Consider the following 114,125-nt stretch of genomic DNA (forward strand, 5'->3'; position numbering starts at 1 on the left):
GTCTGTAAGCGTGTTCTTGTTGCCTTCGTACGGGTTCTCGCCACCTTTGAACTCGATGCGGAATGCTCAAACGCCAGACACGAAAAAGGGCGCCATGGGCGCCCTTCTTCTAATACCAAGACTGCTCACCTGTGGCGAGCGGGCTTGCCCGCGTTCGGCTGCGAAGCAGTCGCAAAATAAGCCGCCGGGTTCTACCTGAACCACCTCGGCTGTAGATTTCGGGGCCGCTTCGCGACCCAACGCGGGCAAGCCCGCTCACCACAAAAGCCCATCCCGACGGGACGAGCCAGCTTTCGAATCAGCGCTTGTCGCGGCGCTTCTTGTCGGCTTTCTTGTGGTGCGTCATCAAGCGGCGCTTCTTGTTGACCTGGCGGTCTGTAAGCGTGTTCTTGTTGCCTTCGTACGGGTTCTCGCCACCCTTGAACTCGATGCGGATCGGCGTACCGACCAGCTTCAAGACGCGACGGTAGGTGTTTTCCAGGTAACGGACGTAAGACTTTGGAACCTTCTCGACCTGGTTACCGTGGATCACGATGATCGGCGGGTTCGCACCACCCAAGTGGGCATAACGCAGCTTGATCCGACGGTTGTTGACCATCGGCGGCGCGTGCTCACCAACCGCATCTTCGAGAATCTGGGTCAGGCGGTTGGTCGGCCAGCGGGTAACCGCGGACTTGAACGAGTTCTGCACCGACGCGTAGAGGTTGCCCACGCCAGTACCGTGCAGGGCCGAGATGAAGTGGATGTCGGCGAAGTCGACGAAGAACAGCCGACGTTGCAGCTCGACCTTCACGAAGTCGCGCTCGCTCGGCGTCATGCCGTCCCACTTGTTGATCGCGATCACCAACGCACGACCCGCTTCCAGGGCAAAGCCCAGCAAGTTGAGGTCGTGGTCTACCACGCCTTCGCGGGCGTCCATCACGAAGATCACCACGTTGGCGTCTTTGATCGCTTGCAGGGTTTTGACCACGGAGAATTTTTCGACTTCTTCGTGGATCTTGCCGCGCTTGCGCACACCCGCGGTGTCGATCAGCGTGTACTTCTCGTCGTTACGCTCGAACGGGATGTAGATGCTGTCGCGGGTGGTGCCTGGCTGGTCATACACGATCACCCGGTCTTCACCGAGCATGCGGTTGACCAGGGTCGACTTGCCGACGTTCGGGCGGCCAATGATAGCGATCTTGATACCGTCTTTTTCGCTCGGGCCCGGAATGCGCTTGGCTTCCTCGCCTTCGGCAACGATCTCTTCTTCGCCGTCTTCCGGCTCTTCGCTGTCTTTAGGGAAGTCGCTCAGGGCGATTTCCAGCATCTGGGTGATGCCACGACCGTGGGCACCGGCGATCGGGATCGCGTGGCCCATGCCCAGCGGGGCGAACTCGGCGCGGGCCATTTCAGGGTCGATGTTGTCGACCTTGTTGGCAACCACGTAAGAACGCTTGTTACGCTTGCGCAGGTGCTCGGCGATCATCTGGTCGGCCGCGGTAAAACCGGCCTTGGCATCTACCAGGAACAGAACGACATCCGCTTCTTCAATGGCCAGCAGCGACTGCTCGGCCATTTTTTCGTCCATACCGTGTTCGTCACCGGAGATACCACCGGTGTCGACCAAAATGTAGGAACGCCCTTGCCACTTGGCCTCACCGTATTGGCGATCACGGGTCAGACCGGACAAGTCGCCGACGATGGCGTCACGAGTCCTGGTCAGGCGGTTGAACAAGGTGGACTTGCCGACGTTCGGTCGGCCCACCAGGGCGATTACGGGAACCATGCGGCTCTCCACTTCGTTATTTCAGAAAATACAAAAGCCGCTGCGAGGCAGCGGCTGGTGCTCGGGGCAGCACTTGATGTGCTGCGAGCCTTGCAGAACAAGGCCGCTTGGGGAACTAACCCCAAGCATAGTCAAACCATTACTTGATGGTCAGGGCTTCCAGTTTGCCGCTGTTGCCATACACGTAAATCATGTCACCCACCACCAGCGGACGGGCACGCAGGCCGTCGCTGTCGATGCGTTCACGGCCGACGAAACGACCGTCCACCTGACTCAACAGGTGCAGGTAACCTTCCAGGTCACCGACTGCAACGTAGCTGGAGAACACTTCCGGTGCCGACAGTTGACGGCGGACCAGCGAGTCGTTGCTCCACAAAGAGGTGGTCGAACGCTCGTCGACGCCTTCAACAGTGCCCGAAGACAGGCTGATGTAGACGCTGCCGAAACCTTGGGCGACACCGGCATAGCTGGAAGCATCACGCTGCCAGAGCTGACGACCGCTTTGCAGGTCCAGGGCCGCTACGCGCCCCTGATAGCTGGCGACATAGATCTTGTCGCCGGACAGCAGCAAGCCACCATCGATATCGACCACGCGCTCCAGCTCCGAGCGACCCTGTGGAATCGCAATGCGCTGCTCCCAGACCGGCACGCCGTTGGAGATATCCAGCGCCACGACTTTACCGGTCGACAGGCCGGCAATCGCCAGGCGGTTGGTCACGATCGGCGCACTGGTGCCGCGCAGAGTCAGGACCGCTGGCGTGCTGTCATATAACCAGCGCTGGTTACCGGTGGAAGCATCCAGGCCGATCAGTCGATCGTCCTGGGTTTGCACCACCACCACATCACCGTTGTTGGCAGGCGGCGCGAGGACTTCACTGGTCACGCGAGCGCGCCATTTCTCTTCGCCGGAGCTTGCATCCAGGGCAACCACTTCGCCCTTCAGCGTGCCGATCATGACCAGACCGTAACCCACGCCAACGGCGCCGGACACAGGCAACTCAAGATCTTTCTTCCATTTGACGTCGCCGTTCATGCGGTCCAGCGCCATCACCACGCCTTTGACGTCAGCAGCATAGATGGTGTTGCCATCGATGGCCGGCACCAGCATGTTGTAGGTCTCGCCCTGGCCGTTACCGACCGAACGGCTCCACTGCTTTTGCAGGACCACTTCTTCCTTGAATTTGACCAGCTCGGCCGGCGGCAATTCTTTTTTGCTGTTGCTGCTGCAACCCGCGGCCAGAATGGCCAGAGCCAGCAATGCTGCATGTTTCCAACGGATCACGTCACGCATCCCCTTTGGCCAGGTCGTCCAGCTTGATTTGTAAGCCACCGACCGCCGCTTCATCCGACAGCGCAGCCTTGGCTTTTTGGTAAGCAGCATGGGCTTCATCGGTACGACCCAACTGGACCAGCAGGTCACCCTTGAGTTCTTCGCGAGTGGCCAGGAATGCCTGATCGGCATCACCTTCGAGCAATTTCAGTGCTTCGTCAGCCTTGTTCTGTGCGGCCAGAACCTGAGCCAGACGCTGACGCGCCACTTCGCCCAGCGCCGGGTTGGCAGGTTTGTCAGCCACAGCCTTGAGCTGGCTTACAGCGTCATCCAGCTTGCCGCTATCGACCGCGACTTTCGCCACGAACAGGCTGCCGTATTGGGCGTAAGCCGTGCCGCCGAACTCGCTGTTGAGCTTGTTGGCGAGGTCCGCTACACGGGCCGCGTCAGGCTTGCCGTCCGGGGTCAGCGTGGTTTCCAGCAGTTGCTGGTAAAGCATCGAGGCGCCTTGCGACTGATTGCTCTGATACTTGTGGAACGCCTGCCAGCCGAACACGATGACCAGCGCCAACAGGCCGCCGGTTACGAGAGGTTTGCCGTTACGCTGCCACCAGTCTTTGAATTCCGCCAGATGTTCGTCTTCGGTACTCGACACCCCAATACTCCTTAATCGCTAAATCGGCTGTTTGACAGCTTCAACCCTGCACGACGCAGGTGGCCAGGTGAGCGGCAAGCGCATCCCAGGCAATGCTTTGTTGTTCGCCCTGGCCACGCAGGGGTTTGAAACCTACCACTTGCTGGGCCATTTCGTCGTCACCGAGGATCAATGCGTACAGCGCACCGCTCTTGTCGGCCTTCTTGAACTGACTTTTGAAGCTGCCTGCACCGGCATTGATCTGCAGACGCAGGTTTGGCAACTGATCACGAACCCGCTCGCTCAGTGTCAGAGCGGCCAGTTCGGCAGCCTCACCGAAGGCGCACAGGTAGACATCAACCTGCCGGGAGATTTCTTCCGGGATCTGCTCCAGGGTTTCGAGCAGCAGCACCAGGCGCTCGATGCCCATGGCGAAACCAACGCCCGGCGTCGGCTTGCCGCCCATCTGCTCGACCAGGCCGTCGTAACGGCCACCCGCGCAGACAGTGCCCTGGGCGCCGAGTTTGTCGGTGACCCATTCGAATACGGTTTTGCTGTAGTAATCCAGCCCGCGCACCAGCTTCGGGTTGATCACGTAAGGAATGCCGGCAGCGTCCAGACGAGCCTTGAGGCCCTCGAAGTGCACGCGGGATTCTTCATCGAGGTAATCGGCCATCTTCGGTGCATCGACCAGTGCCGCCTGGGTATCGGCGTTCTTGGTATCGAGCACTCGCAGCGGGTTGGTTTTCAGGCGGCGCTGGCTGTCTTCGTCCAGTTGGTCCAGGCGTGCCGTCAGGTATTCGACCAGTGCATCGCGATAACGAGCGCGAGATGCGCTGGTGCCCAGGCTGTTGAGCTCGAGCTTGACCGCGTCACGGATGCCCAGCTCGCCCCACAGGCGCCAGGTCAGCACGATCAGTTCGGCGTCGATGTCCGGACCATCAAGGTTGAAAACCTCGCAACCGATCTGGTGGAACTGACGATAACGGCCTTTTTGCGGACGCTCGTGGCGGAACATCGGGCCGATGTACCAGAGTTTCTGCACCTGGCCACCGCCGGTGATGCCGTGCTCAAGCACTGCACGCACGCAGGCCGCTGTGCCTTCAGGGCGCAGGGTCAGCGAATCGCCGTTACGGTCTTCGAAGGTGTACATCTCTTTTTCGACGATGTCGGTCACTTCACCGATGGAGCGTTTGAACAGCTCGGTGAACTCGACGATCGGCATACGAATCTGCTTATAACCGTAGTTATCCAGCAGACGCGAAACGGTGCCCTCGAAATGACGCCACAGCGGGGTCTGTTCGGGCAGGATGTCGTTCATGCCACGTATGGCTTGCAGAGACTTGCTCACTTTAAATCCTTAAATTCGTTCGATCAGCCGCGAGCGATTACTGCTGCGTCGGCTTCGACCTTTTCGGCCGCTTTCTGGCGGATCAGCCTTTCCAGCTCATCCACCAGATTGTCATTCGTCAATTTCTGCGACGGCTTGCCGTCGATGTAAATCAGGTTCGGCGTACCGCCAGTCAAACCGATATGGGCCTCTTTGGCTTCACCGGGACCGTTGACCACGCAACCGATGACCGCGACATCCAGCGGCACCAGCAGATCTTCGAGGCGCCCTTCCAGTTCGTTCATGGTTTTCACCACATCGAAGTTCTGCCGCGAGCAGCTCGGGCAGGCGATGAAGTTGATGCCACGGGAACGCAGATGCAGGGATTTGAGAATGTCGTAGCCGACTTTCACTTCCTCGACCGGGTCAGCCGCCAACGAGATGCGAATAGTATCGCCAATCCCTTCGGCGAGCAGCATACCGAGGCCCACGGCGGATTTCACTGTGCCTGAACGCAAACCGCCGGCTTCAGTGATGCCCAGGTGCAGTGGCTGGACGATTTCCTTGGCCAGCAGACGATAGGCTTCGACGGCCATGAACACGTCGGAGGCCTTCACGCTGACCTTGAAGTCCTGGAAGTTCAGGCGTTCAAGGTGCTCGACGTGGCGCAGGGCCGACTCGACCAGCGCGGCCGGCGTCGGTTCGCCGTATTTCTTTTGCAGGTCTTTTTCCAGCGAACCGGCGTTGACGCCGATCCGGATCGGAATCCCCCGGTCACGGGCGGCATCGACCACCGCGCGCACACGGTCTTCACGACCGATGTTGCCCGGGTTGATCCGCAGGCAATCGACGCCCAGTTCGGCTACGCGCAAAGCGATCTTGTAGTCGAAGTGAATGTCGGCAACCAACGGCACCTTGACCAGTTGCTTGATGCGACCGAAGGCTTCGGCCGCGTCCATGTCCGGAACGGAAACCCGCACGATGTCGACACCGGCCGCTTCCAGACGATTGATCTGGGCCACGGTGGCGGCAACGTCATTGGTGTCGCTGTTGGTCATGCTCTGTACAGCGATAGGCGCATCACCGCCCACCGGTACCGAACCAACCCAGATCTTGCGGGATTCGCGACGTTTGATTGGAGATTCGCCGTGCATGACTTATTGACCCAACTTCAGGCGAGCAGTCTCGCCACTGGTGAACGGAGCTACATCGACCACTTGCCCGTTGTAGCTGACCTGCGCGCCACGGGCGTAGCCCAGGCGTACTGTAAACGGTGGTTTACCGCTGACGTCGGCGGTTTCGCCCTTATGCTTGAGAGCGCTCAACAGCACTTTGCCGTTGCCATCGGTGACTTGCGTCCAGCAATTGGCAGAGAACTGAATCTGCACCTGGCCCGCACCGGCAACCGGAGTGGCCGGGGCAGCAGCCGAAGCGGTGGGTGCTGGCGCGGCGGCCACGACTGGCGTTGGCGCAACAGCCATAACCGGGGCCGCTGGCGTCGCAACAACCGGGGCAGGCGCGGTACGCACTGGAGCGACAACCGGGGCCGTCGGTGCAACCACCGGAGCGGCCGGCGTCGGTGCTTCGACCGTTGCCTGAGCTTCGGCAGTCGCCTGGCCTTCCGGCAATGCCAGAGGCGTCCCGGCTTCGACCTGACCTTCTACCACGGCCTGATCTTCCGGCTCGTCGAGCGGATGGATCTGCGTGGTGCCATCGGCGCCTTCGACTTCGACGTGTTCAGGGCTCAGGCCAATCAGGTCCTTGGTGCGCAGCGAGGTTTGATCCTGCCACCAGACAAAACCGCCCCCCACCACGGCCATCAGCAGCAACAGGCTGACGATGCGCAAAATGGTGTGGGAGACCCGCGATGGTTCTTCGATACGCCCAAGGCTGTGCACGTTGCTGCCCTGGGAATCGGTGCCGGTGTGCTGATCGAACTGTTGAACCAGTACGGCCTGGTCCATACCGAGCAATTTGGCGTAAGCACGGATATAGCCGCGAGCAAAGGTATGCCCCGGCAACTTGTCGAAAGCGCCGTCTTCCAGATTCTTCAAGGAATTGACGGTGAGATTGAGCTTGAGCGCTACTTCCGCCAGCGACCAACCATTGCCTTCGCGGGCCTGACGCAGGGTCTCTCCGGGGTTTACGCGAGTCGCTGCTACAACTTCTGGATGCGCCGCTTTCATCATTGCTCCGACAGGTATTGCTGATATTCCGGAGTACCGGGATAGAGTCGTTTTAATTGCAGGCCAAAACTGGCGGCCTTGTCGCGATCTTCGAACACTTTGGCCAGCCGAACGCCGAGCAATAGACTACGTGCATTTTGCTCGGCGAGCAGGCTAAAACGATCGTAATAGTCACGCGCGGGCACATAATGCCTGTCTTCGTACGACAACTCAGCCATTTCCAGCAACGCCCGTGGCTGTTGGCGGTTCAGGCGCAGGGCTTTTTCCAGTTGCTGACGGGCCAGATCCCGCTGGCCAAGCATCGAAGCCGTCATGCCGAGGTTCTCGAAAACCCGTGAACGCTCAGGATAAAGGCTATCGGCAGCCGCTTGTTCAAAGCGCTCGTAAGCTTCTTTGTAACGTTTCTCTTCAAAGAGAAAGCTGCCGTAGTTGTTCAGGATACGAGCATCGCCAGGACGGCCGGACAATGCCTTGCGAAAATGCTGATCCGCGAGCTCGGGTTCCATCTCGGCCTGAAACACCAGGCCCAACGCCGCGTTGGCATCCGGGTCGGCGCTATCCAGTTCGAGGGCCTTCTTCAACGGGACTTTCGCCCGTTCGGTCATGCCCTGCTGCAGATACCCCACACCCAACTGCACATACGCAGCACGCGCCTCATCGCGCCCCTTGCTGGTTTTCATCGGATTGAAATCACCCGACAGAACACAACCAGCCGACAGGCTGGCGAACAGCAGAAGCAGCGCTAGGCGCAGTGACATAGAGATCCTCTCTTAAGTACGATTCGCAGCGTCTTGCGGCATATCGTTGTCGGCGCTCAACTCACGCACGGCGATATAACGTTCGCTACGACGGGTGCGATCCAGCACCTGTCCTACCAATTGGCCACACGCAGCGTCGATGTCTTCGCCACGGGTGGTGCGCACGGTGACATTGAAGCCAGCGTGATGAAGTTGATCCTGGAAACGACGGATGGCGTTGTTGCTCGGCCGCTCGTAACCAGAATGGGGGAACGGGTTGAACGGAATCAGGTTGATCTTGCAAGGTGTGTCCTTGAGCAACTCGATCATTTCAACCGCATGCTCGACCTTGTCATTGATGTCCTTGAGCAAGGTGTACTCGATGGTCAGTACGCGCTTCTCGCCCAGGGACGACATGTAGCGACGGCAGGACTCGAGGAGCATTTTCAGCGGGTACTTCTTGTTGATCGGTACCAACTGGTTACGCAGCGCATCGTTCGGTGCGTGCAGGGACAACGCCAGGGAAACGTCGATGTGCTTGGACAGCTCATCGATCATCGGCACCACGCCCGAGGTCGACAGGGTCACACGACGCTTGGAAATGCCGTAGCCCAGGTCGTCCATCATCAGGTGCATGGCGGCAACGACGTTGTCGAAGTTCAGCAGCGGCTCACCCATGCCCATCATCACCACGTTGGTGATGGCACGGTCGGCGGTTGCCGGGATGCTGCCGAACGATTTATTGGCAATCCACACCTGGCCGATGACTTCGGCGGCGGTGAGGTTGCTGTTGAAACCTTGCTTGCCGGTGGAGCAGAAACTGCAATCCAGGGCACAGCCTGCCTGGGACGAAACGCACAGAGTGCCGCGCTTGCCCTGGGGAATGTAGACAGTCTCGACGCAGCTGCCGGACGCCACGCGCACCACCCACTTACGGGTGCCGTCGCTGGAGATGTCCTCGCTGACCACTTCGGGACCGCGAACTTCGGCAATAGCCTTGAGCTTGTCGCGCAAGGCCTTGCTGACGTTCGTCATGGCGTCGAAATCATCGACGCCAAGGTGGTGAATCCACTTCATTACCTGACTGGCACGGAAACGCTTCTCCCCGATTGAGTCGAAGAATTTTTCCATTTCCGGCTGAGTCAGACCCAGCAGGTTAGTTTTTGCAGTCGATGTAGTCATGGATTCACCTTCACTCATAAGCCAATGCTTAGCGAGTGGTTACTTCAGTAGCTGCGAAGAAGTACGAGATTTCGCGAGCAGCAGCGGCTTCGGAGTCCGAACCGTGCACAGCGTTGGCGTCGATGGAGTCAGCGAAGTCAGCGCGGATGGTGCCGGCAGCAGCTTCTTTAGGGTTGGTAGCGCCCATCAGCTCACGGTTCAGAGCGATAGCGTTTTCGCCTTCCAGAACCTGAACGACAACCGGACCGGAGATCATGAAAGCAACCAGGTCGCCGAAGAAACCACGAGCGCTGTGCTCAGCGTAGAAGCCTTCAGCTTCAGCCTTGGACAGTTGCTTCATTTTCGAAGCTACAACGCGCAGGCCAGCTTTTTCGAAACGAGTGGTGATCTCGCCGATGACGTTTTTTGCAACTGCATCAGGCTTGATGATGGAGAAAGTACGTTGAACAGCCATGGTGTAACTCCAGAAACGGTAATTTGCGAAAAATTAAACCCGCGAATTATACGCGGGTTCTTGGGTATTGCCTAACGGCGTACAGTGCGTTCAGTCTGCTTCTTCGATCCAGGCCGCTTGAATCGCTTCAAGCACCTTCTCGCCACCGCGGGTCGGATCATCACTGAAGTCCGGCAGGGCCATGACCCAGCTGTGCAGATCGACGAAGTTCACGTAACGCGGATCCACATCCGGCTTGCTGTCAGCCAGCTGGATCGCGATTTCCAGCACATCAACCCATTTAAGACTCATGACAGTTCCTTGAATCAGTGCGGCGCTTCGGCAGCGTGGTTGAGCGAGTATTTAGGAATTTCAACGGTCAGGTCTTCAGTCCCGACGATTGCCTGGCAGGTCAGGCGCGACTGCGCTTCCAGACCCCAGGCCCGATCAAGATAGTCCTCTTCCAGCTCATCGGCCTCATTCAGCGAGTCGAAGCCTTCGCGAATGATGCAGTGGCAGGTGGTGCAGGCACAGACGCCGCCGCAGGCGCTCTCGATCTCGATATGGTTGTCATGGGCCACTTCGAGAATGGACTTGCCGGTCTCAGCCTCTACGACCATACCGTCCGGGCAATGCTCGGCGTGTGGCAGAAAAATGATCTGCGGCATCAGTTATTCCTCGATTTCATTCAGGTTGCGCCCCGCCAGAGCGGCTTTCACCGTCGAGTCCAGGCGGCGGGCAGCAAAGGCATCGGTCACTTGCGACAGACGCTTGGTCTGCTGCTCGATGGCGTAACCATCGGTACCTTTCATCAATTCGCTCAGTTCCTGCATCTGCAATTCGATGACCATGCGTTCTTCGGCGTCGAGCAGGCGCTCGCCGTCGACATCGAGGGCGCCTTGCACCGCTTCGATCAAACGCTGGGCATCGACTTGCTGCTCACGCAGTACGCGGGCGACCTTGTCGTCGTTGGCGTGCTGGAACGATTCCTTGAGCATGCGGGCGATTTCGCCGTCGGTCAGGCCGTAGGACGGCTTGACCTGAATGCTCGCCTCGACGCCCGAACCCAATTCGCGGGCAGCCACGCTGAGCAAGCCATCGGCATCGACCTGGAAGGTCACGCGAATCTTCGCCGCACCCGCGACCATGGCCGGAATGCCGCGCAATTCGAAGCGCGCCAGGGAGCGGCAATCGCTGATCAGCTCGCGCTCGCCCTGCAGCACATGAATCATCATGGCCGACTGGCCGTCTTTATAGGTGGTGAAGTCCTGAGCGCGGGCGACCGGGATGGTGGTGTTACGCGGAATCACCTTCTCCATCAGACCGCCCATGGTTTCCAGCCCCAGGGACAACGGAATCACGTCAAGCAGCAGCAGTTCGCCGCCATCGCGCTTGTTGCCCGCCAAGGTATCGGCCTGGATCGCAGCACCAATGGCCACCACTTGATCCGGATCGATCTCGGTCAGCGGCTGACGACCGAAGGCTTCAGCCACAGCATCGCGAACACGCGGCACGCGGGTCGAACCGCCGACCATCACCACTGCTTTCACGTCTTCCAGCTCGACACCGGAATCACGCACGGCGCGGCGGCAGGCTTTCAAGCTGCGAGCAACCATCGGCTCGATCAGCGCATCAAAGGCTTCGCGGGTCAGCTGGGATTTCCAGCCGTCATAAACGACTTCAACCGTCGCCGCATTAGTCAGGGCCTCTTTGGCCGCGCAGGCGGTTTGCAGCAGATGACGTTGCGCGCCCGGATCGAGGTCAGCGGACAGGCCCGCGCTCTCGATGATCCAGCCAGCAATCGCGTGATCGAAGTCATCGCCACCCAGGGCGCTGTCGCCACCGGTGGCCAGCACTTCAAACACACCGCCGGTCAGACGCAGAATCGAAATATCGAAGGTGCCGCCGCCCAGGTCGTAAATGGCAACCAGGCCTTCAGCATGCTGATCCAGGCCATAAGCCACCGCCGCAGCGGTCGGCTCGTTGAGCAAACGCAGCACGTTCAGACCGGCCAGCTTGGCCGCATCCTTGGTTGCCTGGCGCTGTGCGTCATCGAAATACGCCGGAACGGTGATCACCGCGCCAACCAGTTCGCCGCCCAGCGTCAACTCAGCGCGCTGACGCAGCACCTTGAGGATATCGGCGGAAACTTCGACCGGGCTTTTCGGCCCTTGCACAGTGTCGATGAACGGCATGTGCGACTCGCCATCGACAAAGCGATACGGCAGCTGTTCGCCCAATTGCTTGACGTCGGACAGACCACGACCCATCAAGCGCTTGACCGACAACACCGTGTTCAGCGGATCGGTAGCGGCTGCCAGCTTGGCGGACTCGCCGACCTCGACACGGTCAGCGTGATAGCGCACCGCAGACGGCAGAATGACCTGCCCGTCAGCGTCGGCCAGTGGTTCGGAAAGACCACTGCGCAACGCAGCGACCAGCGAATTGGTAGTGCCCAAGTCGATCCCCACAGCCAGACGACGCTGGTGCGGTTGAGGACTTTGGCCGGGTTCGGCGATCTGCAGTAGGGCCATCGTTATCAGGACTTATCTGTATATCAGGCGTGCGACCGAGGCGGCACTGGGTTAATCGTCGAGGCGCTCTTCTAACTGGCGCACTTCGTAGGTGAGCTTGTCGAGGAACTGCATGCGCCGCATCAGGCGTTCGGCCTGTTCACGCTGCACTGCATCATTCCAGCAAGCTGCGAAGCTTTCGTTCAGTACATCCTGAGCGACCTTCAGGCGGCGCTTGAATACCACAATCCCGGCCAGATCGGCACTGTCTTGCAGGTCTTCGAGCTCTTCGCGCCATTGCATCTGCTGCAGAAGAAATTCCGGATCATGCACCGTGACCTCCAGCGGCAGCTCGCGACCACCCATGGCGAGCAGGTAACGCGCGCGCTTGGGGGGACTTTTGAGCGTCTGGTAGGCCTCGTTGAGGCTAGCGGATTGCTCTAGCGCCAGCCGTTGCTCACGCTCGGAAGCGTCAGCAAAGCGGTCTGGATGAACGCCGCGCGCCAACTCACGGTAGCGCGTAGCCAGCTGATCGAGGTCCAGATTGAAGCTCGGTTGCAGCTCAAATAATGCGAAATGACAAGGAGTACCCACGAGCAGCCTCAGATGTTGAAGCTTTCGCCGCAGCCACATTCACCGCGTACGTTGGGATTGTTGAACTTGAAGCCTTCGTTCAACCCTTCCTTGACGAAATCGAGCTCGGTGCCGTCCAGGTACGCCAGGCTTTTCGGATCGATGATCACTTTCTCGCCATGACTGACGAAGACCTGATCGTCGGCCCCTACCTCATCGACAAACTCCAGCACGTAGGCAAGGCCGGAACAGCCCGTGGTGCGAACACCCAGACGAATCCCATCACCCTTGCCGCGCCCGTCGAGGGAGCGTCGCACGTGTTGAGCAGCCGCTTCTGTCATGCTGATAGCCATCGGTGACTCCTTACTCGTCGCCAATACTTGAAAGTCAGATCAAGCCTTTCTTCTGCTTGTAATCGCGAACGGCAGCCTTGATGGCGTCTTCAGCGAGTACCGAGCAGTGGATTTTCACTGGCGGCAAGGCCAGTTCTTCAGCCAGCTGGGTGTTCTTGATGGTCTCTGCTTCGTCCAGAGTCTTGCCCTTCATCCACTCGGTAGCGAGGGAGCTGGAGGCAATGGCAGAGCCGCAGCCGTAGGTCTTGAACTTGGCGTCTTCGATGATGCCTTGCTCGTTGACCTTGATTTGCAGGCGCATAACGTCGCCGCATGCTGGAGCGCCGACCATGCCGGTGCCGACATCAGGATCTTCCGCGTCCATCTTGCCGACGTTACGCGGGTTCTCGTAGTGGTCGATGACCTTTTCGCTGTAAGCCATGATTCAATCCTCACTCATCAGAGAGTCGCTCTTGGAGCCCTGCAAGCCAACCTTTCAACCGGCTTGCAAAGCCCCTGTGCGGCGACTTAATTCGTTAGTGTGCCGCCCACTCGATCTTCGAAATGTCGACGCCGTCTTTGTACATGTCCCACAGCGGCGACAGAGCGCGCAGCTTGGTGACGGCCTCGCAGACTTTCTGCGCGGCATAATCGATTTCTTCTTCGGTGGTGAAGCGGCCGAAGGTGAAGCGAATCGAGCTGTGTGCCAGTTCGTCGTTGCGGCCCAGGGCGCGCAGTACGTACGAAGGCTCAAGCGACGCCGAGGTGCAGGCCGAACCGGACGATACCGCCAGGTCCTTGAGCGCCATGATCAGCGACTCGCCTTCAACGTAGTTGAAGCTCAGGTTCAGGTTGTGCGGAACACGGGCGGTCAGGCTGCCGTTGACGTACAGCTCTTCGAGGCCTTCGACCTGCTTGAAGAAACGGTCGCTCAGGGCTTTGATCCGAACGTTTTCGCTAGCCATGTCTTCCTTGGCTACACGGAAGGCTTCGCCCATGCCAACGATCTGGTGAGTGGCCAGGGTGCCGGAACGCATGCCGCGCTCGTGACCGCCGCCGTGCATGGTCGCTTCAAGGCGAACACGCGGCTTGCGGCTGACGTACAGCGCGCCGATGCCTTTAGGGCCGTAGGTCTTGTGAGCCGAGAAGGACATCAGGTCGACTTTCAGCTTTTGCAGGTCGATCTCGACCTTGCCAGTGGACTGCGCAGCGTCGACGTGGAACAGGATGCCCTTGGAACGGGTCAGTTCGCCGATGGCTGCGATGTCGTTGATGGTGCCGATTTCGTTGTTCACGTGCATGACCGACACCAGGATGGTGTCATCGCGCAGCGCGGCTTCGATCATCTCAGGCGTTACCAGACCGTCTTCACGAGGATCGAGGTAGGTGACTTCGAAACCTTCGCGCTCCAGTTGGCGCATGGTGTCGAGGACCGCCTTGTGTTCGATCTTGGTGGTGATCAGGTGCTTGCCTTTGGTGCCATAGAAATGCGCGACACCCTTGATTGCCAGGTTGTCGGACTCGGTGGCACCGGAGGTCCAGACGATTTCACGCGGGTCGGCGTTGACCAGGTCGGCGACCTGGCGGCGAGCGTTTTCGACCGATTCTTCGGCTTTCCAGCCGAACACGTGGGAGCGGGACGCCGGGTTACCGAAGTTTCCGTCGACCAGCAGGCATTCACTCATCTTTTGCGCGACACGCGGATCAACCGGGGTGGTCGCAGAGTAATCAAGGTAAATCGGCAATTTCATGGACTCTCTCCTAATTCAGGCTGGCTGGCGTGCCGCTAGCTCTTTGGCTGTCATTCGACGGCGGACGCTTCAATCTTGTCCAGACGCGACGCCTTGCTGTTGCAACGACGCTGGTCCTGACGCTGGGCTACTTCTTGCACTTCACGGCGAGTGACAAGGTCAGCCAAGCTGATACCGCTCAGAAATTCGTGGATTTGCAGGCTCAGATCACACCACAAATGGTGGGTCAGGCAGGTGTCGCCGCCATGGCAATCACCCAGCCCCTGGCATTTGGTTGCATCGACCGATTCGTTTACCGCATCGATCACCTGAGCGACCTGGATGCCCTGCATGTCACGCGATAGCTGGTAGCCACCGCCTGGTCCACGGACACTGGAAACCAGATTGCTGCGGCGCAATTTGGCGAAGAGCTGTTCGAGGTAGGACAGGGAAATGCCTTGGCGCTCAGAGATATCGGCCAGGGACACCGGGCCATGTTGCGCGTGCAACGCCAGGTCAAGCATGGCGGTGACAGCGTATCGGCCTTTTGTAGTCAGTCGCATGGACAATTACCACGGAGTTACGGGATGGGGGCGAGTATGCAATTCCCGAGTATTCAAGTCAACTATAAGACCTAGTACTTTAGTCAGGTTTACCCGCAAAAGAGCGCGCGCACTATAGCAGGATCTGCGGCTCAATAGCACACCTGCGACGCACGACACCCACCCGTAGCAGCTGGCGCAGCCTGCGTTCGAGCGCGGAGCGGTCGCAAAGCCTGCGCGCGAGTTCTTTCAGGGGCATCGCGCCAGCCGAATCACGACCGCTTCGCGCTCGAACGCAGGCTGCGCCAGCTGCTACAGAAACCGTGCGATCAGCTGGCCTGGCTTTCATCCTTGCCTTTGACGCAGGCGAAGTCTTCTTCGCGCAGCTCAGGCAAGTCCTTGGCACAGTAAGGGCTGCCCAGGTCCTTGAGCGCGCCGCACATGCCTTCCAGTCGACCATCGACCGCTTGCAAGTGATCCAGCAACTGACCGATGGCACGCGCCACCGGGTCCGGCATGTCTTCACTGACGCCGTAGGCATCAAAACCAATCTTCTCGGCCATGGCCTTGCGCCTGGCTTCCAGCTCATCATCGGACTTGACGATAATCCGCCCCGGAATTCCGACCACTGTCGCCCCCGCCGGCACAGCCTTGGTCACCACCGCATTGGAGCCCACTTTGGCCCCCGCCCCCACGGTGAACGGCCCCAACACCTTGGCGCCTGCCCCCACCACTACGCCATCTTCCAGCGTCGGGTGGCGCTTGCCTTTGTTCCAGCTGGTACCGCCGAGGGTCACGCCCTGATACAGCGTCACGTCATTGCCGATCTCGGCGGTTTCACCGATAACGATGCCCATGCCATGGTCAATAAAGAAGCGACGACCGACCTTGGCGCCCGGATGAATCTCGATTCCGGTCAACCAGCGGCCGAAGTTCGATACCAACCGCGCCAGCCATTTCCAGCCCATACCCCACAGAGCAGCAGACAGTCGATGAATCCAGATGGCGTGCATGCCGGGGTAGCAGGTCAACACCTCAAACGCATTACGTGCCGCCGGGTCACGGTGGAAAACGCTCTGGATATCTTCACGCAAACGCTCGAACATCATTAATCCTTCCGTTTAAGAAGCTCACCACGGGCCGCTTTTTGGGTTTCCGTGAGGATGCCACGCAAAATATTCATTTCCGCCCGGCTGACCGAGCTTCGTCCGTACAACCGACGCAGGCGCGCCATCAAGTGCCGCGGTTTTTCCGGATCGAGAAATTCGATGGCCACCAGTGTCTGCTCCAGGTGCTCATAGAATCGCTCAAGCTCATCCATGGTCGCCAGCTCGCCACTCTTGGTCGACGCCACTTCTTCCTTCTCAATCTTGCTTGGTTGACCTTGGGCCGCCAACCAGGACATGCGCACTTCATAGCTCAACACCTGCACCGCCGCCCCAAGGTTCAGCGAACTGAACTCAGGGTCTGATGGGATGTGCACGTGATAATGACATCGCTGCAGCTCTTCATTGGTCAGACCGGAATCTTCACGGCCAAAGACCAAAGCAATCTCGGCGCCTTGCGCTGCCTCCTCAACCACTTTAGTCCCGCATTCACGGGGATCGAGCAGCGGCCAAGGGATACGACGGTCACGCGCGCTGGTGCCCAGCACCAGGTTGCAGCCGACCAGCGCATCTTCCAGCGTGGCGACGACTTGGGCGCTTTCCAGGATGTCACCGGCACCGGAAGCTCGCGCATCGGCTTCGTGGTGCGGGAACAGGCGCGGCTCGACCAGCACCAGTCGCGACAGCCCCATGTTCTTCATGGCACGCGCAGCCCCGCCGATATTCCCCGGATGGCTGGTATTGACCAGGACGACACGAATGTTCTGCAGCAAAGGAGGCGCTCTCTGACAGGGAAATTAGGGAGCAAATCTTACAGTTCATCCTACCGTTAAGCTATGAAAGCGAACGTCGACCTTCACCTGTAGAAACTTTCTGATAGAATGCTCGGCTTTCTTTAACAACCTTAGGTGACACATCCATGCAGCCCATGCTGAATATCGCGCTGCGCGCCGCCCGCAGCGCCAGTGAATTGATTTTCCGCTCCATCGAGCGCCTGGATACCATCAAGGTCGACGAAAAAGACGCCAAGGACTACGTGTCCGAAGTGGATCGCGCTGCCGAACAGAAAATCATCGACGCACTGCGCAAGGCTTACCCGAATCATTCGATCATGGGTGAAGAGACCGGCATGCACGCAGGCAACGGGATCGAAGGCGAAGAATACCTGTGGATCATCGACCCACTGGACGGCACCACCAACTTCCTGCGCGGCATTCCTCACTTCGCTGTCAGCATCGCCTGCAAATACCGTGGTCGCCTGGAACACGCAGTGGTTCTGGACCCGGTTCGCCAGGAAGAATTCACCGCCAGCCGTGGTCGCGGCGCTCAACTGAACGGTCGTCGTCTGCGCGTCAGCGGTCGCACCAGCCTGGACGGCGCCCTGCTGGGTACCGGCTTCCCGTTCCGTGACGACCAGATGGACAACCTCGACAACTACCTGGGCATGTTCCGCGCCCTGGTTGGCCAGACCGCCGGCATCCGCCGCGCTGGCGCAGCGAGCCTGGACCTGGCTTATGTAGCTGCCGGCCGTTTCGACGCCTTCTGGGAGTCGGGCCTGTCCGAGTGGGACATGGCGGCAGGCGCCCTGCTGATCCAGGAAGCTGGCGGCCTGGTGAGCGACTTCACCGGCGGTCACGACTTCCTTGAAAAAGGCCACATCGTTGCCGGCAACACCAAATGCTTCAAAGCAGTACTGACGGCCATCCAGCCGCACCTGCCAGCCTCGCTGAAACGCTAAACGCCAGGCACAAAAAAGCACCCTTCGGGGTGCTTTTTTTATGCCTGCAATTCAGCTTATTTTTGAGCAGGCTGGTTCTGTCCCAGGATCAAATGACCGTCCTTGTCGACCGGGATCTGGTTGCCCGGATCACGATCCATCCGCACTTTGCCTTCCTTGCCGCCCAGCGAATACCGAACGTCATAGCCTACGAGCTTGTCGCTGACGTCATGGACCGTCTCGCAACGTCTTTGCATCGTGGTGGAGGTATCACGCTCCTGCATGCCTTCCTGCACCTTGTTACCCGCGTAACCGCCACCAACTGCACCGGCGACCGTGGCGAGCTTCTTGCCATTACCACCACCGACCATGTTACCCAACAAACCACCGCCGACCGCACCGATCACCGTACCGAGGATCTGATGCTCATCCTTCACCGGCGCCTGCCGGGTAACCGGTACATCCCTGCACACTTCACGTGGGGTCTTGATCTGTGTTTTGACCGGCTCGACTGCCAGTACTTGCGCATACTCAGGTCCGCCGCTTTTTACCAGGCTGTAGGTGGCAACAGCGCCTCCGGCAGTCACACCGACAGCACCCAATACCGCACCAACCAGTAACGACTTGTTCACATGAACCTCCTGACCATCACATGCGGGACGTGCCCGCGCCTTTCCAAACCTTGGAGCATAAAAAAAGGCGCGAGTTCAATACTCGCGCCTTCTGGTTATAACGAGAGGAAATAACGCCTCAAGGACGGTCGTCCACTTCCTTCTCGGTATTGGCCGGAGGAATCAGGTCCTCGCTGCTCAGGTTCAGCCAGATCAGCACCACGTTAGCGATGTAGATCGACGAGTAAGTACCCGCCAGAACGCCGATAAACAGCGCAATGGAGAAGCCGAACAGGTTGTCGCCACCGAAGAACAGCAGCGCTGCAATCGCCAGCAAGGTGGAGATCGACGTCGCCATGGTCCGCAGCAGGGTTTGCGTGGTCGAGATGTTGATGTTCTCGATCAGGCTGGCCTTGCGCAGTACACGGAAGTTCTCACGAACCCGGTCGAATACCACGATGGTGTCGTTGAGCGAGTAACCAATGATCGCCAGTACCGCCGCCAGCACCGTCAGGTCGAAGGTGATCTGGAAGAACGACAGGATACCCACGGTCACGATCACGTCGTGGATCAACGAGACAATCGCACCAACCGCGAACTTCCACTGAAAGCGGAATGCCAGATAGATCAGAATGCCGCCCAGCGCCATCAGCATGCCGAGGCCGCCCTGGTCGCGCAGCTCTTCACCCACCTGCGGACCGACGAACTCGACACGCTTGACCACAGCCGGGTTGTCGCCGCCGACTTTCTGCAGCGCTTCAGCGACCTGGTGACCCAGTTGCGGGTCTTCGCCAGGCATACGCACCAGCAAATCGGTGGTCGCGCCGAAGCTCTGAACGATCGCTTCGTGATAACCCGCCTCAGTCAGCTGGGAACGAACTTTCAAGACGTCGGCCGGACGCTCGTAGGTCAGCTCGATGAGCGTACCGCCGGTGAAGTCCAGACCGTAGTTCATGCCCTTGTGGAAGCAGCTGAACAACGCCAGAGCGGTAAGGAACAATGTGACGCCGAACGCAACGTTGCGAACGCCCATGAAGTTGATAGTACGTAACATGGCAGCCCCTTAAATCCACAACTTCTTGAAGTCACGACCGCCGAAGATCAGGTTGACCATCGCGCGGGTCACCATGATGGCCGTGAACATCGAGGTAAAGATCCCGAGGGACATGGTCACTGCAAAACCTTTGACCGGGCCGGTGCCCATCGCAAAGAGGATGCCGCCGACCAACAGAGTGGTCAGGTTGGCGTCGAGAATCGCGGTGAATGCCCGACCGAAGCCTTCGTTGATTGCCCGCTGCACGGTCATGCCGGCCGCGATCTCTTCACGTATCCGCGAGAAGATCAGTACGTTGGCGTCGACCGCCATACCCATGGTCAAGACGATACCGGCGATACCCGGCAGGGTCAGCGTTGCCCCCAGCAGCGACATCAAGGCCAGCAGCAGTACCATGTTCACCGCCAGTGCAACCGTGGCGATCAGGCCGAAGAAGCGGTAGATGGCCATGATGAACAGCGAAACGAACAACATGCCCCACAACGACGCATCGATACCCTTGGTGATGTTGTCAGCACCCAGGCTTGGACCGATGGTGCGTTCTTCAGCAAAGTACATCGGCGCCGCCAGGCCACCGGCGCGCAGCAGCAAGGCCAGCTCCGAGGATTCGCCCTGACCGTTCAGGCCAGTGATGCGGAACTGAGCACCCAGCGGCGACTGGATGGTCGCCAGGCTGATGATCTTCTTCTCTTCCTTGAAGCTCTGGACCGGCACGTCTTTCTCGACGCCGTTGACCATCTGCTTGACGTAAGTCGTCACCGGGCGTTGCTCGATGAAGATCACCGCCATGCTGCGACCGACGTTGGAGCGCGTCGCACGGTTCATCAGCTCACCGCCGTGACCGTCCAGACGAATGTTCACTTCCGGCGTACCGTGCTCACCGAAACCAGCCTTGGCGTCAGTTACCTGGTCGCCAGTGATGATCAGGCCACGCTCGATTTGCGCTGGAGGACGCTTGCCCTCACGGAACTCGAAGGTCTCGGAAGTGGCTTTGGACGCACCCGGCTCTGCCGCCAGACGGAACTCCAGGTTAGCCGTCTTGCCGAGAATACGCTTGGCTTCGGCAGTGTCTTGCACGCCTGGCAGCTCAACCACGATGCGGTTGGCACCCTGACGCTGAACGATCGGTTCGGCAACACCCAGCTCGTTGACGCGGTTACGCACCGTGGTCAAGTTCTGCTTGATGGAGTATTCGCGGATTTCCGCCAGCTTGGCCGGGGTCATCGCCAGACGCAGTACCGGTTGGCCATTGAGGTCGGCCGGAACAATGTCGAAATCGTTGAAGTTCTTGCGGATCAGCGCACGAGCATCTTCGCGGGCAGATTCATCACTGAAACCCAGCTGAATGGCGCCATTGATCTGCGGCAGGCTGCGATAGCGCAGTTTCTCTTTACGCAGCAGGCTCTTGACGTCGCCTTCGTAGACTTTCAGGCGGGCATCGAGGGCTTTTTCCATGTCCACTTCAAGCAGGAAGTGCACACCACCGGACAAGTCCAGACCCAGCTTCATCGGATGCGCGCCGACAGTGCGCAGCCATTGCGGAGTGGTTTGTGCCAGGTTCAGTGCGACGACGTAGTCATCACCCAGCGCCTTGCGCACGACGTCTTTGGCTGGCAGTTGGTCTTCCGCCTTGGTCAGGCGCAACAAACCGCCCTTGCCATTGGCCGACAGAGTGGCCGCCTTGACGTTGATCCCGGCATCGTTGAGCGCTTTGCTCACGCGATCCAGATCAGCCTGATTGACCTGCAGCGCAGTGCTTGCACCGCTGACCTGAATGGCCGGATCGTCAGGATAAAGATTGGGAGCGGAATAAATCAGACCGACCGCCAGCACCGCCAGGATCAGAATGTATTTCCACAGAGGGTATTTGTTCAGCATCACGCCGCCCGCTTATGACGCGGGGCGCCTTGCGCGCCCCGTCGATTGAGTAGAAGTTGAAACTTAGATCGCTTTTAGCGTGCCTTTTGGCAGCGTGGCGGCAATGGCGCCTTTTTGGAATTTCATTTCGACAGTGTCGGAAACTTCCAGAACAACGAAATCATCTGCCACTTTAGTGATCTTGCCGGCAATACCGCCGGTGGTCACAACTTCGTCGCCTTTCTGCAGGCTGCTCAGCAGGTTCTTCTGCTCTTTGGCGCGCTTGGCCTGTGGACGCCAGATCATCAGGTAGAAGATGACCAGGAAGCCGACCAGGAAAATCCACTCAAAGCCGCCGCCCATTGGGCCTGCCGCAGGGGCACCAGCATCAGCCATGGCATTAGAGATAAAAAAGCTCATTTAGCACTCCAGTTGCAAATGTTGAATCTTGGGGTCAGAAAACTCAGTCCAAAGGCGGTACGGGTAACCCGCGTTTGGCGTAGAAGGCATCGACAAAGGCGGCCAATGTACCCTGTTGAATAGCCTCGCGCAAACCAGCCATAAGTACCTGGTAATGGCGCAAATTGTGGATTGTATTCAACATGCTACCCAGCATTTCTCCACACTTGTCCAGATGATGCAGATAAGCACGGGAGAAGTTCTGGCAGGTATAGCAATCGCAGGTCGGATCGAGCGGCGAATCATCATGGCGATGGAACGCGTTACGGATCTTCAGCACGCCAGTATCAATGAACAAGTGCCCATTGCGGGCATTACGGGTTGGCATCACGCAATCGAACATGTCCACACCGCGGCGCACACCCTCAACCAAGTCTTCCGGTTTGCCAACGCCCATAAGGTAACGAGGTTTGTCAGCCGGCATCTGGCCTGGTAGATAATCCAGCACCTTGATCATCTCGTGCTTGGGCTCGCCGACCGACAGACCGCCGATCGCCAGGCCATCAAAACCGATCTTGTCGAGGCCTTCCAGGGAGCGCATGCGCAGGTCCTGGTGCATGCCGCCCTGAACGATGCCGAACAGCGCCGCGGTGTTATCGCCATGAGCGTTTTTCGAACGCTGAGCCCAGCGCAACGACAACTCCATGGACACCCGCGCCACGTCTTCATCGGCCGGGTACGGCGTGCATTCGTCGAAAATCATCACGATGTCGGAGCCCAGGTCGCGCTGAACCTGCATCGACTCTTCCGGGCCCATGAACACTTTCGCGCCATCCACCGGAGAAGCGAAGGTCACGCCCTCCTCCTTGATCTTGCGCATGGCGCCCAGGCTGAACACCTGGAAACCGCCGGAGTCGGTCAGGATCGGGCCTTTCCACTGCATGAAATCGTGCAGGTCGCCGTGCTTCTTGATCACTTCCGTGCCAGGACGCAACCACAGGTGAAAGGTGTTACCCAGAATGATCTCGGCGCCAGTCGCCTCGATATCCCGCGGCAACATGCCCTTGACCGTGCCGTACGTGCCGACCGGCATGAAGGCTGGGGTTTCGACAGTGCCACGCGGGAACGTCAGGCGACCACGGCGAGCCTTGCCGTCAGTGGCCAGCAATTCGAAAGACATACGACTGGTGCGACTCATGCTTGATCCTCAGGGCCGCGCGGTGCGGGATTACGGGTGATGAACATCGCATCACCGTAGCTGAAAAAGCGGTATCCATGCTCGACGGCGGCCTTGTAGGCGGCCATGGTCTCGGGATAACCGGCGAACGCCGAAACCAGCATCAACAGCGTGGATTCGGGCAAATGAAAGTTGGTGACCAGGGCATCGACCACATGGAACGGCCGGCCTGGGTAGATAAAGATATCGGTGTCGCCGCTGAACGGCTTGAGCACGCCATCGCGCGCCGCGCTTTCCAGCGAACGCACGCTGGTAGTCCCCACCGCCACCACGCGCCCACCCCGCGCACGGCACGCAGCGACCGCATCCACCACGTCCTGGCCGACTTCCAGCCATTCGCTGTGCATGTGGTGATCTTCGATCTTCTCGACCCGCACCGGCTGAAAGGTGCCCGCGCCGACGTGCAAGGTCACGAACGCCGTCTCGATACCCTTGGCGGCAATCGCCTCGAGCAACGGCTGATCGAAATGCAGCCCCGCCGTCGGTGCCGCCACCGCGCCCAGGCGCTCGGCGTAGACCGTCTGATAACGCTCGCGGTCCGAGCCTTCGTCCGGGCGGTCTATATAAGGAGGCAACGGCATGTGCCCGACGCGGTCGAGCAGCGGCAGCACTTCTTCGGCGAACCCCAGTTCGAACAACGCATCATGACGCGCGAGCATTTGCGCTTCGCCACCACCGTCGATGAGGATCGTCGAACCCGGCTTCGGCGACTTGCTGGAGCGCACATGGGCCAGCACGCGATGACTATCGAGCACCCGCTCGACCAGAATTTCCAGCTTGCCGCCGGAAGCTTTCTGGCCAAACAGCCGCGCCGGAATCACCCGGGTATTGTTGAACACCATCAAATCGCCCGGGCGCAAATGCTCAAGCAAATCAGTGAATTGACGGTGCGCCAGAGCGCCGCTGAGCCCATCCAGGGTCAACAGGCGACTGCCGCGCCGCTCAGCCAAAGGGTGGCGAGCGATCAGCGAATCAGGGAGTTCGAAAGTAAAGTCAGCAACGCGCATAATGGGGTTCGTCTAGCAGGGCCGGGAAGTCTAGCGGAAATAGTGAAAATTCTCCATGCACCTGATTGACCGACGGTTATCTCATCTCTATACTTCGCCGCCATTGAGCCCTGATGGCGGAATTGGTAGACGCGGCGGATTCAAAATCCGTTTTCGAAAGGAGTGGGAGTTCGAGTCTCCCTCGGGGCACCAAAATTAAGAAAGGTCTTGCTTAGCAAGGCCTTTTTTTTCGCCTGTAGAAAAGCCACCCCGCCCCCGTGGGAGCTGCCGAAGGTTCGGGCCGCGTTCGGACGATCTTTTGATCCTGCTTCTCTTCCACCCCCCTTGACCGGCGGACCATTTCACAAGGATTCCCCCCATGGAATTACCACTGGAAACAGTCGCCCTCTTCTCCCTCAAGCTGGCTTACGAAACGGAAGATCAAAGCCCGATCCTGCGTGACGACCTGATGATGGGCGACTACCAGCGGGACGTATTCGGCTTGCTGGTACGCAGAGGTGATGTCGAGACGATCAAGGTCAAAGTGGCTGAATGCGTGGGGCTGGCGCTTGAGGCGATAGGTGGGGCGGGTACGCCGCTGGGTCGGGAGCTGGATAGATTGTCGGGAGATTTCAGCGCGGCGCAGACGCTGGAGCAGCTTGATAGTCCGCTGATTGCGCTTAAGGATTATTTGAAAGATATTCAGTGAATTATTGGGTTGGGTGCAGTTTGCCCGTTTTCATGGACTGATACTGGGCAGGCTTTGGCTGATATGAAAGTGGCCCCATCCACTTTTCCATTGCGCCAGCAGACAACAACGAAAGACTTTTCGGCATCACAAGGACGTATCAATGCGGCAAATCGCCCTCAGCAACAAGCCACTCAGAGGCATTCCCCGCCGCCTTCGCGCTCTGGAACGTTGGGCCTCCAGTTTTCGCGACGAGTTTCACCCACGATCCGCGCACATGGAGCGCTACACACATTGGAAAATCCCGGTGCACGCAGCCCTGGTTCAAGGCTCTCAAGCCAGGATCGAAGTTCAGGCCTTTTGCATTCAGCAACTGCTCGAAGCCGCTAGCCACCTGTCCAACGCTGCTGACCGCTCACAGGGTTACTACCGGGTCGCCTGCCTGCTGGTGTGGCCATGGGTTCATCAGAGCGAGATCACCGTCTTCTATGACCGGGACTACTATCTGGGTTTTCTCGGTGAAACCAACGCTCTCAAGCCAGAGCGGATCAGTGATGCTCTTGCGTTGCACACGCCAGCGCATTTCATTGAGCACGGGCATGACGTAACTCAGCCTGACGATGAGGTCGCGGTACAGTGGTGGTGCATCGGGGAACCGGCCTGACGTGGAGAAAAAGTAGGACAGTTTTTTCTCTACTGTCCCGTTAGACCAGCGCAGCGAGGCCATCAATGGATTTTCGGAAGTCGACGGGCTTGGGGTAGAGACAGACTTTTTCGACTTTTGCGTCGGGACGCATCATGAGGTACTGGCTCAGGAAAGGAATCGGGAGCACAGCATCAGGGATCAGGTGATGACTTTGAATATGGGGGTTATGGAGCACTTACGCTCAATACCATGGACTACTGGTGCCGCAAATGGGGCGCAGCTTACACATTGTACAAAAGATAAAAATCAGCAACTACTTGTAACAACAAGACAATAATCTCCACTCATATTCTTATCACCTACGACTATACTGCGAGACAAATTATAGGACTGAACGATTAAAGGACTAAACGCATGATTACATCTAAACATACTCCACGAGAGCTAGAAATTGCAGCAGCGCGAGATTTTTTTGCTCCCGAAAATTTTGGCTTTGAAAAGCACGGGACTGGCTGGAAAAAAGTTATACCTGGAATAGGCTCAACTATTTTCACCCCTCTTGATTGGGAACACGCTCACTTCTTAACAAATTTGAAGAATGGTCAGAAAGGAAATGGCTTAGAGCTTGCCGCCCAACAACAAGAAAGTATTTTTGGCATGAAGGATCATCGTGACATCATGCCCCCTTACCTTATAAGTAATATTGCAAAAACTGGCGGATCCGCTTTTGTTGCATACACTGAAAGGGAAGGATTTACAGATGAAGGTTGGCTAGGTTTTGGATTTGTTTTTGGTGGAAAAAACAATTCATTGGAATCTACATTCTTGGGAGTTAGAGAAAAAAATAGAAGTAAAAATGCTATTGGCTTTCATCTAAGACTACTCCAATCAAATGATGCCTTAGAAAATGGTTCTACTAAAATCGAATGGATGCAAGGCCCTTTACGGGGTGAAATTGCAAAACTAAGCATTAGTAAATTGGGAGGCATCGCCTCTTCTTTTACCATTGACAAATATAGAGACATGCAATACAAGCTCTATGGACCTGGAACAACAGACAGAATTACTATTGAATGGGATCTTCTGTCGCCGCGCACTCAACAAAAAATAACAGATATCTCACAAGGGGTTTCTCAAGGATTAACATTAGAGGATATACAAGCGCTACCTATTGCAACAGGAGATAACATCAAACAAATCGAGCAAGACAGACACTCATCCGTTCTCTATGAAATCCCTGCCCATGCTGATGAGCTTAAGGAGGAAGAAAAAATAGCATGGAGAAATGACATGAGAAAAGTATTTGGTATATTGATGAATACAGAGTACGTCAAAATCCCAGACGATGCCAAAAATGATCCCGCATTAGTACAAAAAATAGCTACGCCAGGGGGCTATCAAATTAGTGACTTTGCCACAGGATTTGATGGAGACCAGAGAAGAAATTTTTATGTATTAACCAAAAAACCAAATGCGTAATAACTGCATTGCCATCAGAATTTTGAATAATACCAACTATTAATTCGCCCATCAGAAAGTAGGAAAAAGCCAGGCAAAATGGGACGCACTTTACGCACGACAGGACATTTCTCAAGGATTGGCGCAAGTTTGGTTCCCTCATCATTACTCCATGCCCACCAATTGCCGGTGGCTGCTAGCTAAGACTCACCTAGCCACCTAGATCCCCCATCCAACCGTGCTGTTTTCTGCCAAAGTAGGCATGCTGTGAATCGTCCAGTCCGTCGAGATATTCACATGTCGCTCTGTTCTGCCTCCCTTCCACCAGTTCCACTAGGCTCAATCACCACTGCTTTCCCATCCTCCCTCAGATTGGAGGCAGAAGGTCTTAGCCAGATCATGGGCCTTACCAGGCTAGCAACGCATCGGGGTATAGAGGTCAAAATCGGTGAAGAGAACCTGATCATTCCTTATCGGATTCATCACGAAGGTGATGAGCAAGCCTGTGGGCAGCTGACTGGTGTTCAGAGCATCTTGTACTCATGTCTTCTGACACGACACCACGATGGGCGTGTGCGTCAACGTCAACTGGAACGCATTCTTTCAGTTCACGAACCATGGATTGTCCCGTTCGTTTTCCAGCTTACTGGCGAGTACGTAATCGATATTCTTAACACCGTTGAAGCCCACCTGCCCACAATCAGTCCGACGCTTTACGGCAGCTTCATTCGGGATAATCAGACGTATTTTCAAGCGACGCAAGATCGCATGATCAGTTACTGGGATTGCTACTACCGGACTCAGTACAAGCACCGGTCCGACTATGTTGGGTTTCAGGTGTTTAGTAGGTTTCACGAGTTCGCTGAAAACTACTGAGCGGTGAGGAGAATACGGAACAGACCACGATTACATCGTCTGATGTAAAACGTAATCCACCCTCCCTTTTCCTACCCCAACTAAAATGGGCGACCTAAACAAGGTCGCCCATTTCTCATACCAACAATACCTCCACCTGCAATCGTCTCCCCACCACATCCAGCAAATCACAACCATCGCGCAGCGAAGTCACCAGCACCCGCGCCAGTTCACTGTGAATCCCCTCGCCCACGGCAATGTTCTCCAGCAGTTCAGTCGCGGTACGGATGCGGTAGGCAGCGGTTTCGTGCAGTACGTCGAGCGGTGCTTGGGTATCGATCAGCAGTGACGGGATGGTGCAGTCAATGCCAGTGACTGGCATGTATCGATCCATGACAAACCTCCATTGGGTAAACGAGCACGGCCACTCAGTGGTGGACGGTAGGCTGACTCTCAACCGCCTCATCAGGCGGGTCGAGGTGGTCCAGTGCTCGGTTTACCAACAACTCGGCCAGCACGGCCAACTGCTGAATCGCCAGTGCCACATTGCGCCGCGAGCCTTCGAGTTCGAACGCCAGGTCGGTGGTCATGGCGTTGATCGAGGCGAGGGTTTCGCTGGCGTGGACCAGTAAGGTTGCCGTGTCTACGTCGGGGACAATGGTGAATATATGGCTGACGGGATCAGGGTGACTGGGGTTACGCAAACGGGCACTGACGGTGCGTTGGGCGGTTTCGCTGAGCGGGACGGGATCTACGGGATCAGAGGCAGACGAGGTCGGGGCTTCAGGCGGATTGGGAGTAACTTTCTTCATGGCAGAACTCCTTACGTTGGTTAACGAAGCTGCCAGCCCCTGCTGTCAAACAGGATTGGGTGGCAACTGTACGCGGGTTGACAGACCAGGAACGTAAGCACCTGGTGCACCCGAAGATGCCCCACGCACAGCCGCCAGAACGAAACTGCACGCGGGAAAGCATGCCGTTTTATCAAGAGGAGTGAAAGCTACGTTTCTCAGCCTGTCAAAGCCGATCGCTGATGCGCAGCGACACCTGAAGACTATCCCTGAAGAAGAGCAGCCGCCAGTTCATGGAAGGCGCTACGGTTTGCGGGAAATGTCCTAGGACGGTGGTTGCGATTTTGCCCAGGGGAAACACGGGAGAGACCACGATCATGGACATGAGAAAACGTAGCCTGCCCCCCTTCTTTGCCCTACGCTGCTGATCGGCGTTGTCGTCGGCTTATCTTTTTCCACGGACGGTACGGAACACACAAAGGAGAACACTATGAAGCAGACAATATTCGCTGGAACGCAGGGCAATCTTGCGGTGATTGAAGCAGGAAACGGCGAAGGTTTGCCGGTGCTCTTCCTCCATGCGGACTCCGGTCGAGCAAGCCAGTGGGCGGAAATGCTCGAACCTATCGGACGCGACAGGAAAGTCTATGCCCTTGATTCACGGGGCAGCGGAGACAGCTCCCCGGCTGCGGATGCTGACTATTCATATGCAGGGCGTGCGCAGGACATCATCGATACAGCCGCTGCCTTCAAGCTTGAGCGTTTCATCATCGTGGCCCACAGCGGAAGTGGCGCCGCAGCGCTGGACTATGCCGCCAGATACGCCGACCGCGTGGCTGGCGTGTTCCTGCTTGATCCCGCGACCGATCCAAGGGCACTTCCCGATGAGGTTCGCGCCGGAATGCTGGAAGCGCTTGCCGGGCCTGCGAGCCTTGATGTGCAACAGGGGTTCTACGCCACGATTGCGGGCAATAACGTAAAGGTAACGTCCAGAGTTCTGGAAGATTGTGCTGCGGTCGATGCGGCCGCACGGTTGGGGTTTGCGGTGGCGTTCGCCAATTGGAACCCGGAACCCGCGCTGGATGCATGGAAAGGTCCTGTTTTTCTTCTGGTCAGTAGCGCGAACGACAATCCCAATGCGCTCTACGCGTTACGACCGGAGTTACCCCACGCCGTGGTGGCGGATACGGGACACTGGATACAGCTCGACCAGCCCGAAAAGGTCGAGCGGGAAATCCTGCGTTTCATCGCTAGCGTTCGATAGCGAAGTTGTTGGGAAGTACAGGGGCAGGTCAAAGCGCCTCCACTTTCACCCGAGATGAAAGTCTTTTTCAGCGTATTACCAAGCGCTTGCGAACGCCCATGGGCTAAGACAGACTCCTCGCCTTTCCAGACTCGACAAGGATGCGAGCATTGAAGTTTGAGAGTGACCAGTTTTCCGGCAACCATGGAATTGTCTTCAACGTATCGCGCTTCACCCTGTCAGCCAGTGAACGGGGTAGCCTCAGAACGCTGCATTTCGGTGAAGCGAAAGCCGCCCACTATGAAGTGAACAATCTGGTGGTGGAGCTCTACGACAAAATGCTCGCCAAGGATTTGCCCTGCCAAATGATGGTCGGGATCTCCAAACCCCTGACCCGGCCACAGGGGGATTTACTCAATGCCCAACGAACGAGTATCGCCATCCTCACCAGTGGTGTTTTCGCCGCAGCGAATCAAGGCGGATAGACCATGAGCGAATATGGCTTGTATGCCGGTGCTTACGCTGTGTTCCTGCTGTTCTTCTTCTATCTGAAATCCTACCGCCTCAGAAAATGGCTGGGCATCACCCTGTTCGCTCTGGGGTTTATGAGTATTTTCATGCTGCCGCCTTTCATTGCCGGCTTTGATGTGGGCATCGCTTCGATCTATGCCATCGGTAGCGGGACGGCGCTGTTTTTTAGTCGGGCCCGGTATGTGGAATGAGCCAGGTGCTCATTAATAATCGGCCACTCTCGAGATCGAAGTACGGATTTCATGCCGGGAGGCGTGGTAGGAGAACCAGCATAGGACTGGCAACCCGTCCAACCACGCAGATGAGTCGCAGACGCTTCGCATCATCTGCTAACTGCGAATCACGCTCGACGTGCCATCAATAGCATCGAGGCGGCAGCCGACAACAAACCAGCGCAACAACGGTTGAAAATTTGCTTACCCTGAGGCTGGGCAAACCAACGTCGCATATACAATCCGATGTACGCATAGATGCCAATGGCGATCCACTCCAATACCAAAAACAGAAGACCTAGCAACGCAAACTGAGAACCCATGTCTGCCGTTGGGTCGACGAATTGAGGTAAGAACGCGGTAAAAATCAGGATGGCTTTAGGGTTGCCTGCGGCGACGAGGAATTCCTGCCTTGCCAGCGCGAAAAGACCTAACGGGGCGTTTTTTGACTCGGCTTCCGCTCGTGGTTCAGCCCTCCACAACTGATATGCCAAGTAAAAAAGGTAGGCCGCGCCAACTATTTTGATCCCGTAGAAGACCAGCTCTGAAGTTTGCAACACTACGGCCAAGCCTGCCGAAACCAGCGCAATCATCAGCGCGAACGCCAGCAAGCGACCCACACCTGCCATGCATGATGTGCGGTATCCGTAGCGTGTTGCATTGCTGATAGACAGCAGGTTGTTAGGCCCTGGCGCCATATTCAGGGCAAAGCAGGCGGGCAGGAATAACGCTAGCGTCGCAAGGTTCATATGGATATCCATCACCATTTTGCGTCAATCCTACATTTGAACAGGCCGCATGTGCCACCGTCCTTAGGGCTATGAGCGGTGGCGTATTCAAACAGGTGTGTCCCCCGGACGCTTACCCTGATTTACCCACAGCAACCAGCACAGTCATCGTAGAAAGCAGCCCTATAGCGCTCCATTGCACCAACACAAGTTTCTGCTTGAGTGGACCCGGAAAGTTGTTTACGTCCTCTGTACGGGATCAGCGTGACTGGGTTACGCAAATTCCGAAAGCGGCTAGAACTCGACTCTGTGATAAATACCTTCAGCACCCACATTATGACCAAAACCGCACCACTCACCCGCAGTACGCTTTACCGTCATCAGTTCTTTTTTAATATCGAAGTCATAGACACAGTCGCCTTCGCCCTCTCCACTCATGGCGTAATTAGCCTTCCCATTATCAACTTCTAAGACCGTTGAAAATTCACCTATATTGGGACCGTAATACATCGCCATCAGGCCAGCATAATAGCCCTGGAAATCAATCTTGTATTTCCGACCTTGCGGCTTGATCGTCATGGAGTTCCATAAAGCCGCCCCGGCATATTGCCAATACTGCCCTTCTGACTGATTCGGCAGCTTCTCCAGTGCTTTTTTTACATCATCACTGATCTTGCCAAGATTGAAGATCGATTTCTTGTCGTTTGGCAGAATACTCAGCCACGCACGGGCCTTCAGGTAATTGCCTTCATGTACGTAGGTGAGTGCAACGTTATTGTAGGCCAGCGCAATTTTCTGCTCATCCAGCTGACAACTTTCAGACCAGCCGGCCTGCTGCTCATACTGTTTCCGAGCCTTGGCGTACTGTTTGAGTTTGTAATACCTCCCACCTTCAGCGGAGTATTCACTAATTTTCAAACAGTTGGCCGTCGCCTGTTCCTCGGTAATGTCCGCACGAGCAAAAAACGGTGTCATCAGAAGCAAGATAATCGCTTCCATCTGTATGAAGCGGCGTACTGAAGGACAGAAGCGTTTAATGTCCATATTATTTTTCCTTATTTGAAAGTCGACATGCCGAGCGATGAGACGGGTAGGAGATACAGGGACAGACCACGATTACGGGCGTGAGAAGATGTGTTCTGTCCCCGTTTCTTCCTCTACTCCCCGGATAAAAATCGTTTAGTGATCATCGCCACTGCCTCCGCTGGAGACGTCAGGGCCGTGTCAATACTAAACGGCGCGTTATCCCACGCCTCATAGTCATGATCCAGTACAGACTGCCAGGTGGGTGGAGTCAGCCCAGGAACATCTACCTTCCTGGTTTCTACCCGTCGCTGGTGTTCATGTTTATCAGAGCAGACCACCTGAATATTCACTAATGGAGCACCAGAACGTGTGGCGATTTCGCTCCACGCCTTTCGGCTTTCGCTAACTGGGTTAACACAGTCAACTATGACCGTGTTACCAAAACGAAGATTGCTCAGTGCAAGCTCATTAGCGACCAAGTAACCGCTTCGCCCCACGTCTTGTGCCTGGACCCCGGCATTTCGGATAGCCTGCTCAATCGTATCGATCCGCAGATACACGGCACTGATTCTGGTAGCCAGGTCTCTGGCGATAGTCGTCTTTCCAGTGCCTGGAAGGCCGCTGAAGACAATGAGCATTCTATATCCTTCGATTAGTGAGGTAAGCCAGTTCAGGCGGTTGCCAGTTATGCGGTCGGGGGAAATCACTGATCGCTCCCCCACTTCACGGAGGTGCCCATGCGCAAGCCTTTGATATCGCTAGCGTGCGAAAACCTCAGGTGCAATCCCTCATCACCGAGCAGCATGACAGTGGCTTGCACCGTTGCACAATGATGACAATCACGCCGCAAAACCCTCCCGCCAGCAATCTTTTTTGCATAACCTCTAAAGCAAAAAAGCATAAATCCCCTCCAGAGACGGCGCCTTCGGCCACACTCTTCTAGACTTAACGGGTAGTCGTAGGCAGAACCGAACACGTCGCTTTCGTGCAGATGATTCAAAGGCGGCGTGGCAAGCTGCCCTATATGCCCTGAAGAGGTGCGGCAAAGACCGTACCGGGCCCAACAAGATGCCCGCTCAGGGTGCCTGGCCAACGGCCTGAAAATGCCACGATACCGTGACGTGGCGTGACTGCCGCAGCCGACACTTTCGGACAACCGACAACCACCTGGTTTGCCCGTGATCGTGAGGAATGCTGTATGCCTGATGAGATGTTGCACCTGTCTATGGTCAACAACCTGCTGGAGCGCCACAAGGGTTCGCCCGGCGCGCTGTTGCCGATCCTTCATGATATTCAGGAGGGCATCGGTTACATCCCCGATGCCGCCGTCCCCGAGATTGCCCATGCGCTGAACCTGAGTCAGGCCGAGGTTCGCGGGGTGATCAGCTTCTACCATGACTTCCGTACCGCCCCTCCGGCGCGGCATATCCTGCGCTTGTGCCGGGCCGAGTCCTGCCAGAGCCGCGGCGCCGAGCAGCTCGCGGCGCAATTGCGTGAACGCCTGCAACTGGACGACCACGGCAGCAGTGCCGACGGCAGCATCAGCCTGCGCCCGGTGTATTGCCTCGGCGCCTGTGCCTGCTCGCCCGCTCTGGAGCTGGATGGTCAGGTGCATGCGCGGCTCAGTGCCGAGCGCCTCGATGCCCTGCTTGATGCTTGCCAGGAGGACGCATGATGCCGGCTTTCTATCTGTCCTGTGATTCGCTGGCCCGTGCCGTGGGTGCCGAAGAGGTTGCGGCAGCTCTTATCACCCATGCCCGGGGACGCTTTGTGCCTCTGGAGTTGCAACGCACCAGTTCTCGCGGCCTGTACTGGCTGGAACCGCTGCTGGAAGTGGACAGCCCGCAAGGCCGTATTGGCTTCGGCCCGCTGACCGCCGCCGATGTGCCATCGCTGCTCGATGCGCTGCAAGGCGAGCCGTCCGCCCATCCACTGGCTTTGGGCCTGGTGGAGGAATTGCCTTATCTGAAGTCGCAACAACGCCTGCTGTTCGCCCGCGCCGGCATTACCCGGCCGCTGTCGCTGGACGATTACCGCGCTCACGGCGGTTTCGAGGGCTTGACCCAGGCCGTCGCCTTGGGCGGTGAGCAGACCGCGACTGCTGTGTTCGATTCGGGCCTGCGTGGTCGTGGCGGCGCGGCGTTCCCGGCCGGGATCAAATGGCGCACGGTGCGCGGCACTCAGGCGGCGCAGAAATACATTGTGTGCAACGCCGACGAAGGCGACTCCGGCACTTTCGCCGACCGCATGTTGATGGAAGGTGACCCCTTCCTGTTGATCGAAGGTATGGCCATTGCCGGCATCACCGTCGGCGCCAGCTACGGCTACATCTATGTGCGCTCGGAATATCCACAAGCCGTGGCCACATTGCGCGAGGCGCTGGACATCGCCCGGGCGGCCGGTTACCTCGGCGCCAATGTCGGCGGCAGCGGTCTAGCCTTTGATATGGAAGTGCGGGTCGGTGCCGGCGCTTACATCTGCGGTGAAGAAACCGCGCTGCTCGACTCGCTCGAAGGCAAGCGCGGGATCGTCCGCGCCAAGCCGCCGATCCCGGCCTTGCAGGGCCTGTTCGGCCTGCCGACCCTGGTGCACAACGTGCTGACGCTGGCCTCGGTGCCGCTGATTATGGCCAAGGGCGCGCAGTTCTATCGTGATTACGGCATGGGCCGTTCGCTGGGCACCATGCCCTTCCAACTGGCGGGCAATGTTCGTCACGGCGGTTTGGTAGAGCGGGCCTTTGGCCTGACCCTGCGCGAACTGGTGGAAGAGTACGGCGGCGGTACCGCCAGTGGCCGACCGCTGAAAGCCGCGCAAGTGGGCGGCCCTCTCGGCGCCTGGGTGCCACCGGGGCAATTCGACACGCCGCTGGATTACGAAGCGTTCGCCGCCATCGGCGCCATGCTCGGTCACGGTGGTGTGGTGGTGGCTGACGACAGCCTCGACATGGCCCACATGGCGCGTTTCGCCATGCAGTTCTGCGCCGAGGAATCCTGTGGCAAATGTACTCCCTGCCGCATCGGCTCGACCCGTGGCGTGGAGGTGATCGACCGCCTGCTGGCCGCGCCTGACCAGAGCAGTCGCGATGAACAGGTGATCATCCTCAAGGACCTGTGCGACACCCTGCAGTACGGTTCGCTGTGCGCGCTGGGCGGCATGACTTCCTATCCAGTGGTCAGTGCCCTCAAGTACTTCCCCGCTGACTTCGGTCTGCAAGCCTCGGAGGCCGACCAATGATCACTCTCTTCGACCCGAACACCGATATCGATCTGGGCACCCCGGCTCGCCACAGCGAAGTGCAGATCACCCTGAACATCGACGGCCAAAGCATCAGCGTGCCCGAAGGCACGTCGGTGATGCGCGCCGCCGCAATGCTCGGCACCACCATTCCCAAACTGTGTGCCACTGACAGTCTGGAAGCCTTCGGTTCCTGCCGCATGTGCCTGGTCGAGATCGACGGCATGCGCGGTTACCCGGCGTCCTGCACCACGCCGGTCAGCGAAGGCATGAGCGTGCACACCCAGACGCCAAAGCTCGCGACCCTGCGCCGCAACGTCATGGAGCTGTACATCTCCGATCACCCGCTGGACTGCCTGACCTGTTCGGCCAACGGCAACTGCGAGCTGCAAACCGTCGCCGGCCAGGTCGGCCTGCGGGAAGTGCGTTACGGCTATGAAGGCGAGAACCATCTGGACGACCAGAAGGACACCTCCAACCCCTACTTCGACTACGACCCGAGCAAGTGCATCGTCTGCAACCGCTGCGTGCGCGCCTGTGAAGAAACCCAGGGCACCTTTGCCCTGACCATTACCGGGCGCGGTTTCGAATCCCGGGTCGCGGCCGCCGGTGGCGAGAACTTCCTCGACTCGGAATGCGTGTCCTGCGGCGCCTGTGTACAAGCCTGCCCAACCGCAACCCTGATGGAAAAAAGCGTGGTCGAGCTGGGTCAGCCCGAACACAGCGTAATCACCACCTGCGCCTATTGCGGCGTGGGCTGCTCGTTCCGCGCCGAGATGAAAGGCGACCAGGTCGTGCGCATGGTCCCCGACAAAAACGGTCAGGCCAACCACGGCCACTCCTGCGTCAAAGGGCGTTTTGCCTGGGGCTACGCGACCCACCCGGATCGCATCACCAAGCCGATGATCCGCAAGCACATCAACGACCCTTGGCAGGAAGTCAGCTGGGATGAAGCGGTGACCTACGCCGCCAGCGAATTCCGTCGCCTGCAGCAAAAATACGGTCGCGACTCCATTGGTGGCATCACCTCCAGCCGCTGCACCAACGAAGAAACCTACCTGGTGCAAAAACTGGTGCGCGCCGCGTTCGGCAACAACAACGTCGACACCTGCGCGCGGGTCTGCCACTCGCCGACCGGCTATGGCCTGAAACAAACCCTCGGCGAGTCCGCCGGCACCCAGAGTTTCGACTCGGTGATGCAAGCCGACGTGATTCTGGTGATGGGCGCCAACCCGAGCGACGCCCACCCGGTGTTCGCCTCCCAGCTCAAGCGCCGCCTGCGTGAAGGCGCGCGGCTGATCGTCATCGACCCACGCCGCATTGATCTGGTGGACACGGTGCATGCCCGCGCCGAACTGCACCTGGCCCTGCGCCCGGGCACCAACGTCGCCATGCTCAACGCCTTGGCGCACGTCATCGTCACCGAAGGCCTGCTCAACCAGGACTTTATCGACGCCCGTTGCGAGGGCAGCGATTTCGCCCAGTGGAAGGCGTTCGTCAGCCGTGCGGAAAACTCGCCGGAAGTCCTTGGCGAGATCTGCGGCGTTGCCGCTGCCGACATCCGCGCCGCCGCCCGGCTGTATGCCACCGGTGGCAATGCGGCGATCTACTACGGCTTGGGCGTTACCGAACACAGCCAGGGCAGCACCGCGGTCATGGGCATCGCCAACCTGGCCATGGTCACTGGCAACATCGGTCGCGAAGGCGTGGGCGTGAACCCGCTGCGTGGGCAGAACAACGTTCAGGGCTCCTGCGACATGGGCTCCTTCCCGCACGAGTTGCCCGGCTACCGGCACATCTCCAACGAGGTGGTACGAGCGCAATTCGAACAAGCCTGGAACGTTACGCTGCAACCCGATCCGGGCCTGCGTATTCCCAACATGTTCGAAGCCGCCCTGGGCGGCAGCTTCAAGGGTTTGTATTGCCAGGGTGAAGACATCGCCCAGAGCGACCCTAATACCCAGCACGTCACCGCGGCCCTGTCGGCCATGGAATGCATCGTGGTGCAGGACATTTTCCTCAACGAAACCGCCAAGTTCGCCCACGTGTTCTTGCCGGGCAGTTCGTTCCTGGAAAAAGACGGCACCTTCACCAACGCCGAGCGACGCATCTCCCGAGTACGCAAAGTCATGGAACCGCTGGGCGGCAAGGCCGACTGGGAAGGCACGGTGGCCCTGGCCAACGCCCTCGGTTACCCGATGAACTACCAGCATCCGTCGCAAATCATGGATGAAATCGCCAGCCTGACGCCGACCTTCACCAACGTCAGCTACGCCTCGCTGGATCGCCACGGCAGCCTGCAATGGCCGTGCAACGCCGCAGCACCGGACGGCACGCCGACCATGCACATCGAGGAATTCGTGCGCGGCAAGGGGCGCTTCATGCTCACCGGCTACGTGCCCACCGAGGAAAAGGTCAACAGCCGCTATCCGCTGCTGCTGACCACCGGGCGGATCCTCAGCCAGTACAACGTCGGCGCCCAGACCCGGCGTACCGAAAACGTCGCCTGGCACGACGAAGACCGCCTGGAAATCCACCCGACCGACGCCGAGAGCCGTGGCATCAACGAAGGTGACTGGGTTGGCATTGGCAGCCGCGCCGGACAAACCGTCCTGCGTGCGCGGATCACCGAACGGGTCGCCCCGGGCGTGGTGTACACCACCTTCCACTTCCCTGAATCGGGGGCCAACGTCATCACCACCGACAACTCCGACTGGGCCACCAACTGTCCGGAGTACAAGGTCACCGCCGTGGAAGTCAGCCGCGTCTACCACCCTTCCGAATGGCAAAAACGCTATCAGGAGTTCAGCGACGAACAACAACGCCTGCTCGACGAACGCCGTGCGGCACGCGGCGCCGGAGCAAAAGCCGAGGTACGCCGATGAGCACTGCCAACCTGATCAAAATGGCTAACCAGATCGCCCAGTACTTCGCCAGCGAGCCGGACCAGAAACAGGCCGTGCTCGACGTGCGTAATCACCTGAAAATGTACTGGACGCCCGGCATGCGCAAGGAATTGCTGGCCTGGCAGACAGAGCATCAAGGGGCAGACTTGCACCCGCTGGTGCAGGCGGCAGTCAGTGAGGCGGGCTGGGAGGCTTAGGTTCATCTGATCCATTGAAATTGCCCCTTGGCCTGTGAAGACAGGCCAAGGGGCAAACTCATGCTCTGCTTGATAACACCCCCCGTTCTTCCCCCCTCCAAAGCCACCGTCCTCTGTTATTTGCAGCATTTCCTGCTGCAGATCAAATAACGCATATCAACACTGACCTGATATTTCCAATTCATCCAAGGGCTGCACATTTCCCGGGGTGAGTATTGGGCGCCCGACTATACTAAGAAGGTTTAGTACATAGTGATGAATGCTGTGGGTGGAGGCATTAGACGTGATGGAAGTTCATATATGGCCACCCTTGGAAGTTGGTGATTAATATTAATTATTCATGATGCCTTGGTGCAGCGGAGAGGACTTTATATGAACACCCTGTTGAATGAACTGCACACCTACCATCATGAGGTGGCTAAAAAAATTACCCAGATCAAAGGATTACTGGGAAAAATGAAACATGAGTCCGCCGATGCCGATGATCGCACGTTGTTGTTTCAGGAACTGGAAGCCTTGCATGGCGACGCAGAGCGGCATCACCATGAAAATGAAGAGATTATCCGGCGGGCCTTGCTGGAGACCGAGGCACCGATCCATCCACGGGTCAAGGATATCGAGCGCGACCATCTGGCATTTGGGCGCATTGCTGGACAACTCAAGGCGTTGGAAGATTCAACTCAGGAAATGAAAGTGATCGCTGATACCATCGATGACTTTATCAAGAAATACTATGATCATATGGAGTCCGAGGAGAACATCTTCTTCCCGATGGCAGATAAGTGGCTGTCAGAAACTCAGTGGCAGGAAGTAAGGAGTCAGTGGCATTAGTTGGAGCGCCCAACCACGTCCAGCCAATAGCAGCCATCACGCAGTGAAAATACAGGGACAGACCACGATAATGAATATGAGAAACCGTGGTTTGTCCTCTCATGTCCGTTTTACACGAACATCACACTAACGCTCGCCATTTATCGCTCAGTAAACAATTTCACTTCGAATTGCCTGCATGACGATATTCGACAAACGCTCGGTCAGCGGATCAGGGTTAGCCTCTCTTCGGTGCAGCATCAGGGCTATGGAGGGTAAAGGCGGCAAACCTCGTTCGCCGGCAGCCAACAGTTCGGTCCCCGATTGCAAGCCCAGGGCTGTCCTGATCGTGTAGCCCAAACCGGCTTCGGTCGCCGCGGACAGGCCGTTAAGGCTGGAACTGGTAAACGACAGCAGCCAGGGAATTCCCTCGCGATTCAGCGCCGCAGTGGCCATCGAATGAAAAGGACATGGCGTGTCAAACGCAATGATGGGCAGCGGTGTCCCTGATTCGACGCGCCAGTCGAGGTACTGGTGAGAAGAGCCAATCCACTCCATTTGCAGTTCCGCCACCCTCTCCCGGTATCCGACGTCCGGCACGTCACCCCACACCACCGCCAAATCGAGCGAGCCATTTTCGATCCGGTTCAGCAGGTCAGCATTGCGCGCAATCCGGGCTTCCACTCGAACATCGGGATGAGCCCTGGCGAACCTGCCCAACACCGTCGGCAAGAAGCTACTGAAATCCTCCTGAAGCCCGAGGCGTACCCATCCCTTGAGCTTCAGCTCGGAGACGGCAGTGATGGTCTCGTCGTTGAGACTCAAAAGACGCCGAGAGTAATTGAGCAGCACCTCTCCCGTATCAGTCAGGGCAAGCCCGCGACCTGCCTTTTTGAAAAGTGCTGAGCCCACCTGGGCTTCCAGTTTCTTCAACTGGGCGCTGATGGCTGACGTCGAACGCGCGAGTTTTTGCGCCGCCTTGGCAAAGCTGCCCAGTTCGACCCCGGTGACGAAACTGCGCATGGCATCTAGATCGAAATTTACCGGCCTCATAACAATCCTGTTTTTCGGGACGAATACGAAAAATAATTTGATATTCGAGACGATACCCTCATGAGAGTCTTTTGGCCCACAACTATTCAACGAGTGGGATTTTTATGCCTGTGGATAACGGTCACCGCTGGAAAGTGCTGGGTGTCGGCGTTGCTGCCAACGCAAGCTTTTCCAGTGTCGTGGGTGGACTACCCGCGACAGCGGTTTATATGCGAGCAACGTATCAGCTCGATAACTCCGAGTTGGGGCTGGTCTTGGGGATTTTGGGACTCGGTATTGCCGTCAGCGAGATCCCGTGGGGATTATTGACTGATCGCTGGGGTGATCGCCCTGTGCTGCTGACGGGGCTTCTCACTTCCGGGATCGCACTGATTGGGCTGGCCATGCTGGCCTTGTATGCACCCACGATAGTGTTGCTGGCCATCGGGCTGTTCGTGGTGGGCCTGCTGGGGAGCAGCGTCAACGGCGCTAGTGGTCGAGCCATCATGGCCTGGTTCAAAGAGGGCGAACGAGGGCTGGCCATGAGCATTCGGCAAACGTCGGTCCCGGGCGGTTATGCCTTGGGGGCGGTCGTGCTGCCCTACCTTGCCCATACCTATGGATTTGTCGAAGTATTCAGTGCTTCTGCCATCTTCTGTCTTATTGCCTGCCTGTTTGCCGGGTTCTGGTTGTATGAGCCGGACTTCTCCAACGACGCGGCAAAAAAACAGAGTCAGGAGCCCACAGCCAGCCCGTTGAAAGATTCCAGAGTCTGGCGAATCGTTTTAGCCATCGGCCTGCTCTGCGCCCCGCAATTTGCCATTCTTACTTATGCCGCCGTGTTCTTTCATGACGTTGGCAACATCAACATCACGCTGGTTTCCGCGACGTTGGCGGTTATACAGATCGGCGCGATCGTCAGCAGAATCTGGAGCGGGCGCTGGACCGATAAAAATAAAAACCGCCGTAGCTACCTTAAAACCTGTGCATGGTTGAGTGCCCTGACCTTTTTGGTTCTGGGTTGCACGGTATCGGCCGCGAGCTTTTACGGCATGAACGAAACACCGCTGGCCAGTGCCCTGATCATCAGCGTGATGGTCGTCGCCGGGATCAGCGTATCCGCCTGGCACGGCGTGGCCTATACCGAGCTCGCGACACTGGCAGGCGCCAGTCGGGCAGGCACGGCACTGGCCATGGGCAATACCTGCGTCTTTGTCGTGCTGTTCGCTACCCCTATCGCGGCGTCCGCCCTCATGACTCATTTCTCATGGGGCGTGGTGTGGCTGGCTGCAGCCTTTTGTGCCCTGTTGACGGTGCCGCTCTTTCCACCCGTGGAAAAAGCCTATGCATTGGAACTTCGCTCGGCCTGAAATCGCTCCCCCTTGAAACGCAAAGGGGGATACAGCGACAGACCACGACTTTAAAGGTGAGAAAACGTAGCCCCGTTTTTTCGTGGCCGGGGAGCGCGGGCAATGACTTACAGAACCTCTCCATACAACAGGGCGATTTCGTATCCATCCATTCCGAGATTGCCCTGGTGAATGGCAACACCGCCGTCGGTACCGGGAATCCTGTGCTGCAAAATCCGGAAATATGCCGCGTTGCGCACACCGTTCAAATGCCCACCATTACTGGCGTAGTAAGGGAAGGTTTCCGGATGCAAGGTCCAACCGGCGGCTCTTGCATAGGCCAGGGCAAGTCGCTGACCAGCATTGCTTGTATAAACGTTGAAGCCCTCATTGCGAAAGACCTCCGCGGCCAGTGTGGTGGGCAGCAACGTATAGTGGGTATACGAAAGGCCATTGACTCCTTTATCGGGTCCGCCACACCAATCTGTGGTGTTGCTCCGGCAGATCTCAGCCGCCATTGACCCATCTGACGACACCTGACTAAGCATCAGGGCGCTCCATCGATTTTTTGCCTTCTCCATGAGGTGACGGTCATTGAGATAGGCGGCACTGCTGGCTTCAAGCAGCACACCCCAGTTGCCAAAGTTGTTTGCTCGCGATGCGACCGACAGGGGCAGCACTCGTTCGCGCAGGAAACTCTTGAACGCAGCGTCATGCCACTGACTGTCAGTACGCAGCATCACCGCGGCCAACACATACTTGGGAAACGTGAAGTTGAAATCGGCGGTACCTTGCCCACGGTCGATGTGTTGCACACCTGCCGCCCACGCATCGAGTATGCGCTCACTGGTTTTCGCGTATTGCCGATCGCCGCTCAGCGCAAAACACAGCGCCTCTTGATAGGCGACGTTACCGTCGTCTCCCAGTGACTTGGCGATGCGTTGCTCGCCTGCCCGGTCGACATAATGCGCTGGCGGGGTGAAATCAGCGACTGGATGCGGGGTGTAGTCGAGGTTCCGATCGCACGTCGCACGAAGTGCGGACCATCGCTCTGGTGACGCGCGTAGCGAATCGACCAGTTCCGCACTTGGCCAGGCTGCCTGCTTGCCGGGCACTACTGTTTTGGAAGACGCGGCATGTTGAGCTTCCTGGGCAGCACAGCCCGTACAGACCTGAATCCAGAGGACAGCGGCAGCCAGGTTTCGAACTCTGGTGGATAGCCGGTTTGGCACGATGTTACGAAGAGTCATACAGTGGGCGTCCGTTCACGTTTATCAACGCATGGAAGGTTTCCAGATGTGCCTCGGCCCCAATTCATTTGATAGCGGCCGTTCACCAACCGGGGGCCGCCGTGTGCCCAGGTCTTATTCGGGAAATTGACTTGAATTGCATCAGGGCTTTCACTCTTGATCCTTAGGCCAGATGATTCGGCGCCTTGGTTGGCACTTGCTGTTGGATTGCCCAAAGTTCACTTGGTTCTGTACGAAAAAACCTTTCAGGAACAGCACGTCTGTCCCCGCATAAATCCTCTCTAACCCACCTGCACCGGCAACACCACCCGCGCCTCCAACCCTCCCCCCGTGCGGTTCCTCACGGTCAGCGTGCCGCCGTGTTCCAGAACAATCGCCCGTGCCGCCGACAACCCCAGCCCCACGCCCCCCGTGCTTTTATTCCGCGACCCTTCCAGCCGAAAGAATGGCGCAAACACCTGTTCATAACTGTCAGCCGGGATCCCCGGCCCACGGTCGAGTACCCGAACGATCACCTGTTCGTCTTCCTGGCACAGTTCAATCGCCGGTTCACTGGCGTACTTGATTGCATTGTCCAGCAAATTGGTGATCACCCGTTTCAGCCCCAGCGGGCGGCCGAAGTAGACCAATCGGGGTGGGCCGCTGAAGGTGATGTCGATGGACTGGTCGCGGTAGTCGTCGATCAGGGTTTGCAGCAGTTCGGCCAGATCGAACTGGGTTGCCTGCTCCAGGCGAGCGTCGTCGCGGAAGAACTCCAGGGCGGAGTTGATCATGGCCTGCATTTCGTCGACGTCGCGAAACAGCCGTTGTTGCTGTTCGGAGTCTTCGATGAATTCGCCACGCAGGCGCATGCGGGTCAGCGGGGTGCGCAGGTCGTGGGAGATAGCGGCGAGCATCTGCGTGCGGTCTTTGATGAAGTGCTGCAACTGGGCCTGCATGGCATTGAACGCGAGGATCGCCTGACGGATTTCATGCGGGCCGACCGGGTCGATGGGCGGTGCACGAAAGTCGACGCCAAAGCGTCGGGCGCCTTGGGCGAAGTGCTGCAGGGGTTTGGCCAGTCGGCGGGTGGCGATCAGCGCGACGATGCCGGTCGACAGCAACACCAGCAGAATCACGATCAGGGTTCGTGGCCCTTCCGCCAGCCCCCAACTGCGGGACGGTACGCTGAACATCAGCCAGGACTGATCCGCCAGTTGCACCAGCAAAGCGTAGTGCCCATTCTTCTGTGGCCAGTCGCCGGGTTGATAGGCTTCGACTCGGCGGGTCGGCGTGTTGAACAGTCGCTGGGCCTCCGGTGAGGCCGTGCGGTAAGCCGCTTCGGGAGTGTCCGGCAAGTCGAGGCCTTGACGGGTGGCATGCCAGCTGACGCTGAAGGAGTTTTCGCTGGCGGCCTCGGCCAGGCGTTCGCGCTGCGACGCTTGCGAGGCTTCCATCATCCGGGTAATGGATGCGGTCTTTTCCAGGAGTCCGGTTTCGGCCAGCGGTGGATACGCCCAGACGCCGGCCAACTGAATGAACAACGCGTTGAAAGCCAGCGACGTAAGCATCGCGATGAGGGTGGTCAGGGCGATCCAGCGGGCCACGGTGTCACGCGGTCGCAGACGCAAAGCGGCCATGAGTTTTTTCACTGGCGGGTCACGCTGGGGGTGAACAGATACCCGCCGTTGCGCACGGTACGAATCATCTCGGGGCGCTTGGTGTCGTACTCCAGTTTGCGCCGCAAGCGGCTGACCTGAACGTCGATGCTGCGATCGAATGCCTCATGGGTGCGGCCTCGCGCCAGGTCCAGTAACTGTTCCCGGGTGAGAATGCGCTGTGGATGCTCGACAAACACCAGCAGCAAGTCGAACTCCCCGGCCGACAGCGGAATCATCACCTGATCCGGTGAACGCAGTTCCCGACGAGTGAGGTCCAGTTGCCAGTCGGCGAACTTGATCAGCGGGCGCGGCGCTTCCCCGGTCAGCGGGCGGCTTTCGCCTGCACGACGCAGCACGGCGCGCACGCGGGCCAGCAGCTCCCGGGCGTCGAACGGTTTGCTCAGGTAATCATCGGCGCCCATCTCCAGCCCGACCACCCGATCACTCAACTCACCCATGGCGGTCAGCATGATCACCGGCGTCGGGTATTGCTGGCGCAAGCGTTGGCACAGCGTCAGCCCGTTCTCGCCCGGCAGCATCAGGTCGAGAATGATCAGGTCCGGCGCCTGGCGCTCAATCGCCGCCCACATTGAGGCGCCATCGGTGGCCACCTCCACCGCATAGCCTTGTTGCACAAAAAATTTCTTCAGCAGCGCGAGGACCTCAAGGTCGTCGTCCACGATCAAAAGACTGCTCACCAGCGGCATCACTTAAGGTCTGAAAGAACCCACATCTAAAACCATTCGGCGCGCTCCGTCATATATTTCAATCGGGTAACAAAGCGACATCGCGGTAAAAAAGCAGACATCTTTGCGCAAGGCTCGAATGTCAGCATCTGTCACCTTTTCCCGAAGACTGTTTGCGCACGCGTACACCGCTGCCAGGAAGCCCAGACCGATGATCTCTGAAAACCAGCCGCTAATCCTGCAACAACGCGTGGTGAAACACGCCAACGCCAACCTGCACTGCCGCGAAGTCAGCCTCCAACTGTCGAGTGACCAGCGCGAGTTGATCCTCACCCGCTACACCGAACACTACAGCCCCGACGGCCTGCAATGGGTCGAACGCAGCCACTGCGTGCCGGTGACCGACCTGCTGCGCTGGGTGATTGAGAATGGTGAGGCGCAAACGTTGGTGCAGGGTGGGGACGCTTTGGAAGTCTTGCCGATTGATCGTTCCCACGTTCACCCGCGTGGGAGCGATCAATTACACGTTGATCTTCGACCTGTCCAATGATCTGGAAGACAGGCACCGCAACCTATAGCCTATAGCCTATAGCTATCGCCATTTGAAAAGGACTCTTCACATGCACACTGACTGGAAGCAAATCCGCGAGATGATGAACACTGTCATCGACAGCTGCGAGCAGATCGAGAACGCCGGTTATCGAGAGGAGCACCGCACGGCCACGGTGGAGGTCAACGGCCATCCGTACTCCGTTCATGAGTTTCTGATCAGTGCCTGGACACTGCCGGAGAACATTCGCTACCGGATCATTCAGGAACGCCACGACAAAGGCGTCAGCCTGCCTTATGTGCCCGAGTCGGCGCGGATGCTGCTGGCCATGGCCCAAGCGTGCAGCGAACTGATCGGGGCTCGGGATGCGGCGCCAGCGCAACAGGCGATCAATGGAATGAACCACTGGTTTACCAACTATGCGGTACCGAATATCAAGAAGGCGATTGAGCAGGCCGAATCCGATTGAGGCGGTATCCTGAACGCACATTGATCGGGCTGGACGCTCACTAAGGAGAGGTATGTTTTCAAGGAACAGAATGGTCCCCGAACTGATGGTCGGCGACATCAGGAACAGTCTGGATTTCTGGACCGGATTGGTTGGCTTCAGGGTCGCCTACGACCGCCCCGAAGAGGGATTTGCCTACCTCGATTTCGACGGGGTGCAGGTCATGCTGGAGCAGTACGACCCGCTCGAAGGGCAATGGGTGACCGCTCCACTGGAACCGCCATTTGGGCGCGGCATCAACTTTCAAATGACGGTCGACAGTGTCGAGCCGATTCTCCAGCGGTTGGCCGCTGCCGAGTGGCCATTGTTTCGCCCGTTTGCCGAGAAGTGGTATCGATCCGGTACGGTGGAAGTCGGCCAGCATGAGCTGTTGGTGCAGGACCCGGACGGTTATCTGCTACGGTTGGTTGAGTACCTGGGGGAGCGTCCGCTCTCGAATGTCGCAGCCACATAATCGCTTCAATCATGGATGCACGGGCAACGACCCCAGCCGATAGCGGTCCACCATTACCCAGCCTCCACAACACGCCAAAGGCCGCCAACCGCCCATGTTCGAGCACATAGACCTCAATCACCTCCTCGCGACCTACGGCTATTGGGCGGTTTTTATTGGCTGTGTCATGGAAGGCGAAACCATCCTGATATTGGGCGGCATGGCGGCGCATCAGCATTTGCTGAAGCTTTGGCCGGTGATCGCCTGGGCCAGCGCCGGTGGGATGTTGGGGGATCAATTGCTGTTCTGGAGCGGCCGTTATTTCGGCACGCGACTGTTACCACGCCTCAAACGCCAGCAAGCGCAGATCAAGCGCGTCAGCGGATTGATCGCACGCTACCCGTCGATGTCGGTTTTTTCGGTGCGCTTTCTGTACGGCATGCGGTTGGTGGGCCCCATGGTGATCGGTGCCAGTGGCCTGTCGCCGTTGCGTTTTTCACTGTGGAACATGCTCGGTGCAATGGTCTGGGCCACACTGTTTGTCAGCGGCGGTTATTGGGCGGGCGAAGCGCTTCAGCAATTGTTTGGTGATCTCAGACCTTACCGGTTGCCGATTGCCTTGGGTGTTGTGCTGGTCGTTGTGGTTGTGGCGGTAATCGTGCACCTGAGAAACAAGCGTAAGTTGCAGCAGTAAATCTGAGCACGTTTTACTCGGATCGAACCTACCTTTTTCAAGGAAACGTCTTGAAGACAACGGAGCATACCGAGCGCCTAATCGAGGCTGGTTACTAAACTCCGAGCGTTTCGACCCATCATAACCACCTCAACCAACGCCAACGAAACAACCTATCTTCTTGCTTCACGAGCCAACTCTGAACGTCTCATAGCCTCAATCTGCAACTTGCGCGCAGTGAAGGACGTAAAAGACGAGTGCCGGCAGGTGGTATTTCAAAAACACTCTGAAATACCGCCTGCCGTAAACAAAGATGGAGTTGGTTAATCCCCTCTCACCACCCGCCCTACCCCCCGCACAATCATCTCCACCTCCCGCTCATCGATGGTCAGCGGTGGCAGCAAGCGGATGGTCTTGCCCCGTGTCACGTTGATCAGCAACCCGTGGTCCCGCGCGGCGATCAGGGTCAGGTCGCGGATGGGCCGGGCCAGTTCGATGCCGATCATCAAGCCTTGGCCACGGATCGCCAGTACCTGCGGGCTGCCATCGAGTTCGGCGCGCAAGCGTGCGAGCAGGCGTTCGCCCTGACACTTGGCGTTTTCCAGCAAACCTTGTTCTTCGATGATTTCCAGCACGGTGCAGCCCACCCGACACGCCAGCGGGTTTCCGCCAAAGGTGCTGCCGTGGCTGCCCGGGGTGAAGAGTTCGGCGGCTTTGCCGCGAGCCAGGCAAGCGCCGATCGGGACGCCGTTGCCCAGGCCTTTGGCCAAGGTCATGACGTCCGGGACGATACCTTCGTGTTGAAAGGCGAACCATTGCCCGGTACGGCCGATACCGGTCTGGATCTCGTCGAGCATCAGCAGCCAGTTGCGCCGATTGCACAATTCGCGCAGGGCTTTCAGGTAGCCGGGCGGCGCGAGTTGCACACCGCTCTCGCCCTGAATCGGCTCCATCAAAACCGCTACGATGCGCTGGCCATGAGTCTGGTGCGCCTTATCCAGTGCGGCGAGATCGCCGAACGGCACCTTGATGAAATCCCCCGGTAGCTCCTGAAACCCCAAGCGCACCGCAGGGCCATCGCTGGCAGACAAGGTGCCCAGCGTGCGGCCATGAAAGGCGTTCTCCATGACCACCACCAACGGCTGCTCGACACCTTTGTGCCAACCGTACAGCCGGGCCAGTTTCAGCGCGGTTTCATTGGCCTCGGCGCCGGAGTTGTTGAAGAACACCCGGTCGAGCCCCGACAACTGCGTCAGTTTGTGCGCCAGCCGTTGCTGCCAGTCGATGCTGTACAGGTTGGACGTATGCAGCAACAGGCCGGCCTGTTCGCTGATGGCGCTGACCACCTTCGGGTGCGAGTGGCCGACATTGGTCACGGCCACGCCCGCCACCGCATCCAGGTATTCACGACCAGCCTGATCCCACAGGCGTGTGCCCAACCCTCTGGTAAAGCTCAAGGCCAGGGGTTGATACGTGGTCATCAGGCAGGCGGCGGTCATGACATCAAGCTCCATCATTGGTCAGTGTTTTTGCAGTATCGTTAGCCACCTGAGCTGGATAAACGCCGAAACACTTCAATCATTTTAAAGCTGGGCTTGATAATGGACTTACTGCTGGCGATGTCGGTTTACGTGAAGGTGGTCGAGGCTGGCAGCATGACCGCCGCCGCTCTGGAGTGCGAAATGTCGACCACCATGGTCGGCAATCACCTGCGAGCGCTGGAGCAACGTCTCGGCGTCAGTTTGCTGCACCGTACGACACGGCGTCAGCGCTTGACCGAATTTGGCTCGACCTACTATCAACGCTGCCTTGAGGTATTGGGGCTGGTGGCCGACTCCGAGCGGCTGGCCGAACAAACCCAGGGCGAACCCAGCGGAACGTTGCGCATTACCGCCCCGCTGACCTTTGGCACGGAACGCCTGGCGCCGGCCTTGAGTGAATTCGTGCAGCGCTGCCCACAGGTCAAGCTGGATGTGGTGTTGACCAATCAACGTCTTGATCTGCTGGACAACGGTTTTGACGTGGCGATTCGCCTGGGTAATACCGAACCGCCCAACCTGATCGCCCGGCCACTGGAGGACTACACGCTGACCATGTGTGCATCGCCGGCGTATCTGGCACGCCGTGGCACACCGCAAAAACCGGAGGAACTGGCCGATCACGACTGCCTGGCCTTTGCCTACCCGGCGGGCGATGAATGGCGCTCGGTGGAAAAACAGTGGCGCCTGAGCGGCCCTGACGGGGAGATCGTCGTGGCGGTGAGCGGCCCGATGCTGATCAATAGTTCATCGGGCCTGCACCAGGCGGCGCGCACTGGGATGGGTGTGGTGATGCTGCCGGATGCACTGGTGGATCAAGACCTTCAGGAAGGGAAACTGGTGGCCCTGATGCAGGACTATCAACTGCCCCGTCGCCCGATGAATCTGATCTACGCGCAGGACCGATACCGTTTGCCGAAGCTGCGCAGTTTTGTCGAGTTTGCGTTGCAGACATGGGGTAAACAGAACTGATCGCGCACGCCATTATTACTACGTAAGAGGCTTCTATCCCTTGATTTCCGGCGCTACAGTGTCAACGCGCCATGAGTTAGTCTGTACGACTGGCCGGCCACTTGAAGATCAGGGCAGCAGGGAGAGCGGTGATGGTTGAGTTGTCCAGTATCGAGCCGTTGAAGGTCAGCCTGACTGATTTGAATGAAGACATGCTGCACGCGATTCTGGAACTGGTCAGCGACGGGATCTGGGACTGGAACGCCAACACCGGGTTTGTCTACCGCAATCGCGGTTGGTACGACATGCTCGGCTACGCGCCTCATGCACTTGAGAACAACGTGCTGGCCTGGGAGAACGCGATTCATCCCGACGATTACCAGCAGGTGATGCTGCAATTCGATGCTCACCTGCATCAGCGCTCGCCCCGCTATCAAACCGAGTACCGTTGCCGCAGGCGGGATGGCCGCTACATCTGGATCGAAGATCGCGGTCATGTGATCGCACGTAACAGCGATGGCTCAGTGGCGCGGATGATCGGGGCGAGCCGCTGCATTGAAGACAAGAAGCGTCTGCTCGAGCAACTCGAACGGCGCAATCACTCCCTCGAAGCGATGGTCGAGGAACGGACCCGCGAGTTGTCTCTGCTCAATCAGCAGTTACAGGCGCAGCTGGACGAGAACCGTAAACTGGCAGAAAGCGACACCCTGACCGGGATCGCCAACCGCTATCTCCTGGAAAAAGCCTTGCCACTGGAATGCGAGCGTTCCCAGCGTTTTCGTCAGCCGCTGTCGCTGATCGCCATGGACATCGATGACTTCAAAAATATCAACGACCATTACGGCCATGCCTTGGGCGACGCGGCGTTGGTGCACGTGGTCGAAAGCGTCAAACGCTGCGTGCGCGAGGGTGACTTGCTGGCCCGTTGGGGCGGCGACGAGTTCATCGTGATCCTGCCCAACAGCACCGCGGCCACCGCACGCGCCCTCGCTGAAAATATCCGCCTTGAGCTGTCGAGCCTGCCACCGGTGGGCGACTTCCAGGTCACGATGAGCTTCGGCGTGGCGCAACGCTTTGAAGACGAACAACAAACCGGCCTGCTGGCTCGGGCGGATCAGGCGTTGTATCGCTCGAAGATCATCGGCAAGAACATGATTTCCGGTTGATCCAGCACTACATGCCAGTCTTCACCAACACCGGTTTCTCCTGATACCGCTCCGGGTACAGCTGTTTGAGTTGCGCGACTTTCGGCAGGTCGTTGATCACGATGTAGGGATACGTCGGATGCTCCGTCAGGAAGTTCTGATGGTAGGCCTCTGCCGGGTAGAAGCCGTTGTAGGTTTCGAGTTTGGTCACGATCGGTTTGTTGAAGGCATGTGCGGCATCGAGCTGTGCGATGTAGGCTTGGGCGACTTTTTGTTGCTCGGCACTTTCGACAAAGATCGCCGAGCGATATTGGGTTCCGGTGTCCGGGCCCTGGCGATTGAGCTCGGTGGGGTTGTGAGCGACCGAGAAGTAGATTTGCAGCAAGGTGCCGTAGCTCACCTGAGCAGGATCGAAAGTGATCTGGACCGATTCCGCATGGCCTGTGTCACCCTCGCTGACACGCTCGTATTGCGCGGTGTTCGCAGCACCTCCGGCGTAACCGGAGAGCGCGTTCTTGACGCCTTTGACATGCTGGAACACGCCTTGAACGCCCCAGAAACAGCCACCGGCAAACACCGCTGTCTCGCTGTTGGCCTTGGGCGTTTCATCCACGGCTGGTGGCGCGATGGCGACTGCATCTTCGGCAGCGCCGAATGAAAAAGCCATGCATTGACCTGCAACTGCAGCGACGGCCAGCCCGAGCAGGGTCTGGCGCCAGGTAAATCGGGTTTTCATGATGACGACTCCTGCATAAACAACTCTGAGTAATGTGGCGAGCACAACACCTGTGGCGAGGGAGCTTGCTCCCGCTCGGCGGCGAAGCCGTCGTAATTAAGTTAATGCGGTGTATCTGATGCATCCCGGTCAATGGTTTTGGGATCGCTACGCGCTCCAGCGGGAGCAAGCTCCCTCGCCACAGGGGTCAGTGTGGTCTGGGCAACTGAATGTTCATCAACCAAAGGTAAACGCATACGCCGACACGCCCGGGTCAAGGAACTCGATGCTGAAAGTCCGATCTGCCACGTCGCCGGGTTGGCGCACCAATTGGTAGAGGCGTTGTTCGGTGACGCTGCCGCTGCCATCCGGGGCGACGTCGGTGCCGTGGGCATCACCCGGGGCCTTGCCGTCGATCATGACTTTGAAGCGCACCGGTTTGCCGTCAGCGCCGGGGCCCAGTACCAGGTGCAGGTCGCGGGCATGGAAGCGGTAAACGATGCGGCTGGCCGGGGCCGCCGAGGTGGCGCGCTCCGAACCGACGTTCCAGTGGCCGTCCAGCGTCCAGTCATTCAGTGCCAATGTTGCGGGGGCGCTGTAGGCGGCAACCTTGTCGGGCGCGAGGCTCGCCTCAGGTACGAAATGTTCCAAACGCTGGTAGCCGACGTAGGTTTCCGGCGAACGCACTTCGTTCATGTCCGGTGCCTGTTGCACGCCTTGGGCGCTGGCGTCGATCAGGCCATCGGCGACTTTCGCCGCACCGGCTTCACGCAATAGCTGCTGGATCACCCGTTCCGATTCGGCGTAGTTGCCCTCACCAAAATGGTGGTAACGAATGCGTCCCTGAGCGTCGGCAAAATAGTGCGCCGGCCAGTATTCGTTGTTGAAAGCCCGCCAGATCCGGTAGTCGTTATCGATGGCTACCGGGTAATTGATACCCAGATTCTTCATAGCCTTGGTCACATTGCCCACATCCCGTTCGAAGGCAAACTCCGGCGCATGCACACCGATCACCACCAGGCCCTGATCGCGATATTTCTCGGCCCAGGCTTTGACGTACGGCAAGGTGCGCAGGCAGTTGATGCAGGAGTAGGTCCAGAAATCCACCAACACCACTTTGCCCTTCAACGCTTGAGCGCTGAGCGGCGGCGAGTTGAGCCACTGCACCGCACCGTCCAACGACGGCAGGTTACCTTCGACGGGCAGAGGCGCGGGAGCGTTGGCGGCCACTTTCATCGCACCACCGGCAGCCATCATGGCTGAGCCTGGTTGATCGTCGGCGGACGGCGGAATCTGCGCCATCATCGCCCCGCTGTTGGCCGGTGATTTACCTGCCAGTCGACCGACCAGCGCCTGTTCAAGCCCACCAGTGGACGCGGTCGACACCCGCGCCAGAAGCCCGGTGTCCAGGCCCAGGGCGATGGCGGCCACACCGGCCAGCATCGCCGCACCAAGACCACGGCGCAGCCATTCACCTGCGCCGATCGAACGTTTCATCGCCGCGAAGACTTTACCGCCCAGCAGCAAGGCGACCGCGAGGGAAGTGGCGGCGCCCAGCGCGTAGGCCAGCAACAACAAGGTGGTGCCGATGCTTGCCCCTTGCAGCGCCGCGCCGGTCAGCACCAGCCCGAGAATCGGCCCGGCGCACGGTGCCCAAAGCAGGCCCGTGGCGACGCCGATCAGCAACGAAGCAGCGGGACGCGGCCGGGCATCGGCGCCCGCCGCTTCCGACAGTCGACTGCCGGCGGCCACCAGTGGACGCGTCAGCCGTTCGGCGAGTTGTGGCAGCAACAGCGTCAGCCCGAACAGTGCTACGAACAGCAACGCGAGCCAGCGACCGTACTGATTGAGTTGCACCACCCAACCGCCGCCCACCGCCGCCAACGAGGCGACGAGCGCGAAGGTCAGCGCCATCCCCGCCAACAGCGGCAAGCCACTCTTGATAAACGGTTGCCCGGTGCGAGCGAAGACAAACGGCAGTACCGGCAGAATGCACGGGCTGAGAATCGTCAGCACACCACCGAGATAAGCGAGGACCAGAAGCCACATAACAAGGACCTGTATGAAGTGAAGGAAAAAGCCTGCCCATGGTGTCAGGCCGCTTGCGGCTTGAAGGTCATCGCCAGACCGTTCATGCAGTAGCGCAGACCGGTCGGTTTTGGCCCGTCGTTGAACACATGGCCCAGATGGCCGCCGCAGCGTCGACAGTGAACTTCCTCGCGCAGCACGCCGAACGAGCGGTCTTCGCGGGTCGCGACGGCATGCTCCAGGGGCGCCCAGAAACTCGGCCAACCGGTATGGCTGTCGAATTTTGTTTTCGATGAAAACAGCGCCAGATCGCACCCGGCGCAAGCGAAGATACCGTCGCGGTGTTCATTGTTCAGTGCGCTGGAATAGGCCCGTTCGGTGCCCTCTTCGCGCAGGATTTCGTACTGCTCGGCGCTGAGCAGCTTGTGCCACTCGGCATCGCTATGGGTGACCTCAAAGGTCTCGGCAGCGCTCGCCTCGCTGATCAGCAGCGAGCCTCCGGTCATTTTTGGCAATACACCGGCAACCAGCGCCGCAAGGCCCAGCCCGCCGCCCGTTAGAAGAATCTGTCGCCGTGAAAACATGGCCCTCTCCCTAAATCCGCCGTGGATGACATGGAACACAGCCTAGGCTTGAGGTGATCGCCAAATCCTCACGTGGAGTTAAACAATTCGTGATAACTCGCCGAGGGAAAACCCCGCACAATACGTGCACTGCGCAACAGGATTAAGTCCCAATGGATCAACCCAAACGCGTCCTGGTGGTCGAGGACGACAAACACATCGCCGACCTGATCTGCCTGCACCTGCGCGACGAACACTTCGAGGTCGTGCACAGCGCCGATGGCAACGAAGGCTTGCGCCTGCTCGAGCAAGGCAGTTGGGATGCGCTGATCCTCGACCTGATGCTGCCGGGCGTCGACGGCCTGGAAATCTGCCGCCGCGCCCGCGCCATGGCCCGTTACACCCCGATCATCATCACCAGCGCCCGGTCGAGCGAAATGCACCGCATTCTTGGCCTGGAGCTGGGCGCCGACGATTACCTGGCCAAACCGTTTTCGATGCTTGAGCTGGTGGCGCGGGTCAAGGCCCTGCTGCGACGGGTCGACGCCATGGCCCGCAACCTGAAAATGGACGCTGGCAGCTTGACCTGCGACGGGCTGTTCATCGACCCGATCACCCGCGATGTGTCGCTCGACGGCAAGCGCCTGGACCTCACCCCACGCGAGTTCGACCTGCTGTACTTTTTCGCCCGGCAGCCGGGCAAGGTCTTCTCGCGCATGGACCTGCTGAACGCCGTCTGGGGTTACAGCCACGAAGGCTACGAGCACACCGTCAACACTCACATCAATCGTCTGCGCTCCAAGATCGAAACCGACCCGGCGCAACCGGTGCGGATTCTCACGGTGTGGGGCCGTGGCTATAAATTCGCCCCGGCGCAGGAGCAGCCATGAGACTGACACTCACCCAGCGCCTGTCGGCGGTGTTCGCCCTGCTGCTGTTGGTGTGCAGCGGCACGTCGGTGTGGATGCAAGTGCGCTCCAACCACATGCATGAGCTGGAAGTGGTGCAAGGCTTGTCCCGGGATCTGGCGCAGCACATCGCCCACGACACCCAGTTGATGGACGCCAATGGCCTGAAACCCGATGCACTGCGCGAGTTGTTCAGCCAGTTGATGCTGGTGAACCCGAGCGTCGAGGTGTACCTGCTCGACAGCAGCGGCCGGGTGGTCGGCAATGCGGCGCCCGAAGGCCACCTGCGTCGCGAGCAGGTCGATCTGGCGCCCGTGCGGCGCCTGCTCAACGGTGAAGCCCTGCCGATTCTCGGCGACGACCCGCGCAGCATCGACGGGCGCAAGGTGTTCAGCGCCGCACCGCTCAAGGTCAACGGTCAGCAGGTCGGCTATCTCTACGTGGTGCTGCTCAGCGAAGAACATGACCGCTACGCCGAACGCGGCGCCACCAGCGCCGCGCTGAACACCGCGCTGTGGTCGATCGGGATGGTCGCGTTGCTGTGCCTGATCGCCGGTCTCACGGCGTTTACCCTGATCACCCGGCCGCTACGCCGCTTGACCGACACGGTCGCGCATTTCGACATTGACGGCGTACCGGTCGCCCCGCCCTCGCCGGCGCCCTCAGGTCCAGCGGAGAACCTCGCCACTCAGGACGAAATCGCCGTGCTCGATGCCGCCTTCCGGCAGATGCAAAAACGCCTGGGCGAACAATGGCGTTCCCTGACCCGCCAGGATCAGGAGCGCCGCGAGCTGGTCGCCAATATCTCCCACGACCTGCGCACACCGCTGGCATCGCTGCATGGCTACCTCGAAACCCTGTCGTTGAAAGACGCCAGCCTGACCCCGGCCGAGCGCCGCCGCTATCTGGGCATCGCCCTCGACCAGAGCCGCAAGGTCGGCGGCCTGGCGCAGTCATTGCTGGAACTGGTGCGCCTGGAACACGGCTTCGTCCAGCCGGTGCTGGAGCGTTTTTCCCTGACCGATCTGGTGCAGGACATCTTTCAGAAATTCGAGCTGACCGCCGAAGCCCGACACGTGCAGCTCAAGGCAAGCTTCGCACCGAATGTCTCGGCGGTCTGCGCCGACCTTGGGCTGATCGAGCGTGTGCTGACCAACCTGTTCGACAACGCCTTGCGCCACACACCCGATGGTGGGGAAATCGACATCAGCCTTGTCCCGCAAGGCAAGTTCGTCGAGATCACCGTCAGCGACAGCGGCCCGGGCATCGCCGCGGAACTGCGCGAGGGCTTGTTCCTGCGGCCCTTCAACATTGGTGGCGCACGCCGCGACGGTGGTTTGGGATTACGCATCGTGCACCGGATTCTGCAGCTGCATGGCCGCGAGATTCACTTGCTCGATGTGCCAGGACAAGGCGCGACCTTCCGTTTTTCGCTGCCGGTGGATGAGGAAACGGCGAGCGCGTTGGCGGTTCGCTCGATGAATCTGAATTCGCCCCAGCGATAATCCGCTAGCCTCCATGACATTGACTCAAGCAAGGACGCTGACCATGTTTTACCAAACCACCCCGCCTCAACCCCGCGCAGGTATCCGCTGATGCTCGATATCCTGCAAGGCACACCGCTGTGGGTCTACGGGGTTTTCCTGTTGATCTGTTATTACGGGCTCAGGGCCAGGACGCCCAGCCGCGAAAGCAAACGGTCCCTGTTCATCACACCGGGCATCCTGACGCTCTGGTCATTCTTTTCACTGAACTACCACGAACAACCCGAGTTGGCGCTGGGCAGCTGGCTCGCCGGTATCGCTCTGGGCAGTCTGGCGGCGATTGCGTTGTTCTCGCGCCATGGCCTGACGCTGGACAGCGACGGTAAAGACCTGATCGTTCCCGGCACCTGGAAAATTCTCTACATCTCTCTGCTGTTCTTTGCGGTGAAGTACTTCATCGGCTATCAATCCGCCGTTCACCCGGAGCGCTCGGCCAGTGTGCAGATGCTGGCACTCACCGGTATCGCCTCGGGGTTTACGCTCGGGCTCTTTTGCGGTCGGGCAATCACGCTGTACCGCGAGTTGATGACGCTGCGGGCACTCAAAAGCGCTCCCGCTGGTTAAAAAACAACCCACGCTTTATCGCCAAGGCCATGGTTGAAGTGCTGGTCGCCGAAATGAACTGAATACCCAATGCCCGCCGGACTGCCAGCCCCGCCTTCGAATCGAACGCGGGGCTTTTTTTGCGCAACGATTGGCCGCTGTTGCGGTCACATCGGTCGCTGTGTTGCCCTGATCGTCCGTTGGTCCGTGACAACATCGCAGCGGTCCAATAGATTAAGCGACCCGAAAACGCCGATGCCGTTCTCGTCTCAAATTCTGTTTAAAGAAGTAGTGAATTTTCAATGCCAGATTCCAACACCGCTGAATCCGTAATCACCTTGTCGTCCAAAGCGGAATACGAAAACTCCATCAATCTTTCACAACACGTGCCGCAGGCCAAAACCATCAGCGAGATGGTCCTGGACGCCTTCCACACCTCGAAAGAAAGCGACCAGATTCGCGAGCTTCGCGCGGCCATCCGCCAGGCTCACGACCGCTTCGACGACGACAAAGCCTACGAACTGATGGGCGAACTCAAACAACTCAAGGACGCCGAGGCCGCCGATATCGCAGCCCTGGAAGACCTGAGCAGCAAGTTCCCGATCAGCCGGATTCTGTCGAGCTTCAAGGATGACCCAGACTTTCAGGAGCTGGTCTACGGCCTGGCGCTGAAAGTGCTGAACCAGACCCATCAGGCCATCAGCAACCCAAGCGCCGGCAAGAGCAAAGCAGCCCGCGCCAAGAAAGAAATCGAAGTGTTCAGCATCAGCAAGGACGGTGTCAGCGTCAGCCTGCCGCTGCGCAATCCGCGCTCCAAACCGTACGTCGACCGTGAAGCCTTCGAATTCCTCGGTTTCACCTTTGTGGGTGAAGGCGACGAGGCAGAGCTTGCCAGCGAGACCTTCATCGACAATGCCGGTACCGAACAACCGGCCACCCGCAAAGCCATCGTCACCGCCCTGCAACAGCAGACGGCGTTCGACGGCTACAGCATCGCGGCACAGTAACCACGGCCTGCGCCTAACTCTCGTTATTGCCGTAACTCCCGTTATTGCCGTAGCAGCTGTCGAGCCTGCGAGGCTGCGTTAGAGGCGGACCGCGATCGGGTGCAGTCCTCGCAAATCCTGCGTACGCGGTTCGCCTGAAAGAACGCATTGCCTGATTTTACGACCGCTTTGCGGCCGGACGCAGCCTCGCGGGCTCGACAGCTGCTACGAGAGCTAGACGTAGCCTCGCGGGTACGGCAGCTGGAACAAGCGATTGGGCCACTCGCTCCGCCTGACAAATCCTGAATCCGGTCTACATTAAAAAGCCACTACCCAAAGCGCAGGGATTCGCTTATCCTTTTGACTGTATATAAATACAGTAGTCGCAAAAGACAACTATCGTGAAGGCATGTGAGGTGGTGAATGGCCGTCGAAGTGGTATACCGCAGCAGCCGAGATCTGGAGCGCTTGTTCATGGATAAAGCCGAAGCTGACCGTCATGACAAAATGCTCGAACTGGCTGAATTGCTGGCTGAAGTGTTGCAAAAAGCAGTTCCATCGCTGACTGAGCAACAGGTGGAAGAAGCCGGGATCTACATGGCGAAAAACCGCGATGTGTTCGCCAAGGCGTTCAAGAGCCAGCCGGACGCCCTGTCCGAATTGCTCAACGTGCCGGTTGCAGCCGCTGCACCTGCAGAGCCAACGGAACCAGCCGAGCCAGCGGAGCCTGCCAAACCCGCGAAATCGGCTAAGCCCGCGAAGTAAGCAACGCCCGAATTGAATAGGCCCTGAGTCACTGACTCAGGGCCTTTTTCATGCCCGCGTTTCAACTGTCCGGTTGTTCCAGTGCCTCGACCAACACCTTGAAGAACCGTGCCGCTTCCCCTCCCGTCACCACCCGGTGATCGAAAGTCAGCGACAGCGGCAATATCGGGTGCACCACAACCTTGCCCGCCATCGCCACCGGTTCGTCACGAATGGCACCGGCCGCGAGGATCGCCACTTGCGGCGGTACGACTACCGGGTTGGCATAGCGCCCGAACATGGTGCCGAAGTTCGATAAGGTCAGGGTCGCGCCCATCATTTCCTTGGCCGGGATCGAACGCGCCTGCACGTCGGCGCGCAAGCGGGTGATGCCTTCTTTCAAATCATCTGACGAGCGATTACCCACATCGCGCAACACCGGCACGAACAAACCATCGGGGGTGTCGACGGCAATGCCCAGATTCAGGGCGTCGTGGTGCTTGATCGACAAGGACTTGCCATCAAAGCCACTGTTGAGCATCGGCTCCACGGCACAGGCAGCCGCCATGGCCTTGGCCAAACGGATCAACGGATCGCGGGCACGGCCCCAGCGATGCAGGTCGGCATCGGCGTAGAGGGTCACCGGCACCACCTCCGCGTGGGACCTGGCCATGTTTTGCGCCATGCTGCGGCGCACCCCGCGCAGCTTCTCCCCGCCAAATTTGTCGCGCTCGGTTTGCGAGGCACTTTCCACATCGCTGCGGGTGATCAGCCCATCGGGGCCGGACCCGCTCAGCCCAGTCAACTCGACGCCCAGTTGCCGGGCCAATTGCCGTACCGCCGGGGTTGCGCGAGGACTCATGTGTTCACGGGTCGAGGGCGCGGCGCCAACGAAAAACTGATCGTCCTGATGGCTGCCGCCACCTTCAAGCCGCCCCACCACCGTGCCGGCATCCGCCTCGCCTTCATACCCCAGCAAGGGCTCGCCGACGTGCAGGATGTCACCTTCACCGCCGAAGGTTTTCGCCACCACACCGTCGTAAGGTGCGGGAATATCCACCAGGGCCTTGGCAGTTTCCACCGAAACCAACAGTTGATCGGCCTTCACCGTATCGCCGACCTTGACGTGCCATTCGACGATTTCCGCTTCTTGAAGCCCTTCGCCCAAGTCAGGCAGTTTGAAATATTTCATTGCAGCCTCCCGGGCCTCAGGCGCCTCTTTAGAAGTGGTGGAGCACGCTGTCGCAGGCGTGAAGGATGTCTTCGACGTTGGGCATGTACAGCAACTCTTGCCGATACAGCGGTGGCGGAATGTCCGGCGCGGTGACCCGCAGGATCGGCGCCTGCAAATCCAGCAACGCACGTTCATAGAGGCTGGCGGCGATTTCCGCGCCGACGCCACAGGTTCGTGGCGCTTCATGGACGATCACGCAACGGCCGGTCTTGCGCACCGACGCCTCCAGCGTGTCGAGGTCCAGCGGCTTGATGCTCGCGACATCGATCACCTCGGCCGAAATCCCTTGTTCCGCCAGCGCATCGGCCGCCTGCAAGGTTTCCATGACGCTGGCGCCCCAGCTGATCAGGGTGATATCGCTGCCTTCACGCAAGGTGAAGCAGGTATCGAGCGGCAGGCGTTTGCCATCGTCGATCAACGGTTGCGGGTTCATTCGGTAGAGCCGCGTCGGTTCGAGAAAGATCACCGGGTCCGGGTCATCGATGGCCGCCAGCAGTAGCCCATAAGCCCGCGCCGGTGACGAAGGAATCACCACGCGTAACCCTGGGATATGCGCAAACAGCGCCTCGGTGCTTTCACTGTGATGTTCCGGCGCACGAATGCCCGCGCCCATCGGTGTGCGCAGCACCATCGGGCAAGTGATCCGCCCGCGCGTGCGATTGCGCATGCGGCTGGCGTGCGACACCAGGTGCTCCATGGCCGCGTAGATGAAGCCCATGAACTGGATTTCCAGCACCGGTTTCAAACCTTGGGCCGCCATGCCGATCACCAGCCCGCCGAGCATGGTTTCGGCCAGCGGCGTATCGATCACCCGCTTGAAGCCAAAGCTGTCGCGCAATCCTAGCGTGGCGCGAAACACACCGCCGTTCACGCCAACGTCCTCACCGAGCACAATCACGTTTTCGTCCTCGCGCATCGCTCGATGCAACGCCAGGTTGATCGCCTCCAGCAGCGTGACTTTGCCGTTACTCATGGGCGGGCCCTCCTGCTCGGCGCGCCGCGCGTTCGAGCAACCACTCGCGCTGCTCGGCCAAAGCCGCCGGCCACTGGGCATAAACGTGATCGATCACCGATTCAGCTGACTGTTGGCCAGCCGCATCGAAGTTATCCACAGCGCCCTGCACCAGCGCCTGACATTCGGCAATCAGCGCCTGTTCACGCCCTTCGTCCCACACGCCCTGCCCGGCCAGATAACGTTGCAAGCGCTTGACCGGTTCTTCAAGCCAGGCCTGTTTGACCTCTTCGGCCGGGCGATAGCGGGTCGCATCGTCTGCGGTGGTGTGATCGCCGAGGCGGTAACTCACGCATTCCAGCAACACCGGACCTTTACCGTGACGCGCACGTTCGAGGGCGATTTGCACCCGGTCGTAGACTGCGATTATGTCGTTGCCATCGACTTGCTCGCCGTGGAAACCGGCGCCAATCGCCTTCTGTGCCAGGGTCGGCGCCGCGCATTGAATCCGCCGTGGCACCGAGATCGCCCACTGGTTGTTGTTGATCACGAACACCACCGGCAACTGCCAGGCCCCCGCGACGTTCAAGGCCTCAAGAAAGTCGCCCTTGCTGGTGGCGCCATCGCCGCAGGTGGTCACGGCTACCCGGTGCTCGCCACGAATCTTGAATGCACTGGCGACTCCGCACGCGTGCAGCGCCTGGGTGGCGATCGGCACGCAGATCGGGAAGTCCTCGACCGCCGCGGGCTCGGCAAAGTCGCTGCCGCGCTCATCGCCGCCCCAGTACAGCAAAATCTCTTCCATGCGCACCCCGCGCATCAATTGCACGCCAGTGTCGCGGTAATACGGGATCAGCACGTCCTCAGGATGCATCAGGCTGCCGACTGCCACGCCGATCGCTTCCTGGCCGAGGGTCGGCGCGTAAGTGCCGATGCGCCCGGTGCGTTGCAGGGCGACGGCTTTTTGATCGAAGAGACGGGTCAGGACCATTTGCCGGTAGAGGCGGGTCAGCAGATTGAAGTCGTCGGCCCAGGCGGGAAGTTCGCTCAATGCCTGGCCGTCGGGGGATAAATAGCGGGTGTAGGGAAGGTCGACCTTGTTACGAGGCATGAAACGGCTCCTTGCACGCCGGGTCAGCGTGCCGTTGTCGGGCCTGATGCTTGTGGCGCCAGGCTCAGGGAGCAAGTCGACCGGGTAAGGCCCTCACTCCGTCATCGGTACAGCACTTTCTCTGCCAGCTCATCCGCCACCCGGGCCGGCGAGCGTTTTTCAGCCTGGGCATGGGCGAAGACTTCAGTCAGCCGCGAGCTGATTTTCGAGAGGTGCGCGGTGATGTTCGACAACGCCTCGCCACGGTGTTTGAGCGATACATAAATCAACCCGCCGGAATTGATCACGTAGTCCGGCGCATACAGAATGCCGCGGTTTTCCAACTGGTCGGCCACCAGCAGGTTGGTCAGCTGATTGTTGGCCGAACCGGCCACTGCGGCGCAGCGCAATTGCGCAACGCTGTGGCTGTTGAGCACGCCGCCCAGCCCACAAGGCGCGAGAATGTCGCACGGGGTGCTGAGCAGCGATTCGTTGGCAATCGGACGGGCGCCCAACTGTTCGATGGCCAGTTGTACCTTGCCGGCGTCGATGTCGCTGACCAGCAATTCAGCCCCGGCGGCATGCAGTTGCTCGGCGAGGGCAAAACCGACATTGCCCAACCCCTGGACCGCCACCCGCAGGCCTTCGAGGTTGTCACTGCCCAAGCGGGCCATGGCCGTGGCGCGAATACCGGCGAACACCCCCATGGCGGCATGCGGCGCCGGATCGCCGGCGGCGGTGGTGCTAGTGACATGCTGGGTTGTCTGGGCAATGCAATCCATGTCGGCGACCGAAGTACCGCTGTCGATGGCCGTGATGTAGCGACCGTCGAGCTGTTCGACAACGCGGCCGAAGGCCTCGAACAAGGCTGCGCGGCTTTCGACATGGGGCGGACGAACGATCACCGCCACCCCGCCACCCTGCGCCAGCCCGGCCAGCGCGGCCTTGTAACTCATGCCTTGCGCCAGGCGCGCAGCATCCACCACGGCGCTTTCATCGTCGGGATAGGCAAGGTAACGGCAGCCACCAAGGGCGGGACCCAAACGGCTGCAATGAATGGCGATCACCGCCTTCAACCCGGTCACCGGGTCAACGCTCAGGTGCAGCGATTCAAGGCGAGTGCTTTGCATGAGAGCGAACATCGTAGGGCTCCCGAATCACTTCTTGTAGTCGCCAGTATAGGCCTGCGGCTGAAAATTGCTGAAGCGCACCGGAATAAGCAGAAGCGGTTTTACAGCCTTTAAGACATAACCTGCAACGGCATGTGTAGAGCACTGGACGAATGCCTGAGACGGGGCTAAAACGAGGCATCCGCCGGAGATTTTGATGAACCCGCGCCACGCTTTTTTCGCTTGTCTGCAACGCTCGCCACCGGCGCTCTTCGAAGCGGCGCTGTGGATCGCTGCCGAACACGATCCACAGGTGAAGCCCGAGGTACTGCTGGAGCAATTCAAGGACCTGCAACAACGGGTCAGTGCCGGTTTACCCATGTTGCCGGTCAGCGAATTGGCCCAACCGTTGTTGCGGCGACTCAATGACATGGGTTATCGACAGGACGAGTCCATCCCGCTGCGCCCGCAGGCGGCGCTGCTCAACAAGGTGCTGGAACGCCGGCGCGGACAACCGCTGGCCCTCGGTTTGATCGCGCTGGAGCTGGCCCGACGGCTGGAGATCCCAATGGTCGGGGTGAATTTTCCCGGGCATTTTCTGTTGCGGGTGCCGGGTGCCGATCATTTGCTCGACCCGTGTGGCGGTCGGCGCTTGTACCCCAACGACTGCCGCGAGTTGCTGCAGCGCCAGTACGGTCCGAACATGCAGCTCAACGCCGAGCATCTGCTTACCAGCGAACCGGTCCAGATGCTCCAGCGACTGTCGCGCAATTTGCGCCAGTTGCATTTAACCAACGACGACAACATCGACGCGCTGATCGATGCCGAGCGGGTGCTGGAACTCGGCAACGCTTGCGTCAGCGACTACCTGGCCCGCGCCAGCCTCTATCAACGGCTGGAATGTCCCAACGCCGAGCGTTTCGACCTGGAGCATGCCTTGCTGCTCACCGACGACCCGATCCAGCGCATCCGCCTGACTGAACGGCTGGGGCATTTGCCACCTAACGCCATCGTGCATTAACCCTTTAACCACTGCATTCCTGTGGCGAGGGAGCTTGCTCCCGCTGGGCTGCGCAGCAGCCCCAAAACCGGCGAATGAGATCCTTCAGAAACAGTGTTACTGCCTGTTTTTGGAGCGCTTCGCACTCCAGCGGGAGCAAGCTCCCTCGCCACAAGAACAAAGTGTCCGTTCAGCTATGGGGTATCGGGCTGATTCGCCGGGTGGGCCTTGATGAAGGCCGGATGCTGCGCTGCCAGCGCCGCGACCCGGCGAATCCGTGGATACGCCTCAAGGGAAATGTTGAACCGCTCGGCCGCGTACAGCTGCGGGATCAGGTAGACATCCGCCAACCCCGGCGCGCTGCCGAAACAGTACCCCTCGTCGCCAATCAAGTGCTCGACCGCCGCCAGCCCCTGAGTAATCCAGTGGCCGATCCAGTGCACCACCTGCGGCTCATCATGACCGAGTTGGCGCAGTTGATTAAGCACGCTGACGTTGTGCAGCGGATGAATGTCGCAACCGATCAACGCCGCCACCCCACGCTCATGCGCGCGCCTGGCCAGGTCTTTGGACAGCAGCGGCACCTGTGGATAACGCTCCTCCAGGTACTCGATGATCGCCGGGGACTGGATCAGCAACTCGCCTTCATCGGTGCGCAAGGCTGGTACCCGGCCTTGCGGGTTGATGTGCAAATAAGCCGGTTGCTGGTGTTCGCCACCTTGCGGTGCGATCAAGTTGATCGGCAGCGCCTGGTACTCCAGCCCTTTGAGTGCCAGGGCAATGCGCACCCGAAAGGACGACGTCGAACGGTAGTAGGTAAAGAGTTCCATGGCCTGAACCTCTTAACGTGCCGGCAGGATTTTGCCGCGGCATTCACCGAAACCAATGGAGGCGAAACCGTCACGGCTGCAGCGTGCGCGCAGGATGATTTCGTCGCCGTCTTCAAGGAACTTGCGCACCTCGCCCGAAGCCAGCTCGATCGGCTTTTTACCGCCTTCGGTGATTTCCAGCAGGCTGCCGAACTGACCGTTTTCCGGCCCCGACAAGGTGCCCGAACCGAACAGGTCACCGGCCTGCAACTGGCAACCGTTGACGCTGTGGTGCGCGACCATTTGCGCCACGGTCCAGTACATGTATTGAGTGTTGCTCAGCGTCAGGCGATGGGCTGGCAGGTTTTGTTCGCGCATGGCTTCGGTGAGCAGCAGCACTTCCAGTTCGATATCGAAGGCGCCCGCGGCCTGATCGCGTTTGTCGAACAGGTACGGCAGCGGTTGCGGATCGCCCTCGGGACGCGCCGGTTGGGCACGGCGGAACGGCTCCAATGCTTCAGCGGTGACGACCCACGGCGAGATGCTGGTAATGAAGCTTTTCGACAGGAACGGCCCCAGTGGCTGGTATTCCCAGGCCTGGATGTCGCGCGCCGACCAGTCATTCAGCAGGCAAAAACCGGCGATGTGCTCGGCGGCGTCGCCAATGGCAATCGAGTCGCCCATTTCATTGCCTTGACCGATCCAGATGCCGAGTTCCAGTTCATAGTCCAGCCGCGCGCAAGGGCCAAACGTTGGCTCGGTCTGACCGGCGGGCAGGGTCTGGCCTTTCGGACGACGCACGTCGGTGCCGGACGGGCGAATGGTCGATGCACGGCCGTGGTAGCCAATCGGCACGTACTTATAGTTCGGCAGCAGCGGGTTGTCCGGGCGGAACAGTTTGCCGACGTTTTGCGCGTGCTCAATGCCAACGTAGAAGTCGGTGTAGTCATTGATCTTGGCTGGCAGGTGCATCTGGCAATCGGTAGCCAATGGCAGCAGTTTTGCGCCTTGGGCTTCGATCTTGCCGCGCAGGGTGCTGCCTTCGGTGAACAGTTCCAGCAGACGCTCACGCAGGGCCACGCGGGCGCCACGCCCGAGGTCGAAAAACGCGTTCAGCTGACCGCCATGGGTGGCTTCGACGGCTGCACGCGCAGCACCGTCGAACAGACCTGCTTCGAGCGCCGCTTCCAAGTCGAAAATATGCTCGCCAATCGCCACACCGCTGCGCGGCGCCGAACCCTTGGTGCTGAACACGCCCAGCGGCAGGTTCTGCAGCGGGAAGTCAGTGTGACCGTTGGCGGAGGCAACCCAGCTACGAGTGGGGGTGGTCTGAGTCATGGGTTATCTCCGGTTCGGATTGAATGTGACGGGCAGCGAGGCCCAGCATGCATCGTAGTTGTTTTGCAGTTGCGGGCAATCGAGGGCAAAGCGGCTTGGGCGCAACACCTGGCTGGTCTCGAACATGAAGGCCATGGTGTTGTCGATTTTGCTCGGCGCCAGTTCGGCATTGATCGCCTTGGTGCAGGTTTCACCGTCCGGCCCGTGAGCGCTCATGCAGCTGTGCAACGACGCGCCACCCGGCAGGAAACCTTCGGCCTTGGCGTCGTAGGTGCCCTGGATCAGGCCCATGAATTCGTTCATCAGGTTGCGGTGGAACCACGGTGGACGGAAGGTGTTTTCGGCCACCATCCAGCGCGGCGGGAAGATCACGAAATCGAGGTTGGCCAGACCGTGGACGCTGGTCGGCGACGTCAGCACGGTGAAGATCGACGGGTCCGGATGATCGAAGCTAACCGTGCCAATAGTGTTGAAGCGGCGCAGGTCATATTTGTACGGCACATTATTACCGTGCCAGGCGACCACGTTCAGCGGCGAATGGTCGAGCTCGCAGCCCCACAACTCACCGAGGAATTTCTGTACCAGGGTGGTCGGTTGCTTGAGGTCTTCGTAGTGCGCGACCGGAGTCAGGAAGTCCCGTGGATTGGCCAGACCGTTACTGCCAATCGGCCCGAGGTCCGGCAGGCGCAGCGGCGCGCCGTGGTTCTCGGCCAGGTAGCCACGGGCTTGCGGGTCGAGCAATTCGATGCGGAACTTCAAACCGCGCGGCAGCACGGCGATTTCCAGCGGTTCCAGTTCCAGCACCCCGAGTTCGGTGGCGATGCGCAACCGCCCCTGCTCCGGCACCAGCAACCACTCGCCATCGGCGTTGAAGAAAACCCGCTCCATGGAGCGATTGGCGCGGTAGTGAAAAATGCTGATCCCGGCCGGTTTTTCCGAACCCGAATTGGCCGCCATGCACACCAGGCCGTCGATGAAATCGGTCGGTTCGCCAGGGATCTCCAACGGGTTCCAGCGCAAGCGGTTGGGCGTCACGTCGCCCAGCGGTCCGCCAGCCAATTGCCGCTCCAGCTTAACGAACGCCGGGTGATTGGCCGACGGCTGAATACGGTACATCCAGGTGCGTCGCGCTTCACTGCGCGCCATGGTGAACGCAGTACCTGAGAACAGTTCGGTGTAGAGACCGTACGGGGCTTTTTGCGGGGAGTTCTGGCCGACGGGCAGTGCGCCGGGCAACGCTTCGCTGCTGAATTCGTTGCCGAAACCTGACTGGTAAACCAGCGCTGGCGCCGTTGAATCAAGGTTCATGGAGCCTCCTGAACAGGGAGTAGGCCGTGGCCTGTGGCTCCTTTTCAGAAGTCTCGGCACGCCCAGGTTATTTTTATCGTAATTCGATTACGCATAACGTAATTTGATTGGTATTGACCGTCAAGCTATAAAGACGCCCATTCGTCCCGGGATCACACCGCCTCCATGGAAAAGCCGCGTAGCAGCACCGCCGACAGCGGTAAACAGAAAGTCCGCTCGGCCGAGGTCGGCACCGACATCCTCAAGGCCTTGGCCGAGTTGTCGCCATCGACATCGTTGTCGCGCTTGGCCGAACACGTGCAGATGCCAGCGAGCAAGGTTCATCGCTATTTACAGGCGTTGATCGCCAGCGGCTTTGCCGAGCAAAACGCCGCCACCAATCATTACGGTCTCGGCCGCGAAGCCTTGCGCGTCGGCCTGGCCGCTTTAAACAGTATGGACGTGCTGAAAGTCGCCGCCCTGCCACTCGCCGAGTTACGCGACGACCTGAACGAAACCTGCTTCCTCGCGGTATGGGGCAACCAGGGCGCAACCGTGGTGCATATCGAACCGGCGGTGCGTGCAGTGACGGTGGTGACGCAACTGGGTTCGGTCTTGCCGCTGCTCAGCTCATCCACCGGCCTGGTGTTCAGCGCTTTTTTGCCGAACCGCGAAACCGTTGAGTTACGCGAACTGGAAGTGCAGGCAACGGCGGCCCATCCGCTGGCCGATGACCAGGTCTACGCGACCTTGTGTGAACAGATCCGCGAACGCGGCCTGCATCATGTGCATGGTTTGCTGATGCCGGGAGTCGATGCGCTCTCGGCTCCAGTGTTCAATGCCGTCGGCCAGGTGGCGGCAGTGCTGACCATCGTCGGCCCGACGTCGTTGTTCCACGCCGACGAAAACGGCCCGGCGGCGCAGCGATTGCTGGCGGCGACCCGGGCCGTGAGTTGGCGGATGGGCTACGAGCCCAGCGTCGCCGGTTAAATTGTACGGCGCTGAACGCCTGTGTTTATTCCAGTAGCGTCTGCTCGCTGGAATCAGGCTCTTCGAGCGCCTCCTTCATCAATTCGGTCATCACCGCCAGATCCACGGTTTTTCCACTGCACGCAGAGACAACGCTCAAACAGGTATTCGCATCGCCCAAGCGCTTGGCAATCGCCTTCTGCACCTGCGAGAAACCCAACTTGCCGATACGCATCGTGGCCAGTTCCAGCATGCAATCGAGGTAGCTTGCGAATACCCCCGAATGATCTCCTTCGTGATAAGCCTTTGCCCCCTCGAACACCCCTTTAGCCATCACGACCGCGCTTAATCCAAGACCGATCGGTGGGAAGATACAGCCTATGACGGTGACTGCCGCTACCGCAGCGTCGTAGCTCAGTTTGGCAACAATCTCGATGAGACTCGTGGTTTGTGCATCGACACCGTCAATGATCTGCCTGATCATCTCGCTGTAACAATGCGAAAAGTCGAATACCCGGCTATGAACGTGCAGTGCCGGCGGCTCGTCGTCGGTACTACGTTGCGTCAGCTCTTCGATGTATGCGCTGATCACTCGCTGGTCGGTGTATTTGACGCGCTTGCAGTAATAACTGCCTAACCCCCCCACTTTCACCGACCTGGTGAACTCGGCCCGTGGTCGAAACCATCGGCCGTCAGGTGCATTCGGGGTATACAACAGATCCGTGGCCACGCCATCGTTCATCAAGCGGAAAACATAAACGCCCTGGACCCTGCGGTTTTGCAGATAAAACTGGTACACACCGTTGCGTTGGGGAGATTCAGGCTCATCATTTTCTATTGGATCGGTGGACTCCGGTACTCGCAACCGATCAATAGCTTCTTCGATATCCCAACTTTGACGCTTATCAATTCTGCCGCTGAAGAGTTCCGCCAATGCGGCGCGCTGCATCTCATGCAGTTGCGTGTTTACATACACATCGCGTTTCAGCGCGTAACCAGGGGCATTGGGGTCCAGGTAGTCGCTGGACAGCATGTCGATATATTTTTCACCCGGACGCAACGTCTTCGACCAGCCCACCATGTATTTCATCAGCACGTCGGCCATCAAGGTGTCGGAGATGGGGGGATGGCCGGCCAACAAACGCAGTTTCGGGTAGATTCCCGGGTTATGTATCGGCCCGCTATCTTCCGTGATGTGTTGTTCCTTGATGATGAGCTGAGACAAGGTCATTTCTTGCGACTCGTCCAGCACCACCTTTATCAGATCGGGGTTCACGACGACTGTTTCGCCGTGTTCCGCCAGAACATCTTCAACCCTTTGTTTGATGAGGTTGTACGCAAACTTCTCGTAACTGATCAGCGCCGCCTCATGGCTGGCGAGCCGGGTCAACGCTTTAAGCTCGGTATTCAAACGAGCGAAATACCGTCGATGGTAAGAGGACGCCGAACGATAACCAGCAGGAATGACCGCCTCCACTTCGCCCCGCAGCCAACCGACATTGAGCAGAACAGCCTGGCGTAATGCCCCTGCACCGAACTGCGGCCATGGGGTACGCTTGAGGCCGCGCCATTGACTCGGCAACTCCAGCACAAATCTCATGTAAGCATCGGTGCGCTCTCGCTCAGCGGCGTGAGACTGCCGACTCAGGTAACTGCGTCCTGCCGGCTGATTCGTCCAATCGGCCATATGGAAGTTCAGTTGTTTGATGCTCACAAACTCGAACCAGACCCTGCCCCCGGGGGCTTGCGGCGCATAGAGCACGCAAGGACCGTCCTCACCTTCCGGTCCACAATAAACAATCATCCCGTGGAAGGCGTGTTTCCAGGTGTCAAACGAAAGACTCCCCATGGAATAGTTTCTGACGTTCTGGCTGGCCAGTTCGACGATCTTGAGGCTGTCGTCACTGAGATGCCCTTGCAACTTCGCGCTGAACGAACTCAGGTCCGTGCGACTGTCCAGCACGGCTTGCAGGGCTTGCAGCACCGCTTCGCTGGTGTATTTTTCTTCAAATTTCTCGGCATACAGCGAGCGCATGCTGTTCTCATCGCCCAGCACCTCCCTCAGTACTTGCTCGGTAAAGTCTGGCGGTAACGTCTCACCTTCAAGGGTGATCTCCAATGGAACAGAGGACGGATCATACAAACCGTTGAGCATGAACTCGGGAAGTGTCAGGCGATTGCGTTGAACAACCTTTTGCTGCCCCACATAAAACGTATGAGAAGCGTTGACAAGAATGTGCTCCGGGTCGACAAGTTCACCGGTTTCAATTCTGACAATCTCTTGGGCATAGAAATGTGCGAACGCCTTGAGAGATACGGTTTCTTTCAGCCGCTCATCAAGCGCTTGCTCTTTTGCTGCCAGGGACTGTTCCGTATCGACATAATATTGGCGATCTTCCTCACTGGCACGCTGCAACCAATCCGGTATCAGGAGAGGTTGTTCGGCCATTGTTCGTTTCGACGGACGTAACAGCTCTTTCGAAGAGTCGCCCCCCGCCACGGCCGTTAAAATATTAACATTCATGCACACTTCCTTTTGGCATCCAACAACACTACCAAATACAAAATTATTATTAGCAACAGCCCATAAAATTCTTTAACACCCCGCACACTGATCACGCGGGGCATTCTACCGACTCATCCCATTTATCGGTCACCGCACAGGCTTATAAGGCACTGCTTATTGCGCTCGGTAATACTCGACGATACCGCGGCCAAACAAATTCAGCTTTTCAATATTGAAGATGTTGTTATCCACGCGATAAAGCGGATCAAACGTCCACTGCCGGGTAAATACACCCGCATACTCGTCGCCGAACGCAGGAAACTCGTCATCCTGGACCTTCTCCATGATCGCCCAGCTCAGGGTTTGCGAGTAATCGACTACCGGCTGCCCAAGATCATTGACCACTGTCGAGGTCAGGTAAGTCTCATCGGCTTTGATACCATACTTCAACTGTTTAAAATCCTTATCCAGCATCGCACTGATTTCTTTCAACAAATCCATATTCGACATCTCTTAAATCCTTTTAATAAATAAGTGATCGCCCTGCACAGCAGATAAACTCAGATGAACCGGGCCGACGAACACCTTATAAAGATTCCAGCCATTAAAGTACACCCCAGAACATGTATGCATTCGTAAACAACCACAACAAGATCGTGTTCCACCCACACTTAAAATACTGAACCCCTGCACTGTTTCCCTGGCCACCGCTGGAGTTCCTCGCCCCACGCCCAACGTTCCATTGATCCGTCGTGCCAGGGCATTTACCGTATGTAACGATATAAACAAGAGGTCGGCTATTCGTTAGTTCGCGTTACCTTGAGCGACTAACTTGAGCACTTCTATTTCACGTTAACTCAACGGTTTTTGTACAAAAGGCGCCACCTGACGTGCATCGGCCCATGGCAGCGACTGTTGCCGATGCTGTAACAGTCATTGTCTCGAATCGCTATTTTTCCTTTGGGGATAAGGACTTATCCTTGCCTGGCTTTCAGGGCAATGGGGCCGAAAGCACGAAGTACCGAGGTGTGATTTTCCCGCCTCATCAGCAACAGAATCCAGGTGATTTGAATCCGTTTCAGCTCATCGACCCGTGTTCACTGACGTTGATTTGTAGCTCCTTGATCCAACGTCTTACCTTGGCCGCTGCGTTTGCAGCGGCCTTTTTTATGGGCGAAATAAAGAACCCCGTGAGCACGGGGTTCGATGGGGGAAGTGCTCGGAGGCGAAGCTGATTGAGCGTACGCTGGCAATAGTCTTCGGAGTTACAACGAATACCTCTGCAGATTCGCCATCATTTCCTTCAGCGCCTCAATGTTGTCCTTCGGATGCGCTGCACCTTCAAAGTCGCAAATCTGCTCCCAGTGAGCAGCAACATCTTCCGGCGAGAAGCCCTCACGCGGATCGAAACCGGCGCCGAGGCTGCGTTCCCAGCGCACTTTGCCCATCCAGCCACCACCGACTTCGAACAGACCGGAAGTTTCCTGACAATTCTCACTGGCCAGGTACACCACCAGCGGGCTGACCAATTCCGGTTTCAGCTGTTCGAATACTTGTGGCGGAATCAAGCCTTCGGTCATGCGCGTGCCACCGGTCGGGGCGATGGCGTTGACCAGAATATTGTTCTTGCGGCCTTCGAGGGCCAGGGTGCGGGTCAGGCCATAAAGACCGAGTTTGGCCATGCCGTAGTTGGACTGGCCGAAGTTGCCGTAGATGCCGGAGGTCGAGGCAGTGAAGATCACTCGACCGTAGTTTTGCTCACGCATGTGTGGCCACGCGGCACGGGTGACTTTATAAGCACCTTCGACATGCACGCGGTAAACCAGGTCCCAATCGCCGTCTTCCATTTTGTGGAAGGTCTTGTCGCGCAATATCCCGGCGTTGTTGACCACCACGTCGATGCGACCAAAGGTATCGAGGGCGTGCTGCACGAGTTTGTCGCCGTCGGTCACCGAATCGTGGTTGGCCACGGCGCTGCCGCCAGCCTCGCGAATCTCTGCTACCACGCGGTCGGCTGCCGAGGCATTGGCGCCTTCGCCTTGAGCCGAGCCGCCGAGATCATTGACCAGTACCTTGGCACCCTGCCTGGCGAATAACAACGCATGAGCCCGTCCAAGACCGCCGCCTGCACCGGTGACGATCACCACTTTATCTTCAAAGCGCACAGACTCTTTCATTACCAAACTCCAGCAGGCCAGGGACAGTGAGCCCGAGTGTCAGGCACGGCGCAGGCAGTCACAATCAACAGGGCTGAGGCTGAATGGTGTGCAATAAGGCGGGGGGATGATGAGCGCGAATGCGCTTGCACGGACCGTGCTGGAGCAGCCGGGCAGCACTACGTTGACCAGCGAGACAGCAATTCGCTGAATAGGGGGTAGTCCTTAGGGCTTCTAGCCTGTTCGCGTGTAGGATATGTGCCATTTTGCCAAGGATGCTCACAATGTTTGACTCGTGCAAGGAAGCCTGGCGCCGGATATCCGGGGTCTTTCTCACCGTGGTGAGCGTTCTTTCCAAAGTCGTTGGCTGGTTGCTGAAAAGCCTCTTTGGCCAGTGGCAGCCGCCCTTCTGGCTGAGGGCTATCGGCGCTGGGCTGACGACGCTGGGGCACAAGGCCCGAGCTTATCCGCGCCAGACCACTGGCGGCGTGTTGGGCTTGCTGCTGGTAGTGGCAGCGGTTTTTTACGGCTGGCACTGGTATTCAAACCTGCCAAAACCGCACACCGTGGCCTATTCGGTGCACAAGCCGAACCTGACGGATTACACCCAGCAGCCCCCCATCGTCGATACCCTGCAAATCCGCTTCGCCGAATCGGTGGCGCCGTTGCAGGACATTGGCAAGCCCGTCACTCAGGGTATTAGCCTCAAGCCCGCCGTCCAAGGCACCTGGAGCTGGGCCGATGATCGCAGCCTGTTGTTCGTGCCGGACCAGGACTGGCCGATTGACGCCCATTACAGTCTCGAACTTTCAAAGAGCAACCTGCTGGCTGACGGTGTGCTACTGGCCGAATACAACAGCCAGATAACCACCCCACCATTCCGCGGCCAACTGACCCAAAACGAGCTGTACCAGGACCCGGTCAATCCGACACTGAAACAGCAGGTGGCGACCTTCCGCTTCTCCCACCCGGTGGACGAAGAAAGCCTGCGCAAGCGAGTGTCCGTTACCCTTGGCAAAGGCTTGGCCTACCGCGATGCCCAGGCGCCTAACCTGCCGGAAATCAGCTTCGACGAACGCAAGCTCAACGCCTACATCCGTTCCGCCGCCCTGGCCACGCCGCTGGAAAACGCCTCGGTTACGATCAAACTCGACGAAGGCATCAAGGCTCGAGATGGCGGCAACACCAGCCCTGCGCCGTTGAGCGCCGATGTGACGGTGCCCGGGCGTTATCGCCTGACCTTCAGCAGCGCCGACATCCAGTTTGTCGACAACGAACGCGGCGAGCCGGAACCTGTGCTGATGTTCAGCAGCTCCAACGCTGTGGCCGATGAGACCATCGCCGGTAAGGTCCAGGCCTGGCTGCTGCCGGAAAAAGCCGAGAATGACCATCGCCCCTGGTCCACCAGCGAAATAGACGAAAAACTGTTGGCCCGCAGCATCCCGGTCAAGTTGACCCACGTACCGAGCATCGAGCCGCTGAACACTCAGCACGCCTTCAAGTTCAAGGCCCCGGCGGGCCGCATGCTGTATGCACGGGTTCCGGCCAATCTGGAAGCCATCGGCGGTTACCTGGCAAAAAATCCTGTGGCGTCGCTGGTGAGCATGCCGGCCTATCCGCGTACCTTGCAGTTCCTCTCCAACGGTGCATTGCTGAGCCTCAACGGCGAAAAACGCCTGGGTTTCATGGCTCGTGGCGTGCCCGGCGCCCATGTGGAAATCGCCCGTTTACTGCCCAACCAATTGCAGCACCTGGTGGATCAAAGCAGCGGCAGCTTCGCCCGGCCAAACTTCGGCAACGACTATTTCGACCGGATGGTAGAGCGCATGTCCCTGGACATTCCGCTTTCGGCCGCCGATCCGTCGAAAACCCTCTATGACAACGTAGATCTCAGCCGTTACCTCACCGCCAACGGTGGCCGTCGAGGGATTTTCGTCCTCAAGCTGAGCCCCCAGGACGATCCGGCCGAGCGCACCTTCGACGGTTATTCGCGCAACACCACCAGTGACCTGCGCTTTATCGTGGTCACAGACCTGGGGATCATAGCCAAACGCTCCAGCGACGGCAGCCACGATGTGTACGTGCAATCCATCGGCAACGGTTCACCCGTGGCCGACGCTCAGGTCGATATCATCGGCCGCAATGGCTTGCCAGTGAGCAGCGGTAAAACCGACACCGAAGGCCACGCCCACTTTGCCAAACTCGACGAGTTGCGCCGCGAAAAAACGCCACTGATGTACGTGGTAACCCGTGGTAACGACCAGTCCTTCCTGCCAATTGCCCGACAGTCCCAGCAATTGGACCTGTCGCGTTTCGACGTCGGCGGTCTGAAAGAAGACGGCGCCATCGACCGCTTGAGCGCTTACCTGTTTACCGACCGCGGCCTCTATCGCCCCGGCGAGACCGCGCATCTGGGCATGATCGTGCGTAGCGGCAATTGGAAAGGTGTGCTGCAAGGCCTGCCACTGGAGTTGCAAATCACCGACCCCCGGGGCCTCGAAGTGATACGCCAGCCGCTGAAGCTGTCGGCCTCGGGTTTTGAAAGCTTCGATTTCGCCAGCAGTGAAGTAGCGCCGGCCGGGGATTACACCGCGACCCTGCAACTGATTGGCGAACAACAGACCCGCACCGATTTGGGCAGCGTCAGCTTCAAGGTTCGCGACTTCGAGCCGGACCGCATGAAAGTCAGTCTGAGCCTGCACGATACGCCGGTACAAGGCTGGATACCGCCGGAGCAAGTGGTGGCCAAGGTCACCGCGTTGCACCTGTTCGGCGCTCCGGCGTCGGGTCGGCGGGTGACCGCAAAAATGTCCCTGAGCCCAACGCTGGCCGCCTTCGATCGCTTCCCGGATTACCGCTTCCGTCTCAGAGACTCCCTGGAAGAAGCCAACGCCGAGGACCTGGCAGAGACCGAGGCCGACGACAACGGCCAGGCCGTCCTTGACCTCAACTTGCAACGTTTTGCCAACAGCACCTATCGCCTGCAAGTCATGGCTCAGGTCTACGAGGCCGAAGGCGGTCGCAACGTCGCCGCCCAGAGTGCTTTGCTGGTGTCTTCGGCGCCGTACCTGGTAGGTGTGAAGAGCCAGGATTCCTTGGGCTACGTGGCCAAGGATGCGTCGCGCCAGGTGCAATGGCTGGCCGTCGCGCCGGACCTCACGCCGGTAGCGGTAGAGGGCCTGAGTACCGAGCTGGTGGAACACCGCTACGTTTCGGTGCTGATCAAGCAATCCAACGGCACCTACAAATACGAGTCGCGGATCAAGCACATCAACCAGTCAGCCACGCCCCTGCCCTTGGGTAAGGACGGCGCGAAACAGACGCTGAACACCGCCACACCAGGCGACTACACCCTGCAACTCAAGGACGCCAACGGCAACCTGCTCAACGCCATCGACTACAGCGTCGCCGGGCGTGGCAACACTTCCCGCTCCCTGGAGCGCAACGCCGAGCTGCAACTGCGCCTGGACAAACGCAGCTATGCCACCGGCGACGAGATCGCCATCAGCATCCGCGCGCCTTACACCGGCGCCGGGCTGATCACCATCGAGCGCGATAAGGTCTACACCCAGCAGTGGTTCAAGGCCGATAGCACCAACAGCGTGCAGCACATCCGTGTGCCAGCCGGGCTGGAGGGCAATGCTTACATCAACGTGCAATTCGTGCGGGACATCGGCTCATCCGAGGTCTACATGAGTCCATTGTCCTACGGCGTTGTGCCGTTCAGCATCAACCTCGATGCGCGGCGCATGGCGCTGAAGGTCGAAGGCCCGACGAAGACCGAGCCGGGGCAGGTGCTGGACATCAAGGTCAATGCCGACCGCCCTTCCCGCGCCGTGGTCTACGCGGTGGACGAAGGCATTCTGCAAGTAGCGCGTTACCAGACGCCGGACCCGCTGGGCTTCTTTTTTCAGAAACGGGCGCTGGAGGTCGGTACCAGCCAGATTCTTGACCTGATCCTGCCGGAATTCAGCCGCTTGCTCAGTGGCGCTGCACCCGGTGGCGATACGGAAAACGCCTTGGCCTCGCACCTCAACCCGTTCAAACGCAAACACCAGCCGCCCGTGGCATGGTGGTCAGGGCTGATCGACTTGCCGGCCGGGGATACCGTGCTGCATTACCAGATCCCGGACAGCTTCAACGGCAAGTTGCACCTGTTTGCGGTGGCGGTGGATACCGACAGCGTCGGTGTCAGCGAAGCCAGCACCGATGTGCGCGGGCCACTGGTGATCACGCCGAACGTGCCGGCTTTCGTTGCACCTGGGGATGTGTTCAGTGTCAGTGCCGGGGTCTTCAGCAATCTGGAAACGCCCACCCGTGTGAAATTTGAGCTGCAAACCAGCGCCGGCCTGAAAGTCGAAGGCGACCCGAACAGCACCCTGGACCTGCAACCGCGCAAGGAAGGCATAGCCGAATTCCGGATCAAGGTCCTGGAAAACCTCGGCTCGGCGGATTTGCGCTTTGTCGCGGTGCTGCCGGACGGCAAGCGTATCCAGGTGGCCGAAACCACCTCGATCCGGCCCTTGAGTGAACACCGGGTCGCCCTCAGCCTCGGCCGTTTCGACAGCACCAGCAAAGAGTTGAAACCCACGCGCGAACTGTTCCCCCAACTGCGTAATGTGCAACTGGGGGTGGCCGCCTCGCCTCTGGTCTGGGCTAATGGCCTCAAGCACTACCTTGATGACTACGGTTACGCCTGTACCGAGCAATTGGTGTCCAAGGCCATGCCGACGTTGATTTGGGGCGGCACCGCACCAGAAGCGGAACAGGCCTTTACCGGTGCGGTGCGCATGCTTCGACAGCGGCAGAATCAAGCCGGTGGTTTCGGCCTGTGGGCCGCCAATCCTGACGTCGCGCCTTATGCCAGCCTGTATGCCACTGACTTCCTGATCGAAGCCAAGGAGCGCGGTCTGCCGGTGCCGGAAGATGTGCTGGTGCGCGCCAACGCTTACCTCACCGACCTGGCCAACGGTCCCAGCGAAGGCCTGTCGGAATTGCGCAACCGTGCCTACGCCAGCTACCTGCTGAGCCGTCAGGGGATTCTGGTCAGTGGTGCCTTGAGCGATATCCGCGAGCGCTACGAGAGCTACTTCCGCGACAGCTGGAAGAATGACCTGGGCGCCGCCTACCTCGCCGCCAGTTACAAGTTACTGAAGCAGGATCGTCAGGCTGATGCACTGGTGCGCAAAATCCCGTGGCGCTCCATCAGCGATGCCTGGGACAGCGACGGCCTGTATTACGACCCACTGGTCCACGACGCCGAGCACCTGCATTTGCTCAGCCGCCACTTCCCCGAGTTGCTGGGCGACGTGCCGGTGAACCTGCTGGACAAGCTTGGCAAGCGCCTCAATGAGCAGCGTTACAACTCGCTGTCGGCCGCACTGTTGTTGCGCGCCCTGGACAACTACGGCCAACGGGCGCAAAGCAACATGACCCTCAAAGCCACGGCCTGGCTGGGAGACAAGCAGCAACAACTGTTACAGATGGCCGGTCAACCGCCTCGTGCGGCAGTCCCGCCAGGCACGCAAAAACTGCTGATGGAAAAAACTGACGGTCCTGCTGCGTTCTACATGCTCAGCGAGGCCGGTTTTGATCGGAGTGCGACCCTCCATTCCATCAGTAATGGCCTGGAAATCATCCACGAATACCTCGACCTGAACGGCAAGCCCGTCAGCCAGGTGAGCGTCGGTGATGAGTTCCTGGTGCGCCTGCGACTGTGGGCCACGGATCGGGATCAGGTGCAGCAAGTGGCGGTGGTCGATTTGTTGCCGGGCGGCGTCGAGCCGGTGTATCGCCTGCCGCCAGAGCCGCAGGCCGCCAGTGAAGGTGAAGGCGAAGAATCGCAATACGCCGAAAACAGCGAAGAGGCCAACGCCTGGCAAGCGCCTATTGGTGAGAGCGAGTTGAGCAATTGGCAACCGGATTACATTGATGTGCGCGATGACCGGGTGGTGTTTTATGGCACGGCGCTACGGGACGTCGGCACCTTCGTCTACCGCGTACGGGCCACCAACGCCGGGACCTTCAACACGCCACCGGCCTATGCCGAAGGCCTGTACCAAACCACCTTGCAAGGCCGTGGCAAGGTCGGCCAGCTTGAAATCGTCAAGCCTTGAAACATCCGGGACGGCGCTTGAAACCCCTGCTGGCAGTTGGGCTGGCAGTGGGCGTGCTGGTGGGGCTGCGACTGTGGCCCCATCAGCCACTGGAGCAAACCACCTCATCCTCGCGACTGGTGCTGGCCGACGACGGTTCGCTGCTGCGCATGACCCTGGCCGCCGACGGCCAGTATCGGCTGTGGCTGCCCCTGGAGCGCATCTCGCCATCACTGGTCGAGGCGTTGCTGCTCAAGGAAGACCGCAACTTCTATTGGCACCCGGGAATCAACCCGCCAGCATTGCTGCGGGCGGCCACGGCCACTTACAGCGGGGGCCAGCGCCAGGGCGGCTCGACCTTAAGCATGCAACTGGCGCGACGGCTGTGGGACCTCAATACCCGGCAGGTCCCCGGCAAACTGCAACAAATGGCCCTGGCGCTTTGGCTGGAGCTGCGTTACAGCAAACACGACATCCTCGAGGCCTATCTCAACCTGTCGCCCATGGGCGGCAATATCGAAGGTGCCGAAGCGGCAAGCCGGATTTACTTCGGTAAAGCGGCAGCGCAGTTGTCGTTATCCGAAGCCCTCGCGCTGGCGGTGATTCCCCAGCAGCCAGGACGGCGCGCCAGCTTCGGACCGTCGCTGCAAAACGCTCGCCTGCGGCTGATGGCGGACTGGCACGAGACCTATCCCGAAGATCCGCGTAACAGCAGTTTGCTGGAGCTGCCATTGGAGGCGCGCACTCGTCAGCAGATTCCTTTCCTGGCGCCTCATTTGAGCGAACAGCTGCTGACGTCCCAGACCGGTAATGAGCTCAACAGTACTCTCAACCTGCCCTTGCAACGGCTGCTGGAACGTTTGATTGGCGGCTTTATCGCCGAACACCGCAGCACCGGTATCGAGAACGCCACGGCAATCCTGGTGGACAGCCGCGACCAGAGCGTCAAGGCGCTGGTAGGCTCGGCGGATTACTTATCCACGGCCATTCACGGGCAGGTCAACGGCGTACTGGCGCGACGCTCACCCGGTTCCACCCTCAAGCCGTTTCTCTATGGGCTGGCGCTGGATCAGGGGTTGATCCACCCCATGAGCATTCTCAAGGACATGCCCAGTAACTTCGGCTACTTCCAGCCGGAAAATTTCGATGGCAGTTTTGTCGGCCCACTGACAGCCCGGGACGCGTTGATTCGCAGCCGCAATATTCCGGCGGTGTGGCTGGCCAGCAAGGTCAAATCCCCTTCGTTGTACGGCTTTTTGCAAAGGGCCGGGATCAAGGGATTGCGGGGCGAGAGCCATTACGGTCTGGCCCTGGCCCTGGGCGGTGGCGAGATGACCCCCGAAGAATTGGCGCGGCTGTACCTGATGTTGGCCGGCGACGGGCATTTGCGGTCGTTGCGCTACCTCGTCGAGCAGCCTCAGACCAGCGGTGCCGCGCTGCTGACGCCGCAAGCCGCGTTCATGGTGCGCGATATGCTCAGGCACAACCCGCGCCCGGATGGCTTGCCGGCCAACAGCTCTAGTCGGCACTGGCGCACGGCCTGGAAAACCGGCACTTCCTGGGGCTTTCACGATGCCTGGAGCGCCGGAATCGTCGGCCCGTACGTGTTAATCGTGTGGGTCGGCAATTTCGACGGCAGGCCCAACCCGGCGTTCATTGGCGCAAAGACGGCAGCGCCACTGTTCTTTCGCATCGCCGACGCCCTGCCTCTGGCATTGCCCACGGTCGCCGACAAAGTCGACAAACCACCTGCAGGACTGACGCGGATCGACGTCTGCGCCGCCTCCGGCGAGCTGCCCAACCGCTGGTGCCCCTCGACCCGCAAGACCTGGTATATCCCCGGGGTCTCACCCATTCGTGTGTCCAACCTGCATCGCCCGGTGCTACTCGACACCCGTACCGGCAAGGCTGCCTGCCCGCCGTTCGATCCGCAGTACACCCGCGAAGAGGTATTCGAATTTTGGCCCAGCGATGTACAACGACTGTTCCGCGCCGCCGGCCTGCCACGGCGCACGCCGCCTGACGTGCTCAAGAGCTGCCAGCCCAATCGCCACGGCGATCAGAGCGAAGCCCCGCAAATCCGCTCGCCGCTGACCCAGGTCACCTATCAGCTGCGCCTGTCCCACCCCCATGAAAGCATTCCCCTGAACGCCAACGCCGCGAGTGATGCCTTGACCCTGTATTGGTTCGCCGACCAGACCCTGATCGGTCAGGGTCCACCCCAAGCCACACTGAACTGGCGGCCAGGCAAGTCGGGCGAGTATCACTTGCGAGTCAGTGATGATCAGGGCCGCAGCGTGAGCCGAGGATTACGGGTAGAGTTTTTGCCTTAGCCGAGCAAGGAGCGACCCTGGGGTCGCATGACCACGCATTAGCCATGACTTGATGCAGGGCGCAGTTGAAACCAAAACGGGCCTGCATCTGCAGGCCCGTTTTCAGTGGGGTGGTAAGGGTGTTTCAGGCATCAGCTATTGAAAGCGGCCTGTTCGTTCTCGAGAAATTCTTCTTCCAGCAGCGCGTCGGCATGGGCACCCGAGTTGATCGGCGTGACGGTGGCGCGTTTACCGCGCAATTTGCCGAACAGGTGTTCCAGCGCATGTTCAAGTTTGGTGGCCGCCCCTTCGATGGCCAGTTCCAGTGTGTCGGCTTTATGAGTAACGGAAACCGGTTGATGGCCTTTTGGCCGCGCTTCAAGTTGGCAGCGCATGTCGTGTGGACCGGGTTTATCGCCGTTCTCGTCCCGCAGGTGGACTTCGACCCGTGTCAGGTCTTCTTCGTATCGTTCGAGCGTGCTCTCAATGGTAGTACGTACCCACTCCTCCAGTCGGATGCTGCTTTGAATATGGTTATCGCTATTGACTTGGATTTGCATAGTTCATCCCTTATTTCAGCTAGCTCGCGAGAGATCCGGTGCGGTGTTTGAAATCTGGTTGACCGTGACCTCTTGGTTACAGAGTTGGGCAGACGGAGAAACAATTCAACCCCTAAAAAAAGATAAATATTCATACGCAAAAAAAGCCGGACAACGGGCAAAAGCGCTGTTACTGTCGGGAGTCGACTCGACCTGCAACGCCGCAAAAAACCCTCACAATTGCCCCTCACCCAGGGGGTGCAACCCGCGAAAAATCTCCGCCTCCTCCACCAGCCAGTCATGCACCGCGCGCACGCCCGGATGGCTCAGCGCCCCCGGTGAATACAGCAACACATAGCGTTTGTAGTTGGGCACCGCGACGCCGAACGGCACGATCAGCGTGCCCCGCTCCAGCTCATCGTTGAGCAAGGTCCGGCGGGCGATGGCCACGCCCATCCCGGCAATCGCCGCCTCGATGGTCAAGTGGTTGCGGTTGAAGGTATGCCCGCGCCGTACGTCGGCACCGTCGAAGCCGATAGCGTTCAGGTAAAACTCCCACTCCGCGTATTCATAACTGCCGCGCCAGGCGGTGATGTCGTGCAACAACGGAAAATGCACCAGATCCGCCGGCCCGTGCAGCGGCGGTCGACCGCGCAGCAGGCTCGGCGCGCAGACCGGGAAAATCTGCTCATCGAGCAAGGCTGTGGATAACAATCCCGGGTAACTGCCATCGTTCAAGTCGATGGCCAGGTCGAAGTCACCTTCGTGCAGCGCCACGCTGCTGTCCTCGGCCACCAGCCGCAACTGGATATCCGGAAACCGCTGCTGCAAACGCGGCAGACGCGGCGTCAGCCATTTACCGAGAAACGAAGGAATCGAACGCAAACGCAGGATGCCGCTGATCATTCCTGCATCCAGCCGGCGTAGTTCCGCGTCGATGCTGCCGTAGGCTTCGTTAACTGTGATCGCCAGACGCTGGCCTTCGGCACTCAATTCGACGCCCCGGGCGCGGCGGTGGAACAGGCGAAACCCCAGGCGCTCTTCCAACTGGCGGATCTGCTGGCTGACGGCGCCGGGGGTGATGTGCAGTTCTTCGGCGCAGCGGGTGAACGACAAGTGGCGTGCCGCACAGGAAAACACATGCAGCCAGACGTAGGTCTGGGCATGAAATTGACGACTCATCGTTTAGTCCTACTAAAGCCTGTCTTAGGAAGTTTCGTTGGTCAGCGCTGACCGAGGTAGGCAGTATCGCCTACATTGCGCTTGTCCTACAAAAAATGGCGGCGATTCCTACTCCATTGCTTGTAAGGCTTTAGCATGGCTATCAGTGTTTTCGATCTCTTCAAAGTCGGCATCGGTCCGTCCAGTTCCCACACCGTCGGCCCGATGCGCGCTGCGGCGACCTTCGCCCAGGCGCTGTTTGACCAGGGTTTGCTGGAGCAAACCCGACGGGTGGAAGTCCGTCTCTACGGCTCGCTGTCCGCCACCGGCGTCGGCCACGCCACCGATCGCGCCTGCGTCATGGGGCTGATGGGCGAATGGCCCGACAGCATCGACCCGAGCTGCATCGGTCCGCGTATCCAACAGTTGCGTGAAAGCGGCGAACTGCTGCTGGCCGGTCGCCGGAGCATTGCCTTCGATTGGCAACGCGATTTGCTGTTGCTCGACGAAAGCCTGCCCTACCACCCTAACGCCATGTCGCTGACAGCCTTTGGCGAAAACAGCCAGTTGTGGGAACAAACCTACTATTCGGTCGGCGGCGGTTTCATCGTTGAAGCAGCCGAAGCCGAGTCGGGCGTGCCGGCCTCGAGCGACGTGGTGTTGCCGTACGAATTTTCCAGTGCCGTGGAATTACTGTCGCTGTGCAACCAGCACGGCTTGCGGGTTTCCGAGCTGATGATGGCCAACGAACGGGCCTGGCGCAGCGATGCGGAAATTCGCAGCGGCCTGCTGCACATCTGGTCGGTGATGCGTGAATGCGTCGAGCAAGGCCTGCGCCACGAAGGCATCCTGCCGGGCGGTCTGGATGTGCCGCGCCGCGCTGCAAAATTGCACCGCAGTCTGTTGGAAATCGGCAAACCGAACGTCATCAGTTCGACCCTCTCGGCGATGGAATGGGTCAACCTGTTCGCCCTCGCCGTGAACGAAGAAAACGCCGCCGGCGGCCGCATGGTCACCGCACCGACCAACGGCGCGGCGGGGATCATCCCGGCGGTCCTGCATTACTACATGAAGTTCAACCCCGACGCCTCGGACGACGATGTCGTGGCGTTTTTCCTCGCCGCCGCGTCGGTGGGCATCCTCTGCAAAAAGAACGCCTCGATCTCCGGTGCCGAAGTCGGCTGCCAGGGTGAAGTCGGTTCCGCCTGCGCCATGGCCGCTGCCGGCCTCGCCGAGGTATTGGGCGCGACACCCGAACAACTGGAAAACGCCGCCGAAATCGGCCTGGAACACAACCTCGGCCTGACCTGCGACCCGGTCGGCGGGCTGGTTCAGGTGCCGTGCATCGAGCGCAACGCAATTGCCGCGGTGAAGGCAATCAACGCCACCCAAATGGCCCTGCGCGGCGACGGCAAACACTTTATTTCCCTGGACCGGGTGATCCGCACCATGCGCGATACCGGCGCCGATATGCATGACAAATACAAAGAAACTTCACGGGGCGGCCTGGCTGTGAGCTGGGTGGAGTGCTGACGAGCATTCCCTGACCGCCTGCATTACGTGAGCCCGAGCAAGAATAATAACGAGGCGATACTGATGACCGATGTACGTACACCTGCTGCCGATAATCCTGCTGTAGAACTGCCCCGTAGTACCGCAACAACCAGCAAAGGCTGGAGCAAACACGACACCACCTGGATGCTCGGACTTTACGGCACGGCGATTGGTGCAGGCACGCTGTTCCTGCCGATCAACGCCGGTGTCGGCGGTTTCTGGCCGTTGCTGGTGCTGGCGCTGCTGGCCTTCCCGATGACCTTCTTCGCCCACCGCGGCCTGACCCGCTTCGTGCTGTCCGGGCGTTCCGGGGACATCACCGAAGTAGTGGAAGAGCACTTCGGCATCGGTGCCGGCAAGCTGATCACCCTGCTGTATTTCTTTGCGATCTTCCCGATTTTGCTGGTGTACAGCGTGGCGCTGACCAACACCCTCGGCAGTTTCATGGAGCATCAATTACACATCGCACCGCCACCGCGCTCGGTGTTGTCGCTGGCGCTGATTCTGGGGCTGATGGCGATCGTCCGTTGCGGTCAGGGCGTGATCGTCAAATGCATGAGCGTGCTGGTTTACCCGTTTGTCGCCGCGTTGCTGTTGCTCGGTGTGAGCCTGATCCCGAACTGGAACGGCGCGTTCTTCGCCTCGGCCAGTGAAGGCATGCCGTTGCCGCTGTTCTTCAAAACCCTGTGGCTGGCGATTCCGGTGATGGTGTTCTCGTTCAACCATTCGCCGATCATCTCCGCCTTCGCCGTCGACCAGAAACAGCGTTACGGCACCCAGGCCGAGCCGAAAAGCCGCGGCATCCTCGCCGTCGCCCACAGCATGATGGTGCTGACCGTGATGTTCTTCTGCTTCAGCTGCGTGCTGGCCCTGTCGCCAGCCGACCTGGCAGCCGCAAAGGCGCAGAACATCTCGATCCTGTCGTACCTGGCCAACCACTTCCAGACCCCGGTCATCGCCTATGCCGCGCCGTTGATCGCGCTGGTGGCAATCACCAAATCCTTCCTCGGCCACTACATCGGTGCGAGCGAAGGCTTCCAGGGCCTGATCGTGAAAAGCCTGCGCGGCCGTGGCCGGGTGATGCCAGCCAGCTGGCTGAACCGCGTGACCGCGCTGTTCATGATTCTCAGCTGCTGGGCGGTGGCAACCTTCAACCCGAGCATCCTGGGCATGATCGAAACCCTCGGTGGACCGGTGATCGCCTGCCTGTTGTTCCTGATGCCGATGTACGCGATCCGCCGCGTGCCGTCGCTGCGCCAGTATTCGGGGCAAGCCTCGAACGTGTTCGTGGTGCTGATCGGCCTGATCGCACTGTCAGCGATCATCTACTCCGTCATGCCCTGAAACGGACCCGGAATGAACAAGGCGAGCCGTTGGGCTCGCCTTTTTATTGCCGGTTTATTGACCCGGAGCAGGACCGGCATGGCCCTTGCTTCGTCAGAATGGAGGCACACGGATGTTGTTGAAACCTCAGCGAACAGCCTGCCGGTGGTCTGGAAAAGCGAACCAATCCTGATCCCGTCCGGTCAATGACTGCACGATCCCATCAAGCGGTGACGCATTATGGATAACCCTTTCCAACTGATCACCGACGCTTTTGCGCCGGATTATCAGGTCAACCTGAGCATTCAGGGACTCGACGGCAGCATCATGCTGACCCTCTCCAAAACCGGCCGAATCGTCGCCAAGCGGATGATCAGCGCCGCACAACGCAATGACCCGCAACGCCTGAAACGGCTGGTGCAAAGCATTCAGTTCGGCATCGCCATCGAACAGGGCCACAGCGCCGTGGCGATCCTTGAAGCGATGACCAACGGCGACAACTTCAAATTACCGCCGCCCTCACCCAAGACTCCACCCCCTCGGCCGGCAAGGTTTTAAAGCTCGCCCTTCTCGACTTCCGGATGCTCACCGGAGCCCGCCCCGGTCTTGCGCTGCGGGTGTGCGATCTTCACCGACGGAAATTGCGACGAGGCATAGCGCACCACCAGAATCGAAAACGCCAGCAGCAGAATGCCGCCGCACAGGTAGATGATCCCGATGTCCGGCGGGTTGTGGTGCGACACGTTGGAGATCAGCAGGCGCGTCAACGCGGTGATCGCCACGTAGATCAGAAAGCGCACCGGCATGTGGTTGGTCTTGAAGTAAATCCCGACCATCGCCCCCAACTCGAGGTAGATGAACAGCAGCAGGATGTCATCGATCTTGATGTCACCCTCCTTGATCATCAGCAAAAACTCCGCCACCGCCGCCCAGGCAGTGACTGCACCGATGGCGAACAGCGCCAGGTAATGGAACGTCTCAACGAACAGGTTACCCAGCGATCCGGCCAACTCATGGACGCTCTGGCGAAGCTTTTCAGCCCAATTGATATTCACGGTTGTTCTTCCTTAGGTCGGTTCGACCGATGATGCCGGTTTGACGTGACGGTAGTTCTGCATGCAGAAAAAAGGCCAGCGGCATGGAGTGAGATGGTAGCGGGATGATATGAGGCACGTTGGGGTGCTTTCGGTAAATGTAGGACCGTTCTGAATTTGGCTTTTGGGCATCGGATGGATTTTTGGGGGTCGGGTCAGCAGGAACCTGCCCTGCAGCGATTAGCAGCCTCCCAGGCGCTAAAAAACCATACAGAGCCAGCACATCGCTACGATTGTGCCCGTCAACGCCTCCGCGCTAGTTTCAAACCGTCGCTGCCCATTCAGCGACCGGGCCTGAGAACCTGGGTAAGATACTGGCGCACCAACGTCCCACCTCACAATTACTGGCGTTTTATGCCCGTAATCTGTGCAATGGCGGCTGTGCGCGGGAGACCTTCGGGTCTGCCGGGTTCCCGTATCCCCGGTTTCTCAGCCTGCGCATAGCTGCCACCCATTCGCCTGAGAACGAACGTGGTAGCTCCAACTTTGACACGGGAGTTTTGCAATGACTAACCTCAAAGACCTGACAACCGCTGGCCTCACACCCTTCTCCATCCATTCCGACCACCCCCTCTTCCGCGTCAACAGCGGAGTCTCGATCCACGAAGCCTTGTCCCACGTGTCCGACTTGCTCCACCTCTCCAAACTGCTGGCCGAAGACGCGGCGATGGAACGCGGCAAGGACCGCTATGCCTGGGCGTCGCATTATTTGCAGGAAATGAGTAAGGCGGTGATCGATGACGTGGTGAAGGTGCTGGGGGCACCGGGTAATAACCGCGATTGAATGGAAAAAGCCCCGAGCTTCTCTATGAAGGCGGGGCTTTTCAGGTGTTCGACTATTTGCTCAAACGGCTCCTAGCCGCTCAACCATGTCGGGGAATTTCTCCACCAGCCTGATCAACAAGGCGGCCTGCGCATTGGGCTTCGACGTTTTCTTTCGCCCCCAGCTCGGGAGCCGGTTTGTCCTGCACGGAATGACTGCGCAGTGCGATCTCACCTTCGCGCTGAGCCACCATCTCGCCAACGCCTCGCATTAACTCTACGAACAGGTCGCGCTTTTTCATGAAGCTACCTCGTGCTTTCAACTCTGCCTCAATGGCTTTTTTGAGCGCATTAACTTGGTCGGCGACCATCGCAAAACTATAGACATGTTGCTTATAGCTCGGCAATTGGTGGCCAGGTCGCCAAGATCAAAAGATCGCAGCCTTCGGCAGCTCCGAATATCACTCACCCACAATGAAGTGACGCGCCCCAACCACTCAGGCCGGCTGTCAGGCCGCCGTGCTTTGCTGTTGATCTTGATCCACCCGCCCCTATCGGGAGGCCGAGCGCAGGTGTTCATCAGGGGGTGGGCGCGCAGCGCCGTACGGCGCAGCCGGACACATCGAGAGGAGGTCGTCGCGAAGCAGACCGTAGGCGATGCCCCCTGATGGACACCGGAGCGAGGGAACGCCGAGCCTAGGCGAGGTGCCGTACGCTTGGGGCGAAGCCTTTTGGTTCCTTTTTGGCGTTTGAAAAAGGGACTCGCCGTAAGGGCGAAACCCCAAGCGGCCGTTACCGCAGAAATGGATATGTACACCTGCTTAGAGATAGGTCGGCTGTCCGGCCGCCATCGCGGGCAAGCCCGGCTCCCACAATGGATCGATGTACATCTGCAAGAGACAGGCCGGCTGTCAGGCCGCCAAGATCAACAGATCGCAGCCCGCGGAATAAAAAGCCCCGCGCTTCTCTCGAAGGCGGGGCTTTATGTACAACCGCAAAACCTTAAGGCGCGTAAGTCAGCAACAACTCGGTCGGCACCTTGAAGTCCAACGACATCATCACGCTCAACGCCGTGATGGTGAAAATCGAAAACACAAACAGCTTACGTGCCCAAACCGTGTCATCCACCGCCTTGTAGCCCGTCCAGGCCATGTACAACCAGTACATGCCCATGGCCGCCGCAACCGCAAGATAACTCATGCCAGCGTAACCACTGAACGTCAGCATCAAGGTCGCCACCAGGAACGCCAGGATGTACAGCAGGATGTGCTTCTTCGCCACCTGAATCCCACGCTTCACCGGCAACACCGGAATCGATGCCGCCAGGTAATCATTGAAGCGAAAGATCGCGATCGCATAGGAATGCGGCATCTGCCACAAACTGAACATCACCAGCAACGTCAGCGCCGCCATGTCGAAGTTATTGCTGACTGCGACATAGCCGATCACCGGCGGCATCGCCCCCGACAGACTGCCCACCAGCGTGCCGTGAACCGACTTGCGCTTGAGGTACAGGCTGTAGAAACCGACGTAGATGACAAAGCCGATCACTGCGAACAACGCCGCCAGCGGGTTGGCCACGCGATACAGCAAGGCCACGCCGGCAACACCCAGGACGGTCGCGTAAACCAGTGCCAGTTTCAGGGAGATCAGGCCCTGCACCAGCACACGGTTCTTGGTGCGTTCCATCTTCAGGTCGATGTCACGGTCGATGCAGTTGTTGAACACGCAACCCGACGCAACCACCAGGGACGTGCCGATCATCGCAGCCAGGAAAATGGCCAGATCGACATGCCCTTTCGAGGCCAGGAAAAACCCGCCTGCCACAGAAAGCACGTTACCGAAAATGATCCCCGGTTTGGTGATTTGGATAAAGTGCTTTAAGGACATCCGGACTTTCCTCAGTGCGCCATCATGACGGAATGGATGCTGTACATGATCCACAGCGACAGACCGACCAACAGGACGATAACCAGCGCCGCGAAAACAAACGCAATCACGTTGTTACGCTGGGCGGCAGAGCGGTCCAGGTGGAGGAAGTAGACCAGGTGCACCAGCACCTGGATCACTGCGAAGGCCAGTACGATCGCCAGGGTCATGGCTTTCGGCAGGGATGGGTACATCACCAGGCCGAAAGGAATGATGGTCAGGATCACCGACAGGATGAAGCCGATAGCGTAGGACTTGACGCTGCCGTGGCTGTCGTCGTGACTATCGTGTGAGTGAGCTGCGTTAGCCATTTACAGAGTCCCCATCAGGTAAACAACGGTGAATACGCAGATCCACACTACGTCCAGGAAGTGCCAGAACAGGCTCAGGCAGCTCAGACGGGTCTTGTTGGTCGCCGTCAGGCCATTTTTCTGGACCTGATACATCATGATCGCCATCCAGATCAGACCGCTGGTCACGTGCAGACCGTGGGTGCCGACCAGGGTGAAGAAGCCGGACAGGAAGCCGCTACGGTTCGGACCGAAGCCTTCGGAGATCAGCGTATGGAACTCGTTGATCTCCATGCCGATGAAGCCCAGACCGAACAGGAAGGTGATGGCCAACCAGCCCAGCACCTGAGTCTTCTTGCCTTTGAACAACGCCAGCATGGCGAAGCCGTAGGTGATCGAGCTGAGCAACAGGCAGGCGGTTTCGCCCAGCACGTAGGGCAGTTCGAAGATGTCGTGGCCCGACGGGCCACCGGCTACGTTGTTTACCAGTACCGCGTACACCGCGAAGATCGACGCAAACAGAATGCAGTCGGTCATCAGGTAGAGCCAGAAACCGAATACGGTCATCTCGCCCGAGTCGTGGTGATGGTCATCGTGCCCATGGTCATGACCATGGGCGTGTCCAACATTGGTCACTAAGTTCGACATGGTTTAAGCCTGTTCCAACGAGGTTTCAACACGGGTGGCGGTGGCCGGAATCGCTTTGGCCGCAACCAGACGCTTGTGCTGCTCGGCTTCAATGCGCTCGATCACATCGACCGGCACCATGTAGCCTTGATCATCACGGGCAGCGTGGATCACGAAATAGATCACGGTGCCAGCCAGGCCTGCGATGGCCATCCACCAGATGTGCCAGATCATCGCGAAACCGAACACGGTCAACAGAGCACCCATGACCAGGCCGGTCGCGGTGTTGTTTGGCATGTGGATCGGCTCGTACTTGGCTGGAGCCTGGTACGCAGTACCGTTTTCCTTGGCTTCGGTGAACGGGTCGATACCGTCGGCTTTCGGCAGTACAGCGAAGTTGTAGAACGGTGGTGGCGACGAGGTCGACCATTCCAGCGTGTGGGCATTCCACGGGTCGCCGGCTTCGCACATGTTCTGTGGCAGCTTGCGATCACGGATACTCACGTACAACTGGATCAACTGGCAGGCAATACCGAAGGCGATCAGTACCGCACCAACCATTGCAACGTGCAGGTATGGCGTCCACTCAGGGTTGGTGGTGCTGTTCAGACGACGGGTCATGCCCATGAAGCCCAGTACATAGAGCGGCATGAACGCGACGAAGAAGCCCGAGATCCAGAACCAGAACGCTGCCTTGCCCCAACCTTCGTGCAGCTTGAAGCCGAACGCTTTAGGGAAGTAGAAGCCGAAGCCGGCGATGTAGCCGAACACGGCGCCGCCGATGATCACGTTATGGAAGTGCGCGATCACGAACAGGCTGTTGTGCAGTACGAAGTCAGCACCCGGGATGGCCAGCAGTACGCCGGTCATGCCGCCGATGGCGAAGGTCACCATGAAGCCCAGGGTCCACAGAACCTGGCTGGTGAAACGCAGACGGCCCTGGTAAATGGTGAACAGCCAGTTGAACAGCTTCACCCCGGTCGGGATCGAAATCAGCATCGTCGCCAGACCGAAGAAGGCGTTGACGTTGGCACCCGAACCCATGGTGAAGAAGTGGTGCAGCCAAACCATGAAGCCCAGGATCGAGATCGCGCCGCTGGCGTAGATCATCGAGTGGTGGCCGAACAGTTTCTTGCCGGAGAAGGTCGAGATGACTTCGGAGAAGATCCCGAACGCCGGCAGAATCAGGATGTAAACCTCGGGGTGACCCCAGGCCCAGAACAGGTTGACGTACATCATTGGATTGCCACCAAGTTCATTGGTGAAAATGTGGAAATCCATGTAACGGTCAAGCGTCAGCAGTGCCAGGGTAGCGGTCAGGATCGGGAAGGAAGCGACGATCAGTACGTTGGCCCAGGTGCAGGTCCAGGTGAAGATCGGCATGTCCATCATTTTCATGCCCGGGGTGCGCATTTTCAGCACGGTGGCCAGGAAATTGACCCCCGTCAATGTCGTACCCAGTCCAGACAGTTGTAATGCCCATATGTAGTAGTCCACACCCACGCCCGGGCTGTAGCCCAGTTCCGACAGCGGTGGATACGCAACCCAACCGGTACGGGCGAATTCGCCGACACCCAGGGACACGTTCACCAGTACCACGCCGGAAACCAGCAGCCAGAAGCTCAGGGAGTTCAGGAACGGGTAGGCAACGTCACGCGCGCCGATCTGCAGCGGCACTGCAAGGTTCATCAGGCCGGTGAAGAATGGCATCGCCATGAAGATGATCATGATCACACCGTGAGCGGTGAAGATCTGGTCATAGTGTTCAGGTGGCAGGTAGCCAGGCGAACCCTCAGTGGCCAGGGCCAGCTGGGAGCGCATCATCACGGCGTCGGCAAAACCACGCAGCAGCATGATCATGGCAACGATGATGTACATCACGCCGATTTTCTTGTGGTCGACCGACGTCAGCCACTCGGTCCACAAATAGGTCCACTTCTTGAAGTAGGTGATTGCAGCAAATACCGCCAGACCACCAAGCGCGATCATGGCGATGGTCACCATCACGATCGGCTCGTGGAACGGGATCGCTTCCCAACTTAATTTACCAAACATCGTTTACTCCTCTGCCCCGGCAGCTGAATGCGAACTCATGTCCATCCCTTCCATACCGGCGCCGGCCACTTCGTGTTCTTTCTTCTCGTGGTGCATCGGCTTGCCCGGTTTCATACCTTCATACTTGTCGATGATGGTCTGGAACAGGTTCGGCGCGTACGAGGAGTAGAGTTCAACCGGGTTGTTCTGGCTTGGTTTGGAAAGGGCTTCGTATTCAGCTTTTTCAAGCTGTTTAGGTGCTTTCTTGACATCACTGACCCAGGCATCGAAATCTGCCTGAGAGGTGGCGATTGCTTTGAATTTCATGCCAGTGAAGCCAGCACCGCTGTAGTTGGCGGAGATACCGTCAAACTCGGCATTCTGATTGGCGATCAGGTGCAACTTGGTTTCCATGCCCGCCATCGCGTAGATCTGACCGCCCAGGCCCGGAATGAAGAACGAGTTCATCACGGTGTCGGAGGTGATCTTGAAGTTAACTGGCGTGTTGGCCGGGAACACCATCTTGTTGACGGTGGCGATGCCTTGTTCCGGGTAGATGAACAGCCACTTCCAGTCCATCGCGACCACTTGAATGGTGATCGGCTTGACGTCGGATTCCAGCGGACGGTAAGGGTCCAGGGCGTGGGTCGACTTGTAGGTGACGTAACCCAGGGCAATGATGATCAGCACTGGAACAGCCCACACCGCGATTTCAATCTTGGTGGAGTGCGACCATTTCGGGGTGTAGACGGCGTCCTTGTTGGAAGCGCGGTATTTCCAGGCGAACAGGAAGGTCATGACGATGACCGGGACCACGACCAACAGCATCAGCAGCGTTGCGGTGATGATCAGGTTGCGCTCGTCCAGGCCGACCTGGCCCTTGGGATCGAGCAGGGTCATGTTGCAGCCTCCCAGCAACAGCGTGCCGAGCAGCGGCAATAAGCCTAGTAGTCTGGGGTACCTGTTTTTACTCATCTCACGACCTCTAAAGCAGCTTGCGCAATGCAGTTGGGTTTTGATCGCCAACACTTCACCCTGCCAAGGGTTGGCATTTTTCTTGGATTGAATAAGGGCTTGCCCGTCGCGCTAAACGCTGGTCGACACATCCTGGGCTAGCGGTGAGTTCTTATTCGAATTCGTGGTCAAAGGCCTTGTTACAGACCAATTCCATTTGGTGCGGATAGTTGGAAGGCGCCGACACCTGGCGTCGAATGAAGCCCGTTACAGCCCCACGACCACCCCTTGTGCCAAGGAGAGTGCCGCCCCGGAATTTCAGTGCGGGCGATTGTAGATATGTAACGTTGTATAAACCATGTCTCAACTCGAAATAATTTTTATCGGATACCGCAACAATCATTAACGAAATCTGCAAAGATTATCCACGATATCGAGACAGATTCTCAATAACAACCCCGAAAAAACCAGCGCTACTGTCCGCAGTTCAGACAGCTTCAACCCCTCTCGAAGCATCGCTGACCTCGCGCAAGCCCCCTTGTCACAAGGCCTTTAGCCATTCGTCCGAGCCTGTTAAAACTGCCTGCTGCACCGCATTTTCCGGCTTCCGGAGAGGCCCGTCAGCAAGATAAATTCCCTGTCAGTTTCAGCGACGACAATCGTCTTTGAAATGAGTTGCGACACCTTTGCTGTGACAACATGTCGCACACGTGTCGCACCCTTCTTTGCCGCGCGTCACGATCCTTTGACAGACCCGCTGAAACGCAAAGCGCCCCGGCCTCTTTTCGAGGTCCGGGGCGCTTTATTCAAGACCTGTGGCTGCGGCGAGAAGCCTCAGTTCAGGTGTTTGCGGTTACGCGAAATGAGCAGTGGCACCAGCACCACGGTCAACACGAAGGCCACCAGCGCCCACTGTGCCAGCGACAGGCCGAGGATCGGCGGGTACGGCGTCTCGCAGAAGCCGTCGACCTGGAAACCCAGCGGGAAGATCTTCGCCAGCGGCAAGCCGTCGACAATCGGTTGCAGCACGTCGATGCCGCAGCTGACCGCCGGGTAAAACTGCGTATAGACGTGATGCCCGGCCGCTGCAGCGCCCGCGAGGGCGAAGATCACCACCAGCCCTTCAAACACGGTGATGCTGCGACGGGTGCGCATGGCGGCACCGATAAAGGCACTGATCGCAATCAGCAACAGCGCATAGCGTTGCAGGATGCACAGCGGGCATGGCGCCTCGCCCAGCACCACTTGCATGTACAGCGCGCCGCCGATCAGCGCCAGGCAGATGATGCCCAGCAAGACCAGGAAGCGCCGCTCACGGCCCATCCGCATCATTTCCTCGTTCATTCCCGTTTCCTTTGCCAAAAGTGCTGGTTGTATTCAACAGACCCACCGGCCGCAGTGGATTTTATACGTATCAATTGATCGCAAGTTTACACGCTAGCCATCGGGGTGGATTAACAGGAGGGAATTAACGGCAGGCTTATTAACAGCGGATTAAACAGATTGATCGGTGGCGAAACTGATAACGCCATCGCGGGCAAGCCTTGCTCCTACAGGATTGTGAGTACCTGTAGGAGCAGGGGGGGCGCCTAGCTCTTGCCCGCGATGAAGGCGACCCGGTCTGACTGAGTCGCCACCCTACGCTTACTCCAGCGCAGCAGCCGGGCCGAAGAACTCGTAGCGGCTCTGCTTCTCTGGAACACCCAAGGCCTTGAGGTGGCGCTTGATCGCGGCCATGAAGCCTTTCGGGCCGAGGAAGTAAGCGTCCAGGTCGCGCTCTTGCGGCAACCAGTCGGCCAACTGCTCCTGACTCAACAGCCCGACCTTATCCGCCGCAGGGCTGACGCCGTCATCTTCGGCGTAGCAGTAGAAGCGCTTGAGTTGCGGGTGACGCTCGGCCAGGCCGTCGATCCAGTCGCGGAAGGCATGCACGCCACCGTTACGCGCACAGTGGATAAAGTGCACCGGACGCTCGGTGGCCAGCGCCGCTTCCAGCATCGGCAGGGTTGGCGTGATGCCGACGCCGCCGCTGATCAGCACCAGCGGTTTGTCGCTGGCGGTCAGGGTGAACTCACCTGCTGGCGGAAACAGCTGGATGCTCGCACCGACATGAAACTGGTCATGCAGGTAATTCGAGGCACGACCGCCCTCTTCGCGCTTGACGCTGATGCGGTACTGACCGTTGTCGCCCAAGGACGACAGCGAGTAGTTGCGACGAATTTCTTCGCCATCGAGGATCAGTTTCATGCCGATGTACTGACCCGGTTCTGCCGCGAGGATCGGTCCCTTGTCCGCCGGTTCAAAATAGAACGAGGTGATTTCCGCGCTCTCTTCCACCCGCTTGGCCAGTTTGAATTCCCGCGCCCCGCGCCAGCCGCCGACCGCTGCGGCCTTCTGGTCGTAGATCGCGGTTTCGGCGCCGATCAGGATATCGGCCAATTGGTTGTAGGCGGCGCCCCAGGCGCTCATCACTTCTGGCGTGGCGATCTCGTCACCGAGCACTTCGGAAATCGCCCGCAGCAGGCAGGCGCCGACAATCGGGTAATGCTCCGGCAGGATTTGCAGGGCAACGTGCTTGTTGATGATCTTCGCCACCAGATCGCCCAACTGGTCGAGCTGATCGATGTGCCGCGCATACATCAGCACCCCGCGAGCCAAAGCCCGTGGCTGGTCGCCGCTGGCCTGGTGCGCCTGATTGAACAGCGGACGAACCTCTGGGTACTCGGAGAGCATCATGCGGTAGAAGTGCGTGATCAGGGCTTCGCCGCCGCTTTCCAGCAACGGTACGGTGGATTTGACGATGGCACGGTCTTGAGCGCTAAGCATTAAGGGGGTACTCCTGAACGACTGGGTTTATAGTTTTCTACCCATGACGTTTCAGTTTCCGTGCCAACAATTAAAACCATATAAATCAATAAGTTAATAAACATGTAGTCATAACGACACAAGCGGATTTATAGTCACCTCGACTACATGGAGTCAATATGACTGCAAAACCCTTGCTCACCGCGTTGCTGCCACTGGTCTCCGACCTTTCCCGCGAATTGCCCGAAGGCGAGCGCTACCGGCGCCTGCTCGAAGCCATGCGCGCGCTGCTCCCCTGCGATGCCGCCGCCCTGCTGCGGCTCGACGGTGAATGGCTGGTACCGTTGGCAGTGGATGGCCTGAGCACCGACACCCTCGGCCGGCGCTTCAAGGTCAGCGAACACCCGCGCTTTGAAGCGTTGCTCAGCCGCTCGGAGCCGACGCGTTTCCCCAGCGACAGCACCTTGCCCGACCCTTATGACGGTTTGGTCGACGGCCACGGCGATCACCTGGAAGTCCACGACTGCATGGGCTGCCCGCTGTTTATCGATGAGCGTCCGTGGGGTTTGCTGACCCTCGATGCGCTGGACCCGGAGCGCTTCGAGCCGATCGAACTGGACGCCTTGCAAGCCTTTGCCAGCCTCGCCGCCGCCACGGTCAACGCCGCCGAACGTATCGAACGACTGGCCAATCGAGCCGAGGACGAACACCAGCGCGCCGAGGTCTATCGCCAGGCCAGCGGTCAGCAGAGTCGCGAAATGATCGGCCAGAGCAAAGCGCACAAGCGCTTGGTGGAAGAAATCAACCTGGTCGGCGGTAGCGACCTGACGGTGCTGATCACCGGAGAAACCGGGGTCGGTAAAGAGTTGGTGGCCCAGGCGATCCACGCCGCTTCACCGCGTGCCGACAAACCGATCATCAGCCTCAACTGCGCCGCGCTGCCCGACACGCTGGTAGAAAGCGAGTTGTTCGGCCACGTGCGCGGCGCCTTCACCGGGGCGCTGAACGACCGGCGTGGCAAATTCGAACTGGCCAACGGCGGCACGCTGTTTCTCGATGAAGTGGGCGAGTTGTCGCTGGCGGTGCAGGCCAAATTGCTCCGTGTGCTGCAAAGCGGTCAGTTACAGCGCTTGGGTTCGGACAAGGAGCATCAGGTCGACGTGCGCCTGATCGCCGCGACCAACCGTGACCTCGCCTTCGAGGTGCGCAGTGGCCGCTACCGCGCCGACTTCTACCATCGCCTCAGCGTCTACCCGTTGCTGGTGCCGGCGCTGCGTGATCGCGGTCGGGATGTGTTGTTGCTCAGCGGTTACTTTCTTGAACAGAACCGCTCGCGGATGGGCCTCAACAGCCTGCGCCTGAGCAGCGACGCCCAAGCGGCATTGCTGGCCTACAGTTGGCCGGGCAACGTCCGCGAACTGGAGCACTTGATTGGTCGCAGTGCCTTGAAAGCGCTGGGCAACTCGCGGGAACGGCCGAAGATTCTCAGCTTGAGCGCGGCGGATCTGGACTTGCCCCACACGCCCCTTGAAACGCCTTCTGCGCCAGCCAGCATTGAACCGGCGCCCACCCTTGAAGTGTTCGGCGACCTGCGCCAGGCCACCGAGAACTATCAACGCCAGTTGATCACCGCTTGTCTTGAGCGCCATCAAAACAACTGGGCCAGCGCCGCCCGTGAGCTAGGCTTGGACCGGGCGAACCTTGGGCGGATGGCCAAGCGGTTGGGCATGAAGTAGTAACCAATGTGGCGAGGGAGCTTGCTCCCGCTGGAGTGCGAAGCGCTCCCAAATCAGTCACCACATTGCAACAGACAGTACACAGGTACCGATTTGGCGACTGCTGCGCCCGAGCGCGGACCGGCCGGCGGGAGCAAGCTCCCTCGCCACAGGGTTTGCCGTTTGGCATTAAAGCCCGCCCCGCTTACGTCGATAACCCGATATCAATAGTTGCTGGCGGTCCTACAATCGCCCATCACCTTTTCCACAGAAGGTTTTTATGTCCTCCAACAAAGCCCGCGCAGATTCACTTTCGCTTCTGCTCTTTACCTTGCGCAGTGGCAAGCTGATGGCGATCAACCTGCTGAAAGTCAGTGAAATCATCCCCTGCCCGCCGCTGACCAGGCTGCCGGAGTCGCACCCGCACGTCAAAGGCATCGCCACCCTGCGCGGCACCTCGCTGTCGGTCATCGACCTGAGCCGGGCGATCGGTGAGCGGCCGCTGGAAGACCCGGACGGTGGCTGCCTGATCGTTACCGACGTCAGCCGTTCCAAACAGGGCCTGCACGTTCAGGCGGTGAGCAAGATCGTCCATTGCCTGACCACCGACATCCGCCCGCCACCCTACGGCTCCGGCGGCGTGCGCGCGTACATCACCGGCGTGACCTCGGTCGACGGCACGCTGGTGCAGGTGCTCGACATCGAGAAAGTCATCCACGGCATCGCCCCGGCACAGATCGAAACAGCCCCGACCGAGCTGAGCATGGAAGACGCCGAAGTACTGGGCAACGCACGCATTCTGGTGGTCGATGACAGCCAGGTGGCGCTGCAACAATCGGTACACACCCTGCGCAACCTCGGCCTGCAATGCCACACCGCACGCAGCGCCAGGGAAGCCATCGACTGCCTGCTGGACCTGCAAGGCACTGCACAGCAGATCAACCTGATTGTCTCGGACATCGAAATGTCCGAGATGGACGGTTACGCCCTCACCCGGACCCTGCGTGAAACCCCGGACTTTTCCCACCTCTATATCCTGCTGCACACCTCGCTGGACAGTGCGATGAACAGCGAAAAAGCCCGTCTGGCCGGGGCAAATGCGGTGCTGACCAAGTTCTCCTCGCCAGAGCTGACCAAATGCCTGATCACCGCCGCAAAAGCTGTCGCGCAGCAAGAACAAGGTCATTGAGCCTTGGCTGAAGAGTATTGCCTGCTGCTGCGGCGCGACCTCGCTGGAGTGTTGCCCGCCATTGCCTGGCCTCCAGGCATTGCGCTGAACCAATACCGCCCCGAGCTGGCCGAAGCGGTTCATCAACTGATGGAGCAGGGTTATCAGCACGGCGGCGGTCGAGTACCAGCGCTGGAGGTGTGGCGCGAGCGCTTTGAAAGCGATGCGGAATATGACCCGGCGCTGTGTTTCATCGCCTCGGACCCTCAAGGCATTGTCGGCGTGGCCCAGTGCTGGACCAGCGCCTACATCAAGAATCTGGTGGTGCATCCACGGGCTCAGGGTCAAGGTTTGGGACGAGCGTTGTTGTTGCATGCCTTCAGTGTGTTTCAACAGCGCCGCGAAGGGTTTGTTGACCTCAAGGTACTGGAAGATAACCAGCGCGCTCGGCGACTGTATGAAAGCGCCGGGATGCGTGTGGTGCGCCGGGAGCTGGTTCCAGACTGATACCGCTATCGCGAAGCTCCCCGCACAACCCTCCTCAATCCTTCAGGCATACTCAATCCTTGGCCAAAATTCACCCAAGGATGCCCGAACCATGAAAGCCTCAAGTCTGATATTCATCAGCCTGACCGCAATCACCAGCCAAGCCTTCGCTTCTAGCCCGGATGCATGGGCCGCCCATGACAAAGCCGTTCTCGCCAGTTGCACCAAAGCCAGCCAATTGAGTCACGCCAAACCCGTTGGCAATGCTGCGCAGTTCGATGATCGCGTCGGCTATACCGCACTGTTGCTGCAAGGCCAGTACCCGCAAAAACATATGAAAGGCCAACAAGGCACTGAACTGTGCCTCTACAACAAAAAGAGTAAAACCGCGTATATCACCGAATGGGATTCTGTACGTCCATGACTGGCGCACAACTTGCTTTGGCCCCCTCCCGCGCGGTGGTTTTCCGCCATCGCTGACGCCTCTGGAATGTGACCGGTCGCCTAATGAATACGACGTTTTCCTGCGTAGGTTGCGGCAAGTGCTGCACCGACCACCATGTGCCCCTGACCCTCGCCGAGACCCGAATGTGGGCGGCTGACGGCGGTACCGTGATCGTGCTGGTGGAAGGCTTTCTCGGCAATGGCCTGGGCCTTCCGGCCTTGCAACGCGAGCACGCCGAACGCCGTTCCGTGGTGGTGCCCAGCGGTGCGACCCAGGCCCACGTAGCGATTACCTTCGCTGCATACAACGCCGGTCGCTGCCGGAATCTTGACGAAGACAACCTCTGCCGCATCTACGATCGCCGGCCGCTGGTGTGCCGCATCTATCCGATGGAAATCAATCCGCACATTCCCCTGACGCCAACCGCCAAGGACTGCCCGCCCGAATCGTGGGAGCAAGGTCCTGCGTTAATTGTCGGCGGTCAGTTGGTTGATCAGGCATTGGCCGACCTGATCCAGCGCTCGCGTCAGGCAGACCGCGACGATGTCCAGGCCAAGGAAGCGATTTGCGAACTTCTGGGGATTCGCACCACGGCGCTCAAGGGTGACGGGTTTACCGCCTACCTGCCGGACATGACGGCGTTTGCCTCGGCAATTGATCAGGTTCAGGCTGCGCCGTTGCCGGGTTCGGCCGGTGAATGGCTGTTCCATGTATCGGGCAACGACATTGCTGAACAAGTGCAGGCCGCTGGCGCGAACGTGGTCACGGCAGAACCGCTGAACTATGCGTTTATCTCGTTGCGCGCGGCCTGAGATTTATAACTCAGAGGGACAACTCAGCGCTTGCCCATCGAGCGACGGGTGCCAGGAGGCGCTGCGCCCGGGACCTTGGTGTGGCCATTCTTGGCGCCGTTCTTGTACCACGGCTGACTGGCGTTTTTGGCGGAGGCCAACTCGCCCGGTTTGAACGGAAACTTGAAGGCCGGAATCACCGCTTTGGTTTCGCTGTCGGCGCTGGAGTCGACGCTGTCTGGCAGGTCAGCCTGTTCGTCAGCAGCAGGCGCTTGTATCGGGGAAGTCATGAATGCTCCGGGTGTTACAGTGAGTCGGGCCCGATGGGTGGGCCGCGAAAGGCCGGCAGTATACCTGCGCGCCCGTGATCTTTAACCTCCCGACGCATGAATGGTCACCTTTGCTGACAGCCCTGTCAGTTAGCCGTCACCCTGCTGACCGCAACGAAGGACTATAACTAGGCCATTATTTCCCGTCTTTTTGCCCCGGCGTTCGATGCTCATGCCCATTCCAGGAAAAAAACTGCTGATCGCCGCGTTGCTGGTGACGGTCACTGCCGTGGCCATTGGCGTTGCGCTCAAACCGGCAACGAGCAAACTCGCGGCCCCCACCGCGATTCCGGTACGGGTGGTCAGCGTTGTCGAACGCGACGTGCCGCGCTATGTCAGCGCGATTGGCTCGGTGCTGTCGTTGCACAGCGTGGTTATTCGTCCGCAGATCGATGGCATCCTCACCCGACTACTGGTCAAGGAAGGTCAGTTGGTGAAGGCCGGTGACCTGCTGGCAACTATCGACGATCGCTCGATCCGCGCCAGCCTCGATCAGGCCCGCGCGCAATTGGGCGAAAACCAGGCGCAGTTGCAGGTCGCCGAGGTCAACCTCAAACGCTACAAATTGCTGAGTGTCGATGACGGGGTTTCCAAGCAGACTTACGACCAGCAACAAGCCCTGGTCAATCAGTTGAAAGCCACGGCGCAGGGCAATCAGGCGGCCATCGATGCGGCGCAGGTACAACTCTCCTACACACAGATTCGCTCGCCGGTGACGGGCCGCGTCGGTATTCGCACCGTGGATGAAGGCAACTTCCTGCGCATGAGCGATACCCAGGGATTGTTCTCGGTCACCCAGATCGACCCGATTGCCGTCGAGTTCTCCCTGCCACAGCAAATGCTGCCGACGCTGCAACGGTTGATCAGCGCAACCCCGCCGGCTGACGTGAATGCCTACCTCGGCGCCGACACCAATGGCCAGACCGGCGACTTGCTCGGCGAAGGCCATCTGACGCTCATCGACAACCAGATCAATGCCAACACCGGGACCATTCGCGCCAAGGCCGAATTCAGCAACGCCGGGCAAAAACTCTGGCCCGGGCAACTGGTGACCGTGAAGATCCAGACCGCCGTCGACCAGCATGCGCTGGTGGTGCCGCCGTCCGTGGTCCAGCGCGGTCTGGATCAGCATTTCGTTTACCGGGTCAACGGCGACAAGGTCGAATCGGTTCCGGTGCAAATGGTCTATCAGGACAGCGGGCTGAACATCATCACCGGAGTAAAGGCCGGTGATGTGCTGGTCAGCGATGGTCAGTCGCGGCTCAAGCCCGGTGCCAGCGTGCAGATTCTCGGCGAGCCGCCAGCGCTCACGCAAAGCACTGCGGCGGAGCAACAGCCATGAAAGTCCATGGCGGCATTTCGGCCTGGTGCATCGACCATCCGGTCGCCACGGCACTGCTGACCTTCGCCCTGGTGCTGCTGGGCTTGATCGCCTTCCCGCGCCTGCCGATCGCCCCTTTGCCGGAAGCCGAGTTCCCGACCATTCAGGTCGCCGCGCAGTTGCCCGGCGCCAGCCCCGACACCATGGCTTCGTCGGTGGCGACGCCGTTGGAGGTGCAATTCAGCGCCATCCCCGGCATGACCCAAATGACCTCCAGCAGTGCCTTGGGTTCGACCAACCTGACCCTGCAATTCACCCTCAACAAAAGCATCGACACTGCCGCGCAGGAAGTTCAGGCCGCGATCAACACCGCCGCCGGCAAGCTGCCCAAGGACATGCCGACGCTGCCGACCTGGCGCAAGGTCAACCCGTCCGACAGCCCGGTGCTGATCCTCAGCGTCAGCTCGACGCAAATGCCCGGCACCGAACTCAGCGACTACGCCGAAACCCTGCTGGCGCGGCAATTGAGCCAGATCGACGGCGTCGGCCAGATCTACATCACCGGCCAGCAACGCCCGGCGATCCGGGTCCAGGCCTCGGCCGACAAACTCGCCGCCATCGGCCTGACCCTGGCCGATGTGCGCCTGGCCATTCAGAAAACCAGTCTCAACCTGGCCAAAGGTGCGCTGTACGGTGAGTCGAGCATTTCCACGCTATCGACCAACGATCAGCTGTTCCATCCCGACGAGTACGGCCAGCTCATCGTCTCCTACAAGAACGGTGCACCGGTCCAGCTCCGGGACATCGCCACCGTGGTCAGTGGCTCGGAAGACGCCTACGTCCAGGCCTGGTCCGGCGATCGGCCGGGGGTCAACCTGGTGATCCTGCGGCAGCCGGGCGCGAACATCGTCGACACCGTGGACCGGATTCAAGCCGCGTTGCCGGGCCTGCAAGCGATGCTTCCGGCGTCGATACAGGTCAACGTGCTGATCGACCGGACCCAGACCATCCGCGCTTCACTGCACGAAGTGGAAGTCACCCTGCTGATCGCGGTCCTGCTGGTGGTCGCGGTGATGGCGCTGTTCCTGCGCCAGTGGTCGGCGACGCTGATCGTTTCCAGCGTACTCGGGGTCTCGCTGATCGCCAGTATCGCGCTGATGTACATCATGGGCTTCAGCCTGAACAACCTGACGCTGGTGGCGATCGTCATTTCCGTGGGGTTTGTGGTCGACGATGCGATTGTGGTGGTGGAGAACATCCACCGCCACCTGGAGGCCGGCGACGGCATGCGCGAGGCGGCGATCAAGGGTGCTGGCGAGATCGGCTTTACCGTGGTCTCGATCAGCTTCTCGCTGGTGGCGGCATTTATTCCGCTGCTGTTCATGGGCGGCGTGGTCGGCCGGTTGTTCAAGGAGTTCGCCTTGACCGCCACCTCGACCATCATGATTTCGGTGGTGGTGTCGTTGACCCTGGCACCGACCATGGCCGCCCTGTTCATGCGCGCGCCGGTACACGACGCCCACGCGAAACCCGGTTTCGGGGAGCGCCTGCTGGCGCTGTATGAACGCGCACTGCGCCGCGCCCTGGCGCATCAGAAACTGATGCTGGGGATCTTCAGCCTGACGCTGTGCATGGCGATTGCCGGCTACGTGTTTATCCCCAAAGGTTTCTTCCCGATACAGGACACCGGTTTTATCCTTGGCACTACCGAAGCCGCCGCCGACGTGTCGTTTCCGGAGATGGTGAAAAAGCACCAGGCCCTGGCCGACATCGTCGCCGCCGACCCGGCAGTGCAGACCTTTTCGCATTCGGTGGGTGTTTCCGGCAGCAACCAGACCATCGCCAACGGGCGCTTCTGGATCTCCTTGAAAAAACGCGGCGATCGCGATGTGTCCGCCAGCGCCTTCATCGACCGGATTCGTCCGCAACTGCTGAAGGTCCCGGGCATTGTGCTGTACCTGCGCGCCGGGCAAGACATCAACCTCAGCTCCGGCCCCAGCCGCGCCCAGTATCAATACGTGCTCAAGAGCAACGACGGTCCGACACTGAACCTCTGGACCCAACGCCTGACCGAAAAACTGCGCAGCATCCCGGCGTTCCGCGACATTTCCAACGACCTGCAACTGGGCGGCAGCATCACCCACATCCACATCGACCGTGCCGCTGCAGCGCGTTTCGGGCTGACCGCCAGCGATGTCGACGAGGCGCTTTATGACGCCTTCGGCCAACGGCAGGTCAACGAGTTCCAGACCGAAATAAACCAGTACAACGTTATCCTCGAACTCGACACCCGCCAGCGCGGCAAGGCCGAAAGCCTCGCCTATTTCTACCTGCGTTCGCCGCTGAGTGGCGAGATGGTGCCGTTGTCGGCGCTGGCCCGTTTCGATGCGCCAACCATCGGCCCGTTGTCCATCGCCCACGACGGCATGTTCCCGGCCGCCAACCTGTCGTTCAACCTGGCGCCCGGCGTGGCCTTGGGTGATGCGGTGATTTTGCTCAATCAGGCGAAGAACGACATCGGCATGCCGGCCTCGGTCAACGGCAATTTCCAGGGCGCGGCCCAGGCGTTCCAGAGTTCACTGGCCAGCCAGCCGTGGCTGATTCTGGCGGCGCAGGTGGCGGTATACATCATTCTTGGCGTGCTCTATGAAAGTTTCGTGCACCCGCTGACGATCATCTCGACCTTGCCTTCCGCTGGCCTCGGCGCCTTGATACTGCTCTGGATCCTCGGCCAGGACTTCTCGATCATGGCGTTGATCGGCCTGGTGCTGCTGATCGGTATCGTCAAGAAGAACGGCATCCTGATGATCGACTTCGCCCTCGACGCCCAGCGCAATCGCGGGCTGTCCCCGCAAGAGGCGATTTTCGAGGCATGCCTTACGCGGTTCCGGCCGATCATGATGACCACCCTCGCCGCCCTGCTCGGCGCGCTGCCGCTGATGCTCGGTTACGGCACCGGCGCCGAACTGCGTCAACCGCTGGGGATCGCGGTGGTCGGCGGTTTGCTGGTCAGCCAGGCGCTGACGCTGTTTACCACGCCAGTCATATACTTATGGCTTGAGCGGGTGTTCCATCGCTCCACACCAGCGCCTGCGCTGGCGACCACACACTGAGGCGGGTCATGCGCGTTCTGATTATCGAAGACGAAGAGAAAACCGCGGATTATCTTTACCGCGGCCTGACCGAACAGGGTTACACCGTGGACCGCGCGCCGGACGGCGTCGAAGGTTTGCACCTGGCGCTCGAAAACGATTACGCGGTGATCATCCTCGACGTGATGCTGCCGGGTCTCGACGGCTACGGCGTGCTGCGCGCCCTGCGTGCCCGCAAACAGACCCCGGTGATCATGCTGACCGCCCGTGAGCGTGTCGAAGACCGGATCAAAGGCCTGCGCGACGGTGCCGACGATTACCTGGGCAAACCTTTCTCGTTCCTCGAACTGGTCGCCCGCCTGCAAGCCTTGACCCGCCGCAGCGGTGGCCATGAACCGGTGCAAGTGACCATCGCCGACCTGTGGGTCGACTTGATCAGCCGCAAGGCCACCCGTGCCGGTACGCGGCTGGACCTGACCGCCAAGGAGTTCTCGCTGCTCAGCGTGCTGGCCCGGCGTCAGGGTGAAATTCTCTCGAAAACCGCGATTGCCGAGATGGTCTGGGACATCAATTTCGACAGCGACGCCAACGTCGTCGAAGTTGCGATCAAGCGTCTGCGGGCGAAGATCGACGGGCCGTTCGAAGAGAAACTGCTGCACACCATTCGCGGCATGGGCTATGTGCTGGAGAGCCGCAGTGCGCAGTAACAGTATCGCCCTGCGCCTGAGCGGCATGTTCACATTGGTGGCGGCGCTGGTGTTTCTGTTGATCGGCTGGGCGCTGTATCAACAGGTCGAAAAGGGTCTGGCGCTGTTGCCGGCAGCCGAACTGGATGCGCGTTACAGCGTGCTCGAATCCACGGTCGGACGCTTTGGTACGCCAGAGCACTGGGTGAAGATCAACAACAAACTCAAGCTGCTGAGTGAAGAGGACAAGCGCATCAGTTTCTGGATCATCAGCGGCGATGCCAACTACGAGTACGGCAACATCACCCCGCAGATCCGTGCCTTGGCGCAAGGGCCAACCGGCAAGCGCGACGTACAGCTGCCGGAGCAGTCCTATCCGATGAAAGTGCTGGTCAGCCAGTTTCCGGCCAAGGACCAGCGTCCACCGCTACGCTTCATGATCGGCATCGACACGCAAACCTTCTATGAGACCCAGCATCACTTGCTGATCGCCTTGATCAGCCTGGCAATCATCGGTGTGCTGCTGGCCTCGGCGCTGGGTTACTGGGTGGCGCGAATCGGCCTCAAACCGTTGATCAAGTTGTCGCAGGAAGCTCAACGACTGGCACCGCCGTTGCTGTCCTCACGACTGCAACTGTCGCCGCTGCCGCCAGAACTCAATCAGTTCGTCAGCTCGTTCAACTCGACGCTGGAGCGGGTCGAGCAAGCCTACACGCGACTTGAATCGTTCAACGCCGATGTCGCCCACGAACTGCGCTCGCCGCTGACCAACCTGATCGGTCAGACCCAGGTTGCCCTGACCCGTGGGCGCTCGGCGGAACACTACTTCGAAGTGCTGCAATCGAACCTTGAAGAACTCGAACGGCTGCGCTCGATCATCAACGACATGCTGTTTCTGGCCAGCGCCGACCAGGGCAGCAAGGCCACCAAACTGACCACCACCTCGCTTGCGGACGAAGTCGCCACCACTCTGGACTACCTGGATTTCATCCTCGAGGACGCCCAGGTCAAGGTTCAGGTCAGCGGCGATGCCCAGGTGCAGATCGAAATCGCGCACCTGCGCCGGGCGCTGATCAACCTGTTGAACAACGCCGTGCAGCACACCGCTCCCGGCCAGGTCATTCGGGTGCAGATTGATGTTCAGGAGCATCAGGTCAGTATCGGCGTCGCCAACCCTGGTGAGCCCATCGCCAGCGAACACCTGCCGCGCTTGTTCGAGCGCTTCTACCGGGTCGACGCCTCGCGCAGCAACAGCGGCGCCAACCATGGCCTGGGGCTGGCCATCGTCAAGGCGATTGCGCTGATGCACGGCGGCAATGTGTTTGTGCGCAGCGATAACGGCGTGAATACGTTCGGGATCTATTTGCCGATTTGATTCCTGTGGCGAGCGAGCTTGCTCGCCACAGGTCGGTGCGACTGTTGCTCTTGATGCAACAGTCCTTTATGTAATCCGCTCTTTTTCCCGCCACCCAAGACCTTTACCTTGGCCACACCAAACAGCACTTGCCAAGCAAGAAGGTTTTCCAGATGTCCAACAGTATGGGTATTGCCAGCGCTTTCGTTTTGTCGTCCTTGTTGTTGTCTCCCTTTGCCATGGCTGAAGAGTCGCCGGCATTTGTCGCGCATAATGCTGCGCGTGCCGCAGCCTTCGACAAGGCCCAGGCTGAACTGACCGCAAAAGCACAGAAGTCTGAGCAAACCCGGCAAACATCCGCCAGCCAGGCTCAACCACAGGTTGAAAAAGACAGCTGATCCTTAACACCACTCAGTTTCCCTCGACACTTCTCAGGGCTCTTTCCCTTGAGAAGTTGTCTTCCAAGCCGCTGCTATCAGCGGCTTTTTTTCGTTGTGTATTTGTCAGGCATTCCTTCGTTATTACCCAATAAGAAACACCCGGATATTAACTATAACAACGCTTGTTATTGACCCAAGGAGCTGTATCCCGCGTGAGCATCACCCTCAAACTCAGTCCGCTATTCATTGCAATGGCCGCAACGATGGCCGCAAACGTCCAGGCCGCCGACGACTCCAGCCGCGAAGGTTTCGTTGAAGGTGCAAGCCTTAAACTCAATGCCCGCAACTACTACCTGAACCGCAACCGTCAGCAGCAGACTAACGACAACATCGAATGGGGCCAGGGTTTCCTCGGTATCTTCGAATCGGGCTACACCCAGGGCCCGGTCGGTTTTGGCGTGGATGCCAACGCCATGCTCGGGCTCAAACTCGACGGTGGCGGCGGCACCGGTGGCTCGAGCATCCTGCCGATCAGCGATGACAACGGCAAAGCGCCGGGCTCGTTTTCAAGCGCTGGCGGTGCCCTGAAAATGCGCGCCCTCGACACCGAGCTGAAAGCCGGCGACCTGTTCCTCAACAACCCGGTAATCGCCGGTGGCATGAGCCGCATGCTGCCGCAGACCTTTCGCGGTGTCAGCCTGACCAACCACAGCTTCGACGGCTGGCTGATCGAGGGCGGCCAGGCCAGCTTCACCAAGCCTTACAACCAGAGCGGGCACCAGCGTATCGGGACGTCCTACGGCAAACTGGCAGACGGCGACAAAAGCCAGCACCTGAACTGGGCCGGCGTAGCCTGGAGCGGCCTGCCGGGCCTGACCAGCAGCCTCTATGCGTCCGAGCTCAAGGACATCTGGAACCAGTACTACTACGACCTGGACTACACCTACGCGGTCAATGAGCTGATCAGCCTCAACCCGGGCCTGCACTACTATCACACCCAGGACACTGGCGACGCACTGCTCGGAAAAATCGACAACAACACCTACAGCCTGCACTTCACCGTGGGCGTCGGTAGCCACAGCGTCACCGCCGCTTACCAGCGCGTGAACGGCAACACGCCGTTCGATTACATCGCTCAGGGCGACAGCATCTTCCTCGACAACTCACAGCAGTATTCGGACTTCAACGGCCCGAACGAGCGTTCGTGGAAGCTCAAGTATGCCTATGACTTCGCTGGCGTCGGCGTGCCGGGCCTGACCTCCGCCGTGTCGTATTCGCGTGGCACGCTGGACCTGACCAAGGTTGACCCGAACAGTCGCGGTTATGCCAGCTTCTATAACGAAGCGGGTAAAAATGCCAAACACTGGGAGCGTGATGTCGATCTCAAGTACGTGGTCCAGGGCGGTACGGCCAAGGATCTGGCGGTGCGTCTGCAATGGGCCACCAATCGCGGCGGCAACGGCTACGGCGCGCTGGATACCGACACCGATGAATACCGGGTGATCGTCGACTACCCACTGAACGTTTTCTGAGAAAAATTCACAAAAAGGCCAGCACCGGTGCTGGCCTTTTTTGTATCCGGGATCTATACATGCACTGAGATCAACGAACTGATATCTGCAATGCCGCCCGGTTTGTCCGGGAACTACGCTGATGATGTCCCTGTGCAGAAATCAGAACCATGAGTGCAAACCGCACATACCACGCCATAACAGGCTCTGCCCGCCGACCGGAATTGCTGCTGGTTCTCGGCAGCTCGCTGACCGTCGTCGCGATCATCGCCATCGTCACCTTCCTGCTGATCCGCGAACACGCCAATGCCATGCAGGCGGCCACGCGGGGTGCGACCAACATCGTGCAACTGATCGACGCCGATGTGCTGCGCAACGTCGAGCTCTATGACCTGTCACTGCAAGGATTGATCGCTGCCGCCCAACGTGACGACCTGCAGAAGGTTTCGGCGCAGATCCGCCATCTGGTGCTGTTCGACCGCGCAAGCACCGCACGTTACAAGGGCGATGTACTGCTACTCGACCAGCAGGGCAAGGTAATCGCCAACTCGTCGTCAATTCAGCCCAAACAGGGCAATTTTTCTGACCGTGACTACTTCCAGGCTCACGTCGGCAACAGCGATAGCGGGATGTTTATCAGTCGCCCGTTCAAACCCCGTTGCGACTGCCCCGAGAACGATCAGTGGCGCATCAGCTTCAGCCGGCGCATCTCTTCGCCCACCGGAGAGTTTCTTGGCGTTGCCGTCGCGTCCATGCAACTGGCGTACTTTGACGAGCTGTTCAGCAGCCTGGACATCGGCTCCAACAGTACCCTCAACGTGCTCGACAAGGACGGCATACTGCTGGCGCAAAAGCCCATGCTGACCGATGCCAGCATTGGCAAGAGTTTCGGCAATCGTCCCAACGTCATACGCATCATGCGTGAAGGCAGTGGCAGCTTCAGCAGCCTGTCGAGCATGGACCACCAGGAACGCCTGTACACCTTCTCGCGCGTCGGCAACCTGCCGTTGACGGTCAGCGTCGCGCTCTCCATGGACGAAATCTTCGCCAGCTGGAGACGCACCGCGTACGTGATCAGTGGCGCAACCGGTGTGTTGTGTATCGGCTTGATGTGGCTGACCTTGCTGCTATGCCGCGAATTACGCCTGCGCCATCACGCCGAGCAGGAACTGGCGCAACAGGCCGCCATCGATGCCCTCACCGGCGTGGCTAACCGGCGCACCCTCGACCAGGCCCTGAACCATGAATGGTCCCGCGCCCAGCGCTCGGGCAAACCGTTGTCGGTGCTGATGATCGACGCCGATCACTTCAAGTCGTTCAACGACCGCCACGGCCATCAGAGCGGCGACGATGCCTTGCGCGTGCTCGCCAGGGTCATCAGCGAAAACATCCGTCGCCCCTCCGATCTCGCCGCGCGCTATGGCGGTGAGGAGTTTGCCGTGGTGCTGGCCGAGACTGACAGAAGCGGTGCACTGCGAATTGCCGAAAATATCCGCGCTGCAGTCGAGCAACTGCCACCGTTCGAAGGCGACGAGTCCCCCATCACCGTCAGCATCGGCCTCTGTACCTCTACAGGACAACCGGGCGAGAGCCTGGAAAACCTGATGTATGCGGCCGACAAGGCGCTGTATCAGGCCAAGCATCGCGGGCGTAACCGGGTGGTCGCCAGTTGAAAGATCGCAGCCAGTCGTCGGAGCTGCCGCAGGCTGCGGATCTTTTAAAAGAACCATGAAAGGCCAACGCCGAGCGTTGGCCTTTTTCTTTTGAGCAGCCTCTACGGGATGCAGGTTCTCAAAAAAGACAGTTGATTGAGTCACTGTCAGGACGTCGAGAGTGCTGAAGCACGACCGATGGCCATCGTCCGTTTCATTCGATTAGTTGTCCTGATTGAGCATTTTCGTAACCCAGGCAGTTACGTAAGCTGATTTCCCGTCGCGACCGCACGAGCGGAACGCTAACCGCCTGCGCTTCAAAGAGATCTTCCAGTCGCACGACCTGATTCGCAATGTCGATGAGCACATGGATTTCGATACTGCGGCCATCGTGTGGGAGTTTTCCAGGGCCAACGCGATTCACACCCAATACTTCCTCTGAGGACGCCGGCATGAAGCCGCAAACGCTTGCACCCATTGACTCGATCAGCCAGGAGAAGCATTCCTTGAGTGTCCTGGCCGTGCTCGTCGCTCTGTTTCTCGCTGCCATGGACAGCACTGCAGTCAGCACCATACTGCCGCAGATCAATGCGCAAATGCAGGACACAACGCTCTATCCCTGGGTTGTCTCGGGCTTCTTGCTGCCTCTGGCACTGATTGCGCCGCTGGCCGGCGCACTGGCTGATCGGTTCGGAATTTCTTCGATGATGAAAGGCAGCCTGCTGATCTTCATCGCCGCATCGGCAGTGGTTGCCAGTAGCCAGAGCATGGTCATGCTGATTGCAGGCAGAGCCCTGCAAGGTATCGGGGCGGGTGGCATCATCGTTCTTTCCTACTCGATGCTGGCATCACTCTTCGAAGGGCCAAAGCGTGCCAGCATGCAGGGAATGCTCAGCAGTGTCTGGGGCCTGGCTGCAGTATTGGGCCCTGTAGCGGGTACGGCACTGGGCAGCACCTTGAGCTGGCGTGCAGTTTTTTGGCTCAATCTGCCACTGGGCTTTTTGGCATTGATGGTGCTGCTTTTCACCCCCGTGATCGGCCGAGGCCGATCAGCCAGGACTGTGGATCCCATAGCGCAGGTTTTTTTGGCCATCGCCGCTTGTGCAGGACTGTTCATGTTAAGCAGTCAGCACCTTGACATGATCCCGCACCCGATATCGACGCTGGCGATTGTGATGCTCATCAGCCTTGTGGCACTGGTAGCTCGAGTCCGCGCGACACCTGCCGGCAGTCCGGTGCCGTTGGGTTTCTTTGATCGGCCAGCGCTGGGAGCGGTCATGGCTTTGGTGGTTATCTCGAGCATCGGCTTGTACGCCACGGTCAGCTTGTTGCCCATCGCTCTCAGCCGTACGTCGGGCAGCGCATTGTCGACAGGGTTGCTGATCATGCTGGCCGCGTTGGGCTGGGTGGTAGGCGCGACCGTCTGTGGCAAGCGTCTGTCGAGCGTCGGCTTCAGGTCCATGGCAATAGCTGGGATGTCGATGCTGATGCTCGGTTGCATAGGGGTGGCTGCGGGACTGCAATGGTCGCAGTGGTTGGCCATTGGTGCAGGCCAGGTACTGGTCGGACTGGGGATGGGCTTGACGGCCACTACGACCCTGGTGCTCGCGCAGAACAGCGCCCCGCATGATCAGCTGGGAGCCTACACGTCCACGGTGCAATTTCTGCGTAACCTTGGCGCGGCGTTCGGCGTCAATGCGATGGTGGCTATTGCGCTGTACCTGCCGCCCAACCGGGCCTACCAGGTCACTTTCCTGCTGCTAGGTCTTTTGATGACGGTCGGTTTACTCTTTGCCTTTGGACTGCCTTCGCACGGCGGACCGCAAAAAAGGTAGACGGAGTAGCAATGCGTTTCGCTGACATGGATCACACAGCATTAGTTATTGAAAGGCAGTTGAGCAGGATGGCCGATGAGGAGAGCGAGCCTCATCGACACCATCTCGGGCAATTCGTGTTAG

105 protein-coding genes, 1 tRNA gene and 3 pseudogenes (1 of these 109 running past the window's edge) are annotated in these 114,125 nt (G+C 59.1%); 49 read left to right on the top strand and 60 right to left on the bottom strand.

Going from position 1 to position 114,125, the window contains the following annotated elements:
* On the top strand, positions 1-180 hold a 180-nt coding region (locus tag AC1RJ3_RS11680; RefSeq protein ID WP_493079057.1), incomplete at its 5' end, for a hypothetical protein.
* 118 nt (positions 181-298) lie between these two features.
* Here AC1RJ3_RS11680 and der read toward each other — a convergent pair.
* The 19 genes from der to trmJ form a co-directional block, all read right to left on the bottom strand.
* Entirely contained in the window at positions 299-1,768 is a 1,470-nt protein-coding gene (gene der, locus AC1RJ3_RS11685; RefSeq protein ID WP_054595810.1) for a ribosome biogenesis GTPase Der, read from the bottom strand.
* A 139-nt stretch (positions 1,769-1,907) separates the two neighbouring features.
* Positions 1,908-3,059 (bottom strand): outer membrane protein assembly factor BamB, encoded by a 1,152-nt coding sequence (bamB, locus tag AC1RJ3_RS11690; protein WP_054595809.1) that lies wholly within the window; start codon positions 3,057-3,059, stop codon positions 1,908-1,910.
* A complete protein-coding gene (locus AC1RJ3_RS11695; protein ID WP_103319250.1) occupies positions 3,052-3,693 on the bottom strand; it encodes a tetratricopeptide repeat protein in 642 nt (213 codons plus the stop codon). Before AC1RJ3_RS11695 ends, bamB begins: the two co-directional genes overlap by 8 nt.
* Positions 3,694-3,733: 40 nt before the next feature.
* Positions 3,734-5,023: a histidine--tRNA ligase gene (gene hisS / locus AC1RJ3_RS11700; protein WP_054595807.1), complete on the bottom strand. Its 1,290-nt coding sequence runs from the start codon at positions 5,021-5,023 to the stop codon at positions 3,734-3,736.
* Between the two features lie 23 nt (positions 5,024-5,046).
* Positions 5,047-6,156: a flavodoxin-dependent (E)-4-hydroxy-3-methylbut-2-enyl-diphosphate synthase gene (gene ispG, locus AC1RJ3_RS11705; protein ID WP_054595806.1), complete on the bottom strand. Its 1,110-nt coding sequence runs from the start codon at positions 6,154-6,156 to the stop codon at positions 5,047-5,049.
* 3 nt (positions 6,157-6,159) lie between these two features.
* Positions 6,160-7,188, bottom strand: coding sequence for a RodZ domain-containing protein (locus AC1RJ3_RS11710; protein WP_493079061.1), 1,029 nt, complete (start codon positions 7,186-7,188; stop codon positions 6,160-6,162).
* Positions 7,188-7,946: a type IV pilus biogenesis/stability protein PilW gene (gene pilW, locus AC1RJ3_RS11715; RefSeq protein ID WP_054595804.1), complete on the bottom strand. Its 759-nt coding sequence runs from the start codon at positions 7,944-7,946 to the stop codon at positions 7,188-7,190. Before pilW ends, AC1RJ3_RS11710 begins: the two co-directional genes overlap by 1 nt.
* A 12-nt stretch (positions 7,947-7,958) precedes the next feature.
* Positions 7,959-9,107 carry a dual-specificity RNA methyltransferase RlmN gene (gene rlmN, locus AC1RJ3_RS11720; RefSeq protein ID WP_019693463.1) on the bottom strand — a complete coding sequence of 383 codons (1,149 nt, stop codon included), beginning with the start codon at positions 9,105-9,107 and terminating at the stop codon, positions 7,959-7,961.
* 28 nt (positions 9,108-9,135) lie between these two features.
* Positions 9,136-9,561 (bottom strand): nucleoside-diphosphate kinase, encoded by a 426-nt coding sequence (gene ndk / locus AC1RJ3_RS11725; RefSeq protein ID WP_054595803.1) that lies wholly within the window; start codon positions 9,559-9,561, stop codon positions 9,136-9,138.
* Positions 9,562-9,651: 90 nt separating this feature from the next.
* On the bottom strand, positions 9,652-9,852 hold the full coding sequence (iscX, locus tag AC1RJ3_RS11730; protein ID WP_054595802.1) for a Fe-S cluster assembly protein IscX: 201 nt from the start codon (positions 9,850-9,852) through the stop codon (positions 9,652-9,654).
* Between the two features lie 14 nt (positions 9,853-9,866).
* Positions 9,867-10,208 carry an ISC system 2Fe-2S type ferredoxin gene (gene fdx, locus AC1RJ3_RS11735; RefSeq protein ID WP_103319244.1) on the bottom strand — a complete coding sequence of 114 codons (342 nt, stop codon included), beginning with the start codon at positions 10,206-10,208 and terminating at the stop codon, positions 9,867-9,869.
* Positions 10,209-10,211: 3 nt separating this feature from the next.
* A complete protein-coding gene (hscA, locus tag AC1RJ3_RS11740) occupies positions 10,212-12,074 on the bottom strand; it encodes a Fe-S protein assembly chaperone HscA (RefSeq protein ID WP_103319242.1) in 1,863 nt (620 codons plus the stop codon).
* A 51-nt stretch (positions 12,075-12,125) separates the two neighbouring features.
* Positions 12,126-12,647 (bottom strand): co-chaperone HscB, encoded by a 522-nt coding sequence (gene hscB / locus AC1RJ3_RS11745; protein WP_054595799.1) that lies wholly within the window; start codon positions 12,645-12,647, stop codon positions 12,126-12,128.
* Positions 12,648-12,655: 8 nt separating this feature from the next.
* A complete protein-coding gene (gene iscA / locus AC1RJ3_RS11750) occupies positions 12,656-12,979 on the bottom strand; it encodes an iron-sulfur cluster assembly protein IscA (protein WP_019693468.1) in 324 nt (107 codons plus the stop codon).
* A gap of 34 nt (positions 12,980-13,013) precedes the next feature.
* Positions 13,014-13,400 carry a Fe-S cluster assembly scaffold IscU gene (gene iscU / locus AC1RJ3_RS11755; protein WP_003443374.1) on the bottom strand — a complete coding sequence of 129 codons (387 nt, stop codon included), beginning with the start codon at positions 13,398-13,400 and terminating at the stop codon, positions 13,014-13,016.
* Positions 13,401-13,494: 94 nt separating this feature from the next.
* Positions 13,495-14,709, bottom strand: coding sequence for an IscS subfamily cysteine desulfurase (locus AC1RJ3_RS11760; RefSeq protein WP_054595798.1), 1,215 nt, complete (start codon positions 14,707-14,709; stop codon positions 13,495-13,497).
* A gap of 50 nt (positions 14,710-14,759) precedes the next feature.
* Positions 14,760-15,251 (bottom strand): Fe-S cluster assembly transcriptional regulator IscR, encoded by a 492-nt coding sequence (gene iscR / locus AC1RJ3_RS11765; RefSeq protein ID WP_054595797.1) that lies wholly within the window; start codon positions 15,249-15,251, stop codon positions 14,760-14,762.
* A 308-nt stretch (positions 15,252-15,559) separates the two neighbouring features.
* Positions 15,560-16,336, bottom strand: coding sequence for a serine O-acetyltransferase (gene cysE, locus AC1RJ3_RS11770; RefSeq protein WP_054595796.1), 777 nt, complete (start codon positions 16,334-16,336; stop codon positions 15,560-15,562).
* Between the two features lie 2 nt (positions 16,337-16,338).
* Positions 16,339-17,109 carry a tRNA (cytosine(32)/uridine(32)-2'-O)-methyltransferase TrmJ gene (gene trmJ, locus AC1RJ3_RS11775; protein WP_347929010.1) on the bottom strand — a complete coding sequence of 257 codons (771 nt, stop codon included), beginning with the start codon at positions 17,107-17,109 and terminating at the stop codon, positions 16,339-16,341.
* Between the two features lie 146 nt (positions 17,110-17,255).
* Here trmJ and suhB point away from each other — a divergent pair, with 146 nt between their 5' ends.
* On the top strand, positions 17,256-18,074 hold the full coding sequence (suhB, locus tag AC1RJ3_RS11780; protein WP_054595794.1) for a type III secretion system regulator SuhB: 819 nt from the start codon (positions 17,256-17,258) through the stop codon (positions 18,072-18,074).
* A 56-nt stretch (positions 18,075-18,130) separates the two neighbouring features.
* Here suhB and AC1RJ3_RS11785 read toward each other — a convergent pair whose 3' ends face one another.
* The 6 genes from AC1RJ3_RS11785 to queA all read right to left on the bottom strand — a co-directional run bounded on the left by AC1RJ3_RS11785 (position 18,131) and on the right by queA (position 24,218).
* Positions 18,131-18,685 (bottom strand): glycine zipper 2TM domain-containing protein, encoded by a 555-nt coding sequence (locus AC1RJ3_RS11785; RefSeq protein WP_103318070.1) that lies wholly within the window; start codon positions 18,683-18,685, stop codon positions 18,131-18,133.
* Between the two features lie 118 nt (positions 18,686-18,803).
* The gene (gene secF / locus AC1RJ3_RS11790; protein ID WP_054595792.1) at positions 18,804-19,718 is read right to left on the bottom strand and encodes a protein translocase subunit SecF; all 915 of its coding nucleotides are present in this window, start codon (positions 19,716-19,718) and stop codon (positions 18,804-18,806) included.
* Positions 19,719-19,727: 9 nt separating this feature from the next.
* On the bottom strand, positions 19,728-21,596 hold the full coding sequence (gene secD / locus AC1RJ3_RS11795) for a protein translocase subunit SecD (protein ID WP_103318072.1): 1,869 nt from the start codon (positions 21,594-21,596) through the stop codon (positions 19,728-19,730).
* A gap of 63 nt (positions 21,597-21,659) precedes the next feature.
* Positions 21,660-21,995, bottom strand: a complete 336-nt coding sequence (gene yajC / locus AC1RJ3_RS11800) for a preprotein translocase subunit YajC (protein WP_019693477.1) — start codon at positions 21,993-21,995, stop codon at positions 21,660-21,662.
* Between the two features lie 43 nt (positions 21,996-22,038).
* Complete coding sequence (gene tgt / locus AC1RJ3_RS11805) at positions 22,039-23,154, bottom strand: tRNA guanosine(34) transglycosylase Tgt (protein WP_162130405.1); 1,116 nt, start codon at positions 23,152-23,154, stop codon at positions 22,039-22,041.
* Between the two features lie 14 nt (positions 23,155-23,168).
* Entirely contained in the window at positions 23,169-24,218 is a 1,050-nt protein-coding gene (queA, locus tag AC1RJ3_RS11810) for a tRNA preQ1(34) S-adenosylmethionine ribosyltransferase-isomerase QueA (RefSeq protein WP_054595790.1), read from the bottom strand.
* A gap of 107 nt (positions 24,219-24,325) precedes the next feature.
* Here queA and AC1RJ3_RS11815 point away from each other — a divergent pair.
* The 5 genes from AC1RJ3_RS11815 to AC1RJ3_RS11835 all read left to right on the top strand — a co-directional run bounded on the left by AC1RJ3_RS11815 (position 24,326) and on the right by AC1RJ3_RS11835 (position 27,865).
* A tRNA-Leu gene (locus tag AC1RJ3_RS11815) sits at positions 24,326-24,410 on the top strand.
* Between the two features lie 166 nt (positions 24,411-24,576).
* Positions 24,577-24,906 carry a hypothetical protein gene (locus AC1RJ3_RS11820; protein WP_347929007.1) on the top strand — a complete coding sequence of 110 codons (330 nt, stop codon included), beginning with the start codon at positions 24,577-24,579 and terminating at the stop codon, positions 24,904-24,906.
* Positions 24,907-25,048: 142 nt separating this feature from the next.
* Positions 25,049-25,549 carry a DUF3916 domain-containing protein gene (locus AC1RJ3_RS11825; protein WP_347929006.1) on the top strand — a complete coding sequence of 167 codons (501 nt, stop codon included), beginning with the start codon at positions 25,049-25,051 and terminating at the stop codon, positions 25,547-25,549.
* Positions 25,550-25,945: 396 nt separating this feature from the next.
* A complete protein-coding gene (locus AC1RJ3_RS11830; protein ID WP_493079071.1) occupies positions 25,946-27,010 on the top strand; it encodes a hypothetical protein in 1,065 nt (354 codons plus the stop codon).
* Between the two features lie 276 nt (positions 27,011-27,286).
* Complete coding sequence (locus tag AC1RJ3_RS11835) at positions 27,287-27,865, top strand: hypothetical protein (RefSeq protein WP_493079073.1); 579 nt, start codon at positions 27,287-27,289, stop codon at positions 27,863-27,865.
* 115 nt (positions 27,866-27,980) lie between these two features.
* Here AC1RJ3_RS11835 and AC1RJ3_RS11840 read toward each other — a convergent pair whose 3' ends face one another.
* Positions 27,981-28,238, bottom strand: coding sequence for a hypothetical protein (locus AC1RJ3_RS11840; RefSeq protein ID WP_103318084.1), 258 nt, complete (start codon positions 28,236-28,238; stop codon positions 27,981-27,983).
* Between the two features lie 34 nt (positions 28,239-28,272).
* Positions 28,273-28,656, bottom strand: a complete 384-nt coding sequence (locus AC1RJ3_RS11845) for a DUF6124 family protein (protein ID WP_493079075.1) — start codon at positions 28,654-28,656, stop codon at positions 28,273-28,275.
* Positions 28,657-29,125: 469 nt separating this feature from the next.
* Here AC1RJ3_RS11845 and AC1RJ3_RS11850 point away from each other — a divergent pair, with 469 nt between their 5' ends.
* The 3 genes and pseudogenes from AC1RJ3_RS11850 to AC1RJ3_RS11860 all read left to right on the top strand — a co-directional run bounded on the left by AC1RJ3_RS11850 (position 29,126) and on the right by AC1RJ3_RS11860 (position 30,600).
* Entirely contained in the window at positions 29,126-29,899 is a 774-nt protein-coding gene (locus tag AC1RJ3_RS11850) for an alpha/beta fold hydrolase (RefSeq protein WP_493079077.1), read from the top strand.
* 149 nt (positions 29,900-30,048) lie between these two features.
* Positions 30,049-30,348, top strand: a pseudogene (locus tag AC1RJ3_RS11855) (hypothetical protein); the annotation flags it as partial.
* A gap of 18 nt (positions 30,349-30,366) precedes the next feature.
* Complete coding sequence (locus AC1RJ3_RS11860) at positions 30,367-30,600, top strand: hypothetical protein (RefSeq protein WP_493079079.1); 234 nt, start codon at positions 30,367-30,369, stop codon at positions 30,598-30,600.
* 149 nt (positions 30,601-30,749) lie between these two features.
* Here AC1RJ3_RS11860 and AC1RJ3_RS11865 read toward each other — a convergent pair whose 3' ends face one another.
* From AC1RJ3_RS11865 to AC1RJ3_RS11875, 3 genes are all read right to left on the bottom strand, one after another.
* On the bottom strand, positions 30,750-31,370 hold the full coding sequence (locus tag AC1RJ3_RS11865) for a LysE family translocator (RefSeq protein ID WP_347929993.1): 621 nt from the start codon (positions 31,368-31,370) through the stop codon (positions 30,750-30,752).
* 273 nt (positions 31,371-31,643) lie between these two features.
* Positions 31,644-32,393: a tetratricopeptide repeat protein gene (locus AC1RJ3_RS11870; protein ID WP_493079081.1), complete on the bottom strand. Its 750-nt coding sequence runs from the start codon at positions 32,391-32,393 to the stop codon at positions 31,644-31,646.
* 113 nt (positions 32,394-32,506) lie between these two features.
* Positions 32,507-33,013, bottom strand: a complete 507-nt coding sequence (locus tag AC1RJ3_RS11875; protein ID WP_493079083.1) for a P-loop nucleotide/nucleoside kinase family protein — start codon at positions 33,011-33,013, stop codon at positions 32,507-32,509.
* A 560-nt stretch (positions 33,014-33,573) separates the two neighbouring features.
* Here AC1RJ3_RS11875 and AC1RJ3_RS11880 point away from each other — a divergent pair.
* The 5 genes from AC1RJ3_RS11880 to AC1RJ3_RS11900 all read left to right on the top strand — a co-directional run bounded on the left by AC1RJ3_RS11880 (position 33,574) and on the right by AC1RJ3_RS11900 (position 39,543).
* Entirely contained in the window at positions 33,574-34,050 is a 477-nt protein-coding gene (locus AC1RJ3_RS11880; protein ID WP_019693486.1) for a formate dehydrogenase subunit gamma, read from the top strand.
* Complete coding sequence (locus AC1RJ3_RS11885; protein ID WP_493079086.1) at positions 34,047-35,609, top strand: formate dehydrogenase beta subunit; 1,563 nt, start codon at positions 34,047-34,049, stop codon at positions 35,607-35,609. Before AC1RJ3_RS11880 ends, AC1RJ3_RS11885 begins: the two co-directional genes overlap by 4 nt.
* Positions 35,606-38,494, top strand: coding sequence for a formate dehydrogenase subunit alpha (gene fdhF / locus AC1RJ3_RS11890; RefSeq protein ID WP_103318100.1), 2,889 nt, complete (start codon positions 35,606-35,608; stop codon positions 38,492-38,494). The genes AC1RJ3_RS11885 and fdhF overlap by 4 nt, the downstream gene beginning before the upstream one ends.
* A complete protein-coding gene (locus AC1RJ3_RS11895) occupies positions 38,491-38,712 on the top strand; it encodes a formate dehydrogenase subunit delta (protein WP_347928996.1) in 222 nt (73 codons plus the stop codon). Before fdhF ends, AC1RJ3_RS11895 begins: the two co-directional genes overlap by 4 nt.
* A 372-nt stretch (positions 38,713-39,084) precedes the next feature.
* Complete coding sequence (locus tag AC1RJ3_RS11900) at positions 39,085-39,543, top strand: hemerythrin domain-containing protein (protein WP_493079089.1); 459 nt, start codon at positions 39,085-39,087, stop codon at positions 39,541-39,543.
* Between the two features lie 147 nt (positions 39,544-39,690).
* Here the strand turns inward: AC1RJ3_RS11900 and AC1RJ3_RS11905 are convergent, their stop codons facing one another.
* The gene (locus AC1RJ3_RS11905) at positions 39,691-40,545 is read right to left on the bottom strand and encodes a LysR substrate-binding domain-containing protein (RefSeq protein ID WP_347928995.1); all 855 of its coding nucleotides are present in this window, start codon (positions 40,543-40,545) and stop codon (positions 39,691-39,693) included.
* A gap of 134 nt (positions 40,546-40,679) precedes the next feature.
* Here AC1RJ3_RS11905 and AC1RJ3_RS11910 point away from each other — a divergent pair, with 134 nt between their 5' ends.
* Positions 40,680-41,924, top strand: a complete 1,245-nt coding sequence (locus tag AC1RJ3_RS11910; RefSeq protein WP_493079091.1) for an MFS transporter — start codon at positions 40,680-40,682, stop codon at positions 41,922-41,924.
* Between the two features lie 107 nt (positions 41,925-42,031).
* Here AC1RJ3_RS11910 and AC1RJ3_RS11915 read toward each other — a convergent pair whose 3' ends face one another.
* The 3 genes from AC1RJ3_RS11915 to AC1RJ3_RS11925 form a co-directional block, all read right to left on the bottom strand.
* On the bottom strand, positions 42,032-43,153 hold the full coding sequence (locus tag AC1RJ3_RS11915) for an alginate lyase family protein (protein ID WP_493079093.1): 1,122 nt from the start codon (positions 43,151-43,153) through the stop codon (positions 42,032-42,034).
* A gap of 281 nt (positions 43,154-43,434) precedes the next feature.
* Positions 43,435-44,772 (bottom strand): sensor histidine kinase, encoded by a 1,338-nt coding sequence (locus tag AC1RJ3_RS11920; RefSeq protein WP_493079095.1) that lies wholly within the window; start codon positions 44,770-44,772, stop codon positions 43,435-43,437.
* 8 nt (positions 44,773-44,780) lie between these two features.
* Positions 44,781-45,491, bottom strand: a complete 711-nt coding sequence (locus tag AC1RJ3_RS11925) for a response regulator (RefSeq protein ID WP_033865698.1) — start codon at positions 45,489-45,491, stop codon at positions 44,781-44,783.
* A gap of 199 nt (positions 45,492-45,690) precedes the next feature.
* Here AC1RJ3_RS11925 and AC1RJ3_RS11930 point away from each other — a divergent pair, with 199 nt between their 5' ends.
* The 4 genes from AC1RJ3_RS11930 to AC1RJ3_RS11945 all read left to right on the top strand — a co-directional run bounded on the left by AC1RJ3_RS11930 (position 45,691) and on the right by AC1RJ3_RS11945 (position 47,664).
* Positions 45,691-46,029 (top strand): hypothetical protein, encoded by a 339-nt coding sequence (locus tag AC1RJ3_RS11930; protein WP_493079097.1) that lies wholly within the window; start codon positions 45,691-45,693, stop codon positions 46,027-46,029.
* Positions 46,030-46,099: 70 nt separating this feature from the next.
* On the top strand, positions 46,100-46,498 hold the full coding sequence (locus tag AC1RJ3_RS11935; protein ID WP_054595771.1) for a hypothetical protein: 399 nt from the start codon (positions 46,100-46,102) through the stop codon (positions 46,496-46,498).
* Positions 46,499-46,550: 52 nt separating this feature from the next.
* The gene (locus tag AC1RJ3_RS11940) at positions 46,551-46,991 is read left to right on the top strand and encodes a bleomycin resistance protein (protein WP_054595770.1); all 441 of its coding nucleotides are present in this window, start codon (positions 46,551-46,553) and stop codon (positions 46,989-46,991) included.
* A gap of 94 nt (positions 46,992-47,085) precedes the next feature.
* Positions 47,086-47,664 (top strand): DedA family protein, encoded by a 579-nt coding sequence (locus tag AC1RJ3_RS11945; RefSeq protein ID WP_493079100.1) that lies wholly within the window; start codon positions 47,086-47,088, stop codon positions 47,662-47,664.
* Positions 47,665-47,966: 302 nt separating this feature from the next.
* Here AC1RJ3_RS11945 and AC1RJ3_RS11950 read toward each other — a convergent pair whose 3' ends face one another.
* A complete protein-coding gene (locus tag AC1RJ3_RS11950; protein WP_493079102.1) occupies positions 47,967-49,142 on the bottom strand; it encodes an aspartate aminotransferase family protein in 1,176 nt (391 codons plus the stop codon).
* A 102-nt stretch (positions 49,143-49,244) separates the two neighbouring features.
* Between AC1RJ3_RS11950 and AC1RJ3_RS11955 the strand changes: the two genes are divergently transcribed.
* Together AC1RJ3_RS11955 and AC1RJ3_RS11960 are read left to right on the top strand one after the other, a co-directional pair.
* Entirely contained in the window at positions 49,245-50,153 is a 909-nt protein-coding gene (locus AC1RJ3_RS11955) for a LysR family transcriptional regulator (protein WP_347928987.1), read from the top strand.
* 131 nt (positions 50,154-50,284) lie between these two features.
* Positions 50,285-51,298, top strand: a complete 1,014-nt coding sequence (locus AC1RJ3_RS11960) for a GGDEF domain-containing protein (protein WP_347928986.1) — start codon at positions 50,285-50,287, stop codon at positions 51,296-51,298.
* 7 nt (positions 51,299-51,305) lie between these two features.
* Here the strand turns inward: AC1RJ3_RS11960 and msrA are convergent, their stop codons facing one another.
* From msrA to msrB, 3 genes are all read right to left on the bottom strand, one after another.
* Positions 51,306-52,013: a peptide-methionine (S)-S-oxide reductase MsrA gene (msrA, locus tag AC1RJ3_RS11965; protein ID WP_493079105.1), complete on the bottom strand. Its 708-nt coding sequence runs from the start codon at positions 52,011-52,013 to the stop codon at positions 51,306-51,308.
* 216 nt (positions 52,014-52,229) lie between these two features.
* Positions 52,230-54,041, bottom strand: a complete 1,812-nt coding sequence (locus AC1RJ3_RS11970) for a cytochrome c biogenesis protein DipZ (protein WP_493079107.1) — start codon at positions 54,039-54,041, stop codon at positions 52,230-52,232.
* A gap of 44 nt (positions 54,042-54,085) precedes the next feature.
* A complete protein-coding gene (msrB, locus tag AC1RJ3_RS11975) occupies positions 54,086-54,604 on the bottom strand; it encodes a peptide-methionine (R)-S-oxide reductase MsrB (RefSeq protein ID WP_493079109.1) in 519 nt (172 codons plus the stop codon).
* Positions 54,605-54,756: 152 nt separating this feature from the next.
* Here msrB and AC1RJ3_RS11980 point away from each other — a divergent pair, with 152 nt between their 5' ends.
* The 5 genes and pseudogenes from AC1RJ3_RS11980 to AC1RJ3_RS12000 all read left to right on the top strand — a co-directional run.
* Complete coding sequence (locus AC1RJ3_RS11980; protein WP_054595762.1) at positions 54,757-55,473, top strand: response regulator transcription factor; 717 nt, start codon at positions 54,757-54,759, stop codon at positions 55,471-55,473.
* Positions 55,470-56,996, top strand: coding sequence for a sensor histidine kinase (locus AC1RJ3_RS11985; RefSeq protein WP_493079111.1), 1,527 nt, complete (start codon positions 55,470-55,472; stop codon positions 56,994-56,996). Before AC1RJ3_RS11980 ends, AC1RJ3_RS11985 begins: the two co-directional genes overlap by 4 nt.
* 90 nt (positions 56,997-57,086) lie before the next feature.
* Positions 57,087-57,599, top strand: coding sequence for a hypothetical protein (locus tag AC1RJ3_RS11990; RefSeq protein WP_493079113.1), 513 nt, complete (start codon positions 57,087-57,089; stop codon positions 57,597-57,599).
* A gap of 281 nt (positions 57,600-57,880) precedes the next feature.
* A complete protein-coding gene (locus AC1RJ3_RS11995; RefSeq protein WP_054595759.1) occupies positions 57,881-58,585 on the top strand; it encodes a hypothetical protein in 705 nt (234 codons plus the stop codon).
* A 402-nt stretch (positions 58,586-58,987) separates the two neighbouring features.
* A pseudogene (locus AC1RJ3_RS12000) lies at positions 58,988-59,227 on the top strand (YebG family protein); the annotation flags it as partial.
* A 163-nt stretch (positions 59,228-59,390) separates the two neighbouring features.
* Here the strand turns inward: AC1RJ3_RS12000 and AC1RJ3_RS12005 are convergent.
* The 4 genes from AC1RJ3_RS12005 to AC1RJ3_RS12020 form a co-directional block, all read right to left on the bottom strand.
* Entirely contained in the window at positions 59,391-60,500 is a 1,110-nt protein-coding gene (locus tag AC1RJ3_RS12005) for a dihydrolipoamide acetyltransferase family protein (protein WP_493079115.1), read from the bottom strand.
* Positions 60,501-60,528: 28 nt separating this feature from the next.
* Positions 60,529-61,515: an alpha-ketoacid dehydrogenase subunit beta gene (locus AC1RJ3_RS12010; RefSeq protein ID WP_054595757.1), complete on the bottom strand. Its 987-nt coding sequence runs from the start codon at positions 61,513-61,515 to the stop codon at positions 60,529-60,531.
* The gene (pdhA, locus tag AC1RJ3_RS12015) at positions 61,508-62,605 is read right to left on the bottom strand and encodes a pyruvate dehydrogenase (acetyl-transferring) E1 component subunit alpha (protein WP_347928980.1); all 1,098 of its coding nucleotides are present in this window, start codon (positions 62,603-62,605) and stop codon (positions 61,508-61,510) included. The genes AC1RJ3_RS12010 and pdhA overlap by 8 nt, the downstream gene beginning before the upstream one ends.
* Before the next feature lie 101 nt (positions 62,606-62,706).
* Positions 62,707-63,726 carry a Leu/Phe/Val dehydrogenase gene (locus AC1RJ3_RS12020; RefSeq protein WP_054595755.1) on the bottom strand — a complete coding sequence of 340 codons (1,020 nt, stop codon included), beginning with the start codon at positions 63,724-63,726 and terminating at the stop codon, positions 62,707-62,709.
* A 184-nt stretch (positions 63,727-63,910) separates the two neighbouring features.
* Between AC1RJ3_RS12020 and AC1RJ3_RS12025 the strand changes: the two genes are divergently transcribed.
* A complete protein-coding gene (locus AC1RJ3_RS12025) occupies positions 63,911-64,714 on the top strand; it encodes a SirB1 family protein (RefSeq protein WP_054595754.1) in 804 nt (267 codons plus the stop codon).
* 173 nt (positions 64,715-64,887) lie between these two features.
* Here the strand turns inward: AC1RJ3_RS12025 and maiA are convergent, their stop codons facing one another.
* Genes maiA through hmgA form a run of 3 tightly spaced genes read right to left on the bottom strand, consistent with a single transcriptional unit; the run spans position 64,888 to position 68,148 of the window.
* Positions 64,888-65,523, bottom strand: a complete 636-nt coding sequence (gene maiA / locus AC1RJ3_RS12030) for a maleylacetoacetate isomerase (protein WP_103318145.1) — start codon at positions 65,521-65,523, stop codon at positions 64,888-64,890.
* Between the two features lie 12 nt (positions 65,524-65,535).
* Entirely contained in the window at positions 65,536-66,840 is a 1,305-nt protein-coding gene (gene fahA, locus AC1RJ3_RS12035) for a fumarylacetoacetase (protein ID WP_489111861.1), read from the bottom strand.
* 3 nt (positions 66,841-66,843) lie between these two features.
* Entirely contained in the window at positions 66,844-68,148 is a 1,305-nt protein-coding gene (gene hmgA, locus AC1RJ3_RS12040) for a homogentisate 1,2-dioxygenase (protein ID WP_103318149.1), read from the bottom strand.
* Between the two features lie 165 nt (positions 68,149-68,313).
* On the opposite strand from hmgA, the gene AC1RJ3_RS12045 reads away from it, so the two are divergent.
* On the top strand, positions 68,314-69,117 hold the full coding sequence (locus AC1RJ3_RS12045) for an IclR family transcriptional regulator (protein WP_103318151.1): 804 nt from the start codon (positions 68,314-68,316) through the stop codon (positions 69,115-69,117).
* A 25-nt stretch (positions 69,118-69,142) separates the two neighbouring features.
* Here AC1RJ3_RS12045 and AC1RJ3_RS12050 read toward each other — a convergent pair whose 3' ends face one another.
* From AC1RJ3_RS12050 to AC1RJ3_RS12060, 3 genes are all read right to left on the bottom strand, one after another.
* The gene (locus AC1RJ3_RS12050) at positions 69,143-71,620 is read right to left on the bottom strand and encodes a dermonecrotic toxin domain-containing protein (protein WP_493079121.1); all 2,478 of its coding nucleotides are present in this window, start codon (positions 71,618-71,620) and stop codon (positions 69,143-69,145) included.
* Positions 71,621-71,776: 156 nt separating this feature from the next.
* Positions 71,777-72,112, bottom strand: a complete 336-nt coding sequence (locus AC1RJ3_RS12055) for a hypothetical protein (RefSeq protein ID WP_054595748.1) — start codon at positions 72,110-72,112, stop codon at positions 71,777-71,779.
* Positions 72,113-72,867: 755 nt separating this feature from the next.
* Positions 72,868-73,779, bottom strand: a complete 912-nt coding sequence (locus AC1RJ3_RS12060; RefSeq protein WP_493079123.1) for an SDR family oxidoreductase — start codon at positions 73,777-73,779, stop codon at positions 72,868-72,870.
* Between the two features lie 263 nt (positions 73,780-74,042).
* On the opposite strand from AC1RJ3_RS12060, the gene AC1RJ3_RS12065 reads away from it, so the two are divergent.
* Both AC1RJ3_RS12065 and pbpC read left to right on the top strand, forming a co-directional pair.
* Complete coding sequence (locus AC1RJ3_RS12065; protein ID WP_493079125.1) at positions 74,043-79,874, top strand: alpha-2-macroglobulin family protein; 5,832 nt, start codon at positions 74,043-74,045, stop codon at positions 79,872-79,874.
* A 17-nt stretch (positions 79,875-79,891) separates the two neighbouring features.
* Entirely contained in the window at positions 79,892-82,186 is a 2,295-nt protein-coding gene (gene pbpC / locus AC1RJ3_RS12070) for a penicillin-binding protein 1C (RefSeq protein ID WP_493079127.1), read from the top strand.
* A 131-nt stretch (positions 82,187-82,317) separates the two neighbouring features.
* Here pbpC and AC1RJ3_RS12075 read toward each other — a convergent pair whose 3' ends face one another.
* The gene (locus AC1RJ3_RS12075) at positions 82,318-82,725 is read right to left on the bottom strand and encodes an HPF/RaiA family ribosome-associated protein (protein ID WP_054595743.1); all 408 of its coding nucleotides are present in this window, start codon (positions 82,723-82,725) and stop codon (positions 82,318-82,320) included.
* A gap of 213 nt (positions 82,726-82,938) precedes the next feature.
* On the bottom strand, positions 82,939-83,886 hold the full coding sequence (locus AC1RJ3_RS12080) for a LysR substrate-binding domain-containing protein (protein WP_019693524.1): 948 nt from the start codon (positions 83,884-83,886) through the stop codon (positions 82,939-82,941).
* A gap of 135 nt (positions 83,887-84,021) precedes the next feature.
* On the opposite strand from AC1RJ3_RS12080, the gene AC1RJ3_RS12085 reads away from it, so the two are divergent.
* From AC1RJ3_RS12085 to AC1RJ3_RS12095, 3 genes are all read left to right on the top strand, one after another.
* Positions 84,022-85,398 (top strand): L-serine ammonia-lyase, encoded by a 1,377-nt coding sequence (locus AC1RJ3_RS12085; protein WP_493079130.1) that lies wholly within the window; start codon positions 84,022-84,024, stop codon positions 85,396-85,398.
* 63 nt (positions 85,399-85,461) lie between these two features.
* On the top strand, positions 85,462-86,763 hold the full coding sequence (locus AC1RJ3_RS12090; protein ID WP_493079132.1) for a serine/threonine transporter: 1,302 nt from the start codon (positions 85,462-85,464) through the stop codon (positions 86,761-86,763).
* A gap of 219 nt (positions 86,764-86,982) precedes the next feature.
* Complete coding sequence (locus tag AC1RJ3_RS12095) at positions 86,983-87,300, top strand: DUF3509 domain-containing protein (RefSeq protein WP_103318168.1); 318 nt, start codon at positions 86,983-86,985, stop codon at positions 87,298-87,300.
* On the opposite strand, the gene AC1RJ3_RS12100 is transcribed toward AC1RJ3_RS12095, so the two are convergent.
* Positions 87,297-87,797: a phosphate-starvation-inducible protein PsiE gene (locus AC1RJ3_RS12100; protein WP_054595739.1), complete on the bottom strand. Its 501-nt coding sequence runs from the start codon at positions 87,795-87,797 to the stop codon at positions 87,297-87,299. The two genes, AC1RJ3_RS12095 and AC1RJ3_RS12100, sit on opposite strands and share 4 nt — an antisense overlap.
* 544 nt (positions 87,798-88,341) lie before the next feature.
* Between AC1RJ3_RS12100 and AC1RJ3_RS12105 the strand changes: the two genes are divergently transcribed.
* The gene (locus AC1RJ3_RS12105) at positions 88,342-88,620 is read left to right on the top strand and encodes a DUF3077 domain-containing protein (RefSeq protein WP_054595738.1); all 279 of its coding nucleotides are present in this window, start codon (positions 88,342-88,344) and stop codon (positions 88,618-88,620) included.
* A 60-nt stretch (positions 88,621-88,680) separates the two neighbouring features.
* Here the strand turns inward: AC1RJ3_RS12105 and AC1RJ3_RS12110 are convergent.
* From AC1RJ3_RS12110 to hmpA, 8 genes and pseudogenes are all read right to left on the bottom strand, one after another.
* Positions 88,681-88,900: pseudogene (locus AC1RJ3_RS12110) on the bottom strand (transcriptional regulator).
* A 700-nt stretch (positions 88,901-89,600) separates the two neighbouring features.
* Positions 89,601-90,488, bottom strand: a complete 888-nt coding sequence (cyoE, locus tag AC1RJ3_RS12115) for a heme o synthase (protein ID WP_054595737.1) — start codon at positions 90,486-90,488, stop codon at positions 89,601-89,603.
* Between the two features lie 11 nt (positions 90,489-90,499).
* Entirely contained in the window at positions 90,500-90,838 is a 339-nt protein-coding gene (cyoD, locus tag AC1RJ3_RS12120; RefSeq protein ID WP_054595736.1) for a cytochrome o ubiquinol oxidase subunit IV, read from the bottom strand.
* The gene (locus tag AC1RJ3_RS12125; RefSeq protein WP_054595735.1) at positions 90,839-91,465 is read right to left on the bottom strand and encodes a cytochrome o ubiquinol oxidase subunit III; all 627 of its coding nucleotides are present in this window, start codon (positions 91,463-91,465) and stop codon (positions 90,839-90,841) included.
* A gap of 3 nt (positions 91,466-91,468) precedes the next feature.
* Complete coding sequence (gene cyoB / locus AC1RJ3_RS12130; RefSeq protein ID WP_347928969.1) at positions 91,469-93,499, bottom strand: cytochrome o ubiquinol oxidase subunit I; 2,031 nt, start codon at positions 93,497-93,499, stop codon at positions 91,469-91,471.
* 3 nt (positions 93,500-93,502) lie between these two features.
* Positions 93,503-94,453 carry a ubiquinol oxidase subunit II gene (gene cyoA, locus AC1RJ3_RS12135; protein ID WP_054595733.1) on the bottom strand — a complete coding sequence of 317 codons (951 nt, stop codon included), beginning with the start codon at positions 94,451-94,453 and terminating at the stop codon, positions 93,503-93,505.
* Positions 94,454-95,266: 813 nt separating this feature from the next.
* Positions 95,267-95,776 carry a disulfide bond formation protein B gene (locus AC1RJ3_RS12140; protein WP_256585262.1) on the bottom strand — a complete coding sequence of 170 codons (510 nt, stop codon included), beginning with the start codon at positions 95,774-95,776 and terminating at the stop codon, positions 95,267-95,269.
* Positions 95,777-96,076: 300 nt separating this feature from the next.
* Positions 96,077-97,258: an NO-inducible flavohemoprotein gene (hmpA, locus tag AC1RJ3_RS12145; protein WP_347928968.1), complete on the bottom strand. Its 1,182-nt coding sequence runs from the start codon at positions 97,256-97,258 to the stop codon at positions 96,077-96,079.
* Between the two features lie 158 nt (positions 97,259-97,416).
* On the opposite strand from hmpA, the gene norR reads away from it, so the two are divergent.
* The 5 genes from norR (at position 97,417) to AC1RJ3_RS12170 (ending at position 101,863) form a co-directional block, all read left to right on the top strand.
* On the top strand, positions 97,417-98,973 hold the full coding sequence (gene norR, locus AC1RJ3_RS12150) for a nitric oxide reductase transcriptional regulator NorR (protein ID WP_493079137.1): 1,557 nt from the start codon (positions 97,417-97,419) through the stop codon (positions 98,971-98,973).
* 259 nt (positions 98,974-99,232) lie between these two features.
* On the top strand, positions 99,233-100,141 hold the full coding sequence (locus AC1RJ3_RS12155) for a chemotaxis protein CheV (RefSeq protein WP_054595729.1): 909 nt from the start codon (positions 99,233-99,235) through the stop codon (positions 100,139-100,141).
* A 3-nt stretch (positions 100,142-100,144) separates the two neighbouring features.
* Positions 100,145-100,627 carry a GNAT family N-acetyltransferase gene (locus tag AC1RJ3_RS12160; RefSeq protein WP_347928966.1) on the top strand — a complete coding sequence of 161 codons (483 nt, stop codon included), beginning with the start codon at positions 100,145-100,147 and terminating at the stop codon, positions 100,625-100,627.
* Between the two features lie 91 nt (positions 100,628-100,718).
* Positions 100,719-101,030 carry a hypothetical protein gene (locus AC1RJ3_RS12165; RefSeq protein ID WP_054595727.1) on the top strand — a complete coding sequence of 104 codons (312 nt, stop codon included), beginning with the start codon at positions 100,719-100,721 and terminating at the stop codon, positions 101,028-101,030.
* A gap of 83 nt (positions 101,031-101,113) precedes the next feature.
* On the top strand, positions 101,114-101,863 hold the full coding sequence (locus AC1RJ3_RS12170) for a YkgJ family cysteine cluster protein (protein ID WP_493079140.1): 750 nt from the start codon (positions 101,114-101,116) through the stop codon (positions 101,861-101,863).
* A 23-nt stretch (positions 101,864-101,886) separates the two neighbouring features.
* Here the strand turns inward: AC1RJ3_RS12170 and AC1RJ3_RS12175 are convergent, their stop codons facing one another.
* Positions 101,887-102,132 carry a hypothetical protein gene (locus AC1RJ3_RS12175; RefSeq protein ID WP_054595725.1) on the bottom strand — a complete coding sequence of 82 codons (246 nt, stop codon included), beginning with the start codon at positions 102,130-102,132 and terminating at the stop codon, positions 101,887-101,889.
* Between the two features lie 211 nt (positions 102,133-102,343).
* Here AC1RJ3_RS12175 and AC1RJ3_RS12180 point away from each other — a divergent pair, with 211 nt between their 5' ends.
* The 9 genes from AC1RJ3_RS12180 to AC1RJ3_RS12220 all read left to right on the top strand — a co-directional run.
* Positions 102,344-103,513, top strand: coding sequence for an efflux RND transporter periplasmic adaptor subunit (locus AC1RJ3_RS12180; protein ID WP_103319163.1), 1,170 nt, complete (start codon positions 102,344-102,346; stop codon positions 103,511-103,513).
* Positions 103,510-106,605, top strand: a complete 3,096-nt coding sequence (locus AC1RJ3_RS12185; protein ID WP_493079143.1) for a multidrug efflux RND transporter permease subunit — start codon at positions 103,510-103,512, stop codon at positions 106,603-106,605. The genes AC1RJ3_RS12180 and AC1RJ3_RS12185 overlap by 4 nt, the downstream gene beginning before the upstream one ends.
* Positions 106,606-106,613: 8 nt before the next feature.
* On the top strand, positions 106,614-107,291 hold the full coding sequence (locus AC1RJ3_RS12190) for a heavy metal response regulator transcription factor (RefSeq protein ID WP_103319145.1): 678 nt from the start codon (positions 106,614-106,616) through the stop codon (positions 107,289-107,291).
* A complete protein-coding gene (locus tag AC1RJ3_RS12195) occupies positions 107,281-108,645 on the top strand; it encodes a heavy metal sensor histidine kinase (protein WP_493079145.1) in 1,365 nt (454 codons plus the stop codon). Before AC1RJ3_RS12190 ends, AC1RJ3_RS12195 begins: the two co-directional genes overlap by 11 nt.
* Before the next feature lie 152 nt (positions 108,646-108,797).
* Positions 108,798-109,022 (top strand): hypothetical protein, encoded by a 225-nt coding sequence (locus AC1RJ3_RS12200; RefSeq protein ID WP_347929992.1) that lies wholly within the window; start codon positions 108,798-108,800, stop codon positions 109,020-109,022.
* Positions 109,023-109,255: 233 nt separating this feature from the next.
* Positions 109,256-110,536, top strand: coding sequence for an OprD family porin (locus AC1RJ3_RS12205; RefSeq protein WP_493079238.1), 1,281 nt, complete (start codon positions 109,256-109,258; stop codon positions 110,534-110,536).
* Between the two features lie 149 nt (positions 110,537-110,685).
* Positions 110,686-112,188 (top strand): sensor domain-containing diguanylate cyclase, encoded by a 1,503-nt coding sequence (locus AC1RJ3_RS12210; protein ID WP_347928960.1) that lies wholly within the window; start codon positions 110,686-110,688, stop codon positions 112,186-112,188.
* Between the two features lie 431 nt (positions 112,189-112,619).
* A complete protein-coding gene (locus AC1RJ3_RS12215) occupies positions 112,620-114,002 on the top strand; it encodes an MFS transporter (protein ID WP_493079148.1) in 1,383 nt (460 codons plus the stop codon).
* Positions 114,003-114,028: 26 nt separating this feature from the next.
* Positions 114,029-114,125: the start of an AraC family transcriptional regulator gene (locus AC1RJ3_RS12220; protein WP_493079239.1), read on the top strand. It continues 674 nt past the right edge of the window; 97 of the gene's 771 nt are visible here — the first part of the coding sequence; its start codon is at positions 114,029-114,031; its stop codon lies off the right edge, out of view.

The organism is Pseudomonas sp. GW822-FHT04C11 (genome assembly GCF_058800905.1).

What these genes read in the sequence shown, in the direction of transcription:
- AC1RJ3_RS12205 (WP_493079238.1), top strand. Translation starts at nt 109,256, where the DNA reads ATGGCCGCAACGATGGCCGCAAACGTCCAGGCCGCCGACGACTCCAGC.
- AC1RJ3_RS11955 (WP_347928987.1), top strand. Translation starts at nt 49,245, where the DNA reads ATGGACTTACTGCTGGCGATGTCGGTTTACGTGAAGGTGGTCGAGGCT.
- AC1RJ3_RS11875 (WP_493079083.1), bottom strand. Translation starts at nt 33,013, where the DNA reads ATGCTCATTGTCTTCAGCGGCCTTCCAGGCACTGGAAAGACGACTATC.
- fahA (WP_489111861.1), bottom strand. Translation starts at nt 66,840, where the DNA reads ATGACTCAGACCACCCCCACTCGTAGCTGGGTTGCCTCCGCCAACGGT.
- AC1RJ3_RS11710 (WP_493079061.1), bottom strand. Translation starts at nt 7,188, where the DNA reads ATGAAAGCGGCGCATCCAGAAGTTGTAGCAGCGACTCGCGTAAACCCC.
- AC1RJ3_RS11950 (WP_493079102.1), bottom strand. Translation starts at nt 49,142, where the DNA reads ATGACCGCCGCCTGCCTGATGACCACGTATCAACCCCTGGCCTTGAGC.
- cyoE (WP_054595737.1), bottom strand. Translation starts at nt 90,488, where the DNA reads ATGTCCTTAAAGCACTTTATCCAAATCACCAAACCGGGGATCATTTTC.
- AC1RJ3_RS12180 (WP_103319163.1), top strand. Translation starts at nt 102,344, where the DNA reads ATGCCCATTCCAGGAAAAAAACTGCTGATCGCCGCGTTGCTGGTGACG.
- AC1RJ3_RS12190 (WP_103319145.1), top strand. Translation starts at nt 106,614, where the DNA reads ATGCGCGTTCTGATTATCGAAGACGAAGAGAAAACCGCGGATTATCTT.
- AC1RJ3_RS12170 (WP_493079140.1), top strand. Translation starts at nt 101,114, where the DNA reads ATGAATACGACGTTTTCCTGCGTAGGTTGCGGCAAGTGCTGCACCGAC.
- AC1RJ3_RS12050 (WP_493079121.1), bottom strand. Translation starts at nt 71,620, where the DNA reads ATGAATGTTAATATTTTAACGGCCGTGGCGGGGGGCGACTCTTCGAAA.
- AC1RJ3_RS11835 (WP_493079073.1), top strand. Translation starts at nt 27,287, where the DNA reads ATGTCGCTCTGTTCTGCCTCCCTTCCACCAGTTCCACTAGGCTCAATC.
- AC1RJ3_RS12020 (WP_054595755.1), bottom strand. Translation starts at nt 63,726, where the DNA reads ATGTTCGCTCTCATGCAAAGCACTCGCCTTGAATCGCTGCACCTGAGC.
- iscR (WP_054595797.1), bottom strand. Translation starts at nt 15,251, where the DNA reads ATGCGACTGACTACAAAAGGCCGATACGCTGTCACCGCCATGCTTGAC.
- AC1RJ3_RS12200 (WP_347929992.1), top strand. Translation starts at nt 108,798, where the DNA reads ATGTCCAACAGTATGGGTATTGCCAGCGCTTTCGTTTTGTCGTCCTTG.
- hmgA (WP_103318149.1), bottom strand. Translation starts at nt 68,148, where the DNA reads ATGAACCTTGATTCAACGGCGCCAGCGCTGGTTTACCAGTCAGGTTTC.
- AC1RJ3_RS11910 (WP_493079091.1), top strand. Translation starts at nt 40,680, where the DNA reads ATGCCTGTGGATAACGGTCACCGCTGGAAAGTGCTGGGTGTCGGCGTT.
- iscA (WP_019693468.1), bottom strand. Translation starts at nt 12,979, where the DNA reads ATGGCTATCAGCATGACAGAAGCGGCTGCTCAACACGTGCGACGCTCC.
- rlmN (WP_019693463.1), bottom strand. Translation starts at nt 9,107, where the DNA reads ATGACTACATCGACTGCAAAAACTAACCTGCTGGGTCTGACTCAGCCG.
- AC1RJ3_RS12045 (WP_103318151.1), top strand. Translation starts at nt 68,314, where the DNA reads ATGGAAAAGCCGCGTAGCAGCACCGCCGACAGCGGTAAACAGAAAGTC.
- AC1RJ3_RS11970 (WP_493079107.1), bottom strand. Translation starts at nt 54,041, where the DNA reads ATGTGGCTTCTGGTCCTCGCTTATCTCGGTGGTGTGCTGACGATTCTC.
- AC1RJ3_RS11845 (WP_493079075.1), bottom strand. Translation starts at nt 28,656, where the DNA reads ATGAAGAAAGTTACTCCCAATCCGCCTGAAGCCCCGACCTCGTCTGCC.
- AC1RJ3_RS12055 (WP_054595748.1), bottom strand. Translation starts at nt 72,112, where the DNA reads ATGTCGAATATGGATTTGTTGAAAGAAATCAGTGCGATGCTGGATAAG.
- AC1RJ3_RS12025 (WP_054595754.1), top strand. Translation starts at nt 63,911, where the DNA reads ATGAACCCGCGCCACGCTTTTTTCGCTTGTCTGCAACGCTCGCCACCG.
- AC1RJ3_RS12080 (WP_019693524.1), bottom strand. Translation starts at nt 83,886, where the DNA reads ATGAGTCGTCAATTTCATGCCCAGACCTACGTCTGGCTGCATGTGTTT.
- pilW (WP_054595804.1), bottom strand. Translation starts at nt 7,946, where the DNA reads ATGTCACTGCGCCTAGCGCTGCTTCTGCTGTTCGCCAGCCTGTCGGCT.
- AC1RJ3_RS12065 (WP_493079125.1), top strand. Translation starts at nt 74,043, where the DNA reads ATGTTTGACTCGTGCAAGGAAGCCTGGCGCCGGATATCCGGGGTCTTT.
- norR (WP_493079137.1), top strand. Translation starts at nt 97,417, where the DNA reads ATGACTGCAAAACCCTTGCTCACCGCGTTGCTGCCACTGGTCTCCGAC.
- AC1RJ3_RS12125 (WP_054595735.1), bottom strand. Translation starts at nt 91,465, where the DNA reads ATGTCGAACTTAGTGACCAATGTTGGACACGCCCATGGTCATGACCAT.
- queA (WP_054595790.1), bottom strand. Translation starts at nt 24,218, where the DNA reads ATGCGCGTTGCTGACTTTACTTTCGAACTCCCTGATTCGCTGATCGCT.
- iscX (WP_054595802.1), bottom strand. Translation starts at nt 9,852, where the DNA reads ATGAGTCTTAAATGGGTTGATGTGCTGGAAATCGCGATCCAGCTGGCT.
- msrA (WP_493079105.1), bottom strand. Translation starts at nt 52,013, where the DNA reads ATGAAAACCCGATTTACCTGGCGCCAGACCCTGCTCGGGCTGGCCGTC.
- AC1RJ3_RS12140 (WP_256585262.1), bottom strand. Translation starts at nt 95,776, where the DNA reads ATGAACGAGGAAATGATGCGGATGGGCCGTGAGCGGCGCTTCCTGGTC.
- cyoA (WP_054595733.1), bottom strand. Translation starts at nt 94,453, where the DNA reads ATGAGTAAAAACAGGTACCCCAGACTACTAGGCTTATTGCCGCTGCTC.
- AC1RJ3_RS12075 (WP_054595743.1), bottom strand. Translation starts at nt 82,725, where the DNA reads ATGCAAATCCAAGTCAATAGCGATAACCATATTCAAAGCAGCATCCGA.
- AC1RJ3_RS11940 (WP_054595770.1), top strand. Translation starts at nt 46,551, where the DNA reads ATGTTTTCAAGGAACAGAATGGTCCCCGAACTGATGGTCGGCGACATC.
- AC1RJ3_RS11870 (WP_493079081.1), bottom strand. Translation starts at nt 32,393, where the DNA reads ATGGACATTAAACGCTTCTGTCCTTCAGTACGCCGCTTCATACAGATG.
- AC1RJ3_RS12165 (WP_054595727.1), top strand. Translation starts at nt 100,719, where the DNA reads ATGAAAGCCTCAAGTCTGATATTCATCAGCCTGACCGCAATCACCAGC.
- tgt (WP_162130405.1), bottom strand. Translation starts at nt 23,154, where the DNA reads ATGTCTTTCGAATTGCTGGCCACTGACGGCAAGGCTCGCCGTGGTCGC.
- bamB (WP_054595809.1), bottom strand. Translation starts at nt 3,059, where the DNA reads ATGCGTGACGTGATCCGTTGGAAACATGCAGCATTGCTGGCTCTGGCC.
- der (WP_054595810.1), bottom strand. Translation starts at nt 1,768, where the DNA reads ATGGTTCCCGTAATCGCCCTGGTGGGCCGACCGAACGTCGGCAAGTCC.
- AC1RJ3_RS12105 (WP_054595738.1), top strand. Translation starts at nt 88,342, where the DNA reads ATGACTAACCTCAAAGACCTGACAACCGCTGGCCTCACACCCTTCTCC.
- AC1RJ3_RS11990 (WP_493079113.1), top strand. Translation starts at nt 57,087, where the DNA reads ATGCTCGATATCCTGCAAGGCACACCGCTGTGGGTCTACGGGGTTTTC.
- AC1RJ3_RS11895 (WP_347928996.1), top strand. Translation starts at nt 38,491, where the DNA reads ATGAGCACTGCCAACCTGATCAAAATGGCTAACCAGATCGCCCAGTAC.
- AC1RJ3_RS11930 (WP_493079097.1), top strand. Translation starts at nt 45,691, where the DNA reads ATGATCTCTGAAAACCAGCCGCTAATCCTGCAACAACGCGTGGTGAAA.
- AC1RJ3_RS12155 (WP_054595729.1), top strand. Translation starts at nt 99,233, where the DNA reads ATGTCCTCCAACAAAGCCCGCGCAGATTCACTTTCGCTTCTGCTCTTT.
- AC1RJ3_RS11915 (WP_493079093.1), bottom strand. Translation starts at nt 43,153, where the DNA reads ATGACTCTTCGTAACATCGTGCCAAACCGGCTATCCACCAGAGTTCGA.
- secD (WP_103318072.1), bottom strand. Translation starts at nt 21,596, where the DNA reads ATGCTGAACAAATACCCTCTGTGGAAATACATTCTGATCCTGGCGGTG.
- cyoB (WP_347928969.1), bottom strand. Translation starts at nt 93,499, where the DNA reads ATGTTTGGTAAATTAAGTTGGGAAGCGATCCCGTTCCACGAGCCGATC.
- AC1RJ3_RS11945 (WP_493079100.1), top strand. Translation starts at nt 47,086, where the DNA reads ATGTTCGAGCACATAGACCTCAATCACCTCCTCGCGACCTACGGCTAT.
- AC1RJ3_RS11900 (WP_493079089.1), top strand. Translation starts at nt 39,085, where the DNA reads ATGAACACCCTGTTGAATGAACTGCACACCTACCATCATGAGGTGGCT.
- AC1RJ3_RS12185 (WP_493079143.1), top strand. Translation starts at nt 103,510, where the DNA reads ATGAAAGTCCATGGCGGCATTTCGGCCTGGTGCATCGACCATCCGGTC.
- AC1RJ3_RS11935 (WP_054595771.1), top strand. Translation starts at nt 46,100, where the DNA reads ATGCACACTGACTGGAAGCAAATCCGCGAGATGATGAACACTGTCATC.
- maiA (WP_103318145.1), bottom strand. Translation starts at nt 65,523, where the DNA reads ATGGAACTCTTTACCTACTACCGTTCGACGTCGTCCTTTCGGGTGCGC.
- hmpA (WP_347928968.1), bottom strand. Translation starts at nt 97,258, where the DNA reads ATGCTTAGCGCTCAAGACCGTGCCATCGTCAAATCCACCGTACCGTTG.
- AC1RJ3_RS11905 (WP_347928995.1), bottom strand. Translation starts at nt 40,545, where the DNA reads ATGCGCAGTTTCGTCACCGGGGTCGAACTGGGCAGCTTTGCCAAGGCG.
- cysE (WP_054595796.1), bottom strand. Translation starts at nt 16,336, where the DNA reads ATGTTCGAGCGTTTGCGTGAAGATATCCAGAGCGTTTTCCACCGTGAC.
- ndk (WP_054595803.1), bottom strand. Translation starts at nt 9,561, where the DNA reads ATGGCTGTTCAACGTACTTTCTCCATCATCAAGCCTGATGCAGTTGCA.
- ispG (WP_054595806.1), bottom strand. Translation starts at nt 6,156, where the DNA reads ATGCACGGCGAATCTCCAATCAAACGTCGCGAATCCCGCAAGATCTGG.
- AC1RJ3_RS11830 (WP_493079071.1), top strand. Translation starts at nt 25,946, where the DNA reads ATGATTACATCTAAACATACTCCACGAGAGCTAGAAATTGCAGCAGCG.
- AC1RJ3_RS12210 (WP_347928960.1), top strand. Translation starts at nt 110,686, where the DNA reads ATGAGTGCAAACCGCACATACCACGCCATAACAGGCTCTGCCCGCCGA.
- yajC (WP_019693477.1), bottom strand. Translation starts at nt 21,995, where the DNA reads ATGAGCTTTTTTATCTCTAATGCCATGGCTGATGCTGGTGCCCCTGCG.
- msrB (WP_493079109.1), bottom strand. Translation starts at nt 54,604, where the DNA reads ATGTTTTCACGGCGACAGATTCTTCTAACGGGCGGCGGGCTGGGCCTT.
- AC1RJ3_RS12175 (WP_054595725.1), bottom strand. Translation starts at nt 102,132, where the DNA reads ATGACTTCCCCGATACAAGCGCCTGCTGCTGACGAACAGGCTGACCTG.
- AC1RJ3_RS11865 (WP_347929993.1), bottom strand. Translation starts at nt 31,370, where the DNA reads ATGAACCTTGCGACGCTAGCGTTATTCCTGCCCGCCTGCTTTGCCCTG.
- AC1RJ3_RS12060 (WP_493079123.1), bottom strand. Translation starts at nt 73,779, where the DNA reads ATGAAAGAGTCTGTGCGCTTTGAAGATAAAGTGGTGATCGTCACCGGT.
- AC1RJ3_RS11825 (WP_347929006.1), top strand. Translation starts at nt 25,049, where the DNA reads ATGCGGCAAATCGCCCTCAGCAACAAGCCACTCAGAGGCATTCCCCGC.
- AC1RJ3_RS11850 (WP_493079077.1), top strand. Translation starts at nt 29,126, where the DNA reads ATGAAGCAGACAATATTCGCTGGAACGCAGGGCAATCTTGCGGTGATT.
- AC1RJ3_RS11820 (WP_347929007.1), top strand. Translation starts at nt 24,577, where the DNA reads ATGGAATTACCACTGGAAACAGTCGCCCTCTTCTCCCTCAAGCTGGCT.
- AC1RJ3_RS12005 (WP_493079115.1), bottom strand. Translation starts at nt 60,500, where the DNA reads ATGAAATATTTCAAACTGCCTGACTTGGGCGAAGGGCTTCAAGAAGCG.
- AC1RJ3_RS11995 (WP_054595759.1), top strand. Translation starts at nt 57,881, where the DNA reads ATGCCAGATTCCAACACCGCTGAATCCGTAATCACCTTGTCGTCCAAA.
- iscU (WP_003443374.1), bottom strand. Translation starts at nt 13,400, where the DNA reads ATGGCTTACAGCGAAAAGGTCATCGACCACTACGAGAACCCGCGTAAC.
- AC1RJ3_RS11985 (WP_493079111.1), top strand. Translation starts at nt 55,470, where the DNA reads ATGAGACTGACACTCACCCAGCGCCTGTCGGCGGTGTTCGCCCTGCTG.
- AC1RJ3_RS11840 (WP_103318084.1), bottom strand. Translation starts at nt 28,238, where the DNA reads ATGGATCGATACATGCCAGTCACTGGCATTGACTGCACCATCCCGTCA.
- AC1RJ3_RS12085 (WP_493079130.1), top strand. Translation starts at nt 84,022, where the DNA reads ATGGCTATCAGTGTTTTCGATCTCTTCAAAGTCGGCATCGGTCCGTCC.
- cyoD (WP_054595736.1), bottom strand. Translation starts at nt 90,838, where the DNA reads ATGGCTAACGCAGCTCACTCACACGATAGTCACGACGACAGCCACGGC.
- AC1RJ3_RS11920 (WP_493079095.1), bottom strand. Translation starts at nt 44,772, where the DNA reads ATGGCCGCTTTGCGTCTGCGACCGCGTGACACCGTGGCCCGCTGGATC.
- fdx (WP_103319244.1), bottom strand. Translation starts at nt 10,208, where the DNA reads ATGCCGCAGATCATTTTTCTGCCACACGCCGAGCATTGCCCGGACGGT.
- AC1RJ3_RS11880 (WP_019693486.1), top strand. Translation starts at nt 33,574, where the DNA reads ATGCCTGATGAGATGTTGCACCTGTCTATGGTCAACAACCTGCTGGAG.
- AC1RJ3_RS12010 (WP_054595757.1), bottom strand. Translation starts at nt 61,515, where the DNA reads ATGAGTAACGGCAAAGTCACGCTGCTGGAGGCGATCAACCTGGCGTTG.
- fdhF (WP_103318100.1), top strand. Translation starts at nt 35,606, where the DNA reads ATGATCACTCTCTTCGACCCGAACACCGATATCGATCTGGGCACCCCG.
- AC1RJ3_RS11760 (WP_054595798.1), bottom strand. Translation starts at nt 14,709, where the DNA reads ATGAAATTGCCGATTTACCTTGATTACTCTGCGACCACCCCGGTTGAT.
- suhB (WP_054595794.1), top strand. Translation starts at nt 17,256, where the DNA reads ATGCAGCCCATGCTGAATATCGCGCTGCGCGCCGCCCGCAGCGCCAGT.
- AC1RJ3_RS11980 (WP_054595762.1), top strand. Translation starts at nt 54,757, where the DNA reads ATGGATCAACCCAAACGCGTCCTGGTGGTCGAGGACGACAAACACATC.
- AC1RJ3_RS12095 (WP_103318168.1), top strand. Translation starts at nt 86,983, where the DNA reads ATGGATAACCCTTTCCAACTGATCACCGACGCTTTTGCGCCGGATTAT.
- hscA (WP_103319242.1), bottom strand. Translation starts at nt 12,074, where the DNA reads ATGGCCCTACTGCAGATCGCCGAACCCGGCCAAAGTCCTCAACCGCAC.
- AC1RJ3_RS12215 (WP_493079148.1), top strand. Translation starts at nt 112,620, where the DNA reads ATGAAGCCGCAAACGCTTGCACCCATTGACTCGATCAGCCAGGAGAAG.
- AC1RJ3_RS11885 (WP_493079086.1), top strand. Translation starts at nt 34,047, where the DNA reads ATGATGCCGGCTTTCTATCTGTCCTGTGATTCGCTGGCCCGTGCCGTG.
- AC1RJ3_RS11860 (WP_493079079.1), top strand. Translation starts at nt 30,367, where the DNA reads ATGAGCGAATATGGCTTGTATGCCGGTGCTTACGCTGTGTTCCTGCTG.
- AC1RJ3_RS11960 (WP_347928986.1), top strand. Translation starts at nt 50,285, where the DNA reads ATGGTTGAGTTGTCCAGTATCGAGCCGTTGAAGGTCAGCCTGACTGAT.
- secF (WP_054595792.1), bottom strand. Translation starts at nt 19,718, where the DNA reads ATGTTACGTACTATCAACTTCATGGGCGTTCGCAACGTTGCGTTCGGC.
- pdhA (WP_347928980.1), bottom strand. Translation starts at nt 62,605, where the DNA reads ATGCCTCGTAACAAGGTCGACCTTCCCTACACCCGCTATTTATCCCCC.
- AC1RJ3_RS12090 (WP_493079132.1), top strand. Translation starts at nt 85,462, where the DNA reads ATGACCGATGTACGTACACCTGCTGCCGATAATCCTGCTGTAGAACTG.